Genomic DNA, 111820 nt, shown 5'->3' with positions numbered 1-111820 from the left:
GACCATTGCGTTCGTCGTCGTTGCGATAGCTGCCTGTTGTACGGACGGCTATTCCCTTCGGGTTGACCACAGTTTGGAAGGGGCTTCTATCCCTTTGGGGGATATCCCTTCCTGTGTACCGTTCCTGCTATGTTCACCACGTCTCCTCCCTGCCGGCTCACGTCGTTTGGTCAGGAGCGCGATCCCTTCTCCCAGGAGTGAGAGAGAGGTCAAGACGGGGGGGCTGGCGGTTTTTTCCGCTATGTGTCCGATATGGAGCATGCGGATGGGACAATATTGAGAATAGCTAGTGATAAAAAACGCAATAAATTGACTTAAATTCTGGCGATGTAGAGCTTGGCAGCATAGAATGCCACCCCCCCCGGACATGGATGCGATTAGCAATATTTCATCAGCATTGGAGGCTGATTTAGCTATAGATTGAGGTAGATAACTAAATGGTCGCTATTGCCGCACCCAGCGGGAATAAATGGCGTAGTCTCTGGAGCATATTCACCATCCTTCTTGTGCTGTCGAGTGGTTTTTCCATCCTCTACTGGCAGGGTTGTTCGAGGCTGAATGCTGAGCGAGAGTTCGAGCTGGCGCTCGTGATCAGTCAGGTGGATGATATCCTCGATAACGTCAAGGATTCAGCCAGAGAGGCGCAATCTCTGGTGGGTAAAGCATGCTCCGGTGCTGAGGTGCCCCTGCGCATGTTAGCGGCCCATTCTCCTTATGTCAGAACGCTGGCGCTGGTTTTCAAAGAGCGCGCCTACTGCTCGTCCGTTTTTGGTGAAATGGATATTCCGGTCAACCAGTTGCATGAACCTGGCCGTTCATTGCTGTTGGTTGAGCGTGAACACAATGAACTCAATAGTGACGTACTGACCCCGCTCCTCTCTTTCCGTCAAGACAGTGAGGAAGGGGCGGTGCTGGTTGGGGTCTATCCCAGCGAGCTCAGTGAGAAGTTGCTGATAGAGCAGTCATCGAGCCGCAAGCTGGGTGGCCGGCAATTGCTACAGATTGGCAATACCTGGTTGGATGAATCTGGGCAATTCCTGGAGCAAAGGCCCGCAGACGATCTCAACTGGCAATCTTATGGTTCGAGCAAGTACCTTTACCGTATTTGGCAAGGTCGACCGGAACAAGCGCCCCTCGCTTTATTGCTAAGCGGTGAAGAGGGCATGATGATGGTGCTGGTGATCTTGGCCCTGGGCATGGGCGGTATGGTCTATGTCACCTGGGGACGGATGCTGACACCTGAGATGGAGATGCGCAGGGCGCTGCTACGCGGTGAGTTTGTCCCCTTCATCCAGCCTATCGTGAGCGGCCATGATGGCTCCCTCGTCGGGGCAGAGGTTCTGGTGCGTTGGAACCATTACCGCTCTGGCATGATCCGTCCCGATCTGTTTGTCCCATTGGCGGAGGAGTGTGGGGTTATCGTCCCCATTACCCGCGAGCTGATGCTGGAGGTGGCCAGGGAGCTGTCCGCCCATCTCGATCAGCTGCCACCCGAGTTTCACATTAGTTTCAACATCTGCCCGATCCAGTGCCATGACTTCACGTTGCTGGAAGATTGCCAGACGTTCCTATCGACGTTTCCGCCGGACCGGATTCGTCTCACCTTGGAATTGACTGAGCGGGTACTGCTTGAGCCGACCGAGATCACCATGTTGTTGTTTGAGCGTCTCGATCAGATTGGTGTCAAGATTGCGCTGGATGATTTCGGTACCGGTCACTCCAGTCTGAGCTACCTGCAACAGTTCCGGGTGGATTACCTCAAGATTGATCGCTGCTTTGTGGCCATGATCGGCTCCGATGCCCTGTCACGCGACATTCTGGATGGCACGCTGGATCTGGCGCAGCGGCTCGGCCTCAAGACGGTGGCGGAGGGCATTGAGAATCAGGAGCAGGCTGACTTCCTGCGCGAGCGCCAGGTCGCTTATCTGCAAGGGTTCTGGTTTGCCAAACCCATGACGATGAAAGAGTTCAGTGCCTATCTGCGCACCGCACCTGAGTTGCCGCTCAATGAAGGGGGATGGCGGCCGGCCATGTAACCGGCCCGCCCCTTTTAGAAATTCAGTACCTTGTCGGCAGCCAGAGTCCAATCGGTCAGTTGGGCCAAGGTACCTATCTCAATCCCCTCAATAAGAGGAAGAGCGCTGAGGCCACGGGCCTCGCAGCAGGTCTTGCACAGCCGTACGGGTACCCCTTGAGCCAGCAGGATCTCCAGCATCTGGCGCAGGTTGTACCCTTCTCCCGGCGCTTGCCCCGGCAGGGCAGCACTGACAGCATCCGACATAAGAAACAACTTGAGCGCGACCCCTTCGCGCTCCGCCAGCGTCAGTGACAGCCGCAGTGCGTTGAACAGTGATTCGCTCCCATACGGGGCGCCATTGGCGATCACGACAATTTCTTGGTTCATCTCTTATTCCTTAATGAAGTGACAATGCAGACCCGCCCCGCTGGGGGGATCAATGCATACGGCCGCCTGAGGCGGCGGTTCATGGCCGTGGCTTGCACGCGCTTCCCTGCAAGAGAGATTCATCCCCATTCAGGGGCCAGAGCAGGGGGCGAGGAGAAGTCGCAATGTCCGTCTTGAGTCCGTTTGCTATGATGAGCCCACGTTTACCGCGAGGAAATCACGATGAGATATGCAATCCCTTTTCTGTTGCTGGGCGTCATAGCGGCGCCAGTGTTGGCCGCCGATGCGTGCTCTCTGACCATAGAGGGCGATGATGCCATGAAGTTCAGCGCTGACGCCATGAGCGTGCCGGCCAGTTGTCAGGAGGTGACGGTCACACTCAAGCACGTCGGCAAGTTGCCGGTTACCGCCATGGGCCATAACTGGGTGCTGGCTGCCACGGCAGATCTGCAAGGGGTGGCCACCGATGGCATGAGTGCAGGGGCGGCCAACGGCTATCTCAAGGAGGGAGATCCTCGCGTCATTGCCCACACTCAGCTCATCGGTGGTGGTGAGAGCAGCAGCGTGACGTTCTCAGCCAAGGATCTGGCCGGCAAGGATCTCAGCTTCTTTTGCTCCTTCCCCGGCCACTGGGCCATCATGAAGGGCTCTTTCAAGGTGGGTTAAGTCGGCAAAGAGAGGACAAGGGCAGCCCACGGGCTGCCCTTTTTCATGCCTCGGCGTCCATCACGGCGTGACGCGCCGGGTGATACGCCTCTTCCTCTTGACCTTGCCGCCAGTAAGGGACGGCATAGACGCAGCTGCGCGGCGCCGCGAGCGTGCGTCTGGCATGGCGGCGCAGTGGTACCACAATGCGCTCTTCACCGCCGAACCAGAACTGGCTCATGCTCGCCTCAAGCGGAGCGCTGAGCAGGGCCTCGACCAGTTGCGGCGCCGCCTCCGGCCCGCCGACGATCCAGTCGATGTGTACCCCGGCCGGCATCGGTAGGGGCTGAATATCCGCCTGGCTGGGCACCAGCAGCGCGATGCGGCCGGTGGCATCCGTGGCCATCTCCTCGAGCATGGCGGCGATGGCGGGCAGGGCGGTGAGATCGCCAGCCAGGTAATAGTGACGTGCCGCCTGCAACATGGGGGAGGGGCCCCCCGGCTGCGAGAGACCGAGCGTGTCGCCGATGCGGGCATTCAGGGCGAAACGGCTGGCCGGGCCGCTCTCCCCGTGCAGGGCAAACTCGACATCCAGCTCATTTCGTTCACGGCGAAAGGCGCGCAGGGTAAAGGTGCGCAGCAGCGGTTTTTCCGCCGGGCTCGCCCAGCGCGGCCCCTGCTCGGTCAGGGTGGGCAGTACAGGGTCGCGCTGCCCAGGTTGGGGAAACATCAGCTTGATGTGGGCGCCACCACAGGTGAAGGGATAGTCGGCCAGATCATTACTGTGAAAGGTGATGCGGCGCAGGTGTGGGGTGACATCTTGGATGTGGCGTACCCGGATGAGGCGTGGCCGTTGGGGCGCGGGGAGGGACATGAAATATTCCTTATGAAAACCATTCTCATTCCCATCCTATCCCGTGCCACGCGCCGGGTACACCCTTCAGGTGAGCGGTTGCAGGGTGAAGAAGGCCAGGGTGGCGGCGCGCTCGCACTGTAGCGCCAGACTCTCCTCACCGCTTAGGTGCAGGGTGTCCCCCGCTTGCAGCGGTTGACCGGCGGCTTGCAGGCTCCCCTCCAGCAGGGTGACCAAGTAGGTATTGGCCGGCTCCAGCGTCAGGGTCAGTGGAAAGGGAAGGGTCAGCACCCTGGCATTGGCCTTGACCCGAGAGGGGCGGTAGAGGAGCCCGAGGTCGGTCACTTCCCGCTTGAGCAGCTCACAGTGGGTCTGTGTATCGCCATCGACGTGGGCAATCTCAAAGGTGGTGTAGGGGTGGCCGTTGAGCACGAAACCAGCCCCCCGGATCGGCAGCAGAATGCGGGAGAAACCGGGAAAGAGCGGTAAAGGGCCGCCCTCTTTGAGCGGGGCCATGCCGAGGTGGTAATCAAAGTCGAGGCGGGCCAGTGAGGCGTGGGCGGGCGCGATCAGGATCTCGGTCGTACTGCCCTTGCCGCTGCTCCACGGTTGCTGGCGATAACGGGTATGGGAAAGCAGTGTCAGCATGGGAGGCTCCTGTGGGAAAGGGCGCCAGCTTAACAGCCAGAGGAGGTGGAAAAAAGCCGTGGAAAAAGAGCCGGGTGGGATCTGGGTCAAGGATTGGGGGGGCTGGAGCGGTTATGGTTGCTTCAATTCGGCGCAATATCTATATTGTTGCTAGCATGTAAACGCATATTAATAGGCATCGCCACACCAGTATGAGAAATACCTCATACCAAGGTGTGGTTTTCTCTTTCATCCCCCTTTATCTATTTTCAGTCTTTCCCCCTATATCTAAAAAAAACACGCCAGTTAAGATCTGCTCAAATCAATCGCAGGTTCAGAAAATAATTATTAGAAGGCTCACTTGTTATTGGGTGGGTGCTCAGTAATTGGATCTATTTGATAAGGACATACAATAACGCCCTGTAGAATTTGCTTACTGACAAAATAGCAAATGCCAGTGCGGTGTAGGGTATCGCTATCTTGCCGTTTCGATCGACTGATCAAATAACAGGGAGCTTGGATTCAAGCAGGAGGTGGTATTTATATCGGTTGGCTTTGTTGTAATGGTTAATTCAATTAAATGTCATTAAAAGCTGTTCTATGGAGGAACGCATAATGTTACGGAACATTTTCTTGTTGTTGGTGCTGCTTGGTGCGGGTCAGGCGATGGCGGCGGTGCAGGATGTCAGTGTACCGGGGGCGGCAACGACCCTGTTTGACCATGCGGGCGAGGCCTTTGGCAGCCACTTCACCGATACTTGGCAGATCAATGTGGACAAGGCCGCGGTGGCCAACTCCGGTGTGGTCAGCTTCACCTTCAGCGACATCTTCGGGGTGGGCAACTTCTCCCTGGCGGTGTGGGATGTGGTTAAGTCCAGCTATGTGGCCATCACGCCGGTGGTCAACAGCCTGGATGCCGCCTGGCAATTCGTGCTGCCGGATGCCGGTCGCTATGACCTGCTGATCTCCGGTGTGGTCACCGGTACCCAGCTGGGTGGCTCCTATATCGCCGGTATCGTGACCGCGCCGATCCCCGAGCCGGAAGTCTATGCCCTGATTGGTGTCGGCCTGTTGACCCTGCTGGTGTCCAAACGCCGTCGCAGCCAACGTATTCCGACTCTGCAAGCTGCCTGATCAACTGATTCGCTATTTGCCGAATGTGTAATTGCCCAGACTCAGTCAGGAATGGCTGGGTCGGGCAGGTCATCACTATTTTAATTGATAAAGCGAGCGACAGGGATGAGGTATCTCCTGGTGATATTGGGTGCCGCAATATATGGCACTAATGTGCAGGCCAATCAGCAGCAAGGGGATACCTGGTCACTGACCCCTATGGTCAATGGTCGCCATGATAATAATATTTTTCGGCTAAACGATGAGGCTTCTCTGCCCAGCGGATTATATCGCAGTGACGATATTATTAGCGGTTCACTGCAAGGGCGTTGGGGCACCCGTTGGTCACGGCAGCAGTTATTTGCCAGCGCCAATATCGAGCGCCAGGAATATCGCCGCAACAGTGGCATGTCCCATACCGGTCACGGCTGGCGGGTGGGCTGGCAGGGGGTCATGGGCCCTTGGCTGCGACCCAGCCTGAGCTATGGCGAGAGCCGCCGGCTGGGCGCCTTCGAGGATGTGGCGCTTGGCATCAAGGACATGCAGGACGAGCGGCGTCTGGAGGGGGAGCTGGCCAACCCGCAGGAGCGGATGCTGGCCCTCTCTCTCGGTGGTAGCTGGCGCACGCTGCGCCACGGTAGCCACCTCTACCAGCCGCTCGATCTGGACGAGAGCGGTTGGCGCGCGACCAGCGGGCTGCGCAGCCGGCAGGGGGCGAGCCTGCTGCTGGGGTGGGAGCACAAGCAGACCGACTATCTCCAGCAGACGGGGGGCGGGCGCGACAGCGATCAGGACACCCTGAGCCTGACCGGTCATTGGCCGGTGACGGCGCGCCTGAGTCTGGATGCGGAGTTGGGCCGCCTCGGCTGGCGCTATGCCGGCGACACCCGGCGCCACTACTGGGTGGGGCGGTTGGCGGCCCGCTATGAGGCGGGGGCCCACCACCAGTTTGATGCCAGCTGGCAACGGCGCGAGGCCCCGAGCGGCGAGCGCTACCAGTCGGTCATCAATGACACGGCCCGGCTGGGCTGGATCTGGCAGTGGAGCGAGCGGCTCGGCCTCGAGCAACGTCTTTCCCAGGTACGCGCCGACTATCAGCCGGGCGTGCTGGCGGGGGGCGATCTGCTCGGCGACGAGACCACCCTCTCTTACCGCGCGGCGCTTAACTGGCGCCCGAGTGAGCGCTGGAGCACCCAGTTGAGCTGGGAGTGGGGGCGGCGCGAGGCCAGCCAGGACTACCGGGAATATGACTACCAGAGCGCAGGCTTGAACCTGTCTTACATCTACTGAGGTATGGGATGAGCGAAGTGATGGCAGAGCTGGCCGCCAAGCAGGAGGCGATCCAGCCACAGCGCGAGGAGGGAGCGGCGTTCTACCCCTCCCTCGACACCCTGCAAGGTGAGCTGGAGCGGATCTCACCCTTGGTGACCCTGTTCAAGTCGGTGATCGATCCGGTGCTGGTGGTGGCGACCCTCTATCTGCTGCACCCCCTGTTCGACGTGGCGTTTGGCAGCACCGAGCTGGTGCTCGCGGCACTGGCCTTCCTGCTCACCATGCTGGTGATGGATGGCTCTGTGCTGCTGGTGCGCAGCCAGGGGCTGATGTGGTGGGGGCTGCTGCGCTTCGTGCTTGGCTGGTGCTTCGTGGTGGCGACCCTGTCGCTCATCGGCTATCTGGCCTCCTGGCACCTCTACTTCTACCCCCCCTATCTGCTGGCCTGGGCTCTGTTGGCGCCCGCCACCCTGTTGGCTTCCCACGGTTTGGTGCAGCTACTGATGGGGGGAGGCGAGCGGGTGGCCAAGCGCAAGGTGGCCATCGTCGGTGCCAACGAGGCGGGCTTGACCCTGCGCGATCGCATCGGGGCCAACGGCTATCTCAACATGGAGTTCGTCGGCTTTTTCGACGATCGCGAGCTGACTCGCCTCGACGCTGGCCGCATCAAGCCGGGGGAGCTGCTGGCCACCCTGGCCGGCATGGCCGAGGTGATCCAGCGCGAGGGGATCAGCCACGTCTACATCTCGCTGCCCATGTCCTCCCAACCCCGGGTGATGAGCCTGCTCGACAGCCTGCAAGACAGCACCGTCTCCATCTATTTTGTGCCCGACTATTTCGTGTTCGACATGATCCAAGGCCACGTCGACAACGTGGCCGGCATCCCGGTGGTGTGCGTCTGCGACTCCCCCTTCACCGGCCTCAAGGGGGTGGTGAAGCGCGCCGAGGACATCGTTCTCACCCTCGCCATCTTGGCCCTCATCTGGCCGCTGATGCTCGGCACCGCGCTGGCGGTCAAGCTCACCTCGCCGGGGCCAGTCATCTTCCGCCAGAAACGCTACGGCATGGATGGCAAGAGCATCGTCGTCTACAAGTTCCGCTCCATGACGGTGATGGAAGATGGCGACAAAGTGGTGCAGGCGCGCCAAGGCGATCAGCGCTTCACCCCCATCGGCGGCTTCCTGCGTAAAAGCTCCCTCGACGAGCTGCCCCAGTTCATCAACGTGCTCGAGGGCAAGATGAGCATCGTCGGCCCGCGTCCCCACGCCAACACCCACAACGAGTATTACCGCAAGCTGATCAAGGGCTACATGATCCGCCACAAGGTGCGCCCCGGCATCACCGGCTGGGCCCAGGTCAATGGCTGCCGGGGAGAGACCGACACCCTCGACAAGATGGAGAAACGGATCGAGTTCGATCTGGCCTATCTGCGCCACTGGTCACTGTGGATGGACCTGCGCATCGTCCTGATGACCGCCTATCAGACCGTCAAACCCAAGGGCAATGCCTACTGAGCGTAAGGATTGAGGATGAAGCAAAGAGACAGGGGAGTGGCGCTGTTAGGCGCCGCCGTGTTGCTGGTGCTGGGGGGCTGCGGCGAGGCCGAAAAACCGGCCGCCAGTCAGGTGCTGGCCAGGGTCAACGGCAAGGAGCTGACCGTGCTGCAACTGAACTACCTGCTGGCCCAGCAGCCGCCGGGCCGTCAGCTTAGCGATGCACAGAAGCAGCAGGTGCTCGACGAGCTGGTGCGCCAAGAGATCCTGGTGCAGCGCGCCCAGGCCGACAAGCTGGATCGGGACCCGCAGGTGGTGCAGGCGCTCGAGTTTGCCCGCCGCCAGGTGCTGGCCCAGTCGGTGCTGGCGCGCCACCCTGGGGCGCCGCTCGCGGCGCCGGCCGAGGAGGAGATCCGCGCCTACTACCAGCAGCACGAGGCGGAGTTTCGCCAGCGCCAGCGCTATGAGCTGACCGCGTTTCTGGTGCCGGAGGCGGCCCTTGACCAAGCCGCGCTGCGGGCGTTTGACGCCCTTGCCGACGAGACGGCCGCCGAGCGCTGGTTCAAGCAAAAGGGGGTGCCCTTTAACCGCCAGCAGGTGCAGGTGAGCAGCGAGGGGCTGCCCGAGCGACTCGCCACCCAGCTGCGCACCCTTAATCCGGGTGACACCCTGGTGGATCGGGCCAACGGCCAGCGGGTGCTGATGCGCCTCAAACTTCGGGAGGAGGCGCCGCTCACCCTGAGCCAGGCCAGGGCGCAGATCCTCGCCGAGTTGACCCGTCAACGCCAGCAGCAGCGTCTCGAGCAGCAACTGGCCGCCCTGCGTGGCGATGCCAGCGTCGAGTACCTGCAACGTTTCGCCGCCGCGACCGAGGAGGGGGCGGCCCAGACCGCCCAACTCGCCACCGGCCTCAAGGGGTTGCAATGATGAACGTCTCACTGCGCCGGGGCTTGGCCCTGTTGTCACTGCTACTGCCCATCTTGGCTGGCGCTGCCCCTTATCGCATGGGGGCCGGCGACATAGTGCGGGTCAGCGTCTATGGCAACCCGGATCTCTCCCTTGAGGCGGAGATCGCCGCCGACGGGCGCCTCAACGTGCCCCTGCTCGGCCAGGTGCCCATGGCTGGTCTTAGTTTTGATGAGGGGGAGCGGCTGCTGGCCGAGCGCTGGCGCGCCGCCGGCGTGCTCTCCCAGCCCCACGTCAACCTGCTGGTGACCGAATACCGCAGCCAGTTGGTCTCGGTATGGGGCGAGGTGAACCGCCCCGGTCAGTACCCGCTTAAAGTCGACACCCGCCTCTCGGGCATGCTGGCCAATGCCGGCGGTATCGCACCGACCGGGGGCCAGAGCATTGAGCTGGTGCGAGGCAACCAGCGCACCCGCTACGAGCTCAGTGCCGAGGGGCTGCGCGACGATCCCCTGCTGCAACCGGGCGATCAGCTGGTGGTGCCACGCCAGCCGCAGGTCTACGTCTATGGCGAGGTGCTGCGCCCCGGCAGCTACCCGCTTGGTGCTGGGTTGACCGTGATGCAGTCGATCGCCCTGGCCGGCGGCTTCACCCCGCGCGCCGATCACGGCGACATCAGCCTGCAACACCAGGATGCCAACGGCGAGCTGGTCAACCAGGCCGTCACCCTGACCACTGGGCTCAAGGCCGATGCGGTCATCTTCGTCGGCGAGAGCTGGTTCTAGGAGCGAGCATGATGACCATTACCCAATTTTTCAGCGTCCTGCTGGCCCGCCGCCGCCTGTTGCTGCTGGTCGCGCTCACCGTGCTGGCGCTGGTGCTAGCCATGACCCTGCTGCTGCCCAAGCGCTACATGAGCGAGGCGGTGATCGCCGTCGATGGCGGCAGCGATCCGGTGCAGTTCAGCTCCCTCGGCCCCGTGGTGCAGCAGAACTATCTGGGCACTCAAGCGGCCATCGTCGCCAGCCACGCCACCGCCCTGCGGGTGGTGCGGGATCTGCGTCTGGCGGACTACCCCCAGGCCCAGGAGCGCTTTGCCCGCAGCGGTGAGGGTGGCGACATCGCCAGTTGGCTGGCAGCCGGCCTGCTGCGCGATCTTGACGTGGTGCCCGGCAAGGAGAGCAACACCATCACGGTGCGCTACGGCGCCGTGGATCCGGCCTTCGCCGCCGCCATCGCCAACGGCTTCGTCGATGCCTACCGCCACGTGGTGATCGAAAACCGCAGCGGCCAAGCACTGCAAAGTGAATCCTTCTTCAAGGATCAGATGGTCGATCTGCAACGGGATCTCGAGCAGCGCCAGGCGCGCCTGTCCGACTACCAGCGCCAGCACGGCATCCTGGCCGGCAGTCGCGATCGCATCGACACCGAGAGTCAGCGCCTGATGGAGCTGACCGGCCAGGTGACCCAGGCCGAGGCCGACTACATCGCCGCCTCTTCGCGGGTGACCGATGCCCAGAATAACGACAACCCGCTGCTGGCCCAGCTCACCCTAGCGCTGGCGGACTTGCGCAAGCAGCGCAGCCTAGTGGCCGAGCGCAGCGGTACCCGCCACCCCCAATATCAACAACTCAATGCCCAGATCGCCGCCACCGAGCGCGAGCGGGCCGCTCAGCAGGGGCGCATCGAGGCGCAGCGCCGCCAGAGCGTGGAGGCCATGGCCGCCCGCCTCAAGGCGCAGCAGGATGAGTTGGCGCAGCAAAAGCAGCGAGTGCTGGCCCTCAAGGATCGCCTGGCCGAGCTCGACATATTGCAGCGCGGGGTCGACAACGCCCAGCGCAGCTACGAGCTGGTGATGCAGAAGTGGTCCGAGGCGGCCATCCAGTCCAACGCCAGCCTGACCAACATCACAGTGCTGCAACGGGCCCAGCCCTCGGCCCGCCCCGTGTCGCCGCGCCCGCTCTTCAACCTGCTGTTCGGCACCTTGCTGGCGCTCGGTTGCGGCGCCCTGGCGAGCTTTCTGGTCGAGCTGCGCGCGCGCCGGGTGCGCTGCGCCGACGATCTCACCCACAGTCTGGGGCTGCCCGTGCTCATCACATTGCAAGGGGAGCGTTCGCCCGCCCGCGCCCCCCGGCTGCTTCTCAACTGGCGCGGAGGTCAATCATGATGCCCCTCTCTTCCCGCGAATGCCTGCTTGAGCCGGCCGGCATGCCGCGCGTCGGCGAGCTGCTGCTGGCCGCTGGCAAGCTGACCGAGCTGCAACTGGGCCAGATCCTCAAGCACCAGCACGAGCACGGCACCCGCTTTGGCGAGGCGGCCCAGCAGTTGGGGCTGCTCAGCGAAGCCGACGTGCACGCCATGGTGGCGCGCCAGTTCTCCAGCTTCCTGGCCGAGCCGGGTAGCGCGCTCAGCGAGCGCCTCTACATGGCCTATGCCGAGCGGTTACTGGAAAAAGAGAAGATCAAGGCGCTGCGCAGCCAGTTGCAGCTCGCCTGGCTGGCCCAGGGGCAGCGCAGCCTGCTGCTGGGAGGGGTCGATGACGAGGCGACGCGCGCCACCCTGGCCGGCAACCTGGCCATCGCGTTTAGCCAGCTCGGTCTTGCCACCCTGCTGGTGGACGCCAACCTGCGCGGCAGCGCGCTGCCCGCCCTGCTTGGCAGCCGGCGCCGAGTTGGCCTGTCCGATCTGCTGGCCGGTCGCGGCGAGCTGGAGCGGCTGGTCGAGCCGGTGGCAGGGCTTGAGGATCTCGACTATCTGCCGGCCGGCACCCCGGCCCCCAACCCGCAGGAGCTGCTGTCGCGCAAGCGGATGCAGCAGTTGGTGCCCGAGCTGGCCCAGCGCTACGAGGTGGTGATCTACCACACCCCGGATCAGCACGAGTGGTACGACACCCAGATCCTCGCCTCCCTGGTGCCCGGCGTGCTGCTGTTGGCGCGGCGCGACGGCACGCCGCTGCCGGCGCTGGCCGACATGGTAGCGCGCCTGCGCCTGATCCGGGCCGAGCTGCTGGGGTGTGTCTACCTTGACTGACGCGATGCCGCTGCGACATGGCGCCGCCCTCTGGCTGGCGCTGGCCGCCCTGGCGGCCCTCTATGTGCCCCTATTTCACGGCCTCTACTTCGCGCAAGGGGAGAGCCTGGGGGGGAGCACCGCGGCCCTGCTGCTGGTGCTGGCCCTTGGGTTGTTCGTCCAGCAGTTGCTGGCCTGTCCGCTGCGCGGTGCGCCGGCGCGCGCCCTCGGCGCCGTGGCGCTGCTGTTGGCGTCCGCCCTCTACCTGCTCGGCGAGCTGCTGCAACTGCCGATGTTCTCGGCCGGCTCGCTGATCCTGATGCTAGCCGCCGTGGTGCTGCTCTATTTTGGCCGCGCGGCGCTGCGCGAATTTCTGCTGCCGCTGCTGCTGTTGCTGTTTGTCATCCCGCTCCCCTATGTGCTGACCGACGTCATCGTGCAGCCGCTCAAGCTGTTTATCTCCGCCGTCACCGAGGGGCTGCTCTACCTGCTCGGCTACCCGGTGGCGCGTCAGGGGGTGGTGCTCTACCTCGGCCCCTACCAGTTGCTGGTGGCGGACGCTTGCTCTGGCATCAACTCCCTGTTCAGTCTGGAGGCGATCGCCTTGCTCTACCTGCACGTGGTCAAGCGTGGCGGCGCGGCGCGCAAGGCTGTCATCGGCTTGCTGATCGTGCCCATCTCGGTGCTGGCCAACGTGCTGCGGGTGCTCTTTATCGCCCTGCTCACCTATCACCAGGGCAACGCGGTGGGGCAAAGCTTCGTGCACGAGCTCTCGGGCCTGTTTCTGTTCGTGGTGGCGCTGCTACTCATCATCGGCCTCGATGGTCTGCTCGATCGCCTCGGCCTTGCCTGCCGGCGGGAGGTGACCCCATGAAAGGTGACCCCATGAAGGGCTACGCAGTACAAACCCTGCTGCTGCTGGCGCTGCTGCTGGTCATCGGCCTGCTTGGCCGGCACTGGCAACAGGGGCGGGTCTGGCTGGCTGAGCGCCATCAGGTGGCGCTGGAGCAGCAGATCCCCGCGCGTTTTGCCGACTGGCAGTTGGTGCCGGGCGGGGCAGTGGTCGAGGTCTCCGGCGAGGCGCGTCAGGCCCTGGCCAGCCTCTACGAACAGCAGATCGCCCGGGTCTACCGCGCCGCCGACGGCAGCGAGGTGATGCTCTCTCTGGTCTATGGCCGGGATCAGTCGAGCGATCTCTCCCAGGCGCACCGCCCGGAGATCTGCTACGTGGCGCAGGGCTTTCAGATTGAAGGGCGTGAGCCCATCACTCTCTCCCCGCTGGGGCAGACGCTGCCCGCCACCCGGCTGCTGACTCGTCAGGGGAGCCGGGTCGAGCCGCTCACCTACTGGATGGTGGTGGGGGACAAGGTGGTGCGCCCCGGTCTCGAGCGCAAATGGGCCCAGCTCGGCTTTGCCCTGCGCAAAGAGATCCCGGACGGGGTGCTGCTGCGGGTCTCCAGCCTGGATGAGCGCGGTGAGCACGCCTTCGCCCTGCAACAGCGTTTCTTGACGGCGCTGTTGGCTGCCGTCGATCCGGCCACCCGGCGCCTGCTGGCGGGGGCGGGAGCATGAGCACCCTGCTCTGGAGCCGGCCGCTGCCGGCCGCCTTGCAGGCGCAAACCTCCCCAAGCGAGCGCGCCGTGCTGGCGCTGCTGCTGGCGAGCGTGCTCTATCAGAGCTTATTGTGCATGGTGAACACCCTGCTGTTTGCCATCAACCCGACCCTAGTGGCGCTGGTCGAGGCGCTCATCTACGGCGGCGTGCTGCTGCTGGTCTACCGCCGCTTGCCCCTTGGCCTCGCCCTGCTCGCCCTGCTGGCGCTGGTCAACCTGCTCTCCCTGACGGTGCTGCGCGGCCTGCTCGATGCCAAGTCGGTGCGCGATATCCTGATCATCGTGCTCTTTTTCTGGCTGGGGCTGCGCCACGGCTCGGCGGCGCTGGTCGACAAGGTCTTGCTGCTGGTGGTGGGGGTGGCGCTGCTGCTCGGCCTGTTCGAGTGGCTGGCGCTGGAGTGGTACATCCGGGTGTTCCACACCTTCTCCTACTTCGTTAACCAAAGCGGGATCGGCCGCGACGGCGGCGCCATCTTCAGCGGCCAGGCGCTCACCCTCAACGGCTTTCGCCCGGACGGCATCGGCCGCACCATCCTGCCTTGGTTGTTCGGGCCGCACCGCATCTCCTCGATTTTTCTCGAGCCGGTGTCGCTTGGCAACTTCTCGGTCATCGTGCTGATTTGGGCCTTGTGCCGGGAAGGGGAGCGGCGGGTGAGCCTGCTGCTCGCCGCCGGCGCCGCCATGCTGATCGCCCTGTCCGACTCGCGCTTCGGGCTGGCCATGAGCGCCATGCTGATCGCCCTGCGCCTGCTGCTGCCGCTGCGTGCCACCGCCCTGCTGGCGCTGGCGCCATGGGCCATGATGGCGGCCGTCTACATCTACAGTAACTGCTTTTTCGAGGGGGCCTACAGCGACTCCTTCGTCGGCCGCCTCACCTACACCGGCAAGGTGCTCGGCACCCTCGAGGTGGGCGACATGCTGGGGCTGCAATCGCCGCTCGGTAACTACGGCGACATGGGCTATGCCTACGTGCTGACCCGCTTCGGCCTGCCCTTCCTACTGCTGGGGTGGGGGCTGCTGTGGCTGATCCCGCTGCACAGTGCGCCGGCGCTGCGGGTGCGCGCCCTCATCTCCCTTTACATCGCCATGATCCTCTCGATCAGCGGCACCTCCCTGTTTGCCCTCAAGTCGGCCGGCCTGCTCTGGTTCCTGGTCGGCAGCCTGTGCGCCGAGGGCGGCGCACGGCAGGAGGCCCTTTCCCATGCCGGAGTGCAGCGTCATGACCATTAAGGTGTTTCATGTGGTGCGTCAGTACCACCCCTCCATCGGCGGGCTGGAGGATGTGGTCTACAACATCGCCCAGCAGCAGTTGCACAGCGGTCAGCAGGCGCCGACCGTGGTGACCCTGGATCGCCTGTTTCGCGGTGAAGGCGAACGCCTGCCCGCCTACGAGGTGCGCGAGGGGGTGCCGGTGATCCGCCTGCCTTACTCGGGCTCGAGTCGTTACCCCCTGTGCTGGAACATCCTCTCGGCCATCCGCGAGGCCGACGTGGTGCACGTGCACGGGGTCGACTTCTTCTTCGACTTCCTGGCGCTGACCCGGCCGCTGCACCGCAAGCCGCTGCTGGCTTGCTCCCACGGCATCTTCTTTCACACCGAGTTTGCCAGCGGCGCCAAGAAGGTCTTCTTCAACACCGTCACCCGCGCCAGCAGCCTCGCCTACCGGCGCATCTTCGCCACCAGCGCCAACGATGGCCGCCTGTTCGGCCAGGTGGCCGCCCCGGCGCGCATCGAGGTGATCGAGAACGGCGTCAACGTCGATAAGTTCCGCCTGCCGCCGCGCGCGCAGCTGCCGCGCCACCTCATCTACTTCGGGCGCTGGGCCGAGAACAAGGGGCTCAAGGAGACGCTGGCCCTGTTTGCGGCGCTGCACCGGCGCGACCCCCGCTGGCGCCTCACCCTGGCCGGACGCGAGTACGACCTCGACGCGGCCGAGCTGGCTGCCGAAGCGCGCCGGCTCGGGGTGGGCGAGGCGGTGCAGATCGCCGCCAACCCCTCCCAGGCGGAGCTTAAGGGGCTCATCGCCGAGGCGGGTTACTTCATCTGCCAGTCGCGTCACGAGGGCTTTGGTCTGGCCGCTATCGAGGCGATGAGCGGCGGCCTCTATCCGCTGCTAAGCCCCATCCCGCCGTTTCGCCGGCTGGTGGAGGAGACCGGTCTCGGCCTGCTGCTGGAGGGGGACGAGGCGACCCAACTGGAATGCCTGCTGGCCCGGCACGAGGCGCTGGCGGGCGACTACCCGGCGCTCGGCGCACGGCTGGTCGAGGCGATCGCCCACTACTCGTGGCAGGGGGTGGCGCAGCGCTACATGGCCGCCTACGCGGACGCGGTGTCGGGCCAGCGCTTGCAGGAGCTGGCCTCATGAGCCGCCTGCTGTGGTTGCTGTGGCTGCTGCTGGCCCTGCCGGGGCGGGCCGACTGCCTCAGTGAAGGCTCCCTGCCGGGCGTCAACCTGGCCGGGGCCGAGTTCAAGGCGACGGCGCTGCCGGGGCGCATCAACATCGACTTTGTCTATCCGTCGAACCAGACCCTCGATTACTTCCGAGGCAAGGGGATGCGCCTGCTACGCCTGCCGGTGACCTGGGAGCGGCTGCAACCCGAGACCGGCGGCCCCCTCTCGCCACTGCACCTGGGTGAGTTGCAGCGGCTGGCGCGCTACAGCGCCTTGCACGATCTCTGCCTGTTGGTGGATCTGCACAACTTCGGCAAGCGCCAAGGGCTGCCGCTCGATCAGGCGCCGCAAGCCGCCGATGCCCTGAGCGATCTCTGGCTGCGGCTGGCCGGGGCGCTGGCAGAGCAACAGGATCACGTGGCCCTGGGGCTGATGAACGAGCCGGCCCTGATCGGCCGTAGCCAGTGGGTCAGCCTAGCCGGCGAGGTGCTGACCCGGCTGCGCGAGGCCAAGGTGGCCAACCTGGTGGTGGTGTCGGGCGGCAACTGGAGCGGCGCCCACGCTTGGTTTAGTGGCAGCGCGACCCAGCCGAGCAACGCCGATCTGCTGGCCGGCTGGCGCGATCCGCTCGGGCGCAGCGTGATCGAGCTGCACCAGTACGCCGACAGCGACTACTCGGGCACCCACAACGACTGCATCGACCCGCAGAAGATGCGCACCATACTGCGCGCCGCTGGCGAGTGGGGCAGTCAGCACGGCCAGCGGCTGCTGCTCGGCGAGTTCGGCGTACCGGCCAGCAGCGGCTGCTTGGCGGTGCTCGACGCGATGCTGGCCGAGCTGACGCGCGCCCCCTGGATGGGGTGGGCCTACTGGGCCGGCGGCCCCTGGTGGGGCAGCTACCCCTTCTCGGTGCAGCCCAGCAGCGACGGGCAGGACAAACCACAGATGGCCGTGCTGGCCGACTATCTCGCCCCAGCGGCAGGGAGCCAATGATGAACGAGTGCAAGACGATCCTAGGGTTTCCCATCTTCAACGGCTCGCGCGAGGCGCTGCGCGCCGAGCTGGAGCGCCGCGCCGCGCAGGTGCCGGGGCCCCTGTGCCTCTTCTACGCCAACAGCAACTTGCTTCAGCTATGCCACGGCGAGGCGGCGCGCTTTAGCGAGCCGGGCATCCTCATCGCCAACGACGGGGTGGCCCTCAATCTGGCGGCGCGCCTGCTGACCGGCACGCCGTTTGCGGCCAACCTCAACGGCACCGATTTTACCCCCTACCTAGTGCGCACCAGCCCGATCTTTCGCCGGGTGTTCTTGCTCGGCGGCCAGAGCGGGGTGGCGGCGGGGGCGGCAGCCACCCTGGCGGCGAGCGGCGTCGAGGTGGTCGGCCATGCCGACGGTTATGGCGACATGACTGACGAGGCGGCGCTGCTGGCGCGCATCAACGGGGCGCGCCCCGACGTGCTGCTGCTGGCGCTCGGCAACCCGCGCCAGGAGCAGTGGCTGTTGGCTCATCGCGATGTGCTCGACGTGAAGCTGCTGGTGGGGGTAGGGGCGCTGCTCGACTTTCTCAGCGGCCGGGTGCCGCGGGCGCCGCGCTGGGTGCAACAGCTGCGCTGCGAGTGGCTCTATCGCCTGCTCGGCGAGCCGCGCCGCCTGCTGCGCCGCTACACCCTAGAGATGGGTCGTTTCTTCTGGCTCTGCCTGCGCAACCGGCGCGGCGGGGAGGGGGCATGACCCAGGCACCCGATCTCGGCGCTGTGCCGCGTCGCCCTTGGCAGCGGCTGCTGGTGGGGGGGCTGCTGCCGGCCGGCATCAAGATAGCCAACGCCGGTCTGGGCTACCTGACGACCCTGATCGCGGCCTGGCTGCTCAGCCCGGCCGAGTACGGCCTGTTTGGCGCCGTCATCGCCTTCTCGCTGCTCTGCTCGTTTGCCCTGAGCTATGGCCAGCCGGTGGCGATGATCAAGTTCTACCACGAGCAGTTGGCGGCGCGCGGTGAGCGGGCGGCCGACCGCCAGTTGAGCTGGTCGCTGCTGGCGGGGGGGCTCTGCCTGCTGCTGTGCACCTTGGCCGGCGCCCTCTGGCTGTTTGCCGGCAAGACTGACGCGGGCGGTCTGGGGCTCATCGTGCTGTTTTGCCTGCTCTTTTCCGCCGGCGAGCTGCTCAGCGTGGCGCTGCGGGTCAAGGAGCGGATGCTGGCGGCGCTGGCGCCGCGCGACGCCCTGTGGCGGGCGCTGGTGATCGCCGCCCTCGGCCTGCTCTGGCTGGGGGGCAAGGCTGCCACCACCAGCCAGCTATTGCTGCTGATGAGCCTGCTGCTGCTGCCCTGCCTCGCCTATCAGCTGCGCCTGCTGGCGCCCCACTTAAGCTGGGTCTGGCGCGGCGAGGGGGCTCGCCTGCACCGGCGCTCCTGCGCCTTCTGGGGCATAGTGCTGACCGGCCCGCTCCTGACTCAGGCCGGTACCCTGATCGTCTCGGGCCGCTTCGGGCTGGATGAGTCGGGGGCCTATTTTGCCGCCGAGCGTACCTCCAACCTGCTCACCTTCCTGCTGGTGGCCATTCACATCGTGGTCGGCCCGCGTCTGGCGCGCGCCTTCGAGACTCGCGACTTTGCCACCACCCAGCGCCTGGTGGGGCTCTCGGCCCTGCTGGCGGGGGGCGCCTCCCTGCTGCTGTTCGTGCCGCTGGCCCTGTTTGGCAACGAGGTGCTGGCCTGCTTCTCGCCGCGCTACGCCGGGCAGGGGGCGCTGCTCTCCTGGCTCGCCTTGGCCCAGCTGTGCAATGCCATGGCCGGGGTGACCGCCTTTTTCTTACAGATGGCCGGCTTCGAGCGGCTGACCCTGATCCTGTCGGCCTGGTTTGCCCTGCTGAGCCTAGGGCTGCAACTGCTGGCGGCATGGCTCGGCTCGCTCGAGGGGGTGGCCATCGCCTCGGCCGGAGTGTCGCTGCTGCTCAACCTGGCCTGCATTCTCGCCTGCCGCCGTCACACCGGCATCGACTCCACCCTGCTCGGGGTGTTCAGACAAGGAGGAGCTTTCCGATGAGGCTCGATTACATGCACTGGTACCGTGGCCTGGCCATGGTCTACATCATCGTCTGGCACTCGCTGACCCAGACCTTGGACTTTTCCACCCCCACGGCGCGCCTGCTGCAAAGCCTGCTGTTCAACGGCACCGCCCTCTTCGTGTTCATCTCCGGCTTCCTGTTTGCCTATCTGGCGCCGCGCTACCAGTGGCAGGGGTTTATGAAGAAAAAAGCGCTGCACGTGCTGCTTCCCTATCTGGTGGTGTCGCTGCCGGGGATCCTCTGGCGCCTCACCCAACTGCACCACGGGGTGCTGCCGGTGGACTATGTGCCGGCGGCGGTGATCGACAAGCCGATCCCCTTCGTGATCTGGTCGCTGCTCACCGGTTTTCATATCGGGCCGCTCTGGTTCGTCCCCTTCGTCTGCCTGCTGTTTCTCTGCTCGCCCCTGTTCCACCGGCTGGTGGCGAGCCCGGCGCTCGGCGCCGTGACCGCCCTGGCCCTGCTGGTGACCCTTTTTACCTTCCGTCCCCAGTACAACCTCAACCCCCTGTGGAGCCTGCTCCACTTCAGCGGCTTCTACCTGCTGGGGATCTGGGTCTGCCGCCACCGTGACCACCCCTGGCTCACCTCGACCCGCCTCATCGGTGTGCTGGCGTTGCTGCTGGCGGCCTTGGTGCTGTGGGAGCTGCGCCACCCCATCCCGGTGGCCTTCTCCATTCAGGAGCTGCTGCGCGAGGGGGCGCTGCGCCTCAACGTCAACGCGGCGCAGAAGGTGGTGATGTGCGTGCTGACCCTGATGCTGCTGCGCCGGGTTGAGCTGCGCCGCTACGCCTGGTTCCCGCGCACCCTGCTGAGCCGGGTGGCGGAGTACAGCTTTGGCATCTACTTCGTGCACCACTACTTCATGATGGTGCTGGGCGAGCTGACCAAACGGCTGCCCCCCATCGACATGGATGCCCGCCTGCTGCTGGTGTCGCTGCCCCATTTCATCCTCAGCATGCTGGCCTCCATGGCCTTGATTTACCTGGTCAAGCTGACCACCAAGACCCGCAGCCGCTACCTGGTCGGAGTATGACGATGCGCCAGCCCCTCATCCCCATCTTCATCGCCTTCGATGACCACTACGCCCCCTTTGGTGCCTGCGTCATCAAGAGTGCCCTGCTGGCCAAGAGCGAGCGCTACGGATTTGCGTTTCACGTGCTGCACGAGGGGCTTGGCGCCCCGGCGCGCCAGCGGCTCGATGAGCTGATGGCCGCGCACCCCGGTAACGAGCTGCATTTTGTCGATGTCTCCGACTACTTCGCCGCCATGGAGCTGCACGTCCACACCATCTACAACCGGGCTATTTACTACCGGTTGGCGATCCCGGATCTGCTGCCCCAGGCCGAGCGCGCCCTCTACCTTGACTCGGATCTCATCGTGCTCGGCGACCTGTGCGATCTCTACGACACGGATCTGCACGGCTGCGCCCTGGCCGCTGCCCGCGACGTCATGATGCACGCCTTGGTGCGCACCAGCGGCCTGACCAACCGCGAGACCGGCAGCCTGCCGGTGCGCCGCTATTTTGGCGAGGTGCTCGGCCTGCCCGATCCCGAGTGCTACTTCCAATCCGGGGTGATGGTGCTCGATCTGGCTCGCCTGCGCGCCCTGGGGCGGCTGCCGCAGATGCTGGAGCTGGCCGGGCGCAACCGCTACTGGATGCCGGATCAGGATGTGATCAACGCCCTTTTTGTCGGCGACATCGCCGTGCTGCCCCAGCGCTGGAACCTGCTCACCGGGGGCGGCGAGTACCACAGCTTCCTGGCCCGGGTCGACTCGCCGCTGCTGGCGGAGTATCGGGCGGCGCGGGCGAGCCCGGCCATCATCCACTACGCCAGCTTCACCAAGCCGTGGCGCTTTTGCGACATCGACTACGCCGAGCACTTCTGGGCCGTGCTGCGCCAGACCCCGTGGCGCGACGCCGTCTATGACTGGTTGCAGGAGGGGCGGCTGGTCTCCACCGCCTCCCTGCCGCAGACCATGAGCTGGCGCACCCTGCTCGGCGCCCTGGCCGAGAAGTGCTTTGGCAAGGGCACCCGGCGCCGCACCGCCTTGGTCTATCTGCAACGCAAGCTGGGGAGGGCCTGAGATGACGGCCACCCCGCCGATGCCGGAGAGCCTGCCAAGCCTGGACGGGCTGCGCGCCATCGCCGCCCTGTTGGTGGTGTTTGTCCACTTCACCTTCTACGTGGCCCCAGAGAGTCCGTTTCACTACCTCCAGCTCTTTCCGGGGGCGCGCTTTCCGTTCGGGCCCGTGGGGGTGGCGGGCTTTTTCACCCTGAGCGGCTTTTTGATGGCCTACCTCTACGCTTGGCGCCCCTGCACGGCGCCAGCTCTGCTGGGCTACCTGGTGGCGCGCTTTGCGCGCATCGTGCCGGCCTACTGGCTCACCCTGCTGCTCTGCTTTTGCCTCTATCGGTGGCTGGACGGGGCGTTTGTGTTTCGCATCGACGGCCAGAACCTGCTGCGCCACCTGCTGTTTCTCGGCTCCGAGGGGGTGTTCTGGTCGATCCCCCCCGAGATCCAGTACTACCTGCTGTTTGCCGTGCTGTGGGGCGGCTGGCAGCAGTGGCTGGCCGGTCAGTGGCGGGGGCCGCTGCTGCTGGCGCTGCTCTGCGTCGGCCTGATGCTAAGTCGCGACTATTGGCCCGGCATCTTGCTGCCCGCCAAGCTCCACTTCTTTCTCGCTGGCAGCGCCGCCGCCTTGCTGCTGCGGTCGCTGCAACGGCGGCTGCGCCCTTCGCCGCGCACCCTGATGGGGTTGCAGCTCGGCATGCTGCTGGTGCTGGCCTGCGCACTGGCCGGGCTGGTCGGGGTGGCGCAGCAGACCTTCTATCTGCATCACCCCTTCTTCCTGCTGGTGGCGCTGCTGCTGCTGGTGTTTGCCTGGCGCACCCCGCTTTCGGATGCGCTGCTTGGCAACCGCCCCCTGCGCTGGCTGGGGCGGGTGAGTTTTAGCGTCTATCTGCTGCACGTGCCGGTCATCTTCGCCCTGGTGCAACTGCAAGGGGCGCTCGGGCTGAAGGGGAGCAGCAGCGATCTGCTGATCCTGCTGCTGGCGGTGCTGCTGCCGGGGCTGGCCTGCGAATACATCGAGCTGCCCCTGTGCCGCGCCTGCCGCCAGTGGGCGCAGCGCCGGGGCGAGGCCCTGCTGCTGCGGCGCCAACGCGCCTGAACAGGGATCCGTTTTCAACACTGACAGTGAATGCCTATGACAATTATTCCGGTAATCATGGCCGGCGGCTCCGGCTCCCGGCTCTGGCCCCTCTCCCGAGGCGCCTACCCCAAGCAGTTCCTGCGCCTGTGCGGTGAACACACCATGTTGCAAGAGACCTTGCGGCGCCTGCACGGCCTGCCGTGCGCTGCGCCGCTGGTGATCTGCAACGAGGAGCACCGCTTCGTGGTGGCCGAGCAGCTGCGTGAGCTGGGTCAGCTCGCGGGCAACATCATCCTCGAGCCGGTCGGGCGCAACACGGCGCCGGCCATCGCGCTGGCCGCCCTGGCCGCCATCGAGAGCGGCGATGACCCGCTGCTGCTGGTGCTGGCCGCCGATCACGTCATCACCGATCCGCAGGCTTTCAGCCAGTCGGTACGCGCCGCCATGCCGTTGGCCGCCAGCGGCCACCTGGTCACCTTCGGCATAGTGCCGACCGGCCCCGAGACCGGCTATGGCTACCTGCGCCGGGGTGAGCAGATCGGCGCCGGCTACCGGGTCAGGCAGTTTGTCGAGAAGCCGGATCGGGCCCGCGCCGAGGCGTACCTGGCCTGCGGCGAGTACGCCTGGAACAGTGGCATGTTCCTGATGCGCGCCAGCCACTACCTAGAAGAGCTGACGCGCTTTGCCCCCGCCATCGCGGCGGCCTGCCGCGCCGCCATGGCCGGCACCACGCGCGATCTCGACTTTGTGCGGGTCGACGGGGCGGCCTTTGGCGCCTGCCCCTCCGACTCCATCGATTTCGCGGTGATGGAGCACACCGAGTGCGCCCTGATGGTGCCGATGGAGGCGGGCTGGTGCGACGTGGGCTCCTGGTCGTCCTTGTGGGAGATCAGCGAGAAGGACGGAGCCGGCAACGTGGCACGCGGCGACGTGCTGCTGCAAGGGAGCCACAACAGCTATGTCCATGCGGACAGCGGCCTAGTGACCCTGGTCGGGGTGGACGATCTCATCGTGATCCAGACCAAGGATGCGGTGCTGGTGGCACATCGGGATCAGGTGCAGGAGGTGAAGCAGGTGGTGGAGCGGCTCAAGCAGAGCGGGCGCCGCGAGTTTCACGAGCACCGTGAGCACTACCGGCCATGGGGCAAGATTGACACCATCGATCAAGGGGGGCGCTACCAGGTCAAGCACATCACGGTCAAGCCGGGGGAGCAGCTCTCGCTCCAGATGCACCACCACAGAGCCGAGCATTGGGTGGTGGTGAGCGGCACCGCCAGGGTCACCTTGGGCGAGGAGGTGCGCCTCGTCGGTGAGAACCAGTCGGTCTACATCCCCATCGGCGCCGTCCACTCGCTGGAGAACCCGGGCCGGATCCCGCTGCACCTCATCGAGGTGCAGTCCGGCGGCTATTTCGGGGATGACGACATCATCCGTTTCAACGATCGCTATGGCCGAACCTAAGGCCGGGAGGAAGAGATGTTTCGCAGCATGACCTGTTTCAAGGCCTATGACATCCGGGGCCGGCTCGGTGAGGAGCTGGACGACGAGGTGGCCTACCGCATCGGCCGCGCCTATGCCCAGTTGTTGCAGCCGCGCGGCGTGGTGGTGGGGGGCGATGCCCGCCACAGCAGTGCCGCGCTCAAGGCGGCGCTGGCCCGTGGCCTGATGGAGGGGGGGGCCGATGTGCACGATCTGGGGCTGGCCGGTACCGAGGAGGTCTATTTTGCCACCTTCCATCTGGGGCTCGACGGCGGCATTGAGGTGACCGCCAGCCACAACCCCATCGATTACAACGGCATGAAGCTGGTGCGCGAGCAGTCGCGCCCCATCAGCGGTGACAGCGGGCTCGATGCGATCCGCGCCCTGGCCGAGAGTGGCGAGTTCGCGCCGGCGCCGCGCCAGGGGTGCTATCACACGCTCAACGTGCTCGACGCCTATGTGGATCACCTGCTCGGTTACATCGATATTGCGACCCTCAGACCGCTCAAACTGGTGATCAACAGCGGCAACGGGGCCGCCGGCCATGTGGTGGAGGCGCTGGCCAGACGCCTGCGCGAGCGGGGCGCCCCCCTTGACATCCACAGCCTGCTCGGCGAGCCGGACGGAGACTTTCCCCACGGTATCCCCAACCCACTGCTGCCCGAGTGCCGCGAGCAGACCCGCCGCGCCGTGCTGGAGCTGGGGGCCGATCTGGGCATCGCGTTTGACGGGGATTTCGATCGCTGCTTCCTGTTCGATGATGCGGGGAACTTCATCGAGGGCTACTACATCGTCGGGTTGCTGGCCGAGGCCTTCCTGCTCAAGGAGCCGGGGGCGCGCATCATCCACGATCCGCGCCTGTGCTGGAACACCGAGGAGATAGTGCGCGGCGGTGGCGGCGTGCCCGTGCTCTCCAAGACCGGGCACGCCTTCATCAAGGAGCGGATGCGCGAGGAGGACGCCATCTATGGCGGCGAGATGAGCGCCCACCACTATTTTCGCGATTTTGCCTACTGCGACAGCGGCATGATCCCCTGGTTGCTGGTGGTGGAGCTGGTCTCCCGCCGCGGCCAGCCCCTCAAGGGGATGCTGGCCGAGCAGATGGCGGCTTTCCCGGCCTCGGGGGAGATCAATCGCAAACTGGAGAACAGTGCCGGTGTGCTCGCCGCCATCGAGCGCGCCTATGGGGCCGAGGCCTGGTCGGTCGACCGTACCGACGGCCTCTCCATGAGCTTTGGTCAGTGGCGCTTCAATCTGCGCAGCTCCAATACCGAGCCGCTGATCCGGCTCAATGTGGAGTCGCGCGGCGATCGCGCCCTGATGGAGGCCAAGACCGCCGAGCTGCTGGCCATGCTGGAACCTGTCCCACAACCGGCGTGACTGGGGCCGAGATCAGGTTGGGAAGGATCCGATCGACAATGGCTCATGGGGGGCGCTAGGCTGGGGCTTTCCAAGCATGATGAGGAGAGCAAGATGGAGTGGTATCTCGGCGTGTTGAAGCAGTACGCTGTGTTTCGCGGTCGCGCCCGGCGCAAGGAGTACTGGATGTTCATCCTGTGCAACATGCTGGTGGCCATGGCGTTGGCGGTGGTCAGTGTGCTGATCGGCAACATGCTGCTGAGCTATCTCTATTCGCTGGCCGTCTTGGTTCCCAACCTGGCTGTCGCGGTGCGCCGTCTGCACGACACCAACCGCAGCGGCTGGTGGCTGCTCATTAACCTCATTCCCTTGGTGGGGGTGCTGGCATTTATCTACTTCATGGTGTGTGAAGGGGAGCGCGGTGCCAACCGCTTTGGTGAGAACCCCAAGGGGGCATGAGCCTGCCCAGCCACTCAGCCCGCCCTCTGGCGGGCTTTTTTGTTGCTACGAGTAACAGACGGGTAACAGCGGGAAAGTGACGGCCTAAACAATTGAGATCTTTGATTAATTAAGGATTAAATTGAGTCTTTTATTTCCCTTTGTCCGCTTATTTTGGCGTCGTTTGGTGATGGGGGGATCGGCATTTTTTAGATCAAGTTTGTAACAAGCGTTTAAATTTTAGACAGTTTCAAGGTTAACCACAAAAGAAGCATGGATGAGATGAGGGCGTCGCATTTGGCAAACAATAGAGTGCTAAGCGCCCTACATTTTAGTGATTAATTTTTCATGTTGTTCACATGTCATTCAATTGCAATAAAATGCCGCATTTTTATTACAACTAACGCCTTGGGAAGTGAGGATGCGGCATGAGAGCTTTTGATTTGGCGAGGGGCCTGGGTGCCTTGCTACTGCTCGTGACCACGGGTCTGTTGAGCGGATGTGACATGGCCCTGATGAGCCCCAAGGGGCAGATTGGGATGGAGCAGAAGTCCCTGATATTGACGGCGCTGGGTCTGATGTTGATCGTGGTGATCCCGGTCATCATCATGGCGGTGGTGTTCGCTCTTCGTTATCGGGCTTCCAATACCAACGCCACCTACGCCCCGAACTGGGCACACTCCAACAAGATTGAGGCGGTCGTCTGGATCGTGCCTATCATCATCATCGTGATTTTGGCCACCATCACCTGGAAGACCTCCCACGAGCTGGACCCTTACAAGCCGCTCGACTCCGACGTTAAGCCGATCCAGGTGGATGTCATTTCGCTGGACTGGAAGTGGTTGTTCGTCTATCCCGAGCTCGGCATCGCCTCGGTCAACGAGCTGGCTTTCCCGGCCAATACCCCGGTCAACTTCCGCATCACCTCTGACACCGTGATGAACTCGTTTTTCATCCCGCGTCTGGGCGGGCAGATCTATGCCATGACCGGCATGCAGACCAAGTTGCACCTCATCGCCAACGAGCCGGGCCAGTATGACGGCATCTCCAGCAGCTACAGCGGCGCCGGTTTCTCCGGCATGAAGTTCAAGGCCATCGCCACCGCCGATCAGGCCGGTTTCGACGCCTGGGTTGCCAAGGTCAAACAGTCGCCCAAGCTGCTCGCCACCATGGAGGAGTTCGAGACGCTGGCCAAGCCGAGCGAGTTCCACCCGGTGGAGTACTTCTCCAGCGCGGATCCGGCGCTGTTCGTCAACGTGATCAACAAGTTCATGGGTGACATGAAACATGGCGAGCACGCGGGCATGCAGCACGACGCAGCCGTGATGAAGCAAGAGGCCAGCCAGGCCCATGGTGCAGACCATGAAGCGCCGTCCATGAACCATGACGACATGCAGCATGACGCCATGGCCGGGGACGAGCATATGGATCACGCCGGCCACATGCCGGCTGACAAACAGTGAAAGCGGGTTTCGAGGAATAACTGATGTTTGGAAAATTGACGCTCGACGCCATCCCGTACCATGAGCCCATCATCATGGTCACGATCGCCTGCATCATGCTGGGTGGTCTGGCCATTACCGGGCTCATCACCTACTACGGAAAGTGGCAGTACCTGTGGAAAGAGTGGCTCACCTCGGTGGATCACAAGCGCCTCGGGATCATGTATCTCATCTTAGGCATGGTCATGCTGCTGCGCGGTTTCGCCGACGCGGTGATGATGCGTGGTCAGCAGGTCATGGCCTCCGCGGGCAGCGAAGGTTACCTAAATGCCCACCACTACGACCAGATCTTCACCGCCCACGGCGTCATCATGATCTTCTTTGTGGCCATGCCGCTGGTGATCGGCCTGATGAACATCATCGTGCCGCTCCAGATCGGGGCCCGTGACGTGGCTTTCCCGTTCCTCAACAACGTGAGCTTCTGGTTTACCGCTGCCGCCGTGGTGCTGATTAATATCTCCCTCGGGGTCGGCGAGTTTGCCCAGACCGGCTGGCTGGCCTATCCGCCCCTCTCGGGTCTGGAGTTCAGCCCAGGGGTCGGGGTCGACTACTGGATCTGGAGTTTGCAGATTTCGGGCCTTGGTACCCTGCTGACCGGTGTTAACTTCTTTGCCACCATCATCAAGATGCGTGCCCCCGGCATGACCATGATGCGCCTGCCGGTCTTCACCTGGACCGCCCTGTGCGCCAACATCCTGATCATCGCCTCCTTCCCGATCCTGACTGTCACCATCGCCCTGCTCACCGCAGACCGCTATCTCGGCACCCATTTCTTTACCAATGACATGGGTGGCAACATGATGATGTACGTGAACCTGATCTGGGCCTGGGGCCACCCCGAGGTGTACATCCTGGTGTTGCCGGTGTTCGGGATCTTCTCCGAGGTGGTCGCTACCTTCAGTAAGAAGAAGCTGTTCGGGTACACCTCCTTGGTGTGGGCGACCGTCGCCATTACCGTGCTCTCCTTCATCGTCTGGTTGCACCACTTCTTCACCATGGGCTCGGGCGCCAACGTGAATGCCTTCTTCGGCATCACCACCATGATCATCTCCATCCCGACCGGGGTGAAGATCTTCAACTGGCTGTTCACCATGTACCGTGGTCGCATCGAGTTCAGCTCCCCCATGCTGTGGACTGTCGGTTTCATCATCACCTTCACCATAGGGGGCATGACCGGGGTGTTGCTGTCGGTGCCGGCGGCCAACTTCGTGCTGCACAACAGCCTGTTCCTCATTGCCCACTTCCACAACGTTATCATCGGTGCCGTGGTGTTTGGCTGCTTTGCCGGTATCACCTACTGGTTCCCCAAGGCGTTTGGTTTCACCCTCAATGACACCTGGGGCAAGCGGGCCTTCTGGTTCTGGAGCACCGGTTTCTTCGTGGCCTTCATGCCGCTCTACGTGCTGGGCTTTATGGGCATGACCCGTCGTGTCAGCCAGCAGATCGACCCGGCCTTCCACCCCTGGCTGGTGGTGGCGGCCTGTGGTGCGGCCCTGATTGCTCTGGGTGTACTGTGCCAGGCGATCCAGATCGTGGTCAGCATCCGCGACCGCGAGCAGAACCGCGATCTGACCGGCGATCCCTGGGGTGGCCGCACCCTGGAGTGGGCCACCTCTTCGCCGCCCCCCTTCTATAACTTCGCCATCGAACCGCAGGTGAAGGGACTGGATTCCTTCTGGGAGGCCAAGCAGGACGGCAGCGCCTACAAGAAGCCGGAGCACTATGCCCCGATCCACATGCCGAAAAACACCGGTGCCGGCGTCATCATCGCCGCCTTCAGCACCGTACTCGGCTTTGCCATGATCTGGCATATCTGGTGGCTGGCCATCGTCGGCTTCGTCGGCATGATTGCCACCTGGATCATTCACAGCTTCAACGACGACGTGGACTACTACGTCCAGGTTGAGGAGATCGAGCGCATCGAAGCGCAGCATTTTGCCAACATCAACAAGGTGGCGTAACGCAATGGCGACTGACGTTCTTCATCACACTCATGAGGGTGCCCATGACCATGGGCACCATGATGCCGGCGCCAACAAGGTGTTTGGTTTCTGGATCTACCTGATGAGCGACTGCATTCTGTTTGCATGTCTGTTTGCAACCTATGCAGTCCTGGTCAACGGCACTGCCGGCGGCCCGAGCGGCAAGGAGATCTTCGAGCTGCCGTTCGTACTGGTCGAGACCATGCTGCTGCTGCTGAGCAGTATCACCTTCGGTTTCGCCATGATTGGCATGAACAAGAACCGTATCGGCGCCGTCAACGGTTGGCTGCTGATCACCTTCCTGTTCGGTGCTGGCTTTGTCGGGATGGAAATCTATGAGTTCCACCACCTGATTGCCGGAGGCTTCGGGCCGGATCGCAGTGCCTTCTTGTCGGCCTTCTTCACCTTGGTCGGCACCCACGGTATTCACGTGACCAGCGGTCTTATCTGGATCGTGGTGATGATGGTGCTGGTGGCCAAGAAGGGGCTGACCGATCGCAACCGTTCCCGCCTGATGTGCCTGAGCCTGTTCTGGCACTTCCTCGACGTGGTGTGGATCTGCGTCTTCACCGTGGTTTACCTGATGGGGGCAATGTAATGAGTCATTCCGTTGACAATCACGGCGCCAGCCACGGCAGCGCCCAGTCCTATCTGGTGGGGTTCGTGCTCTCCATCATCCTGACGGCGATCCCGTTCTGGATGGTGATGGACGGCAGCTTCTCCCACAGCGCGACGTTGATGACGGTGGTCGGCATGGCGGTGGTGCAGATCTTTGTACATCTGGTCTACTTCCTGCACATGAACACCTCGTCCGAGGAGCGCTGGAACCTGACCGCCTTGGTGTTCACCGTGCTCATCATCGCCATCGTGGTCGTCGGTTCCCTGTGGATCATGTACAACCTCAACATCAATATGATGGTCCACTGAGCGGGTAGGCAGTGATATGAAGCAATACCTGCAAGTGACCAAGCCGGGCATCATCTTCGGCAACCTCATCTCGGTGATCGGCGGTTTTCTGCTGGCCTCCAAGGGGAGCCTGGATCTGCCCCTGTTCATCCTGACCATGGTGGGGGTCTCCCTGGTGGTCGCCTCCGGTTGCGTGTTCAACAACTACATTGACCGCGACATTGACCGGATCATGGAGCGCACCAAGAACCGCGCCTTGGTTAAGGGGCTGATCGCGCCCGGCGTTACCCTGTGGTACGCCACGGCGCTCGGCATTGCGGGCATTGCACTGCTCTATTGGGCGGCCAATCCGTTGGCCGCCCTGCTGGCGGTGCTGGGTTTCTTGGTCTATGTGGGGGTCTACAGCCTCTACATGAAGCGTCACTCTGTCTATGGCACCCTGGTCGGCAGCCTCTCTGGCGCGGCGCCGCCTGTCATCGGCTACTGCGCCGTCAGCGGCCAGTTTGACTCGGGGGCCTTGATCCTGCTGGCGATCTTCAGCCTGTGGCAGATGCCCCACTCCTATGCCATCGCCATCTTCCGCTTTAAGGATTACCAGGCGGCCAACATCCCTGTGCTGCCGGTGGTGAAGGGCATTTCGGTGGCCAAACACCACATCACCCTCTATATCTTGGCCTTCATGGTGCCGACCTTGATGCTGTTTCTCGGCGGTTACGCCGGCTACAAGTACCTCATCGTCGCCGGTGCCGTGAGTGTCTGGTGGCTGGGGATGGCCTTGTCGGGCTACAAGCAGGCGGTGGATGACTCCCTGTGGGCGCGCAAGCTGTTCTTGTTCTCCATTGTCACCATTACTTGCCTGAGCGTGATGATGTCGGTGGACTTCCAGCCGGACGCCGCACCGGTATTGGTGAGCATGCTGCCCTGAGCCTGAGGTGGCGCTCCATCGTGCCCATCATTGACCTGCCTGAGTGTGATGAGGTCGGTGGTGTGCCAGCCCGAGGCCACCCCTGTGCGGCTCAGCATGTTGCCTTGATTGCATATCGCGTAGAATCCAGAGCCGGGAACTTCCCGGCTCTGTTGCCTCTGATGTTACCCCACGCTTTTCTCGATTCGTTTCCCGGCGCGCAGCGCCAGCCTTCCTCATACAAGAGGCCGTTATGAACGATTTCACCATGGCCGGCTCTGAGCGGCGCGCCACCTGGGCGCTCGGCGCCGTTTTCTCCTTGCGCATGCTCGGCATGTTTATGGTGCTGCCGGTGCTCACCACCTATGGCATGAGCCTGGCCGGCGCCTCAGAACCCTTGATTGGAGTGGCCATTGGCATCTATGGCCTGACCCAGGCCCTGTTTCAGATCCCGTTTGGGTTGCTCTCCGATCGCATCGGCAGAAAGCCGCTTATCGGCGCGGGCCTGCTGCTGTTTGCCGCCGGTAGTGTGCTGGCGGCAAACAGCCACTCCATCTGGGGCGTCATCGCCGGGCGCGCCCTGCAAGGAAGCGGGGCCATCTCGGCCGCCGTGATGGCGCTGCTCTCGGATCTCACTCGCGAGCAGAACCGCACCAAGGCGATGGCCTTCATCGGGGTGAGTTTTGGCATCACCTTCGCCGTGGCCATGGTGACCGGCCCACTGATCACCCGGGCGGTGGGGCTCAGTGGTCTCTTTTGGCTCATCGCCCTGCTGGCGCTGGCGGCGCTGGCGCTGGTGATCTGGGTGGTGCCGACCCCGGCGGCCCATCTGCTCAACCGCGAGTCGGCCATGGTGCGCGGCAGCTTTCGCGCCGTGCTGACCCATCCTCGCCTGCTCAAGCTCAATGTCGGTATCCTCTGCGTGCACATCCTCTTGATGTCGAGCTTCGTGGCGCTGCCGCCGCTGTTGGTGCAAGCGGGACTGCCCCGCGAGAGCCAGTGGCAGGCCTATCTGGTCACCATGCTGATCGCCTTTGTCAGCGTGGTGCCTTTCATCATCTATGCCGAGAAGCGCCGCCAGATGCGGCGGGTGTTCCAGATCTGCGTGCTGGTGATGCTGGGCGCCGAGCTGACCTTGTGGCAATCGGGCAGCCAGTTGTGGGGCCTGCTCGCCGGTTTGCAGTTGTTTTTCATCGGCTTCAACGTGATGGAGGCGTTGCTACCGTCTCTCATCAGTAAGGAGTCCCCCCCCGGTTACAAGGGCACCGCCATGGGGGTCTACTCCACCAGTCAGTTTCTTGGGGTGGCGATCGGTGGCACTCTGGGGGGCTTTTTCTATGGCCAGGGGGGCGCGGCCCTGGTGTTTGCCGGTTGCGCTGCCTTGGCGCTGGCCTGGTTTGTCCTGAGCCTGACCATGAGCGAGCCGCCCTATGTGAGCAGCCTGCGTATCGTGTTGCCCGAAGGGGTGAGTGTCGATGCTGCCCTCGAGCAGCGCATTCGTGCCTGCGATGGGGTGAGCGATGTGCTGCTGGCGGGCGCCGAGCACTCCATCTACGTCAAAGTCGATACCAAACGCATTGGACGCAGCGATCTCGAGCGACTGGTCGCAACCTGACGGAAGAGGGGGTGGATGCTATCGACACCTGAAAGAGGAGCCACTATGGTGAGGTTCTTCCTCGGAGCGTCGGGCCGATAACCGACGCCATGGGAAGCAGGCTAAGCAACCAAAAGGTGAGAACATGAGCAAGACAAGACAGTGGGTCGCCGCCCTCATGCTGGGTGCGGTGAGCATGGTGGCCAGCGCTGCTGAAATTTATACCTCGGATCTGTTGCAGTCGGCGGAGTATCGGCCACTGTGGCAGCAGGCGACCACCGGGGTGAAGCTTCCTAAGTGGGTGCGCAGCGGCAACGGCGTGAGTACACCGCTGGAGGCCGCCAAGGGAGGGGCCTATCGCACCGGCTCTTTGTGTAAGCCCCATGATTGTGCCAACCACTTCGTACAGCTGCTAATCGATGATAAGGGCAAGCAGATCTGGGGGGTGCTCATCGATCTGCCCGAGAGCGATGCTGCCCGCGAGACCCCCTCCAAGTTTGCCCGCTACACCTGGCTTGGCAAACCCGACAAGGCCCACCAGGCGACACTGATGCAACAGGTGCAAGCCAACCCCAACTGGAAATAATGCCCGTCAATAATGCGCCTCTGCCTTGGTAGAGGCGTTTTATTTTGGCTATGTCCCAATTACGTGTTGCATGGGGCGCCTTAGCGCCTCATGCACACAATGCCGGATACTCACCTCGTTTCCATAGCGCTCCAACATTCGCCGCCACCCCAGATAATTCCTCAGGTAGTGGGTCGCTACCCCATGGAAGCGCACCATCCACTCTTTCAACCGACAGTGATAGCTGTTTACGTACTGAATGTGGTACGCACCCACCACCCGTTCACCTTGGCGATGGCGCACTACCTGATGGCTTACCCTCTGTGATGGGCTGAAGCAGGCGTACACAGCAGCACCATCGCTGCACATCACGGCATCCGCTGCAATGAGTGGCGTCAGCACCTCCTTTACCGTCTTGGCATTCAACTTATTCAGCTGAAAATCCGCGTGATGCCCTGCGCGGTCTTGCACCACCATCACAGGGATATAATCGGGACCGGTGCCACGGGTTCGTCCTTTTCCTCCACGCCGCCTGACGAACCGTGAGCCCCTCAATGAGAGCTTGAGCGTAGTCTTCCCAGCACTGGCGCTTGCGCAATCTGGCCAAGGGGTTTTGGTCAGGATGGTGCTGGTGCGTAGACACAACGTGCAGCGATAGCGACGCAATCCCCGGCTCCACCCCTAGGGGCCAACTGAGCGGCTAATGATGCGATAGCATGGGGTGCCGCGAGTTCACGCTGAGCCACCCGACGTTGGTGTAGGGTGAGTCCAGTGTTGTGCAATGGACAGCATTGGAGAGGGTGACAGGGCCAAAAACGACCAAGGGGTTGGCACCATGATGATGCCAACCCCTTGTTTTATATGGCGCTCCCGACAGGAGTCGAACCTGTGGCCTGCCCCTTAGGAGGGGATGGTTATAAGAGCTTTTGAATAAAAAATATCGTTAAAAAACAATAAATTAAGTGCATTTTTGGATTTGAATAGCGCTGAAATAGCGCAAAATAATGCTTGCAACGCATGCGCAAATGCATTATTGGGGGTGGAATGAGGTTACGAGATGGCGTCCCAGGCAGGATTCTAACCTGCGACCTCGCCCTTAGGAGGGGCGCGCGCTATCCAGCTGTGCCACTGGGACGTGCGCGCATTATATAAAAATACTAATAAAAATAAACAGCTAATGTCATCGCCAGCGACCACTGAGGTGCAGATCACCCCGTTGTCAGCTGACAATCGTTGCCAGTCAGCAGCAAGAGCGCCATTTCACGATACCTATAATGCGGCTGACAGCGAGTGCCTAGCAGATTATCGGCCAGCGGCCAAGACTTCATTTCACACTACCGATAACGCCAATGCCTGATGGTTCTGATGAGCTGATCACCCCGTTGTCAGCTGACAATCGAGTTCGCTGGAGCCAGATTTCCATTTCACGATACCTATAATGCGAATGCCTGCTGGTCCTGATGAGTTGATCATTCCGTTGTCAGCTGACAATCGCTGCCAGCCAGCAGCAAGAGTTCCATTTCACGACACCTATAATGCGAATGCCTGCTGGCCCTGATGAGTTGATCATTCCGTTGTCAGCCGACAATTGCTACGGTGTGCAGAAATGGATTTCTAGTTAAACAGCAAACGAGATCTGAGATCCGTTTGGCATTTCAACATTGAGTTGTAGTTTTCCCCCAGCAGCCTCGACCCAGCGTTTAAGATCCATCAGTGTAACGTCCTGTATTGATGGTGTTTGATCGCAAATCATGGGTTCGGTGCCAGCCTGGGTCAGCATTTCACGCAGTTGGGTGAGATGAATCTCCAGTCGCATTTGCTCTGCTTTTTCCCTGGCCTGAGTGACAACGTCGGGCATTTCTGTGGTCAATATTTCGTCAATCGTGCGTGCCATGGCTACCTCAAAAGAACACTCGATGGACTGGGTCCTGACAAAGTCATTTTGCGCTGAACGTAAGTGGCTAAGTTCCGAGCAATATGAATATGATCAGTATCACCTGTGTGGGCTGAGGTGTCTATGCACGGGCTCCAATGGAGCTTTTTTGTGTTTGCTGCGGCTATGCCGCCAGCAGCTGTACCAGTTGTAGGAGAGCTGCGTTGTTCCATTTCTCACTACCGATAGTGGTGTGAGATTGATGTGGTGATAGGTGTATGGTCGCGGAATCAGGTATTGCTGTTGAATCTTGAAGCTATCGATGAATTGTTACGGTTTGATCACAGAAGTGGGGCGGTGAAAACAGTCAGTAAAACAATGTCAGCCAAGCTGAGCTGACTGACATTAGGTTATCGTATAGCTCTTTTCTTTGTTAACGACATAGACAGTGGAAACCCCACCTTGTCCTAGAACTTGGTTGCGATTTTAGTTGACCCCGACATTAAACAAATCTGCACTCTTGAGCTTGAAGGTACAGCCTTGCTCGATGAGTTCCTCCCGGTTGGCCAGTACCAGCGGGTAGAGCAAGGGATGTTGTTGGTGTTCACCGTTATAGCTCACCTGCATCCGCTCCAATGCGTAGTGCATCAAAGGGATGCGCTGGTTAATCAACAGTTGGTCCCCTGTCATGGCATAGTCTCTGGCAATGACGGCCTGTTGTCCTTCACTGAGCCCGGGATTGGGAACGACTACAGCGGTCACTTGAGTGTTCCACTCCAGATCCTGCTCCCGGCCGTGAGGGGAGGCATCCAGCAGATCCGGTTCGCCCCGAAAACGACTCATCACAAAGTCCAGATATTCCCCTTTCTTCTCGCAGTAGGCACGTACGTGCCAGCGGATCCCGTCATAGACCAGAGTGTGAGGCACGATATTGCGGCCACTCTGCTCCTCTGAACTGAGGGATACGTAATCGACATCGACCCGCAGTTGGCCGCGCGCCGCTTGTACCAAGCCACGCACGATTTTCGGGTCGATATGGCGGTTTGGCACATCCAGGATCTCGATGTGGCCGTAGCGCAGATCCATCAGCGGCAGTGTCAACAGGCCCGCTTCATGTTGGCGCTGGTGCTGCTTTTCACGGTGTAGCAGCATCAGGTACTCATCCACTTTTCCCTCACTAAAGCGCGGGACAAAGTGCTCTGTGGGTTTGTATCCCTTCAGGCTTCTGTCATAGACCAGCCCTTCCGGTGAGTAGTGGGTCAGGTAGTGGTTGATATCCCGCGACGCCTGTTGGCGGCCGATATTGAAGGCGGTCATCAGATGGTTGGTGGTCAGCCGTCCCTCCCACTGCAAGACGATCTCCAGCAGACGAAAACGAAGGGTTTGATCCCAGGTGAGCTCTTTGGGTGCCATACGTGCTCCAAAATGCGACATGTTTATGTAACCAGTATCGGCATGAGTATACAGGCTACATATAATGAGTCCATCGAAATGAGCGCCAAAGGGGAATGCCATGAACGGGAAGCTGGATAGTGCGTACAGCCATCACGCCGCGTGCCGGATGCAGCAGCGCGGTATTGCTCCCGAGCTGGTAGAGCTGCTGCTGAGCATCGGACGTTCTTCTTATCACCAGGGACGCGAACTGGTTTATCTCGATCGCAAAGGTGTGACGATGCTGCAAGCCGAGTACGGAGTGCCAGCGGAATGCTGCCAGCGGCTGCGCGTTCACTATCTGGTACTGCAAGGCGGTGAGATTGTCACCGTCGGTCATAAAACCACCCACTTCAAACGCGATCGTCACTGAGGCGCTATGAACTCAAGTCTGTTATCAGGTCAGGCGGCCATGCCCCTGATCAAGGGGATATATTGCCTACTGCCAGCCGAGCGAGCTAGGGAGCTGACCGTTCTGCTTGCCAAAGGCACGTGTCACCAAGAGGGTGAGACTTCACCACTGGCGGTGGTGGTGGCATTGGCTATCCATGTCGAACAACATAGGCTGGATTGCACGTCACAGCCCATCTATCTGGGGCGTGAGCAACTTATGGTCGGTGCTGCTGATTTGCTGGGGGAGGATGCTTGCTGTGAAGATCAGGATGCGTTTCGTCTGTTGGCGCTGCTACTCGACAAATTGCTGCGAGGAGTGCGTGGCAGTCGCCAGGCCAAGCTGGATGGACTAACGGTAAGCGTCATGGAGCAGCGGGCGCTGGCAGCCACATCTCCGAATAGCGGCGCCGTGGTGCGCGGCAGCTGGCGGCGCAAGTCACGCAATCAGCTGGGCCATGCCAGCTGGCTGGATGTAGTGGAGGCAGCCCTCTGGTGCTTCTGGCATGGTGACGATTTGGCAAGCGGCGAAGTGCTACTCGGTGTGCTGCTGGGCAGGGATGAGCGGGTGCGGTTGGTCTATGGTCTGTTAACCGGGGCTTTCTATCTGTCAGATCGGACGGATTGAAGCCGCGGGGCCATCGCAGCCCGCCATCTTGCGACTGATTAACCAGCCAGCTCAACCACCGGATAACAGGCATCTCCCCACAGGGTATCGGGATGGGTCATCATCAACTCGATGATCACCGGCACCAGTTTGCCGAGCAGGTTGGCGCAATCCTTCAGTTGTTTGCGATTGACCGAGCTGTTCCAGGTCGCACCGCCATGAATTAACTGGTTGCGTAGGGTATAGAGGCGGTTAAACACCACGCCCAGCAACTGTGGGGTGTTGCTGCTGGCGAGGGCCTGGGTTGCCATCTTCTTGCCTTGTGCCAGCCGCTCCTTCCACTGAGCTTCGCTGATCTTGCCGCTCTGATAATCCCAGAAGCCTTGCAGCACAAACGGGGTGTCCAGCAGCATGCGGATACTGCCAGAGAATTCTTGCCAGACGAGTTGCTCGATCTGCTTATGCTCATCTAGGTCACACAGTTTCTCCAGAAAGCCTTTGAAGGTCTCCTGTTCCGAGAGGCGACGATCGTCATCGATTTCAGTGGCATAGGCCGCATTGAACGCAATCCAAAGAAAGATAAAGCGTCCATCTTCATCCTCGGCCATTTCGGCGCGTTGCAGCCAGCTTAATGCACGATGAACTCGTAGGTTGAGGTTGCTGGGAGAGTGTTCACGCAGCGTCCGGTGACGGTTTTTCAACTGTTCAAAATTCAACGACGATCTCCTTCTCAATCAGATGAATAGCCAACTTCTGTAACCAGGACCACTGCACACAGTATTACTACGATCTCAACAGGTTTGTGACGAACTGGCTGGATTAGCAAGGGGTAATAACAACGCTTACTTTCGGATGACATCCTTCAGCTTAGCGATGGTCAGCTCCACCAAGGTGGCCGACGATTTTTCCAGTGGGGCATGGTTGCACTCGGGACATGCCTCAAACCAGGTGTGGCCACCTACCATAACGTCGTTCTTGGGAGCAACTGTCTTGTGCCAGCCGCAGTGGGGGCAATGAAAGGTAAATGGATGTGGTGGTACAGGCATGATGTTCCCCAAAAAGGTCTCCTTTGGCTTAGCCTATCATGGTTCGATATGGATGGGCGCAGCATCGATCACAGACTTTCTGCAATATCTACATTCGGCTGAAAATACTACATGTGCAAAACACCTGTATCGAAGCTCCACGCTAGGCTCGGTACAGTCTGTTTGGTTCATATTGAAGGAAATGCGTGATCAGTAACCGATCGGATTTGTGGTAACAGTATTGAGTATTGTCTGCATTTTCTAAATAGCTGCTCCTAATAGTGCTACATCTTGCCGAAACCTTGCCGTGTAAGGCATATTAACTATCAGGTTACAAAGCCTGACGTGACAATGCTTAGACCTCGATGTGTGCTTAATGCCTCTCGTTGAGGCTGTGCGAGAGCAGTACTCTACTATTCGGAACAGCTATTTAGGCGCACTCATGTGTGGTTTTCTACCGTTAGCAGACATTTACACATCGGCGCTGACAGATAACAGGAATTCCCCACAACCGTCATAAAATTAGTAACTAGATTTGTGCATGTTGTCACCCCTCCCAAATCAACTACAAGAGGATGTGACAGAAACAAATAGTGACTTAATCTGAGGAGTTATAGTTTTCTGCAAATCGATATATTTATTTTCACAAACTCATCCCATGACACTATATCCGCGAATTGCTTTTTATAATAGTCTCCAATTCGACAAATAATTGGCCGCATTTCATATATACTGCATAAATTAGTATCCTCAATCAAGTGACGGCAAACCCCATCACCACGGTCGAGAAAGTGGCCTTGAGGGTTTTCGTTTACCCTGCGGCAACATTTGCCACATGCAGTGCATGGAAAAGGAGTTAGCAGTTCGTCAGTCATTATCATTAGATGCCTAGCAATTGTTAGATTCACACCAGTGTACGAAATCGAAGGGAAAAATGGTGAGTTAATAGCTATTTTTAATCGAGCTCTAATTCTATATATTTGGTGTTTTCTATCATCCCTGTCTTTTTATAAAGAGTAACTTCAGGCATGTCGATTATTTCAATGCTGTCATCCATGTTAATTAAATCATCTAGCAATAACCCTGCAATTTCTAGCTGCGTTTTACTCATGTTCTCCAGGTTTGCTGACTTTATTATTTGCTCCATAGAAAGCAAGCTGCTACCCATATTAAAAGCATTGTTAATTAACTCAATATGTTGTCTTTTTATGTTTTTGGCGACATCCGTAGTCGCAATTAAATTATCGCAAGAAACTATTACTTTATTTTCTTGGATCAAGCCATCTATCAGTTTGTTGAATTTCTCTCTAGATTTTAGTCCGGATTTTATATATATGTCATTTAGATGGACATAATAATCGCTATCTATTAATGAGTAGATTTTTTTTTCATTTGGTTCAATTAAAGAACCGATTGCCGCTATACCCCATAAAATACTAAGTACAGTTAATATTTCTTCTGAGTAATTAGGGAAAAGCCAAGTAAGAATGGCTCCAATCATTATCGTACCAGCAGTGACATCTAGCAGTTCACTCATTTTATTAAAGTGATAATTTTCAAAAAATGCCTTGAGAAAAGTGAATGTAGCAAAGAATACAAATACAGAAAATATAGTATCTGCTTGTCTTTGGAATATCCAAGCAGAGATAGATGCTATTACCGCAAAACCTATAATTTGTTTTAATGCTTCTTTCATGGCATTAACACCCTCCATTAATAATAAATTTTATCATATGGCGGACTCGGTCTAATATAGAATGAGTCCGCGGGAAAACTACTTATTTGGGTGCGATATGTCGTAAGATACGACACCATTTTGCATACTTATTATGCTATCTTCTTTTATTTTTTCCTTATTTATAAAAATAGTGTTTTCTTTTTTTATCCACTCATCTTTATTATTTTTAAAATAAAGCTCGATGAGAAATGCTATGTTCTCATCTTCCTGGTCTTTAATGTTAAGTTTACCACCAATAAACTGAACTCTCTCTTCAGCTTCAACCTTTAGTATATATTTATCAACTAAAGTGGATTGTGCGTTAATTATTTCGTCAAGATTTTTTGGCTCAACTAGGAAGTTGTCTAGTATATGACACAGTGCTGAACCAAGAGCATCAAGTGCAGCATCAATATTTATATTCAATAGTGTTTCTTTTATCGATTTGGAAGGGGTAATCATTTAACTATTCCTTTTAGATGATTAATTGGCTAGAACTAATTTTTCTTTAAATTGATCAGAAATGTCTTGCTCACGTCCACTAGTCGCCAGCTTTTTAATATCATCCGGTACGTCGTTGCTAGACACCTTTTTTGAGACAATAGTTTCTTCCCATTGATCTTTATTCTCATTAAAACTATAAAATTTAGATAGTTCTTGATATATATCACTAGCAACTTTCTTTATATATACCTTAACTCCGTGTACGATGCCGCTGACAATTTTTTTCACCGCCCGTGCAGCTTTTTCAATCCACTTACAGATATCATCCCAAAATGCAGCAATAATGCCACCAGTAACCAATAAACCACCCGCAATTAACAACAAAGGCAACATAATTAACTCCATTTATATGTTTATTTGGGATTCCACATATTCTCTTGAAACCGTCTTTATCTCTACTTTTTCATCACCACCTTTATTTTTTGCATTCATTTTCTTACTATGCTGTATAGATTCAATAGCATATTCGAAATAATCATGATGTACGATCTTTTCATTATTTCTGGCTGCCTTAAACACAGCTTTTAATATCGCGTTTGATATGTCACTACCAGAAATTCCGCCAAACTTTTCAGCTAAAATATCCACATTGGCGTTATGTGGTAGTTCTTTTGGTAACAAATGATGCCATATTTTAGTTCGCTCGGTATGACATGGTAATTTAAATTCTACATGTCCCAAAATTCTTCGCATAAATGCTGTGTCATAATTAGATACGAAGTTTGTTGCGAACACGATTATTCCATCGAAGTCGTTCAGCAGCATTAGCAACACAGACCGGGTTTGGTTGACACTAGTATCGGTAGAGCTGCTCATATTGGTGACGCGCTTACTGAGCATTGCATCCGCTTCGTCAAAGAAAAGAACAGAATTTGTTTCTTTAGCCTTTTTAAATACCTTTGTAAGGTTTTTAGGTGTGTCACCTACATATTTAGATTCAATATCAGCATAATTAACTTCAATAATATCCTTTTCTAAATAATGGGCTACAGCATGGGCTGCCATTGTTTTCCCTGTTCCCGGCTCACCATAAAAGTTGAGAGCAATTTTCCTCTGCATTTTATGAGTTTTTATTAATCCCCAAGTATCAAAAACGTGGTTCTGTAATTGCTGTATGGATAAAACATCCATTATTTCATCAATTGTTTTATCGCTCAACACCAAATCGTTGAAGCAGAATTTTGGCTTTTGGGGACTGAACTGTTCATCGCTAGGGGGGGGCGTGTTATCAAATTCCTCTTTTTTCGATTTTACGATGGGCATATGTCACCAAGATGAGGGTATAAGTTAAAGATATGTCTATTTATCTATCATACAAAAAAAAATGTTTTTTATGAAGACCTGTTTAAATCCATATGTCACATTTTAGGGTGGACCCGAACGGGGCCTTTTGGGTGATCGACACTCATGAGAACTGTTGATGGAGATTGTAGAGGTGTTGTGGCTCAAATCGATGCAGTTTGAATGGAACTAACTGAGGGCTCGGTGATCTGATCGCTACCATCCTCTACAAGTCTGCATCATGGGCACGCCGCTTCACCCCCATCAGTAACTGGCCTAAATACAACAAGTCTTTGATTAACCTTGGTTCACTCACCTTCAGGATTGATGCCGAGGCTATGAGCAACTGGTTTCACCACGCGACGGGGCCGCAGCCAGCTTTACAGTGGCCAGACCATCGCAAGCGATACAAAGTATCGAGTCAACCGGGCTAAAGGTGTTTGCAGAAGGCGAGTAGAAGGTCAGAAAACACGGCGTAGAGAAGCGGTGAGTCTGGCGCAAGTTGCATCTGCTGGTAGACCAGGTGACCCACGATATCGTAGCGGCGGAAGTCCCGCTGGAAAATGTCCATGATGTCGAGGTGTTGCCGACCTTGCTCAACTGAATCGCCCCTACTTTCCTAGACACCCCAAGAGCCTCAAACTGAGGTCATTCAGGAGGTGTTATGAGCAAGCAGCAACGTTACACGGAAGAATTCAAACTGGCCGCCGTCAAGCAGGTGACTGAGCGCCATTACCCAGTGGCAGAGGTCGCTGAACGACTTGGTGTTTCCAGCCACAGTCTTTATGTCTGGATCAAACGCTACAGCCAACCCGAAGCGCAGCAACAGCATGACTCCAGCCAGCAAGCCGAAATTCGGCGCCTCAAGGCTGAACTGCGCCGCATCACCGATGAGCGAGATATCTTAAAAAAGGCCGCCGCGTACTTTGCCAAGCTGTCAGGGTAAGGTACGCCTTCATCCGGGAGCACGCGTCCACACATCCCATCCGCCGACTGTGCTGGATGATGAATGTCCACCCGAGCGGTTATTACGCCTGGCAGCACCAGCCTTTATCTACCCGAGCTCTGGAAGACCAACGCCTCCTAGGCCAGATCAAGCAATGTTGGCTAGAAAGCGGCGGCGTCTATGGTTATCGCAAGATCCGGGACGACCTGCGAGAGATGGGCGAGACCTGCGGGAAACACCGGGTGGCGCGATTAATGCGTCATGAGGGTTTACGTTCACAAACCGGTTATCGTCGCCGTCCCGGTCATTATGGTGGCCGGCCAACGGTGGTTGCACCGAATTATCTTGAGCGCCAGTTCGATGTGACTGAGCCAAACAAAGTCTGGGTAACGGACATCACTTATATTCGAACCCATGAAGGCTGGCTCTATCTGGCCGCGGTATTGGATTTGTTTTCACGACAAGTCATTGGGTGGTCAATGGGGCCACGGATCGACCGAGAGTTGGCCATCAGCGCGTTACTGATGGCGGTGTGGCGACGGCAACCCGAGCAGGAAGTGCTGGTTCATTCTGATCAAGGGAGCCAGTTTAGCAGTCATGACTGGCAGGATTTTTTGCGGGAGCACCAGCTCAAGGCCAGCATGAGCAGACGCGGCAATTGTCATGACAACGCAGTAGCGGAGAGTTTCTTTCAGCTCCTCAAACGCGAGCGGATCCGACGTAAAACCTATGCGGATCGCGAGGAGGCTCGGCAGGATGTGTTCGATTACATTGAAATGTTTTACAACCCAAAACGTCGGCACAGTTTCAACAATGGGCTATCGCCAGTAGAGTGTGAAAAACAATATTTCGAACGGCTCGAAAGTGTCTAGAGAAGCCGGGGCGATTCATCATCTCTGTGGTTGGGTTTGTTGTGGATCATGGCTCTGCATTGGGTGGTGCAAGTACGCCAAAAAGCATGGCTAGTTAAACAAGTACGCCAGAGCCAAAAACGACCAAGGGGTTAGCACCGTAATGATGCTAACCCCTTGCTGTAGATGGCGCTCCCGACAGGAGTCGAACCTGTGGCCTGCCCCTTAGGAGGGGGCCGCTCTATCCTACTGAGCTACGGGAGCGGTGCGCGGCTGCATTATACAAGATGGAGCACGCATTTAAAGGCTTGATTTCTATTCCAATATGGCCAGATCGCCGATCTGTACGTTAAATGGCTCATAACGGTTCTGGCTGCTTAGGATGGCGCCATCATCAAACACCTGTACCACGTCGAACAGGCCGGCGGCCGGATTGCGCAGTGCCCGTACATCCCCATTGCTATCGACGAAATCGGCGCGATGCTGGATGCGGAATTGATCTCCCAGCTTGATGCCGTTACGCCGCCCCAGATTGATATGGGGGCCACGCTCGTTGCTGGCCACCACCCTGGCCGTGACCTGCACACAGGCCAGTTCTCCGGCCAGATCTTGCGCCGCGCGGCCGAGCAGATGATCGACCTCCTGGCCGTAACCCGACGCCCAGAAACGGCTGTCTGTCGTGCCAACCCGCTCTTGCTTGCCAAATGACCAGAGGGCGGCCCCCTGATACTCCTTGCGGCTGATCAGGGTGCCGTTGATGCCATCGAACAGGTAGAGCTGCATGCGAAAGTGGCGCAGGGGATCTTCATACCAGGAGGTGAAGCGGTTGCCCTGGGGCTCGACCGAGATGTCATCGATGCTGCCGAGTACCAGATACTGGCTGTCGGTGCGCAGGCTCAGCGCCTTGAGCTCCTCCCCATCGCGGCCATCGCCCTGACGCAGATAGAGGGGGTCGAGCCGCAGATTCTCATCGAGCCAGCGCCGGGCCACCACCGCTTGGCTGTTACCGGCCAGCTTCTCGAACAGGCGGCGTGACAGGGTCGGGGAGAGATCATCAAGGGCGCCATAGCTGGCTTGATCGGGGTAGCGCAGGTGCAGCCGTACTAGCGTCAGATCCTTGGCATAGCGCTGGGTCGGGCAGAGCTGCTGCTCGGCCCGGATATCGGCCCGCAGGGTGATGAAGAGGCGGTTGTCGCGCACCTCTTCGCGCAGCAGCCGATATTGACGAATTTCGCCGCCGGAGCGGATCTGGAAGCGATCCTGGGTGATGCTGCCATTTTCCAGCCGTTGCAGGCTCGACACCGAGGCGCCGCTGTCGAGCAGGGCTTGGCGCAGGGCATCGCGGATCGCCTGTTCGCGGGCATAAGCCTCATCACCGTTGAGGATGGCGGCGCTACCCCTGGCCTGGATCCAGGCGGCCTGGGCTGGCAGGGCGAGCAGCAGGGCGAGCAGCAGTGGCAGTTTCATGATGATGACCTTGCGTGATAGTCCGGGTGGCGGGATCTTGACGCAATGGCTGCGTGGCGATCTCCTTGGCTCGATTGTGCAGAAAGAAAGCAAGAGTCATGCCTGTTTCTAAAATTACGCTTCCCCCTTCAGGAATTGGCACGCCGCCCGATAACCAGACAAGCGTTCCTGAGGATGGATGTTCATGAAACCTGTGATGCTAGCGTTGGCTTTGGCCCTCTTCTTATCCGGCTGTGCGTCGGAGCCCATCGATCGCAAGCAGGGCGATCCGCGGCAGGCGGCACCTGGCATGGAGCTCAACTGGCTGGCGGCGCGCATGACCGAGCAGATGATGGAAAAACGCTCGCCGAGCACCCTGAGCGAGCCCATTGCGGTTGCCTCGTTTGTCGATCTCGACACCCTGCAAGACACCAACTGGATGGGGCTGCAACTGCAAGAGAGCTTCATCTATGAGCTCAATCGCCGTGGCCAGGTGGTGGTGGACTTCAAGCTTACCGGCGCCATCAAGGTGACCCCGCAGGGGGACTTCGTGCTTAGCCGCAACTATAAAGACTTGGCCACCCGTTTGCCGATCTCCCGCATCCTGGTGGGAACCTTCAGTCGCAACAAGGCCGGAGTACTGGTCAATGCCCGCATCATGGATCTGCGCACAAAGATGGTCGAGACCACGGCCCAGGTGCTGGTGCCCCAGCAATACCTGAGCGGCGCCAGCAACTCGTTTGGCCGGGCGTCGCCCAATCGCGGTTACATCTATCGCAGTGCCATCGTCGGCCCGAGCGGCCGGCTGGTGAATCCGGCCTATTGAGGAAGATGAGATGAAAGCGATCTTGAGCCTGCTGCTGCTGGCCCTGCTGGCCGGTTGCAGCAACAACCGGGTGACCAACTTCACCAACCAAGAGCCGGATGATTTTCCTGTGCTGCGGGCGGTGGGTTACGCGGTGATCAACATCCAGCCGGGGCCGAGTCAGGATGAGAAGATGCTGCAAGCGATCCGCGCCTCTAAGATGGATGCTTATCGCGAGCTGGCAGAATCCCTCAACGGGCAGCAAGTGACTGCCCACTCTCGCTACAAGGACCTGACCCAGGTTTCCAACGCGCTCGATGTGTCGGTTGAGGGGGTAGTGCGCGGAGCCAGGGTGGTGCGCAGTTACCCCAATGGCAACACCTATGCCACCGAGATGGAACTCGATACTCGCGATCTCTACAACATCAACCAGATGGCTTACGGCTACTGATAGACAGACATGAAAAAGGCGGGGTTTCCCCGCCTTTTTTATTGCCGGTTTGCTCAGCTGCCGAGCAGCACAGGCGGGATGTCGGTCGGCTTGACGTCTTCGCTCGGGTAGCAGCCAAGCACCTTGATGTAGCGGGTGATCTTGGTCAGCTCCACCAAGGCGTCCTGCATGTCAGGGCTTTGCAGATTGGCCGAGACATCCAGATAGAACATCTCTTCCCACGGGTTGCCCTGCACCGGACGCGACTCGAGCTTGGTCATGTTGATGTGGTGATTGCGCAGCACCAGCAGCGCTTCGACCAGGGAGCCCGCCTGCTGGGAGGTGGACATGATCAGCGTGGTCTTAGCCGGGATCTGCGGCGCCACCTCAATGGGCTTGCGCGCCACCACGATGAAGCGGCTGTAGTTCTCTTTCTGGTTGGCGAGGTGAGTGGCCACTACCTGCAAACCGTAGAGCTCTCCGCCAGCGGCGCTGCCGATGGCGGCCACATCGGGGCTGGCTAGCTCGCGTACCTTCATCATGGCGCTGGAGGAGGAGTCGCAGATCTCGTGGCGTACCCCCTCCAGCTTGCCGAGGTAATGGGAGCACTGCTGGAACACTTGCGGATGGGCGTAGAAGGTCTTGATCTGAGCCAGCTCGGTCGGCACCGCGCTGAGGATGCAGTGCTCGATGGGGTAGGTGAGCTCGCCGACGATGGAGAGGCTGGTGTGCTGCATCACGTCATAGACTTCGTTGATGGAGCCCGAACTGGTGTTCTCGATGGGCAGCACCCCGTAGGCGGCGCGGCCCGACTCGACGGCGTCGAGCACCTCGCGAAAGTTGTGGCAGTTAACCTCAATGACCTGATCTTTGTAGCGCGCCAGATATTTACGGGCGGCCAGGCTTGAATAAGAGCCACGCGGACCCAGGTAGGCGACGCTGGTCATCGGCTCCTGCTGGCTCGGGTTGAGCAGCCCTTGCAGGTAGGCCTGCTGGGAGAGCACCGAATCTTCGATGATGGTGTGGTAGATGCGGGTGACATAGTGGGCATCGAGCCCGAGTGGGCGTCCTTTTTGGATCAACGCCACCAGCAACTCCTGCTCGCGCTGTTGATCACGAATGGGACGTGAATTGACCTGCTTGGCCTTGGCAACTTCGATACTGAGGGTCTTGCGGCGGGCCAGTAATCCCAGCAGTTCCTCATCCAGCTGAGTGATCTCTTCTCTTATATGCTCGAGCATTACCATTGCTTGTTCCCTGTCTTATGCCGGCCGCCGGCCGGTCGTGCTGCGTCATTACGGTCATAAAAATAGAGCCTCCGCAGGGGGAGGCTCGATTCGTCTTTGGTCTCGGTGCAAGAACGATACGCAGCCACCCTCACTGGGGCCGGGTAAAGGGGAAGAAACCAAAGAGGAATACGTTATTCATGGGTTACTCCAGATAAATGGAACGCTTAGCATTACGGAATTTAGCGCAGGGTTGCAAGTAAAAAGTAGGCTCAGGCTCATTCGGATCAAAGAAAGGGGAGGTATGGCTGGCTGGCGTGTACGATTCGTCGCATGATGGATGCCTGCATCCACGATGGGGGGAGAGTATGGCGCTGATTTTTGATCTGGGGCGCGTCATCGTCAGTTGGGATCCGGTGAGCATAGTGAGCCGGGTACGTGGCCCACAGGGGGCTGAAGAGCTGGCGCGGCGCTTGTTTGATCATCCAGATTGGCTGGACGTGGATCGCGGTACCCTCTCACTGCACACCATGGCGCTGCGAGCCGAGGCTCGAACCCGCCTCTGTGCGGCAGATAACCTGGCCATTCTCAATGCGGTGCCCCCCTCGCTAGTACCGGATCCGGCCATGGTTGCCCTGCTCGGTGAGCTGCACGCTCGGGGTGAGCGGCTGATAGCCCTCTCCAACATGGGGCATGCCAGCATCGATTATCTGGAGCAACATAGCGACTTCTGGCATTTTTTCAGTGGCAAGGTGGTGTCGGCGCGGGTGCGCATGATGAAGCCAGAGCCCGATATCTACCGTTATCTGCTGGTGGCGCACGATCTCCAAGCCGGGGAGTGCACCTTCATCGACGACAGCCCCGCTAATGTGGCGGCTGCCGAGCGGATCGGAATGCGGGGTATCGTCTTCCAAAGTGAAGTTCAATGCCGGCAGGCCCTGAAAGAGGCGGGACTGCTGTGAGGAACAAGGAATGAGCAACAATATTATTCCGCTGCATCAGGGGCGCGATCACGCCACCCGGGAGCGTGAAAAACAACTGCTGGCGGTGATGCGGGAGCGGGGCCCCCTGCTGGTCTCTTTTTCCGGACGTATGGAGTCTTGTTATACGGTGGAGTTGTGCCGCCAGGCCGGTGTCACCATTCAGGCCATCACGGTCGACAACCCGACCTTGCCACGGCGGGATGTCTCCAGAGCCAAGCGTTATTGCGCCCATTACGGCATCCCGCATCTGGTCGTGCAATCGGATGAGGTGCTCTACTTCTCGAGCCATGGCCGCGAAAAGCACGATCCCCTCAATCCCATCGAAAAGGTGCTGCGGATCCGCAGTGAGCACCCGGAGTGGTCAAAATGGCCCCTATTGGTGCCCGGCTCCATCGATGATCTGGCCCTCTACCGGCACTTCTTTGGCGAGCCCTCCCTCGACTCGTGGTGGTTGTTTGCCGAGGCAGGGATGACCACGCGCGATTTTTGTTATGGCTTCCATCAGCACCGGCTCGGCGTCTGGGGCAGCAATGAACCGGACTGCCTGAGCCTGCGCTTTTCCTGTGATGAAGAGATCGATGGGGATCGTCTGCGCATGGTCGATTTGGCCGAGCAGATGCTCAAAGATCTCGGCATGCCCGATGCCAGAGTCTTCTTTCACACCCTCGCCGATCGCCAGACCCTGCTGTGTCGGGTGCGCCTGCCCGATAGCGAAAGGGCCATGGCGTTTGACCGCCAGCATGAGTTGATGTCGGCATTGCAGATGTGTGGCTTCGATTTGGTCACCCTGGATCTGCATCGCATCGATGACAGCCCCGAATTGGGCGTGCTGTGAAAGGCTCCCCTGTTATACTGCGCGCCCGCTTTGTGGAGAGGTGAAGACAATGTACATCCTACCTTTATTGCTGCTGGTGCCGATGCTGGCGCTGGCCGCTCCGTTGACCCAGGTGACCCTGCCCGATGGCACCCAGGTGCAGCTTAACGACGATCACACTTGGGAATATCTGGTGGTCAAGCCGGCTGAGCCGGTTGCCCAGCCCTCTGCGACCGGCGCTTCATCGGCCGGGGTTGCGGCGGCGCCTGTATTGACCGAGCAAGCTAAGGCGCATCCCGAGCTGCTGGGGCAGGCGACCCGCGACGGTATTCGCCTCGTGCTGGACAAGGTGACCGGGAGTGACACGCTGGCGCTCTCTTTTACCGCGACCAATCTGGGGGATCGCAGCGCCATTCAGGTCAGTGGCTGGATCACCTTGTTTAGCCAAGATGGCCGTCAGTGGGCGCGTGAGCCGGTACGTTTCTGGATTGCAGAGACGCGCATGCCTGAGACCTACCTGCGCAAAGGGGAGTCCCGCACGACCCGCCTTGTCGAGCTGGCTCGCCCGGCCGGCCTGACCGGCACTCCGCTGGTACGGGTGGAGATCGGTGAGGTGGTGTTCCGCTAATACTTGTTTACCTTCTGCAAAATCTGCTTACATCTGCAATGGCTTGGTAACAGCTTTCGACTCGGCATGGTGGAGTGGGCCCGGCACAATGGGCCCATTCCAACGTACCCGTACAGGAGTCGTACCATGAAAAAATTGACTGTATCCCTGATTGCCCTCTCTGCCCTGACCGCCACCTCCGCCATGGCTGGCGATGCCTTCAGTTATGCCAAGGGCGCGGCCACCTGGTCACATACAAAGTCTGGTTATCTGCAAGATCGCGGCAGCGATCAAGACAGCCACGGTAAGCGCGATTTTGGTGGCGTGACGCTGGATCTCTCCCACTCGTTTGCCAACAACGTCTATGGTCGCGTCGGCACCGAATACACTAGCCGCAGCAGCGGTAACGACAGCCTCTTTCTCTATGGCGCTGGGGTTGGTGCCTTCACACCGCTCAGCACCGGTTTTAACCTCTATGCGGAGGCCGGTCTGATGGGCTACTCCCTCGAGCGTGAGTTGGCTGACGACGTAAACGGATGGGACGTGATTGCGCGCAAGCGTAGCGGCAGTCTCTATGCCGAGACGGGTCTGCGTTATGAAGTGGGCGATCTGGAACTTTCAACTGCTTATCGCTACGCCAAGATGACCAAAGATATGAATGACTTCAAGGTTGGCGCCGCCTACAAGCTGGCTCCCAACTGGGCACTGACAGCCGATTACACCTATCGTCACTGGGATCTTCAGCAAGGCTCCATCACCAGCTTGGGTGTGAAGTACAGCTTCTAATCTTAAGGCACGTCTCCCTTTTTAGCCCATGGCCCAGCCATGGGCTTTTTTGTTTGCTGCGGGAAAAGTTATACAGCTTTCATTTTCTTGTACAAGTGCTATAACGGATATCAGTTGTACAAGGAGGATGGCTATGTACAAGATTAAGGTCGGGATCAGCGCCTGCCTGCTGGGCGCACCGGTTCGCTATGACGGTGGCCATAAGCGCTCGGTGTTCTGCGAGCGGGAGCTGGCCGAGCACTTCGACTTCCACCCGGTCTGCCCCGAGATGGCGATCGGGCTGGGGGCGCCACGCCCCACCATTCGGTTGGTCAGGCGCGATGGGCAGTTGCGCGCTGAGGCAAGCAACGGCGCCTTTGATGTGACCGATCAGCTCATCGCCTTTAGCGAGCAGAAGGTACGCGAGCTTCACTTTATCTCGGGCTACATCCTCTGCGCCAAATCGCCGAGCTGCGGCATGGAGCGGGTCAAGGTTTATGGTGGCGCGCAAGGGGCGGCCAAGGAGGGGGTAGGGCTCTATGCCCGCGCCCTGATGGAGGCCCACCCCTTGCTGCCGGTGGAGGAGGAGGGGCGCCTCAATGACCCCATATTGCGCGAGAACTTCGTGCTGCGGGTGTTTGCCTACCACGACTGGCAGCAGTTAATGGGGGGCGGGCTCAGCGCGGCGCGCCTTATCGCCTTCCACTCCCGCTACAAGTACCTGGTGCTCTCCCACGCCCCCGAGGCCTACCGCGCCCTCGGGCGACTGCTTGGTCGCCTCAAGGAGCGCTCTTTGGTGGCGGTGGCCGATGAGTACATCCGCGGCCTGATGGCGGCGCTCACCCGGCGCGCCAATCGTAAGGGGCACAGCAATGTGCTGCAGCACTTGCAGGGCTACTTCAAGCGCAGGCTCACGGCGGGGCAACGGCAGGAGCTGGCCGAGACCATCCACAAGTACCGGGTCGGCCTGCTGCCGCTGCTGGTGCCGCTTACCCTCATTCGCCACTACCTGCGCGAGCACCCCAACCCCTATCTGGAGCAGCAGGTCTATCTGAACCCACACCCGGAGACACTGAAATTGAGGTACAGCTTGTGAGTGACCCCCTTCTCTATCCCATCCGCGAAGTGGCCCGCCTGACCGGGGTCAACCCAGTCACTCTGCGCGCCTGGCAGCGCCGCTATGGCCTGGTAGAGCCGGCCCGCACCGACAAGGGGCACCGCCTCTACAGCGAGCAGGACATCGCCCTCATTCGCCGTATCCTGGCCTGGCTGGAGCTGGGGGTTAGCATCGGTCAGGTGCGCTCCCTGCTCGAGCAGGAGACGCCACCCGATGCGCCGGCGGGGGATCACTGGCAGGCTCGGGTGGAGGCGCTCGATGCGGCCCTGCTGGCGCTCAACCAGCGCCGGCTCGAGTCCCTGCTCGGCGAGCTGACCGCCAGCTACCCCTTGCCCCTGCTGCGCCGTCAGGTGCTGGGCCCTTGGCTGGCGCGGCTGGCACAGCATCAGGCACGTCCCGACGGGGCCGCCCTGCACGCCTTTGCCCTGCATTTTCTCGAGATCTACTTTGCCCGCCGCTTGATTGCCCAGGACAAGGGACAGCCGCTCACCCTGGCCGGAGCCGGCCGCCTGCCGCCCCTTGAGTTGGCGCTCGCGGCCATGGCGGCCCGCGAGGCGGGCTTTAGCGTGACCGTGCTGCCACAGCTTTCGGTGCGCGAGGCGCGCCTGCTGGCGCCACGTCTGAGCGGCCCGCTACTGGTGCTGGTGGGGGCGGGGCTGAGTGGGGAGCTGGGGGAGCCCTGGCCCGAGGGCACCGTGCTGCTCGGCGAGCTGGCGCACCTTTATCCCGGCCAGTCGCTGGGCGCCCCCCACCGCGAGAGCATCGAGGCGTGGCTGGCCCAGCGCGACGAGCAGGAGGCATAAGATGCAACTGGTGTGGTTTCGGCAGGATCTGCGGCTGGTCGATCACCCGGCCCTGCACGCCGCCGTGCAGCAGGCCCGCGCGCAGGGGGAGGCGGTGGAGGCGGTGTTTGTCATCAGCCGCGCCCAGTGGCGCCACCATCACATGGCATCGGTGCGCGAGCGCTTCTTGCTCGAGCGGCTCAATGTGCTGGGCGCTGAGCTTGCCCGCCGCGGCATTCGGCTGCACCTCGTTGAGGCGCCCTGGTTTGCCGAGGTGCCGGCCGCCCTCGCGGCGCTGGTGCGCGAGCGCGGTGCCAGGGCGCTGCACGCCATGTCTGCCATCGAGATCGACGAGCGGCGGCGCGACGAGGCGGTGAGTGCGCACCTGTCGGTGCCGTGCCGCTTCGTGCCCGGTTGCTGTGTGTTGCCACCGGGCCGCGTGCTGACCGGCAAGGGGGAGCCGTTCAAGGTGTTCACCCCCTTCAGCCGCGCCTGGCTGCGCGAGATTGCGGCCCATGGCTATTCGCTTTACCGGGCTCCTGAGCCGATGGGGGCGCCGCTTGGCTGGCAACCCCTGTCGTTGCCTGCCCGCAGTGCCCATGAGACGCGTACTCTGCGTGACTGGCCGGTACACGAAGGGGCGGCCGAGGCACGTCTGCGCGAATTTATCGATGACGCCGTGTTGGAGTATGGGGCGCGCCGCGATCTGCCGGCCGAGCCCGGTACCTCGCGCCTGTCGGCTTATCTTGCGGCGGGGATCTTAAGTCCGCGCCAGTGCCTCGCGGCCCTGCACAGCCGGCTTGGCACGTTACCCCTTACGCGCGATGAGCCCGGCTTTGCCTGGCTCAATGAGCTCATCTGGCGCGAGTTCTACCGCCACCTGTTGGCACTGGAGCCGCGCCTGTCGATGAACCAGCCGTTCCAGCTTCATACCCGGGCACTGGCCTGGCGGCACGATGAGCAGGCGTTCGCCGCCTGGTGTGAAGGGCGTACCGGCTATCCCATCGTCGATGCGGCCATGCGCTGCCTGAAGCAGACCGGCTGGATGCACAACCGCCTGCGCATGATAGTGGCGAGCTTTCTCACCAAGGATTTGCACCTCTCCTGGCAGCGCGGGGAGGCGTACTTCATGAGCCAGCTCATCGACGGGGATCTGGCGGCCAACAACGGCGGCTGGCAGTGGGCGGCGGGCACTGGGGCGGATGCGGCTCCCTATTTTCGCGTGTTCAATCCGACCACTCAGGGGCAAAAGTTTGATCCGCAGGGGGATTTCATCCGCCGCTGGGTTGAGGAGCTGGCCGATGTGCCGGCTACTTGTATCCACACCCCGCACGACGGGTGGCGGCATAAGGGACGTGAGGCGTATCCCTCACCCATGGTGGATCACGCGGTGGCCCGGTTGCAGGCGATAGCGATGTTTCGCCAATTGCCGACAGGGGGTGATGAGGCGTAAACACAGATGTGTGTTGACTTGTCATCGATGTGACATCGAGCCCATCTATCCTGACAATTGATAGGTGTTGGCTATCAACATGGTAGGTAGCAACGATTTTCCATCGCCTTTGTAAGGGATTAATCTGAACCCGTTCCCAAGATTTGGAGGTGTCATATGAAAAACGCTATTGGTCTGGATACAGTAAAATCCGACGCCCTGGCCGCCGAGCTCAACAAGCTGTTGGCCAGCTACCAGATCCTCTACATGAATGTGCGTGGTTTCCACTGGAACATCCGTGGTAACCAGTTCTTCGAGCTGCATCTTAAGTTCGAAGAGATCTACAACGATCTGCTGCTCAAGGTCGACGAGCTGGCCGAGCGCATCCTGACCCTGGGCGCCGTGCCCGAGCACAGTTTCAGCCGCTATCTATCCCTCTCTGCCATTGACGAAGTCAAGGGCGTCCACGATGGCCGCGCCTGCGTCGAGTCGCTGCTGGCAGGTTTTCGTGAGCTGCTGGTGGCCCAGCGCGCCATTCTCGAGCAGGCGGGTGAGGCGGGCGATGAGGGGACAACATCCATCCTCTCCGACTACATCCAGCAGCAAGAGAAGCTGGTGTGGATGCTGCGCGCCTACCTCGACTAAGTACTCACTTTCTGTTCCTTTGCCGATCACGTTTCCATGTTGTTGCCGCCCGAAAAGGGCGGCTTTTTTATCTGCGCAGGAAATTGATCTACATCAACGAAAAGTTAATAAGCAAATTGGATGTCTATTAAGATTCGATTCAGCGTCATAGAATCGCAGCAAAACAAACAAATGAAATGTCCATTAGGAGAGGCATCATGTTTTGTGTGCAATGTGAGCAGACTATCCGTACTCCCGCCGGCAACGGCTGCGCCTTCGCCCAGGGCATGTGTGGCAAGACCGCCGAGACATCGGATCTGCAAGACGTCCTCATCTATGTGCTGCAAGGGCTGAGTGCCTGGGCTGGCCTGGCTCGCGAGCATGGCATCGTCGATCGCTCTATCGATGCCTTCGTGCCGCAGGCCTTCTTCGCTACTCTGACCAACGTCAACTTCGACTCCGATCGCATCGTGGCCTATGCCAACCAAGCGCTCTCCTACCGCCGCCAGTTGGCCGAGCGGATCGGCGCCTTCGCCGTTGATCTCTCGGCCCTGCCGGCCGCCGCTACCTTCGAGCCGGGTGAAGCACGGCTGAGCCAACTGGCCCAGGCACCGGTGGCGGCCGTCAACCGTGGCAAGGAGAGTGTCAGCGAGGATGTGCTGGGTTTGCGCCTGCTCTGCCTCTATGGCCTCAAGGGGGCGGCAGCCTACATGGAGCACGCCCGTGTGCTGGGTGAGCAGGATGACGACATTGCCCGCGAATTCCACCGCATCATGGCCTGGCTGGCCACTGATCCGAGCGAGATGGCTCCCTTGTTCGACTGCGCCATGGAAATTGGCATGCTCAACTTCAAGGTGATGGCCATGCTCGATCGCGGTGAGACCACCGCCTTCGGCCACCCCGAGCCGACCCAAGTGCGGGTCACCCCGGTGCCGGGCAAGTGCATCCTGGTCTCAGGCCACGACATGGTCGATCTCAAGCTCATTTTGGAGCAGACCCAGGGCACCGGCATCCAGGTGTACACCCATGGCGAGATGCTGCCGGCGCTGGCCTACCCCTTCTTCAAGCAGTACCCGCATCTGGTGGGCAACTACGGCTCGGCCTGGCAGAACCAGCAAAAGGAGTTTGCCAACTTCCCGGGCGCCGTGGTGATGACCTCCAACTGCATCATCGATCCGAACGTGGGCAACTATGCCGATCGCATCTTTACCCGCTCCATCGTTGGCTGGCCCGGCGTAACCCATCTGGACGGGGAGGACTTCTCGGCGGTTATCGCCAAGGCGCTCGCCCTGGAGGGGTTCCAGCATGAGGAGCTCGAGCACTTCATCACCATCGGTTTTGCCCGCAATGCCCTGATGCAGGCCGCCCCGGCGGTCATCGACAAGGTGAAAAGCGGCGCCATCAAGCACTTCTTCTTGGTTGGTGGCTGCGATGGGGATCGCGCCGAGCGTGCCTATTACACCGAGTTTGCCCGCGCCATTCCGCAAGACAGCCTGCTGCTGACGCTGGGCTGCGGTAAGTACAAGTTCAACAAGCTGGAGTTCGGCGACATCCAGGGCATTCCGCGCCTGCTCGACGTGGGGCAGTGCAACGATGCTTACTCCGCTATCCAGCTGGCCCTGGCCTTGGCTGATGCCTTCGAGTGCGGTGTTAACGATCTGCCGCTGACCCTGGTGCTCTCTTGGTTCGAGCAAAAGGCGATCGTGATTTTGCTGACCCTGCTGGCGCTCGGGGTGAAGAACATTCGCACCGGCCCGACGGCGCCTGCTTTCCTGACCCCGGCCCTGCTCAAGGTGCTGGAAGATCAGTTTGGCCTCAAGGGCACCACCACCGCCGAGGCCGACTTGGCCGAGATCCTGGCAGCCTGAGGAAGGTTGCTGCAAGCCGTTGGCGGGCCATGCGCCCGCCTTTTTTTCGCCTTTGAACCACCCGGAGTCTGCCATGACCACCCTCACTTTGACCGTCACGGCCCGCATCGAAGAGACCCATGATGTCACCAGTTGGCGTCTGGCGCCGCAGGCTGGCGCCTTGCCCCCCGTGCTGGCCGGCCAGTGCATCACGATTCACACCGACATGGATGGCGCTGCGCACGCCCGCGCCTACACCCTCTCCTCCAGCCCGCACGATCCCTTCTGGCAGATCACCGTCAAGGAGGTGGGGCGGGTCTCTCACCACCTGCGTCAGACCCTGTGGGTGGGCGATAGCCTCACGGTCGACGGGCCATTTGGCGAGTTCCACCTGACCGCCGAGGGCGCGATGCCGCCACTGCTGCTGAGTGCCGGCTCCGGCATCACCCCCATGTGGGCGATGGCACGAGATCTGCTGGCCCGTGATCCTGCCGCCGATATCCGCTTCATCCATTCGGCGCGTAGCCCGCAGGATCTCATCTTCGCTGAGCCCTTGCAGGCGCTGGCCGAGGCCCACCCTGGACTGCGGGTCACCCATGTGCTGGAGCAGGCGCCGGCGGCGCATCCCTGGCAGGGACGGCTCGATGCCGCCATGCTGCGCGAGCTGGCCCCTGATCTGCTTACCCGCGAGGTCTACCTGTGCGGGCCAGCCCCTTACATGGCCGCCGTGGTGACCCTGCTGCGTGAGCTGGGGCTGCCCGATGCCCAGCTGCATCAGGAGTCGTTTGGCCTGCCGGAGACGGCCCCCGCCAGCGCAGAAGATCACTTCTGGCTCACCCTGGCCAAACAGGGCAAACGGGTTAAGATCCTGCCCGGTCAGACCCTGCTCGCCGCGGTCGAGGCGGCCGGCGCCAGCATGCCGTTTGCCTGCCGCGCCGGCGTGTGCGGTGCCTGCCGCTGCACGGTAGAGGGGGAGGTGGAGCGCCAGAGCGTCGTGACCCTCAGCGCCGCCGATATCGAGGCTGGCGTGGTGCTGGCCTGCGCCTGTCTGGCCAAGGGGGATATCGAGATCGGAATATAGGACGGGTTGTCTAGGCGAGGCTCCTGGTCGAGAGTAGAATCTTGGCAGTTTCACTCGAAAACGGGATAACAAGATGACAGTCTTAGTCACGGGAGGCGCCGGCTATATCGGCTCCCACACCTTGGTTGAGTTGCTGGCGGACGGCCAGCAGGTGGTGGTGCTGGATAATTTGAGTAACGCCTCTCCGGAGTCGCTCAAGCGGGTTGAGCGTATCACCGGGCGGGAGGTGACCTTTATCGAGGGGGATATCCTAGATAGAGAGTGCCTGCGCCGCCTGTTTGCTCAATACCCGATCGAGTCAGTGATCCATTTCGCTGGACTGAAGGCCGTCGGGGAGTCGGCGCGTATTCCCCTGACCTATTACCAGAACAATATCGCAGGCACCCTGACCCTGTGCGAGGAGATGGCCAGAGCCGGTGTCTTTCGTCTGGTGTTCAGCTCGTCGGCAACCGTCTACGGCGATCCCGCTTCGGTGCCCATCCGCGAGCAGTTCCCTACGGGGGCCACCAACCCTTATGGTCGCTCCAAGCTGATGGTCGAGGAGATCCTGCGCGATCTCTCTGCCTCCGAACCACGCTGGGCCATCGTGCTGCTGCGCTATTTCAACCCGGTGGGGGCCCATGAAAGCGGGCTCATTGGCGAGGACCCTAATGGCATCCCCAACAATCTGCTGCCCTATATCAGTCAGGTCGGGGTCGGCAAGCTCAAGGAGCTGGGGGTGTTTGGCAATGACTATCCGACGGTGGATGGCACTGGCGTACGCGATTACATCCATGTGGTCGATTTGGCAATTGGCCACCTCAAGGCTCTGCGCCGCATCGCCGCTGATACCGGGGTGTTTACCTACAATCTGGGCACAGGGCAGGGTTACTCGGTGTTGCAGATGATCAAGGCCTTCGAGGCGGCGAGCGGGTGCACCATCCCGTTCCAGTTCAAGCCGCGTCGACCCGGTGATATTGCCGAGTGCTGGGCCGATCCTGCCCTGGCTCGTGATGAGTTGGGCTGGCAGGCCGAACGTGGAATTGCACAAATGATGCAAGATACCTGGCGTTGGCAGAGCCAGAATCCGAACGGCTACAAGGCTTAATTGCAGAGGCGTCCCAGGGGGCGCCTCTTGCTTTATATCGGCAGGTTGTGAGGGCACTCACAGTTCGGGGAGATGAAAAGCCTACCAGATTTGCGCTTTGTGGCTGTCGGTGTGAGAAACGATGTTCACCGTATTAGCCAAGGATTTTTGCCATGACGTGGTCATCCCACTCCTTGCAGCTCTGGGCCCATCTCGGGGCGTCAGTCCATCCACTTACCTTCAGTCAGGACGATCTGCGCGCGCGACTCGAGCAGGCTCGCTTGCTGGGGATTGAGGGGGTTGTCGTGCCCATGTTGTGGCGCCATGTTGCGCCCGACATGCCGGGGCAGGTCACCGAGCCGGCCGCCTGGCAAGGCGTGATGCGGTTGTGCCACTGCATTGCCGATGCGGGGCTGAAGGTGATCCCCGAGCTGCATCTGGCCGCGGCTGGCATGGAGCATGACCGCTTGCTGCCGGATTGGCTGTGGGGCTGGGCCGGCGAGCAGTTGCCCGCCGGGGCATCGGCGGAGCGACTCAAGTACCGCGATCGGCACGGCATCGACAGTAATCTGGCTGTCAGTTGGTGGGGGGAAGAGCTGGTTGCTCCTCTGATGGGGCAGTGGCTGCACACCTTTGCCGAGCAACTGGCGCCACTGGCTGAGGTGATCCCGCATCTGCAACTGGGGGTGGGGCCGCAAGGGCAGTGGCGTTATCCGGCGCTGGGGGGGGAGCCGTGGCCCCTGTTTGGTCGCGCGGGTCTGGATGCGCTGGCGCAAGGCATGCTGGCGCGCTATGGGTCGGCGGCCGACTGGCAGGAGGCGTGGCAGCACAGTCAGCCGCTCGCGTCGCATGCCGCCTTGCGCGAGGCGCTGCTGCAACCGGGCGAGGTGGCTCGTCATGACGTGGCAACGTGGTTGCGCCACGGGCTGGCTGCGCAGGGGGGACGCTGGCTCAGCCAGGCCGGCACCATCTTCACCGGGCCCTGGCAGCAGGCAAGCCTGGGCGTGCGACTCGCCTGCCACCTTGACGCCTCCGCCAGCGCCGATTATGGGGAGCCCGAGCCTTGGCTGCGTGCAGCGCTGCCCGCATCGGTGGCCCGAGAACGGCTGCGTATCTGGTTGACGGGGGCCGGGGAGGGGCTGCGTCAGGTGCCGCAGTTGGCTCTCTGGCAGCAGGCCTGTGAGGCCCAGGGGGTGGCCACCATGGTGGAGAACGTCGCCCCGCTGCCGGTGGACGATCATCCGCGCTGGGAGCACTTAATCGAATCGGCGCTGTACAGTGGTGATGGACATGGCTGGGTGTGGCGCGATCTGGACAGCGTTACCGGAGGGGAGACGGTGGCGGCTCGCCTGCGGCAACTGGTGCGTCTTCGCAACGCTCGTGGCCAGGGTGAGCTGCTCAGGCGCAAGGAGTTCCGGGTCATGGGGCCGCTGCACCTTAAGGTGGGTAACCAGCGCCAGGTGTTGAGCGAGCAGGAGTGGGCCCGCTTCGAGGAGGAGGTCGGGGTGCTGCGCCGCCTCGGGGTCACGGCCATCTCCACCGATATCTGGTGGGGGCTGGTGGAGGGGCGCCAGGCGGGCTGCTTTGACTGGAGCTATTATGACCGCCTGGTCGATCTGCTCGAGCGTCAGCAGATGCGCTGGGTGCCTATCCTCTCGTTCCACCAGGCCGGTGGCAACGTCAACGATGACTTTACCCAGACCATCCCGCTCTGGTTGTGGGGTACCTTGCTGTCGCGCCACCCCGAGCTGGCCTCGGTGCGCGAATTGCAATACGTCAGTGAGACCGGCGATGCCTCGATGGAGTACGTCTCCCTGTGGGCTGACGAGTTTGTGTTGCCGCACTATCGGGCCTTCATGAACGCGTTTCGTGAGCATTATGCGCCGCGCGCCGCCTTGATGGCCGAGATCAACATCAGCCTGGGGCCGGCCGGTGAGCTGCGCTACCCCAGCTACAACGCCCATGACTGGGGCAATTATCCGAACCGGGGCACCTTGCAGTGTTACAGCGAGCTGGCGCGGGCCGATTGGCGCGCCTATCTGGAGCAGCGCTATCAGGGGATTGCGGCACTCAACTACACCTTCGGCACCCAGTTTGATGGTTTTGCCCAGATCCCGCTGCCGACGGCCGACTCCCTGTTTGACAACAAGGCCTACCTGCACTCGGCCTGGGGAAGGGAGTGCCTCGGCTGGTATCACGACGCTCTGATGGCGCATGGCCGCAGAGTGATGGCGTGCGCGCTGGATGTTTTCAGTGAGGACGCGTGGTTGTCGGTGCCGCTGGGGATCAAGATCCCCGGCATCCACTGGGAGATCAGCGATCCGGATCAGCCCAGGGTGGCCGAGATCACGGCCGGCCTGTTGCGCCCGCATCCGGCCATGGGGCCGCGCAACCAGCGCGAGTATGTGCAGTTGCTCGATGCCTTGGTGCCGGCCGAACAGCGGGCTCGCATCGTGGTGCACTTTACCTGTCTTGAGATGCAAAACCGCCCCTATGAGGGCTATTCACAGGCCGCCGATCTGGTCGGCTGGTTTGCCGAGGCGGCCCATGAGCTGGGGATCCGCCTGATGGGGGAAAACGCCCTGGCCGGTGAGCTGTACGATGCGGCGGGGTGGTTACAGATGGAGAAGGCGCTGTCGGGCACGCCAGGGTTCGGCGGTTTGACCTTGCTGCGTATGCAGCACTTCTTCGATGAGGATCACACCCCGATCGAGCAGTTGCAGCGCCTGATCAACAAGTTCCACTGACGATGGCGAGCCCCCGCGGCTGCGGGGGATCACCGTTGCCGATAGAAGCGGTTCAACTCGTTCATCACCTGCACCAGCACCCCCATATCGGGGTTGGTATGGGGGATGGGACGATAGTTGTCACGGCGCAGCAGCTCGAAGTCACCCTGGCGGTTGAAGTGGGTGATCACCTCTTTCTGATAGATGGCAAAATCTTGTCCATCACCACTGAGTGACCAGTTGCGCGGGGTGGGAGCATAGAGCCCCTGACCGCTGGAGTAGTCCCGCACTGGGTTGCGCACCCCGAGCAGATCCTGCATCAGGGTCGGCACCAGATCGAGATGGCTGGTGTCTTGGGTGATCACCGCTGGCGCCTTGCCGGGCCAGGCGATGACCAGTGGCACCTGCACCTGATAGGTGGAGAAGTTGCTGCCGGCGCCCCAGCTGCTACGGCGGGTCTCATTGAATTCCTGGCCATGATCGGCCGTGATCACCACTACCGTCTTGTCGAGCAGGCCGCTGCGGGTCAATTGTGCCGTGATCTGCTCAAGCAGTTGATCGACATAGAAGACGGCGTTCTTGTAGCGGTTCTCCAGCTTGGGCTGGTTCTCTTTGCGATAGGCGGTGGCCGGGTTGAACTGGGTCAGCTCGGGCTGGAACGGCCCCTTGAACTCGGACGGGGTCTCGTAGTGGCCCGCCGATGTGAGGTAAAGCAGGGAGAACCAGGGGCGCGCCTCGTTGCGGTTACCCAGCCACTGTTGCCACTGGCCGAGCAGGCGGGCATCGTCGTCGGCATCGCTGACGAACACCTGTTGGCGCAGACCGGCCAGCAGGCTCTTGCGGTAGGCCTTGACGTCGTGCAACGGGCCAAACAGGCCAAACTGGTAATCCTGACGCAGCATCTCGTCAAACAGCAGGGGCGGGCGCTTCTCTTTGCTGATATCGGCCATGTAGTGGCCGGGCAGCCCGTAGAAGAGGCTGAACATGCCGGTGAGATCGCCATTGCCGCCGGAGAGGTGCGCATCGAAGCGCTGTTGCTGGGCGGCAAAACGTTGCAGGTTGGGCATGTTGATGTTGTTGAGCATGTCGTGGCGCAGGCCGTTGACCACCACGATCAGCAGATTCTTGGGCTCTTTGGCCGGCTCGACATTGAGGGCGCGCAGCGGGTAGCGCAGCCGCTCCTCACTGCCCTCGTATTGCTGGGCCTCGGCCTGCTTTTCATATTCGCTGAGATCCAGCCAGCCATGCTTGGCCAGGAAGTTCTTGGCCGTCATGGGGTAGGAGAGCGGGAAGTTGGATTTTTGTGCCGTGATCGGCTGATAGAGGGTGGCATCGGCCCAGCTATTGACCAGGTGGGTCAACACGAAGCAGCCGAGCAGGATCAGACCGACATGGTTGCCGTACTGGCTGCGCTTGCGTTTGTTGATCTTGCGCCAGGTGTAGGTCGACAGCACCAGTTGGATAAGAAACAGGCTGGGGACGGCGATAAACAGCATGCTCCAGATCCCGCCCTCTTCGCTCTGGGCCTGCTCCAGCAGCAATGGCCACATCTGGCCGTTGAGGTGGAACTTGAACAGGCGAAACACCTGGGTGTCGATGAGCAGCAGCAACAGCGCCAGGGTGGCGACCACCGCGGCGCAAAAACGCAGCACCTTCTCCTTGGGGAGCAGGAAGCTCAGGGGGAAGATGGTGAGCAGGTAGGTCATGAAGCCGAGGAAAGAGAAATGACCGACCCAGCTGACGATGAGATAAAGAACGCCCAGAGTGGACGAAGGCCAGCTGATGGCGCCCAGATAACGGCTGGCGACCAGCATGGCCAACAGAATGTTGCAAAAGCAGAACCAATGTCCCCAAGTGATCAGGCGAGAAACATTGTCACGATAAGGGTTGCCGGTTTCGACCATACTCGTCCGTCAGGTGCTGGTTGGGGATGAGGTTCAGTGGGCCTGATTGTCCTGATCGACGGAGGCGGTCAGGGCCTGTACGAACTTCTCGGTAATGGCCTGGCGCTGGGCCGGGGCCAATTGCCCATTGATGATGTTGGTGGTGAGATTGCCCAGTACCATCAGGCTCAGATCCACCGGTGCCTTGTGCTGTTCCAGCACTGTGATGAGGTCGTTCATCAGGGCATCAAACTGTTCGGCTTTATACTTTGAAACGATGGGCATAATCTTGGGTTCATCTGCTGTCAAAGCGCCTTATAATACCCCACCCTCTTGGCTAACTCTATGGCTTTGTGACATGAGTCTCGATATCGATAAGATCATCCTTCATTCATTGCGGCTGGACGCGGAAGGCAGGCCCCAGGCGGATACGCGTGCCCAACCTCTGGTGGTTGACGACGCCGTGCAGGGGCTGATGGCCGAGCTGCATCGCATCTATAACGGTAAGGGCGGCAAGGGCTTTGGCTATTTTGCCGAGCCCGCCGAGGGGGAGGAAGCACCTGACCCGCGTTTTTGCGAGGCGCTCACCGCCCTGCAGCAGGGAACGCTCGATTTTGTCCCCTTCTCGGTACAGCTCACCGAGCAGCTGGTCGAGACGCTGGGGCGCCACGAGCTGGACGAACACGGGGTGCTGCTGGTAGCCCGTTATCAGTATGTCGGGGTGGATTACCTGTTGCTGGCGCTGCTCGATAGCAAGGAGAGCGTGACCGTCAGCGATACGCTGGAGCTGCGTCACATCCAGTATCTCGACATCGGCAAGATGAATCTGGTGGCCCGGGTCGACCTGACCGAGTGGCAGACCCAGAGTGAGTCGCGCCGTTACGTCACCTTCAGTAAGGGAAGGGTGGGGCGCAAGCTGGGCGATCTCTTTATCGAACTGTTCGGTATTCGTGAAGGGATGGATGCCAAGTTGCAAAATAAAGGACTGTTGCAGGCCGTTGATGATTATTGCGAGAGCAAACAACTCCCCTCCGATGAGCGAACTGAATATAAAAAGCAGGTTTTCAAATATTGCAGCGAGCAGGCCAGTGCTGGTGAGGAAATAGAAATACGGGAGCTTTCTGCCGAATTGCCAGGAGAGAATGATCTCGATTTTTATAGTTTCATTGGCGAAGAGTATCAACTCGAAGAACGTTTTCCCGCCGATCGTAGCACCTTGCGTGGCTTGACCAAGTTTGTCGGCTCTGGCGGTGGGTTGACGTTGAGCTTTGATCAAAAGTTGCTCGGCAGCCGAGTGTTTTATGACCCGCAAACCGACACCCTGACCGTCAAGGGGGTGCCGCCCAATCTTAAGGACCAACTGCTGCGCCACCAGTAGTGTGATGTGATCCTTCTCACGTTATTGAAAAAGCCACTCAGCCCCGGCGGCGAGTGGCTTTTTTCTACTGAAATCGATTCGTTGGAATTTCTACAGGTGCTTTCACAACAAATTGTCAGAATGCTACGACCTGAAAGGGTTTTCAGTGGGGTGAAACCCCTTTCATCGATGTAATTAAGTTTCAGTTAAGTGTGTTAGTTACATTTTATTATGCAATTAATGTGCGGTTGGTCACGTAAATCTGAAAATATTGAAAATGTTTTCATGACTCACTGGAAGAAAATACGTAATTGCATTTCAAAAAATGCGAGATAGGTCATGTGAGGCATTATTTGCTTCGGCTACTATGGCTTCGCACACACATGTATTTCACAGCGCGGAATGTTCTTCGCTGCTCAACGACAAGGAAAGGCTCATGAAAAAGACACTGCTGTCATCCCTGATCGGTCTGGCTACCCTGGGTGTTGCTTGCACCGCCTCTGCTGCCATCGAAGAAGGTCAGCTGACCATCTGGATCAACGGTGACAAGGGCTACAACGGTCTGGCCGAGATTGGTAAGAAGTTTGAAGCCGAAACCGGCGTTAAAGTGACCGTCGCTCACCCGGATCAGGTTGAAGTGAAGTTCCAGCAAGCCGCCTCCACCGGTAACGGCCCGGACATCTTCTTCTGGGCTCACGACCGTTACGGTGAGTGGGTCAAGGCCGGTCTGCTGGTTCCGGTAACCCCGAACGCTGCCGAGAAGGCCAAGTTCGAGCAGTTCGCATGGGACGCCATGACCGTTGACGGTAAGGTCTACGGTTATCCGGTTGCCGTTGAAGCCGTGAGCCTCATCTATAACAAGGATCTGCTGCCCAACCCGCCGAAGACCTTCGAAGAGATCGCCAAGATCGACGAAGAGATGAAGAAAAATGGCAAGCGCGCCATCATGTGGGCCTATGACACCCCGTACTTCAGCTACCCGCTGGTGGCCGCCAACGGTGGTTACGCCTTCAAGAAGACCGCAACTGGTTATGACGTGAAGGATACCGGTGTGGCTAACGCAGGTGCCAAGGCGGGCGTCAAGTTCATCTCCGACATGATCAAGAACGGTCACCTGGAGAAGGGCATCGACTACGGTGTCATGGATGCCAAGTTCAACAAGGGCGAAGTGGCCATGATGATCAACGGTCCCTGGGCCTGGAGCAACCTGGACAAGAGCGGCCTGAAGTATGACGTGGCTCCGCTGCCGACCCTGAACGGCAAGCCGGCCAAGGCCTTCGTTGGCGTGCTGGGTGCCACCATCAACGCCGCCAGCCCGAACAAGGATCTGGCCATCGAGTTCCTCGAGAACTACCTGCTGACCGACGCGGGCTTGGCGCCGATGAACGCCGACAAGCCGCTGGGTGCCGTGGCGCTGAAGTCCTTCCAGAAGACCCTGGAAAGCGACGCTCGCATCAAGGCCACCATGGCTAACGCTCAAAACGGTGAGCCGATGCCGTCCGTACCGGAAATGAGCCGCTTCTGGTCTTCCTTCGAGACCGCACTGAAGAACGTGACCTCCGGTCGTCAAGGTGTTGACGAGGCACTGGATACCGCAGCGAAGCGGATCGTTCAGTAAATTGCACCACCTCGCGGGAGGCTGTGGCCTCCCGCACTTTTCTCTCTCTTGGCGTTATAAAGGTTAATTGGCATGGAAGTAGTACCTTCTATCGAATCCTATGCCGGTCCGCAGAAAGACAAGTACGTCTGGCTAAAATGGACCATGGCGGCACTGGTTGCAGTGCTTAATGGTTATGCGGCCGTCATGATGTACGCCAGCGGTGAGTGGGTGTTTGCCCTGCTCGACCTGGTTGTCGTCTCTGTCGGTCTCTATGTCTTCATGAACAAGAAGACGTATGCCCACCGTTATATTTTCCCCGGTGTGGCTGGCATGGTTGTTTTTATCATCTTCCCTCTTGCCTACACCATCGGCATCGCCTTCACCAACTACTCGGGTGCCAACCTCCTCTCGTTGGAGCAGGCCCGGGAGTTCCACCTTAAAAAAACCTACAAGGTGCAAGGCGGTGAGTATGATTTCACCCTGGTTAGTGGTGAAAACAATCAGTTTCAGCTGCTGCTGAAACAGGGAGACCAATCCTTTATCAGCCATCCGCTCAGTCTCATGGCCAACAAGAAGTTGGATGAGGCCCTCAAGATCGGTGCCGCCGATTCCGGCCTGCGTGAGGTGCCACTGTATCCTCTGGTTGAGGAGCGTGAGTTCAACTCTGCCCCGATCCGTGAGATTGTGAATCATCGCAACGACTTGAGCCGTCTGAGCCTGGCTCTGCCGGGTGACATTCACCTGAGCATGAGCAGCCTGCGCAAGTTTGCCGCCCAGAAACCCCAATTCAGCCGCCTGCCTGATGGCGCTGTGCTGAAATCCGGTGTGGTCATCAAGGACGGTAACCTGCTGCGTGATAACCAGAGCGGTGCCCTGATGTTGCCGAACCTGGAAACCGGCTTCTATCAGTACATTGACGAGCAGGGCCAGTATGTTGGTCAGAGCGTTTCACCTGGCTTTGTGGTCAGCGTGGGCTGGAAGAACTTTGCGCGTATCGTTACCGATCCGGGCATCCAGGCGCCGTTCCTGCAAATCTTTGTCTGGACCGTGATCTTCGCCAGCTGCTCGGTGGCCTTCACCCTGGCTATCGGCATGGTGCTGGCCTGCCTGGTGCAGTGGGAATCGCTCAAGGGGCGTGGTTTCTACCGGGTCATGTTGATCCTGCCCTATGCGATACCAGCGTTCATCTCGATCCTGGTGTTCAAGGGGTTGTTCAACCAGAACTTTGGTGAAATCAACCTGTTCCTTGAGGCCGCCTTTGGCATCAAGCCGGATTGGTACACCAGTCCGTTCCTGGCCAAGGTGATGATCCTCATCGTCAACACCTGGCTTGGCTACCCCTACATGATGATCCTCTGCATGGGCTTGCTCAAAGCCATCCCGGAAGATCTCTATGAGGCGTCTGCCATGGATGGAGCCGGTCCGATCCAGAACTTCTTCAAGATCACCGTGCCGCTCCTGATGAAGCCGCTCACGCCGCTGCTGATCGCGTCGTTTGCCTTCAACTTCAACAACTTCGTACTGATCCAGCTGTTGACCAACGGTGCCCCTGACATCATCGGCGCCACCACTCCGGCCGGTACCACCGACCTGCTGGTGAGTTACACCTACCGGATCGCCTTCCAGGGTTCGGGTGGTCAGGACTACGGTCTGGCCAGTGCCATCGCTACCGCTATCTTCCTGATTGTCGGCGCCCTCGCGCTGCTCAACCTGAAGCTGGCCAAAGCGGACAAGATCTAAGGAGAGACCATGGCTATCGTACAACCCAAATCGGTGAAGTATCGGGTCTGGGCTACTCACGCCTTTATGTGGGGGTTCCTGGCTCTGATCATCTTCCCGCTGATCATGGTCATCGCCATCTCTTTCCGGAACGGGAACTTCTCGGTAGGGGAGATCATCCCCTCCAACCCGACTCTGGATCACTGGCGACTCGCACTGGGTATCCCGGTGACTAACGCAGATGGCAGCATTACCCCGCCGCCGTTCCCAGTGCTGACTTGGCTGTGGAACTCCATCAAGATCGCGGGCCTGACCGCCCTGTTCATTGTGGTGCTCTCGACCACCTGCGCCTACGCCTTCGCCCGCCTGCGTTTTCGCGGCAAGGCGACCATCCTCAAGGGCATGCTGATATTCCAGATGTTCCCTGCGGTGCTGGCACTGGTGGCCATTTATGCCCTGTTTAACAAGATTGGCGACTACATCCCTTGGCTGGGCCTTAACACCCACGGTGGCCTGATCCTGGCCTACATGGGAGGGATTGCCCTGCACGTGTGGACCATCAAGGGGTACTTTGAGACCATCGACTCCTCCTTGGAGGAGGCGGCCGCCATCGACGGCGCAACCCCATGGCAGGCATTCCGCCTGATCCTGTTGCCCCTGTCGGTGCCGATCCTGGCCGTGGTCTTCATCCTCGCCTTCATCGGTTCCATTACCGAGGTGCCCATGGCCTCCATCCTGTTGCAGGATGTGGACAACCTGACCCTGGCGGTCGGGGCCCAGCAGTACCTCTACCCGCAGAACTACCTGTGGGGTGACTTCGCCGCGGCGGCCGTACTCTCCGGCTTCCCGATCACCGTCGTGTTCCTGCTGGCTCAGCGCTGGCTGGTCGGCGGCCTGACGGCGGGCGGCGTCAAGGGCTAATCTAATGCACTCCCGGCGGGGCTCCGGTCCCGCCGGCAAGGTTAAACGAATTTTTGAGCGGAGCCTGTCATGGCAGAAGTTGTACTGAAAAACGTTCGCAAGAATTATGACCCGGCCGTCCATAAGGACACCCTGCGTAACATCAACCTGGACATCCAGGAAGGCGAGTTCATCGTCTTCGTCGGCCCCTCCGGCTGCGGTAAGTCCACCCTGCTGCGAATGATCGCCGGCCTGGAAGACATCACGGGGGGTGAGCTCTCCATCGGTGGTCGTTACATGAACGACGTGCCGCCGGTAGAGCGCAACGTGGGGATGGTATTCCAGTCCTACGCCCTCTACCCGCACATGAACATCTACGAGAACATGGCCTTCGGCCTCAAGCTCAAGAAGATGGACAAGGCGACCATCCACAAGCGCGTGATGCGTGCCGCCGAGATCCTCGGCCTCGAGCCGCTGCTCGAGCGTAAGCCCAAGGCGCTCTCCGGTGGTCAGCGTCAGCGGGTCGCCATCGGCCGCTCTATCGTGCAGCAGCCGCAGGTGTTCCTGTTTGACGAGCCGCTCTCCAACCTCGATGCCGCCCTGCGCGTCAAGATGCGTATCGAGATTGCCAAGCTGCACAAGGAGCTCAACTCCACCATCATCTACGTGACCCACGACCAGGTGGAGGCCATGACCCTGGCCAACCGCATCGTGGTGCTGAGCCCGCTCAAGGGGGATGCTGAGACCAACCTGGAGCAGTTCGGTACCCCGCTCGAGCTCTACCACAACCCGGACAACAAGTTCGTGGCTGGTTTTATCGGCTCGCCGAAGATGAACTTCATCACCGGTACCCTGGCCGAGATCGGCGAGCAGGAGTGCGTGGTCAAGCTGAGCAATGGCGATCAGGTGCGTGCCCGCATCGATGCCCGCCGTGGCAAGGTGGGCGATGCCGTCGAACTGGGGATTCGCCCTGAGCACTTGGTGCCTCTCGACCATCCGGATGCCAACAGCAAGGTCACGGGTATCGTGCAGGTGGCTGAGCATCTGGGCGCTGAGTCCTTCGTCTACATGGACGTGGATGGTCATGACTTCACCGTCAAGGCCAACGCCGATGTGGAGGTTGAAGCCCAACAGGAGTTCACCGTCGGTATCCCTGCCGAGGCGTGCTACCTGTTTGACGACAAGGAGCAGGCGTTCCCGCGTACCGCCCGCTACAACAAAGTCTGATTACCCGGGCCCGGCTTCCCGGCCGGGTCTTACGCGAGTTCCAATGCAATCCACTCTTCTTTTACCGGCCCTTTTGGGCCGGTTTTTTATTGCCTATTCAAATTGTTCACACACATCGGGGACAAAGGTCTGGCTGGAGAGGGGCGGACGCTCGTAGTCCCCCTTGTTGATAGGCGGCAGCTTGATCTTCTCGTACTTGATGCTCTGGTAGGGCACCTTGGAGAGCAGGTGGGTGATGCAGTTGAGACGGGCCCTGCGCTTGTCGTCAGCCTCGACCACGAACCAGGGGCTGTCTTGGGTGTCGGTGTAGGTGAACATGTCATCTTTGGCGCGGGAGTACTCGGCCCAGCGGGTGCGCGATTGCAAATCCATGGGGCTGAACTTCCAGCGCTTGATGGGGGTGTTGATGCGCTCCTTGAAGCGCTTCTCCTGCTCCTCGTCTGAGACCGAGAACCAGTATTTGATGAGGATGATGCCCGATCGGATCAGCATACGCTCGAACTCGGGACAGGCGCGCAGAAACTCGCGGTACTCCTCGTCGCTGCAAAAGCCCATGACCCGCTCGACCCCGGCCCGGTTGTACCAGGAGCGGTCAAACAGCACCATCTCACCGCCGGCCGGCAGATGGGCGGCGTAGCGCTGAAAGTACCACTGGGTGCGCTCCCGATCCGAGGGCGCTGGCAGGGCGACCACCCGGCATACCCGCGGGTTGAGCGGTTCGGTGAGCGCCTTGATAACCCCCCCCTTGCCGGCGGCGTCGCGCCCCTCAAACAAGACAACGACCTTGAGCTTCTCCTGTTTGACCCACTCTTGCAGCTTGACCAGCTCCTCTTGCAGGCAGGCTAGCTGCTTGTCATAGACCTTTTTGTTGAGCCGTTTGTGTTTGGGCTTTTCCATCCTCGTTCTCCTTGGGGTGAACCTCTTTTCAGCATGCACCCGTTGAGGCCTGCACGAACAGATCGTTGTGATAAACTGCGCGCCCCATCACGATGGACGACACAGCGATGAAGAAACACAGCATGACGATCCGCGGGCGCCGGCTCGCCTATCTGGATGAAGGCGAGGGGCCGGTGCTGCTACTTGGCCATAGCTATCTGTGGGACAGCGCCATGTGGGCGCCGCAGCTTGATGCCCTCAAGGGACACTACCGCTGCATCGTGCCCGAGTTGTGGGGCCATGGGGAGTCTGATGCCGCGCCGGAGGGAGGCCTCACCCTGGCCGGTCTGGCGCGCGACCATCTGGCCCTGCTCGATGGCCTCGGCATAGAAGCGTTCACCCTGATAGGGCTGTCGATCGGCGGCATGTGGGGGCTGGAGCTGGCCCAACTGGCGGGCAGCCGGCTGCGCGCTCTGGTGCTGATGGACACCTTTGTCGGGCTCGAGCCGCAGATCCCCTGCCAGCGTTACCTCGGCATGTTGGCCATGATAGAGCAGGCAGGGGCGATTCCCGCTCCCGTCATCGAGCAGGTGGCGCCGTTGTTTTTCGCCCATCAGCCAGAGCCGGCCCGACTGGCCGATTTCAAGGCCCGTTTGGCCGCCTGGCCCGCCGATAAGCTGGCGACCATGGTGGCGGTCGGGCGCAGCTTCGTGACCCGCAGTGATCGCATGGAGTGGCTGGAGGGGCTCACCTGCCCGACTCTGGTGATGACAGGGAGCGAAGACAAGGCGCGCCCTGTGCTGGAGGGTTACCTGATGGCCGAGGCGCGCGGCTGCCGCTTCATCGAGATCCCGGGGGCCGGCCATATCGCCACCCTGGAGCAGCCGGCGGCGGTCAATCGTGCGCTCATGCATTTTCTCGATGAGTGCCACCAGGGATGAAAAAGGGGAGCCATCGGCTCCCCTTTATTACATGTTGAGGTTGGTGCCCCCCTCTTCGCGCCGTGGCCAAGCGTTGATCACCGCCTTGACCAGGGTGGCGAGCGGGATGGCGAAGAAGACCCCCCAGAAGCCCCACAGACCGCCGAAGAAGAGCACCGCCACTATGATGGCGACCGGGTGCAGGTTGACGGCCTCGGAGAAGAGCACCGGCACCAGCAGGTTGCCATCGAGCCCCTGTATCACGAGGTAGAGCACCATCAGCCAGGCAAACTCGGGGGTGAGCCCCCACTGGAACAGGCCGATCATGGTCACCGGCACCGTCACCACGACGGCACCGATGTAGGGGATGAGCACCGAGAAGCCGACGGCCACCGCCAGCAGCACTGAGTAGCGCAGGCCAAGGAAGGCAAAGGGGAGGTAGGTGGCGACACCGACGATGAGGATCTCGACCACCTTGCCGCGGATGTAGTTGACGATCTGATCGTTCATCTCCAGCCAAACCCGCCGTGCCAGCGCCCGGTTGCGAGGCAGGAAGCGGCGCAGGCTGCCAAGCAGGCTCTGCTTGTCTTTGAGCATGAAAAAGACCAGCAGTGGCACCAGGATGAAGTAGATAAGCAGGGTGACGATGCTCACCAGCGAGCTGAGCGAGGCGGCGACCAGGCTCTCACCAAGACCCAGGATGCGTTGGCGGATAATGTCGATGACGCTCTCGACCAGCGAGATGTCGACCAGCTCGGGGTACTTATCCGGTAGGGTGCGCACGAACTCCTGGCTGTGAGCCAGCATGGTGGGGGCCTCTTTGGCCAGATTGACCCCCTGTACCACCAGGGTTGGCACTAGGCCAAGCAGCAGCAGGGCCATGCAGGCGATAAACAGCAGCACCACCAACGAGGTGGCCAGCAGGCGTGAGAGGCCGAGCCGCTCCAGCCGATGTACCGGCCACTCCAGCAGGTAGGCGAGCACCAAGGCGACCAGGAAGGGGCCGAGCAGATCGCCAAACCACCAGATGATGGCAAAGCCAAACAGCAGCAGCAGAAACAGGGCGACGGCGTCGGGATCGGAGAAGCGGGACTTGTACCAGCGTCTGATGACATCGAACATTCAGAGCGATTCCTTGTGGCAAAGTTGCACCCACAGCAGCAGGTGGGACGCGCACGCTTCGCGCGTGACACAGCGGTGGCCGAGGCGGGTCAGGTAGTGAGGAATGTCGCGGCGTGAGCCCGGATCGCCCAGCCACAGCAGCAATTTGCGCTCGTCCTGTGCTTCACGCAACCAGAGCTTCACGCGCAGCAGCGGCTCGGGGCAGCGTAGCGTCCGCAGATCCATCTCTACCATAGATACCCTCCAAAGCGGCAGCTTAGCACGCCCGCCCGGCGTGCTAAACAAGGCTTGTGGGCCCCCAATGGCGAGGGTATGCTGCCGGGGCCCATTCGAAGGAGAGAGAGATCGTGGCCAAGTTGACCCCCGCCTGCATTCCCCTGCTCATTGCCGCCCTGTGTGGGGCAACCCTGCCGGTGGCGGCCAACAATCAGTTGCCCGATATCGGTACGGCGGGGGTTGTCGCCCTGCCCATCGAGCAGGAGGTGCGCTACGGTGATGCCTTCATGCGTTTTGCCAGGGCCAGCTTGCCTATCATCGAAGACCCGGTGCTCGATCAGTACCTCAGCGATCTCGGTCAGCGCCTGCTGGCCAATGCCGATGGGGTGCGCTTTCCCTTCAGCTTCTTCCTTATCAACGATCCCAGCATCAACGCGGCGGCCTTCCTCGGTGGCCGGGTCAAGGTGCACACCGGTTTGTTTCTCTACGCCGACACCGAGAGCGAGCTGGCCTCGGTGCTGGCCCACGAAATCACCCACGTGACCCAGCGCCACATCGCCCGTTACCTGGAGGCGCAGGCCAACAGCTCGGCCATGACTTTGGCTGGCATCGTCGGCTCCATCGCGTTGGCGGTGATCAACCCGACCGCCGGGGTGGCGGCGCTACAAACCACCCTTGGTCTCTCGATGCAGTCAGCCATCAATTACACCCGCGATAACGAGTTTGAAGCCGATCGCCTCGGCATGAAGACCCTCTATGACGCGGGCTTCGATCCCATGGGGATGGCCAACTTCTTCCAGAAGCTGGCGGCTGAGTATCGCTATGCCAGCAAGCCGCCCGAGATGCTGCTGACCCACCCGTTGCCCGAGACCCGCATCTCCGAGGCCCGTGCCCGCGCTGCCAGCTACGGGGTGCGCAATAAAACCCCCAGCCTCGATTTCCTGATGGCCAAGGCGCGTATTCAGGTGCGATATGGCAAGGAAGGGGCGGCCGGCATGCTGACCTACTTCGATGCCCGCCTCGCCAAGGGGGATTATGGCCTCAAGGAGGCGGCGCTCTACGGCAAGGCGCTGGCGCTGGTGCAGCTCAAGCGTTATGACGAGGCCGACGGCATTATGAAGGCGCTGGCCGAGCGTTATCCGGAAGATCTCTTCGTGCTCGATACCCAGACCGACATCGATCTGGCCAAGGGGCGCCACGCGCAGGCGATCGCCCGCCTGCAATCATTCCAGCGGCGCATGCCCGACAACGAGGTGGTGGTGATCAACCTGGCCAACGCCCTGCTCGAGAGCGGTCAGGCGCGCCAGAGCGTGGCGCTGCTCGACCCTTATGTGCGGGCCAACAGCGAGAACAACCTGGCCTGGGGTCTGCTTTCCGATGCCTATCGCAAGCTCGGCCGGATGACCGATCTGCACCTAGTGCGGGCCGAGACCCTGGCGCTGCGCGGAGATTATCAGGCTTCGATCGACGAGATGGTGGTGGCTCGAGGCACCACCAACGACAAGATGACGCTGGCGCGCATCGAGGCGCGCATCAGCGAGCTGGAGAAGGCCCAAAAGGAGCTTGAGACGCTCAAGCGCTGACATTCATCGCTAACAGGGGGCCGTCAGGCCCCCTGTTTCATTGGCGCGAAGAGAAGGTGGCCCAGGGCTCCGGGCGTGGCAGCGGGGTGAGCATGGTGGCCGTCAGCGCCTCGGCCTTGTGCGGCGAGATCTCGCCCGTGATGGTCTCTTGCAGCTCGCCGCTGGCATTGAGCAGGTAGCTGGTCGGCAGCGCCGAAGGGGCGGGGTAGGGAAGGGCCTTACCGGGCAGCGGCCGTACCAGCGTCAGCTCGGAGGGCAGGGTCGCGGCCTGCTCGAGCAGTGCGGCTTGGTTGTCGGCATCGTAGCTGACCAGCAGCACTTGCAGATCGTGCTCCATCACCATGGCCTGCAACAGCGGCAGCTCGCGCTGGCAAGGGGCACACCAAGGGGCGTAATAGCTCACCAGCAGGGGGCGACCGAAGTACTGGGTCAGCGCCGCCGGCTCGCCGTGCGCGGTTTCATACTGCTCAACCGGGCGACAGCCGCACAGCAGCAAGGTGGCCACAACTGCCCAACAGATTCGTTTCATTCCGTTATGTTTCTCCTCGTCTTTCCCCTACAATGGCGACCGTATTGGTCACCAGAACAGAGGTATATGCATGAGCCAGGTCCGAATCTACCACAATCCGCGTTGTTCCAAGAGCCGTGAGACACTGGCGCTGTTGGAGAGTCGGGGCATTGCGCCGGAAGTGACCCTCTATCTGGAGCAGGCCCCCGATGAGGCGCAGGTTCGTGAGCTGCTCTCCCTGCTTGGCTTTGCTGATCCGCGCCAGTTGATGCGCACCAAGGAGGAGCTCTACCGTGAGCTGGCGCTGGCCGAGCAATCCGGTGACGCGCTGATCCACGCCATGGTGGCCCATCCCAAGTTGATCGAACGCCCCATCGTCATCGCCAACGGCCGTGCCCGCATCGGCCGACCCCCCGAGCAAGTGCTGGAGATCCTGTGACCACTGGGCAAGCGCGCATCCTGGCGCTGACCGGCTATCTAGGGCTGCTGCTGTGGGTGGTGCTGTGGCACGCTTGGCTGTCGCCCCATCCGGGCTTGCCGGGGCCGCTGCTGCCCACCATCTGGGGCGTGCCGCTGCTGTTTCCCCTGCGCGGCATTCTGGCCGGGCGCCCCTATACCCACGCCTGGGCCACCTTCATCTTGATGTTCTACTTCCTCCACTCACTGACCCTGCTGGTGGTCGATGAAGGGGAGCGCGCCTTGGCGCTGGTTGAGCTAGGGCTGACCGTGCTGGCCTTTGTGGGCTGCACCCTCTACGCCCGGTTGCGCGGCCGCGAGCTGGGGCTTGGCCTTAAGTCGCGCACGCCCTAACCCCTCAGGCCGTGCGCCTAAGGGGCCATCATCTCCTGGCGCAGCGCTTGCCCTGTCTGCTCGGTGTGCGCCAGTAACTGCGGATAGAAGCGCAGAAATCCCAATTCAATGTGTTGCCACTCCTCCTCACCCAGCGGCGCCAATGCGGCCGAGAGGGGGAGGGGTCGGCGCAGCCGTCGCCCTATGCCGTCGAGCGCCATGGCGATCCCCTCCCGGCTGGCATAGCTCTCGAGCCAGCGCTGCTCAGCCATCCGGCGCAGCGCCGGCGGCAAGCCGTGGGGCAGATGTTCGGCGTGATAGGGGCGGGCGGCGAGCAGAGCCCGGTAGTGGGCATCGAGAAAATCATCCAGAGGGCGGGGGCTGAAGCGGGCCCAGTGCCGTGAGAGCCAGTGGTCATAGAGCAGATCGACGACCACGGGGGCGAAGCGGCGCCAGGGGGCTGGGAACAAGGTGCAGGCCGCCTTGTGCTCGGCGTGGGTGTCGGTGAAGCGGTCGATGGCGCGGTGCAGCCGGATCCCGAGTAACAGCTCGGGGGCGAGATCGCCGGCCAGTGGCCCCTTGACGAAGTCACCGAGCAGGTTGCCAAGCGGCGAGGTGCGGCTGTGTTCGGCCAGATGGAGATGGGCCAGAAAATTCATGAGGCGGGCCTACCAGACAAATGGGGCAAGGCTAGACGAAGCGGCGTGGGCTGACAAGCGGACAAAAAAATCCCGGCCTGAGGACCGGGTTTATCAACAAGGAATGGCGTTACAAAGTGCCGCAGGGCGGCAAAGACAAACTATGGGGTGTTGCAAATTTGCACACGAGGGAGAACGCGCCTGCGGGTGCACACTCCGCGGCCCGTCCTTCAGCAATCTTGCGGGAAGCATAGTAGTGTGAGCAGGATCACATTGCAATGGCCTGTTGTAATAAATTTCTATTACTGAAACACTTTCAGTTGAAAACGCACTTTTTAGTGCAAATTACACTCTTTTTGTAATTTTATTACGTAATTTATAGATCAAAACTGCCTTCATCCGGTTCCCGCTCGGCCATGATCTCGAGCAAGTTGATGGCCACGGCTACAAAGTCGGAGTCGGTGACGATTCCAATCAGCTTGCCCCGCTCGACGATAGGCAGACAGCCATATTTGTGACGTTGCAGATAGAGGGCCGCCTCCTTGATACCGGCATGGGGATCGACCCAGGCCACATTGCGGGTCATGATCTCACCGAGGTGTACGCTGTCGGTGAACTCCTCCTCCTTGTCTCTGGTGGTGACAAACAGCTTGGACTCGCAGCTGGCCAGTACGTCACTTAAGGTGACCAAGCCGAGCAGACGCTCCTCGTCGTCCACCACCGGGATGTGGCGGATCCGCTCCTGGCCCATCAGGTCGATGGCTTGTTTCAGACTGTTTTCCGGCCCCAGAGTGAAGGGATGCTCGGTCATGATTTCGGATAGGGTGATCATGGTGGGCCTCCTCTCTTTCACTGCCGCCATTAACTTCACCTTACTCGTGCTAGGGCCGCTCAAATTGATCAGGGTCAAGAGTACTTGTTAATCCTTTGCTAACTCGTCGTGCTTCACAGAATGGGGCTGAAAGGCTTGCAAAGTGGCGTTACCACGCTCTCGTCATGGCCCAATTTGGGTTGCCACGGCACGGGGGGATAACTAGACTAGCCGCCGATTCCCCGAGGTGTGTGATGCAAGTTTCTGATTTTCATTTTGACCTTCCGGACGAGCTGATCGCTCGTTATCCCACCGCCGTGCGTACCGCCAGCCGCCTGCTGCAACTCGATGGTGAGTGCGGCGAGCGCCGCCACGGCCAGTTTGTCGACATTCTGGGTCTGCTTAATCCCGGCGATCTGCTGGTGTTTAACAACACCCGCGTCATACCGGCCCGCCTGTTTGGCCAAAAGGCCAGCGGTGGCAAGCTGGAGATGCTGGTCGAGCGGATCATCGATGAGCACTCGGTGCTGGCCCATGTGCGCGCCTCCAAGGCGCCCAAGCCGGGTACCCGCCTGATCTTCGATGGCGGTATTGAGGCCGAGATGCGGGCCCGCCACGATGCCCTGTTCGAGATCCACTTCCTTGACCCGCGCCCGGTGTTGGAGATCCTAGAGGCGGTCGGTCACATGCCGCTCCCTCCCTATATCGATCGTCCGGACGAGGACGCCGACAAGGAGCGCTACCAGACCGTCTACAACGCCAAGCCCGGTGCGGTCGCGGCACCGACCGCCGGCCTGCACTTTGACGAAGCGCTGCTCGCGCAGATCCGCGCCAAGGGGGTGGAGACCGCGTTTGTCACCCTGCACGTGGGGGCGGGCACCTTCCAGCCGGTGCGGGTCGACAAGATTGAAGATCACCACATGCACTCGGAATATGCCGAGGTGCCCCAAGAGGTGGTCGACGCCATCAATGCCACCCGTGCCCGCGGTGGCCGGGTGATCGCGGTAGGTACCACCTCGGTGCGTTCGCTCGAGAGCGCTGCCCGGGTGACCTTGGCCGAAGGTAAGCCGCTGGCGCCGTTTTTCAGCGACACCGATATCTTCATTTTCCCGGGTTACGAGTTTCAGGTGGTGGATGCGATGATCACCAACTTCCACCTGCCGGAGTCGACCCTCATCATGCTGGTCAGTGCCTTTGCGGGTTATGACAACGTGATGGCGGCCTATCGCGAGGCGGTGGCCGAGCAGTACCGTTTCTTCAGCTACGGGGACGCCATGTTCGTCACCCGTCGCCGCAGCCGCTGAGTGTTTGGCGGCTGTCTACGGGCGCAAGCCCACCCTGTCAGACTGTTTCTCTGGCTTTATCGAGGTAAGCGATGAAATTTGAACTGAAAACGACCGACGGGCGTGCCCGTCGCGGCCAGCTGGTGTTTGAGCGCGGCACAGTGCAGACCCCGGCCTTCATGCCGGTCGGCACTTACGGCACCGTCAAGGGGATGACCCCGGAAGAGGTGGCCGAGACCGGCGCCCAGATCCTGCTTGGCAACACCTTCCACCTCTGGCTGCGACCGGGGCAGGACGTGATGCGCAAGCACGGCGATCTGCATGATTTCATGAACTGGCACGGCCCCATTCTGACCGACTCCGGTGGTTTCCAGGTGTTCAGCCTGGGTGACATTCGCAAGATCACCGAAGAGGGCGTCACTTTCCGTCACCCCATCAATGGCGACAAGATCTTCCTCTCCCCCGAGAAATCGATGGAGATCCAGTACGATCTTGGCTCCGACATCGTGATGATCTTCGACGAGTGCACCCCGTATCCGGCCACCTATGAAGAAGCCCGCAAGTCGATGGAGATGTCCCTGCGCTGGGCCAAGCGCTCGCGCGAACGCTTCAATGAGCTGGGTAACAAGAATGCGCTGTTTGGCATCATCCAGGGCTCGGTTTATGAGCCGCTGCGCGATGTTTCCCTCGACGGTCTGCTTGAGATCGGCTTCGACGGCTACGCCGTGGGGGGGCTGGCCGTGGGTGAGCCCAAAGAGGACATGCACCGCATCCTCGAGCACGTCTGCCCTAAGATCCCGGCCGACAAGCCGCGCTATCTGATGGGGGTGGGCAAGCCGGAGGATCTGGTGGAAGGGGTGCGCCGCGGTATCGACATGTTTGACTGCGTGATGCCGACCCGTAACGCCCGTAACGGGCATCTGTTCACCACCGACGGCGTCGTGAAGATCCGTAACGCCAAGCACCGTGAGGACACCAGCCCGCTGGATGCAGAGTGTGACTGTTACACATGTCAAAACTACAGCCGTAGCTACTTGCATCACCTGGACAAGTGTAATGAAATCCTCGGCGCCCGCCTGAACACCATCCACAACCTGCGCTATTACCAGCGCGTGATGCAAGGTTTACGGGACGCTATCGAGCAGGGTAAATTAGACGACTTTGTAACTGAGTTTTATCGTCGGCAAGGGAAGCCCGTTCCTCCCCTGGCAGAAGCGGCCAGCGAGTAAGGTCGTTTCGTTGTTGTGAACTCACGGATTTATCACTGACCAAAGAGGTTTTTTAAATGAGCTTTATCTCCAAGGCTTACGCTGACGCAGGCGCTGCGGCACCCCAGGGTGGCGGTATGGAAATGATCATCATGCTGGCCGTGTTCGGCCTTATCTTCTACTTCATGATCTACCGCCCGCAAGCCAAGCGCGTGAAGGAGCACAAGAACCTGATGAGCTCCCTGGCCAAAGGTGACGAAGTCCTCACTTCCGGTGGCCTGGTGGGCAAGATCGTCAAGGTCTCTACTGAGAACGATTACCTTGTGCTGGCACTGAACGAGCAGACCCAGATCACCATCAAGCGTGACTTCGTGACGGCCGTACTGCCCAAGGGCTCTCTCCAGTCCCTGTAATCTCCCAAGGAGCACAGCGTGCTAAACCGCTTCCCGCTGTGGAAAAACCTGATGGTGATCTTCGTGGTCGCCATCGGTTTTCTCTATGCAGCACCCAACCTATATGGCGAGGACCCAGCCTTGCAGATCTCCGCAAGTCGCGGAGCGCAAGTTGAGCTGGCTACCCTCGATCAGGTCAGAGAGCTTCTCTCCCAGGCTGGCATTGAACCTAAGCATGCCGCCTTCGAGAATGAGCAGATCCTGATCCGCTTCAATAATACTGAGGCTCAGCTCAAGGCCCGCGACTTGGTGGCCGACAAGCTGGGTGATGACTTCGTTGTCGCCCTTAACCTAGCCCCCTCCACGCCGGCCTGGCTGGAGAGCATTGGCGCTGCCCCCCTCAAACTCGGTCTTGACCTGCGCGGTGGTGTGCACTTCCTGATGGAAGTGGACATGGCCGAGGCGATTGCCAAGCAGCAAGAGCAGATGGTGCAGGATTTCCGCTCCGAGCTGCGCAACGAGAAGATCCGTTACTCCGGAGTCAATCGCAGCGGCGATCAGGTGGTGGTGCGTTTTCGTGACGAAGAGAGTCTGGACAAGGCCCTCTCCCACCTGCGCCGCCAATATCAGGATCTCGCCTTCAGCAGCGACACCAGCAATGGCCAGTTCAGCCTGCGTGCCGGCATGAGTGATCAAAAGCTCAAGGAAGTACGTAAGTATGCCCTCGAGCAGAACATCACCATCATCCGTAACCGGGTCAACGAGCTGGGCGTGGCCGAGCCGCTGGTGCAGCAGCAGGGAGCCGACCGTATCGTGGTCGAGTTGCCCGGCATCCAGGATACCGCGCGTGCCAAGGAGATCTTGGGCGCCACCGCGACCCTGGAATTCCACATGGTCGATGAGACCGCCGACCCTCAGTCCGGCCGTGTTCCGCCTAGCTCCAAGCTCTACAGCGATCGCCATGGCCGTCCTGTGGTGCTGCAAAAGCGCATCATCCTGACCGGCGATCATATCGTCGGTGCCCAGTCCGGCTTTGACGAGTACAGCCGTCCCCAGGTCAACATCAAGCTCGACAGTCAGGGTGGCAACAAGATGGCCGCCTTCACCAAGGACAACGTCGGCAAGGGCATGGCCACTGTCTTCATCGAATACAAGCCGGTCGGTGAGCCGGGCCCGGATGGCAAGCGCAAGTTCCGCAAGAATGAAGAGGTGATCAACGTCGCCACCATTCAATCGCGTCTGGGCAGCCAGTTCCGCATCACCGGCATCGACAACGCCAACGAGGCGCACAATCTGGCGCTGCTGCTGCGTGCCGGTGCCCTGATCGCCCCGATCCAGATCGTTGAAGAGCGCACCATTGGCCCGAGCCTGGGTCAGCAGAACATCGACAGTGGCTTGCAGGCCATGATGTGGAGCATGGTGTTCATCGTTCTGTTCATGGGCATCTACTACCGCGCCTTTGGCTGGGTCGCCAATCTGGCGCTCTCCCTCAACTTGGTGCTGTTGGTGGGGGTGATGTCGATGATTCCGGGGGCGACCATGACGCTGCCAGGGATCGCCGGTATCGTGCTGACCCTCGGTATGGCGATCGATGCCAACGTGCTGATCTACGAGCGGATCCGCGAAGAGCTACGCGCCGGTCGCGGGGTACAGCAGGCCATCCATCTTGGCTTTGACCGTGCCTTCTCGACCATCGCCGACTCCAACATCACCTCGCTGATCACCGCCGTTATCCTGTTTGGTATCGGCACCGGCCCCATCAAGGGCTTCGCCCTGACCTTGGGTATCGGTCTGACCATCTCCATGTTCACGGCCATCACCGTCTCGCGCGCCATTATCAATCTGGCGTGGGGTGGGCGGCGTCTTGACAAGCTGCCTATCTGAGGGAATTGCGATGTTTCAGATCTTACATTTTGAGAAACCTATTCCCTTCATGAAGTTTGCCAAGCCCGGCATGATCTTCTCTGCCGCGCTGATGGTGCTTTCGCTGGTGTGCGTGTTCCAGAAGGGGTTTAACTGGGGGCTCGATTTCACCGGTGGTACCATCATCGAGATCGGCTTCCAGCAGAGTGTCGAGCTGGACGAGGTGCGTGATGCCCTCGCCAACAACCAGATTGAAGGGGCGACCTTGCAGCACTTTGGCTCCAGCCAGGATGTGCTGATCCGTCTGTCCCCCCATGAAGGGGTCAAGGTGGAGGAGCAGGGGCGTCAGGTGTTGGCCGCTGCCCAGAAGATCAATCCGGCCGCGACCCTGAAGCGGGTCGAGTTTGTCGGCCCCTCCGTGGGGGAAGAGCTGGCCACTGACGGCGCCCTGGCCATGCTGGCCTCGGTCATCTGTATCCTGCTCTACGTCGCGTTTCGTTTCGAGTGGCGTCTGGCTGTGGGGGGCATTGCCTCTTTGGTGCACGATATTGTCATCACTCTCGGTATCTTCGCCTGGTTCCAGATCGAGTTCGATTTGACCGTGGTGGCGGCTCTGATGACGGTGGTCGGCTACTCGCTTAACGACACGATCGTAGTGTTCGACCGGCTGCGGGAAAACTTCCGCAAGATCCGCAAGGGGGACACTCCCTACATCCTGGATCTGTCGATGACCGAGACCCTGAGCCGGACCATCATTACCTCGGGGCTGACCTTTGTGGTGGTAATGGCGCTGTTCCTCAAGGGCGGCCCGTTGATCCATGGCTTCTCCACGGCCATGCTGGTCGGGGTGGGTTTTGGTACCTACTCCTCCATCTATGTGGCCAGTGCCCTGGCCATGTATCTTGGGGTCAAGCGTGAGCACATGTTGCCACCCCAGATTGAGAAGGAAGGGGCGGATCAGCAGGAGATCATGCCTTAATCTGATGAGCGCCCAAGTGGGCGCTCATTGTTTATCTGCAAGGGAGAATGAGATGCAGCATAATCCGCGTTTTTTGGCACTGGTCGAACAGATTCGCCACCAGGTACAGGAGACCGATATTCATCAGATCAAGCGCTGGATGGACCAAGGGCGTGACTTCATCCTCATCGATGTACGTGAGGAGAGTGAGTGGGCCAAGGGCCACTTGCCTGGCGCCGTCTACCTCGGTAAGGGGGTGATCGAACGCGACATCGAGACCCGTTATCCGGATCCGAACAGCGAACTCTACCTCTATTGTGGTGGTGGTTTTCGCTCCATTCTGGCGGCCGATGCCTTGCAAAAAATGGGGTATGGGAAGGTAGTGAGCGTGGATGGTGGCTTTCGTGGCTGGAATGAAGCTGGTTATCCCATTGAGGCCTGATTTATTTACGTCTGGGTCTGGACTGCCACATGACAAACCGCGATCGGCCCTTTACCATAAGCGGGTAAAGCTAATGCAGCGGAGTTTTCGTTGAGCAACTGGAAAGGAATCAGGTACCTGCTCGGTATCCTGTTGGTGCTGTCCATCTGGGGATGCAGTAGCACCGATCATGTTGAGCCCCCCAAGCAGTCTCTGCCTCCTAAGCCGGAACCTGCCTCCCTCATTCTGGCGACGCCGTTGCAAGTCTCTTACCAGAGCGAGCTAGCGCTGGCCCGTCTTGGGCAGATGCTAAGTGAGATGGAGCTGACCAAGGAGCAGCGGGCCGAGCTCTTTTATGAGCGGGCTGTGGTGTTCGATCGCGTTGGTCTGCGTTCACTGGCCCGTCTCGATTTCACCCGAGCACTGCGTGAAAAGCCTGATTTTGCCGAGGCTTACAACTTCATCGGCGTCTATCTGGTGCAGCAACAGAACTATGACGAGGCCTATGAGGCGTTCGATTCGGCCCTCGAGCTGGCCCCCGATTACGACTACGCCTACCTCAATCGTGGCATCGCCCTCTATTACGGCAACCGCCCCGATCTGGCCGCCTCCGACATCAAGCGTTTCTTCGAGGCTGAGCCGGAAGATCCCTATCGGGTTCTCTGGTTGTTCCTGGCGGAAGCCAAGCTGGATGCCGACCAGGCCAAGCGCAACATGCGCGAGCGTTACGAGAAGTACCACGACAGCAGTTGGAATTGGGATCTGGTGCGCCTGTACTTGGGCGATCTGACCCCGACCCAGTTGATGGGCAACGTCATCAAGGGGGTGAAGGAGAATCGCGATCTGGCTGAACGCCTGTGCGAGACCTACTTCTACCTCGGCAAGCTGGAGCTCGCCAAGGGCAATCGCAAAGAGGCTATCAGCTACTTCAAGCTGGCCCTTGCCAACAACGTCTATGACTTCATCGAGCATCGCTATGCCTTGCTCGAGTTGGATCTGATGTCGCGTAAGCGGCAAAACAGCACCGACGTCAGTGCAAAAAAACAGGCCTCAATCTGAGGCCTGTTTTTTTATCCGTAGCGCGTCGTTCAAGAGACCAACTGCATGCCCGGAATCTGCCGCCAGTAGCCGTTGCAGTCCTGCTGCGCCGCCAGTGTCTGGGGGGCATGGCCCTGCTGGTTGGCACGAAAGCGATCGAGCCAAGTCAGGGTGTCGTCTCCCTGCGGGCTGAGCCTAACCACATCGACCAAGTCAGCCATGGAGGGCAGATCGTTGATCAGGTTGTAGCAGTAGCCTGACTGGGTCTGGATGCCGTTGAGATTGAAGACGCTCTCCCCCTCGCGGCTGCTGGCGATGCGTCCGGTCGGGTAGTCGATGCAGGCCAGCTCGCACTGATCCTTGGGCCGATCGAGGGAGCGGGCGGTGAAGCAGCGGGCCGAGTAGGCGAGCGGCAGATGGCCGTAGGCAAACACTTCCACCTCGAATTCACGGCGCAGTGGCCCGCACTCTTCCACCAACGCGACCAGCCAGTCACGCGACAACTCCACCGGCATGACCCAGCGCTTCATGCCCTGGCGCAGCAGCATGCGCAGCACCTCGGTGTTGTAGGCATTAATGGCCGGGCCACAGACAAAAGGCACCGATGCCTCGGCGGCGAGTTGCACGGCGCCAAGGTCATTGGCCTCGATCATCCACTCACCGTTGTCCACCATGCGTTTGACCTCCTTGAGTTCGGAGGGGGCGCTGATGAGGGCCAGCGTGGAGAGGACGACCTGCTTGCCTGCATCACTCATGTCACGGGCAAGGGTCAGCCAGTCATCGGCTTTCAGTTCGCGGCGCTTGCTGCACACGGTCTCACCGAGATAGATGACATCGGCACTGCTGTGGGCGGCACGTTGATAGAAGGCGCGGGTCGTGGCAGCAGGCCAGTAGAAGAGCAGGGGTCCGAGGGAATATTTCATATGGCCTCCTTACTGCCACTTGCGGTGATAGGCGCCGAGGGTGGTCTGGCTCCCCTCGGAGACGCGGGCGAGCTGGGCATCCCATTCGGGTTTGACCTGGTAGCGCTCGGGATCGGCGCGATAGGCGTCGATGGCGGCGCGCCATACCCGGGTGACTTGCTCTACATAGGCCGGACTGCGCTGGCGCCCCTCGATCTTGACCGACTGGATCCCGGTGGCGAACAGCTCTGGCAGCAGCGCCAAGGTGTTGAGGCTGGTCGGCTCCTCAAGGGCATGATAGAGCTGGCCATCGACCTCGAAGCGCCCCTTGCACAGGGTCGGGTAGCCGGCATTCTCTCCAGGACCATAACGATCGATGAGCACTTCATTTAGGCGTGACTCGAGCCCTGCCGGCGTCTCTTCCCAACGCACAAACTTGGCCGGTGAGCAGGCACCGACCGTGTTGGGGCTCTCGCCGGTGAGGTAAGAAGAGAGGTAGCAGCGTCCTTCGGCCATGATGCAGAGGCTGCCGAACGCAAAGACTTCGAGGCCGATATCCGTTTCGCGGGCCAGCTGCTTGACCTGGTGCAGGGAGAGCACCCGCGGCAGCACCACTCGCTTGACGTTGAACTGCTGCTGATAAAAACGGATCGCGGCGGCATTGGTCGCTGAGGCTTGCACCGAAACGTGCAGCTCCATGTCGGGGTAGGTGCGGCTGGCATAATCGAGAATGGCCAGATCGGCGATGATGAGGGCGTCGGCGCCGAGGGCGGCTCCCTTGTCGACCGCCTGCTTCCAGCGGGCATCGGCCCCTGGATGAGCGAAGGTATTGATGGCGATGTGCAGTTTACGGCCATGGTCGTGAACATACTGCACTGCCCGCTCCAGTTTGCCGCCATCGAAGTTGAGCCCGGCGAAGTGGCGGGCGTTGGTATCATCCTTGAAGCCGATGTAGACAGCATCGGCGCCGTTGTCTACGGCGCTCTTCAGGGCCGGCAGATTGCCTGCCGGGCAGAGTAATTCCATCAGTGGGCTCCCTGATCGTGAAAATGGCCCGATTGTAGGCAGGGGCGCGTTGCGCGGTTTTGACCTGAGGCAGCTTTGCGTGGCTTTTCCCCCTATGGGTTAGGTGGCAGAAGTTTGATTTTCAACAGGATCCACCGGCACGCTCTGTGCTTGAATGCGGCAAAATCAACAGGAGATCTCCCGTGCTTTTGCAACTGCAACGTCGTCTGGTCGAGCAGGCCCCCCACTTTCTGCGTCATCCCCTCAAACTGGTGCCCCGCGCCTTGCAAAGCCGGGTGATGGAGACCCTGCTGGCCAAGGTCTTTCATGAGGCCATCGTAGAGGGAGACTTCGATTTTCTGGCGGGGCGCTGGCTCAAGGTGGCGGTGACCGATCTCGATCTGTGCTGGTTTATCACTTTGCAGGAGGGGGTACTGAAAGTGGCCCCCGAATGTGCCGAGATCGACGTGAGCTTCAGCGGGGAGGCCAATGATCTGCTGCTGATCGCCGGACGCAAGGAAGACCCGGATGCCCTCTTTTTCCAGCGTCGTCTCAAGATTGAAGGGGATACCGAGCTTGGACTCGAGGTCAAAAACCTGCTCGATAGTCTCGACATGAGTGCGCTACCGGCTCTCATCAAGTACCCATTGGCCGATCTGGCGGAGTTGGTCTGCCGGGTGCGTTCAGCGCCGCAGCAAGGAGCGGCGGGCGGTGAGCCCTCGGTGGCGCCGTAACTGGCGAGTCAATCCGGTGGCATGATGACGACGGCGCTGGCGCAGCAGCAAGCAGCGCAGTGCCCACCCCCCTGGCAGCAGTGCCAGCCAGGGGCCGTACAGGGGCCAGTGGCTCAACAGCAGAGCCAGTAACAGCAACAGAAAGGGTTGCAGCTCGTAGAGCCACTCTGGTTTCAGCCAGCGCCGGGCGGGATAAATGACCAAATCGGTGCGGCGGTAGTTTGAGCGCATGATCCAGATCAGGGTGCCACAGCCAAGCAACAGGAAGCCCGCCAGCCACAGTAGTGGTTGATTACCCAGTGCCAGCGCCGCACTGCCGCCCAATAGGCAGAGCGGTGGCAGACTCTCATAGAGAGGGCGCACCAGCATGATGTTCTCCTCATGATGTCACCCACTTCAGTCTAGGAGAGGAGGAAGGGGGGACTAAGATCGATTGATGCTATCTGCTCGCAGTTTGTGCGTTTGCCCCACCTTTCGGCTGACCAATTTCGCCTTTCCTATGCTACAATTGCGCGCCGTCATTTCGAGACAAGACACAACAGGTCATGCTGGATCAGGTTCGTATCGTACTGGTAAACACCTCCCATACCGGCAACATGGGCTCTGCCGCCCGGGCTATGAAGACCATGGGGTTGAGCAACTTGGTGTTGGTCGATCCCCAGGCGCTGCCCGATGGTAATGCCAATGCCCTGGCCGCAGGAGCCAGCGACATTCTGGCGCGCGCCCGTATCGTCCCCACCCTGGATGAAGCGATTGCCGGCTGTGGTCTGGTTATCGGTACCAGTGCCCGCTCCCGCACCTTGAGTTGGCCCATGCTGGGGCCACGCGAGGCAGGGCAGAAGCTGGTCGAGGAGGGGCGCCGTCATCCGGTGGCGTTGGTGTTCGGTCGTGAGCGTACCGGCTTGACCAACGACGAGCTGCAAAAGTGTCACTATCACGTGGCTATTCCGGCGAACCCGGAGTACAGTTCGCTCAACTTAGCCATGGCGGTACAGACTCTCTGCTATGAGGTGCGTATGCACTGGTTAGAGGGGGTCTCCCTTGCTGAAGAGGAGCCGGTCGATTACCCGAGCGCCGATGTGCTTGAGGGGTTCTATCACCATCTCGAACGCACCTTACTGCACACGGGCTTCATCAGTGAAGGGCATCCCGGCCAAGTAATGAATAAACTGCGCCGTCTGTTCAATCGGGCTCGACCTGAGACGGTTGAACTCAACATCCTGCGCGGCATTCTGACTTCAGTGCAAAAACCCCATCCGCCCAGATAATTCCTACTGAAATGCTCAACCATATTCTTGACTAAATTAGTCGGGTATGTGAGCATGCAGATCAGTGAGTTATGCGAGATGGTAAAGCACCATGAGACTGACATCTAAAGGACGTTATGCAGTAACCGCCATGCTGGATGTAGCATTACATGCTGATACCGGGCCGGTTCCCCTGGCGGATATTTCGGAACGTCAGGGTATCTCCCTCTCCTACCTGGAGCAGTTGTTTGCTCGTCTGCGTAAACACGGTCTGGTGCAGAGCGTGCGCGGTCCAGGCGGTGGTTATCGTCTCGGCATGGCTGCCGATGCGATCTCGGTGGGTCAGGTGATCAGCGCCGTTGACGAGTCGGTCGATGCCACCAAATGCCTCGGTAAGGGTGACTGCCACGGTGGTACCCAATGCCTCACCCACTCCCTGTGGCGGGATCTGAGTGAGCGAATTTCCAGTTTTCTCGGCGAGATCACTCTGGCCGAGCTGGTGCGCCAGGCGGATGTCCGCCGTATCTCCAGCAAACAGGATCAGCATCATCACAATGTGCTGACACTGGGAGATCGCACCGAACAGAGCAATATGAGCTTGAAAGTCCAACTATAAGCGTGCTTTCTGCAACCCATGGCCAGTGGGGTCCCGGTTGTAACGGAGAAAAACATGAAACTGCCTATTTACCTTGATTATTCGGCTACCTGTCCGGTTGACCCGCGCGTCGCAGAGAAGATGATGCAGTGTTTGACCATGGACGGTCTGTTCGGCAACCCGGCTTCCCGCTCGCACCGTTTCGGTTGGCAGGCGGAAGAGGCGGTCGATCTGGCCCGTAATCATGTGGCAGAGCTGATCGGTGCCGACCCGCGCGAAATTGTCTTCACTTCCGGCGCGACCGAATCCGACAACCTGGCTATCAAGGGCGTGGCCCACTTCTATGCCGGCAAAGGCAAGCACATCATCACCTCCAAGACCGAACACAAGGCGGTGCTCGACACCTGCCGTCAGTTGGAGCGTGAAGGATTTGAGGTGACCTACCTCGAGCCGATGCCCAATGGCCTGTTCACCCTCGAGATGATCGAAAACGCGATGCGTGACGACACCATCCTGGTGAGCATGATGCATGTGAACAACGAGATTGGCGTTATCCAGGATATCAAGGGCATCGGTGAGCTGTGCCGTGCTCGCAAGGTGCTGCTGCACGTGGATGCGGCCCAGAGCGCCGGCAAGGTCGAGATCGACGTCGAAGCGATGAAGATCGACCTGCTCTCGCTGTCCGCCCACAAGATTTACGGTCCCAAGGGGATCGGTGCTCTCTACGTGCGCCGCAAGCCGCGCGTGCGTATCGAAGCCCAGATGCACGGTGGCGGTCACGAGCGCGGCATGCGTTCCGGCACCCTGCCGACCCACCAGATCGTGGGCATGGGCGAAGCCTTCCGTATTGCCAAAGAAGAGATGGCTGACGAGATGGCGCGCATGCGTCACCTGCGGGATCGCCTGTGGAATGGCCTGAAAGACATCGAAGAGGTCTATGTCAACGGTGACATGACCCAGCGCGTGGTGAGCAACCTCAACGTCAGCTTCGCTTACGTGGAAGGGGAATCCCTCATCATGGCCCTCAAGGATCTGGCGGTCTCTTCCGGCTCGGCCTGTACCTCGGCCAGCCTTGAGCCCTCTTATGTGCTGCGTGCACTGGGCATGAACGACGAGCTGGCACACAGCTCCATCCGTTTCTCCATCGGTCGCTTCACCACCGAAGAAGAGATCGATTATGCGGTCAAGTTGATCCGCGACTCCATCGGCCGTCTGCGTGAGATGTCCCCCTTGTGGGAGATGTTCAAGGACGGGGTGGATCTGAACACAGTCGAATGGGCCCACCACTGAGAAGTGGGTTGACGGAATCTGCAGGAGTTAAGTTATGGCTTACAGCGAAAAGGTCATTGACCACTACGAAAACCCCCGCAACGTCGGTGGGTTCGACAAGAACGATCCGAGCATCGCCACCGGCATGGTGGGGGCGCCGGCATGTGGCGACGTGATGAAGCTGCAACTGAAGATCAACGAAGAGGGCGTCATCGAGGATGCCAAGTTCAAGACCTACGGTTGTGGTTCCGCCATCGCCTCCAGCTCCTTGGTGACCGAATGGGTCAAGGGGAAGACGCTGGATGAAGCGGCGTCGATCAAGAACACCGACATCGCCGAAGAGCTGGCTCTTCCTCCGGTGAAGATCCACTGCTCCATCTTGGCGGAGGATGCCATCAAGGCCGCCATCGCCGATTACAAGCAAAAGAAAGGTATTGCCTGAGCCCGGAGTTAACGTATGGCCATTTCCATGACAGACGCCGCGGCAGCTCGGGTCGCCTCTTTTCTGACTAACCGGGGCAAGGGCATCGGCCTGCGCCTCGGCGTCAAGACCACCGGTTGCTCGGGTCTGGCCTACGTGCTGGAGTTTGTCGATGAGCTCGGTGCCGAAGATCTGGTCTTCGAGCAAAATGGTGTCAAGATCATCGTCGACGGCAAGAGCCTCATTCACCTGGACGGAACCGAACTCGATTTCGTCAAGGAGGGGCTCAACGAAGGCTTCAAATTCAATAACCCCAACTCCAAGGGGGAGTGTGGCTGCGGCGAGAGCTTCAGCGTCTGATCGGAGCCACCTATGAATCATTTTGAGCTGTTTGGCCTGCCGCAGGGGTTCCCGCTCGACGCGGCGGCCCTGGCCGATACCTACCGTCGGTTGCAGGCTCAATTCCACCCTGATCGCTTCGCCGCTGCCCCGGAAGGGGAGCGGCTGATTGCGGTTACCCGCGCCGCCCAGATCAACGAGGCGTATGCCACCCTCAAGTCCCCGCTGCGCCGTGCCGAGTACCTGCTCTCTTTGCACGGTCATGACATTCGCGGTGAATCCCAAACCCTGCAGGACAGAACCTTTCTGATGCAGCAGATGGAGTGGCGTGAGGCCCTCGAGGAGCTGCGCTTTGCCGATGACGTGGAAGGGGCCATCGACGCCTTTCGCCGTGAAATCAAAGGCGAGCACAAGGTGCTGATGGGCTCGTTGGAGCGGCATCTGGCGACGCTTTCGTGGGATGCGGCTGTGGATGCGGTACGCAAGCTCAAGTTTGTCGACAAGATGCTCGAGGAGCTGGAACGCCTCGAGGATTCCCTGCTGGAACTGTAATTACCCATGGCATTACTGCAAATCGCCGAGCCGGGCCAGAGCGCCGCGCCTCATCAGCACAAACTCGCCGTTGGTATCGATCTTGGTACCACCAACTCATTGGTGGCCGCAGTGCGCAGCGGCAAGGCCGAGACGCTGACCGACCACGAGGGCTTCGATATCCTGCCCTCTGCCGTTCACTATCAGGACGCGGCTATCCGTGTCGGTCGTCAGGCCAAGCTGGATGCCGCTCTGGACCCGGAAAACACCATCGTCTCGGTCAAGCGGCTGATGGGCAAGGCCCTTGGTGATGTACGCCGCGATCGCCTGCCGTACCGCTTCGCCGAAGGGGAGGGGGTGCCGCACATCCTCACCCGCCAAGGGCCGGTCAACCCGGTGCAGGTCTCGGCCGAGATCCTCAAGGCCTTGGCCGCTCGCGGCCGTGAAACCTTGGGGGGCGAGCTGGACGGGGTGGTCATCACAGTACCTGCCTACTTCGACGATGCCCAGCGCCAGGGCACCAAGGATGCGGCCCGCCTGGCTGGCCTGCATGTGCTGCGGCTGCTCAACGAGCCGACCGCCGCCGCCATTGCCTATGGCCTCGACTCGGGCCAGGAGGGGGTGATTGCCGTCTACGATCTCGGCGGCGGCACCTTCGACATCTCGATCCTGCGCCTTAATCGCGGGGTGTTCGAGGTGATGGCGACGGGGGGGGACTCCGCCCTCGGTGGCGATGATTTTGATCACCTGCTGGCGGACTGGATCCGTGACCAAGCTGGCTGCGAAACCCTGAGCGCGGGTGAGCAGCGCCGCCTGCTCGATCTGGCCTGCGACACCAAGCAGCGCCTGACCGACGAGGCTGCCGTGACGGTCAGCTTCGCTGGCTGGCAGGGGGAGGTGAGCCGTGAGCTGTTCAACGAGCTGACCCTGCCCCTGGTCAAGCGCACCCTACTGGCCTGCCGCTGCGCCCTCAAGGACGCCGGTGTGGAGGCGATGGATGTGCTCGAGGTGGTGATGGTCGGCGGCTCGACCCGGGTGCCCCTGGTGCGCGAGAAGGTGGGCGAGTTCTTCGGCCGCACACCGCTCACCAGCATAGATCCGGACAAGGTGGTGGCGATTGGCGCCGCCGTTCAGGCCGATATCCTGGTCGGCAACAAGCCCGATGCCGAAATGCTGCTGCTCGACGTCATCCCCCTCTCCTTGGGGCTCGAGACCATGGGGGGGCTGGCCGAGAAGGTGATCCCGCGCAACACCACCATACCGGTGGCCCGCGCCCAGGAGTTCACCACCTTCAAAGATGGCCAGACTGCCATGATGATCCACGTGGTGCAGGGGGAGCGTGAACTGGTGGCGGACTGCCGCTCCCTGGCGCGCTTCACCCTGACCGGCATTCCGCCGATGGCTGCCGGTGCAGCTCACATCCGGGTCACCTTCCAGGTCGATGCTGACGGCCTGCTGTCGGTCACCGCCATGGAGAAATCCTCCGGCGTGCAGGCCGAGATCCAGGTCAAGCCCTCCTACGGGCTGGGCGAGGGGGAGATCCTCTCCATGCTGCAATCCTCCATCGAGAACGCCAAAGAGGACATGGATGCCCGCATGCTGGCCGAACAACAGGTGGAGGCCGACCGAGTGATCGAGAGCCTCAACGCCGCGCTGGCTGCTGATGGCGATGCCCTGCTCGATGCGAGCGAGCTGGCCGCATTGCGCGCCAAGGTGGACGCTCTGGTGGCGGTACGCCAGCAGGGCAGCACAGATCAGATCAAGGCCGCCATCGAGGCAACCGATGCGGCCAGCGCCGAGTTTGCCGCCCGCCGGATGGACGCCTCCATCCGCAAGGTGCTGACCGGCCAGAACGTAGACAAGGTGTAACCATGCCGAAAATTGTTGTATTGCCCCATGCCGATCTCTGCCCCGATGGCGCCGTTTTGGAGGCCAAGGAAGGGGAGACCATCCTCGACGTGGCCCTGCGTAACGGCATCGAGGTGGAGCACGCCTGTGAGAAGTCCTGCGCCTGTACCACCTGCCACTGCGTGGTGCGCGAGGGGTTTGACTCCCTCGACCCGAGCGACGAGCTGGAAGATGACATGCTGGACAAGGCCTGGGGCCTCGAGCCGGAGTCCCGTCTCAGCTGCCAGGCCAAGGTGACCGACGAGGATCTGGTGGTGGAGTTCCCGAAATACACCGTCAACCTCGCCTCCGAGCGCCACTGAGTGACGTTGTGGTGATGCTGCCGCAATGAGATGGTGAGAGGCCGTAGCCCTTTGGGGCTGCGGCCTTTTTGTTGCCGCAGCGACTGATATGAGCCATGCGCCGCCTCTGCCGGCGCAGCAGACAATAAGGAAGCAAATCACGATGGCTGACATGATGAAGGTACTGCTCGGCACCGCTCCTGCCCCTGCATACTGGGGCGAGGGGGCGCTGCTGAGCTTCTCCGGCGATAGCGCCACTGTCCATGTCGATGGGGATGCCCTGCGCGCCGTGCAGCGCGCCGGCCGCCGCCTCGAGTCCTCCGGGATCCGCCAGGTACGGCTGGCCGGTGAGGGGTGGGATCTGGAGCGCCGCTTCGCCTTTGCCCAGGGCTTCTATGCGGCCAAGGGCAAGCGCGAGCTGGACTTCGGTGAGCAGAGCGACGAGGAGGCCCGTGCCCTCGGTGGTCTGCTCAAGGCGACTCAGTGGGTGCGCGAGGTGACCAACGGCTGCCCAGAGGAGATCTACCCCATGGCGCTGGCCGAGTCGGCGCTGCTGCTCATTCGCAGCATTGCCGGTGACAAGGTGACTGCCCGCATCACGGCCGGCGAGGCGCTCCAAGAGTCGGGCCACATCGGCATCTGGTCTGTGGGTCGCGGCAGCGAGCGTGAGCCGGTGCTGCTCGAGCTCGACTACAACCCCACGGGGCAGGATGACGCGCCGGTGGCGGCCGCCCTGGTGGGCAAGGGGATCACCTTCGATTCGGGCGGCTACTCGATGAAATCCTCCGACAACATGCTGCCGATGAAGTCCGACATGGGCGGCGCCGCCATGGTGACCGGCGCGCTGGCACTTGCCATCAGCCGGGGTCTCGACAAGCGGGTCAAGCTCATTCTCTGCTGCGCCGAGAACCTGGTCTCGGGTCACGCCTTCAAGCTCGGCGACATCCTCACCTATCGCAACGGCCTCTCGGTCGAGATCCAGAATACCGATGCAGAAGGCCGCCTGGTGCTGGCTGACGGCCTGCTCTGCGCCGTCGACAGCGGCGCTCCCTACATCCTCGATGCCGCGACCCTGACCGGGGCAGCCAAGATGGCGCTGGGACGCGACTACAACGCCGTGTTTGCCCTCGACGAGAGTGAGTCGGCCCGGTTGCTCGGTGCCGCCCGCCGTGAAAACGAGAAGGCCTGGCCGCTGCCGCTTGAGCTCTGGCATCAGGGGCAACTCGGCTCGTCGTTTGCCGATATGGGCAACGTAGCGAGTGCCGAAGGGACTGCCGGTGCCAGCACGGCCGCCGCCTTCTTGTCGCGTTTTGTGCGGGCCGGTGGTGCCGGTTGGGTGCACATGGACTTGTCCGCCTCCTACCAGAAGTCGGGTAATGATCTCTGGGCCGTCGGTGCCAAGGGGCACGGCCTGCGCACCATCGCCGCCTGGCTTGGGGAGGTGTGCGCATGAACATCTGGCTGAGCCGGGAGCCGGCAGCGCCGGAGTGGGGGGAGGGGGCACTGCTCTCGTGGCGTCAGGACGGTATTGCCATCCACCTTGGGCACACCCCGCTTGAGGCGATCCAGCAGGCGGCGCGCCGCCTGTGCAGCCAGGGGATCCGCCAGGCGGTGCTGGCCGGTCACTGGGAACGTGAGCAGCAGTGGGCCTTCGCCCAGGGCTTTCAAACCCCCAAGGCGGAGGTAGAGTTGCAGTGGGCCACCTGTGACGAGGCCGACCGCGCCGAGCTGGAGGCCCGCTGGCTATGTGGCCGCTGGGTGCGCGAGATGACCAACGCCACTCCGGAGCAGTTGGGGCCGCTCGAGCTGGCGGTCGAGGCGGCTGCCTTTATCACCGAGCTGGCGCCGGACAAGGTGAGCCACCGCATCCTCAAGGGTGAGGCGTTGCAGCAGGCGGGCTGGGCCGGGATCTGGGCGGTCGGGCGTGGCAGCGATCGCGAGCCGGTGCTGCTCGAGCTCGACTTCAATCCGGGGCGCGATCCCAAGGCGCCGGTCGCGGCCGCCCTTGTGGGCAAGGGGATCACCTTCGACTCGGGCGGCTACTCCATGAAGAGCTCAGAAGGGATGCTCACCATGAAGAGCGACATGGGGGGCGCCGCCATCGTGACCGCCGCATTGGGGCTCGCCATCCTGCGCGGCCTGCGCCAACGGGTGAAGCTCATTCTCTGCTGCGCCGAGAACCTGGTCTCAGGCCACGCCTACAAGCTTGGCGACATCCTCACCTACAAAAACGGCACCACGGTCGAGATCGTCAATACCGATGCCGAGGGGCGGCTGGTGCTGGCCGATGGCTTGCAGTTGGCGGGGGCCTCCGGGGCCGCGCTCATCATCGATGCTGCAACCCTGACCGGCGCCGCCGTGATGGCGCTGGGGGGCCACTACAACGCCCTTTTCGGCCTCGACAAGGGGCTGGTGGAGCGGGCTCGCCAGGTGGCGGAAGCCGAGCATGAGCCCGCCTGGCCACTGCCGCTCGAACCCTGGCACCAGGGAATGTGCCCCTCCCACTATGCGGACACCGCCAACAGCCGGCCGATGAAGGGGGGTGGCCCGGGTGGTGCCTCCAATGCGGCGGGTTTCCTGTCGCGCTTCGTACCGCGCGAGGGGGAGGGGTGGCTGCATATCGATCTGGCGGCCTGTTTCAGCGACAGCGGCGACGGATTGTGGGCGCCGGGGGCGACAACGCTCGGCATGCGCACCATAGCGCGCCTGCTGGATGAGGCCTGAGCATAAAAAAACCACCTCGTATGAGGTGGTTTTTGTTTGGAGCCTTACTGGGGCAGGTGGGGCCAGCTCTGTTCAAAGATGCGGGCCCGCTCCCAAGGCGCATCAGGCAGGGAGGAGGCGAGCCCTTGGTACTTGCCGACATCATCCACCACCAGGGCGGAGAGGATCGGCAATTGATGCTCGGTGCAGTACATGCGGATGCGTTGCAGCAGGGTGCGTAGCTCATCCTGGTCGTGTTCCAGCCCGGCCAGTTTGGCCAGCTTGGAGTAACGGATGGTGGCCCGCTCGTGGGCCAGACCGGTCAGAATCGTCCATAGTCGGGTATCGCACAGACCTTGTGCCGAAATGGATGAAAGCGTCATGAGATGTCTCCGGTGCGATGGTCGCTCGGGTTGGATAGTGAGCGTCACAGCGCCAGAGTACCATGATCTGGCGCAAAACTGGGGATGCTAGAGCACCATGGGGGCGGCAACCTGGCGTGCCAGCTCGGGGCCGGCCAGCTGCTCGAGGATAGCCAGCACGAATTCGATGCTGGTGCCCGGCCCCTGGCTGGTGATAAGACGGGTGGCCTCATCGACCACCACCCGCTCGCGGCTGCGCTGCGTTGCGGGCAGCTGCTCCCAGAAGCCAGGATGGCTGGTGACCCTGGCCGCACCGAGCAGATCGTGGTGGGCCAGTACCAGAGCGGGCGCCGCGCACAGGGCGGCGCGCCAGCGTCCTTCTGCTGCCTGGGTGCGCAGCAGGGCGATCGCCGCAGGACAGTCGCGGATCGCCTCGCTGCCGGGCACGCCGCCGGAGACGGCCACCAGATCCCAGGGATGGGCTGGGAGTTCACCGATATGGCAGTCGGCCACCAGCTTAACGCCGCGCGAGGCGGTGAGCTGTAGAGCGCCGTCGGCGGCGCAGGAGGCGAGCGTCACCTGCACTCCACCGCGCACCAGTACATCGACCAGGGTGACGGTCTCGATCTCTTCCGAGCCGGGGGCAACCAATACGACGGCGTGCATCCTCCTCCTCCTCGCTTACAGGCCCTGTGCCTGTTTTTCCTTGATAGCTTGATAAAGAGTGCGGCTGACGGGCACGGCGATGCCGTGGCGCTCGGCGCATTCGAGTAAAAAGCCGGTGATGGCCTCGATTTCGGTCGGCCGGCCGGCCTCCATATCCTGCAACATGGAGGAGTGGTTCTCGGCCGTCAGCTCCGCCACAGCCAGGGTGCGGCGCAGCAGTTCATCGGCACTGACGCTCATCCCTTCGGCCTGCATCACATCGGCCAACTCGACGGAAAGCTGCTCCAGCGCCTCGGCAAAGCGCGGTGCGGTCAGCTCGCCATTGGTGACCCGGTGCAAGGCAGTGAGAGGGTTGATCATGCAGTTGATGGCGAGCTTTTGCCACTGACGCCCGGTTATCTGCTCATCCCAACCTGCCTGACCAAGGGCGCGCGCCAGATCGTCGGCCAGCGCCGTGTGCTGCTGCGCTGCCGGGTTGTAAGGGCCGACCCAGCTCTCACCCTTGCCGGTGTGACGGAAGGTGAAGTGGCCACTGCGCAGGGCGCCGTGGCTGGTGACGGCGATCAGCAGGGGGTTATCGGGGAACAGGGCCGCGACCTGCTCGGCGATCCCCATGCCGTTGTGCAGCAGCACGATGGGCACCTCGCGCGGCAGTTTACCGACCAAGGGGCGCAGCGCCGGCAGGATCTGACCTGCCTTGGTGACGACCAGCAGGCGACGGGTCTGGGCGATGTCGCTTGGAAAGGCACGGGGGATATCCAGTACGTGCTGGTTGCCATCGAGGGAGGTGAAGTCGAATTGGGGATGCAGTCGGGCGCGCTGCTCGTCGCGCAGCATGACCCGCACGCTCTGGCCGCTCAGTTGCAGCAGGGAGGCCAGGACGCCGCCAAGCGCCCCTGCACCGAGAATGGTCCAAAGGGGGGGCTGGGAGGCCGGCATGATTCTGCGTGGCATAGTGCTCTCGTGGTTTCGCTGTTGGGTTGGGCTCCGCCACACCATGACAGCGTTGAAGTCGTTGAGGGGGGGGTGAGGCCTACCAAGGCTCATCCATGACTCACCGAGCGAGGATTCTAGCAGGGGGTCGATCGAGGATCAGCATTTTTACCGGGATTTTGGTAGAGTGAGCGCCTGCAAATTGAGAGAGGAGGCCAAGATGCCGTCATTTGATATTGTGTCCGAAGTGAAGATGAACGAGGTGTTGAACGCCGTCGACAACGCCAATCGCGAGCTGTCGACCCGGTTCGACTTTCGCGGGGTCGAGGCTTCGTTCACCCTCAGCAAGGAGGTGGTAAAGCTGGAGGCCGATGCCGACTTCCAGCTCAAGCAGATGGTCGATATTCTGCGCGAGAAGCTGATCAAGCGCGGTATTGAGACCAACTCCATGACGGTGGGGGACTCTGTCCACTCCGGCAAGCGTTTCTCCCTGGACGTCTCCTTCAAGCAGGGGCTGGAAAAAGAGGCCGCCAAGAAACTGGTGAAGCTGATTAAGGATTCCAAGCTTAAGGTGCAAGCTGCCATCCAGGGCGAAGAGGTGCGGGTGACCGGCAAGAAGCGCGATGACCTGCAAGAGGTGATTGCCCTGCTGCGCGCCACCGAGTTCGAGCAGCCGCTGCAATACCAGAATTTCCGCGACTAAGCGGCCTGCGAGGATAAAAAAACCGGAGCCATGGCTCCGGTTTTTTGTTTCCGCCTGACCTTAGAACTTGTAGGTCGCGGAGAAGTAGTGGCTAAAGCCGGAGCTCTTCCACGGGGTACCATCGAACGCGGTGGAGCCGTCCTTGGTGCCGTAGGCATCCATGAAGTACTTCAGGCCATAACCGACGGAGTAGCGGTCGGAGTGCCAGTAGATACCGTGGAAGGTGGCCAGGTTGTCGCTGGTGCGATCGGTACGGTTGTGCTTGTCCAGATCGAAGGCGTAATCCAGGTAGCCTTGATAGGAGATGAAGCTGCCGTTGGAGAAGGTGTAGAAGGGCTTGAACCAGTTCATGGCGAACCAGTAGCCGTTCCAGTCACCCTCTTCTTCCTGGAAGAACTGGTTCTCGGAGGAGTAACGAGCATAGACGTTCATGCCTACCTTACCGAACCAGGGAACCATGACATCGGCACCCAGACCGATCATGTTTTCCATCTGGTGGTCGCCCACGTTGTTCAGGGAGGCGATATAGACCTCTTGCACCGGGCCAAAAGAGAGATCCTTACCGGTCAGGGCGTCCAGCGACATGCGCGGGGCGAACTTCATGAACAGGTTTTGGTCTTTGTGCTTGTTGCTGTGCTTGTTATCGAAGATATCGAACACATCGACATAGCCATACAGATCGAACAGGCCGGAACGACCGCCGAATTCCATTTCCAGGTAAGTGTCGTTGTAGTCATCCTGACCAGAGGTGAAGGGACGCTGGTCGATGGTGTGCATCACGTTGAACTGCATCCACTTGTAATCGTTCTTATGGATGTCACCGCTGTAATCGGCCGCCATTGCCGGTGTTGCGGAGGCAGCCAGCAAGCTGGCTGCGATCAGAGATTTGCTGTATTTGGCCATGTTATCGGTCTCTTGTGGTCCGTTAGTTGAGGTTTTCCGTAGCCTGCTCCAATGGAGCGGAGGGATTCTAGGCCAAACAGGGGTGGGGGATAAACGATTTATTAGGAACTTTCTTAGTGAAGTGTGAGTCTAATCACCCCTCACTCTTGCGCGAACGTTTGTCTTGTGTACAGCCTGACGCTGAAATTTTGACCTTTTTGGCTACCAAGGGGATGAGGCACATGGCCGGGATCCCGAGCAGCGCGGTACCGATAAAGAAGTGGCTGTAGCCTATCTGCTCGACGATGGTTCCGGAGAATCCCGCCAGAAATTTCGGCAGCAGTAGCATGATGGAGCTGAACAGGGCGTACTGGGTCGCGGAGAAAGCGACGTTGGTCAGGCTCGACAGGTAGGTGACGAAGGCGGCGGTGGCGATGCCGGCGCACAGGTTATCCAGCGAGATGATGACCGTGAGCAGCCAGGTGCTGTGGCCGACTTGCCCCAGCAGGGAGAAGAGCAGGTTGGTGGTGGCGGTCAGCACGGCGCCGAGCATCAGGATGCGCAGGGTGCCAAAGCGCATCACCAGCACGCCGCCGAGGCTGGCCCCAACCAGCGTCATGATGACACCATACACCTTGGTGATGGTGGCCACTTCGGTCTTGCTGAACTGCAAATCGACATAGAAGCTGTTGGTCATCACCCCCATCACCACGTCCGAGATGCGGTAACAGGCGATGAGCGCCAGGATCAGCAGCGCCGTCTTACCGTAGCGCTCGAAAAAATCGGCGAAGGGGCGCCAGATCGCCTCGATACACCAGGCACCGGTACCCGCCATTCCATGGGACCACCCCCGCTCCAGCAACATCTGTTTGCGTGCTACCTGATCCTCGCTCTGACGCGCCAGATCGATATCCGGTTCATGGCAGAGCAGGGTCGTCAGCACGCCCACCCCCATCAAGGCGGCCATGATGAAGTAGGTCTGTCGCCATCCTTCCAGATCATATTCCACATTGCTGCCGAGCCAGGCGGCCAGCGCCAGTGCACCGGCGCCGGCCATGATCATGGCGAGGCGGTAGCCGGTCATGTAGGCCGCCGCCATGGCGGCTTGCAGCCGCTCTGGGGCTGACTCAATGCGAAACGCGTCGATGACGATATCTTGGGTGGCGGAGGCAAACGCCACCAGCAGTGCAAACAGGGCCAGGTGGCCGAGATCGCGCTGGGGATCGCTCAGCGCCATGCCGCACAAAGCCAGCACCACCAGCGACTGGGAGAGCAGCATCCAGCTGCGGCGACGCCCCATCAGGCGCGAGAGCAGCGGCAACGAGAGGCGATCGACCAGAGGGGACCACAACCACTTGAAACCGTAGGCCAGGGCAACCCAGCTCATGTAACCGATGTCGGTGAGGCTGACCTCGGCTTCGCGCAGCCAGAAGGAGAGGGTGCCGAACACCAGCAGCAGTGGCAGGCCGGAGGAGAAACCGAGCGCAAGCAGGGTCAATACCCTGGGTTCGAGGTAGATGGCGAGGGACTGCAGCCAGCCCGGTACGGTGCGCGGTGTGGTCATGAACGGCTCTGTGTGGTGCAAATGAAACGGGCAGGTTGCCCTGCCCGGATGCTTACTTGGTGCTCGTCTCAGCGAGCAGGGTGATGTGGCGCAGGATCACCGGGGTGGTCGGCACATTCTCGGCACGCAGTATGCTGCTGTACTGGGTCGGGGTCTGGGCCACCTTGTCCAGTACTTCCATGCCGCTCACCACCTTGCCAAAGACGGTGTAACCGGCATGACCGGTACCATCGAGGCTGGGGTTGTCCACCAGATTGAAGTAGAACTGGCGGGTGGCGCTGTCGACAGCCTGGGTGCGGGCCATGGCGATGGTGCCACGCAGGTTGGGCAGACCGCCGATCGACTCGTTGACCACGGGGGCGTAGGTGGGCAGTTGCTGGTACTGCTGGTTGTAGCCGCCCCCCTGCACCACGAAGCCCGGTACGATGCGATGGAACAGGGAGCCATCGTAGCTACCGTCGGCCACGTAACGCAGGAAGTTCTTCACGGTTTGGGGTGCCTGCTTGGGGGCCAGCTCGATCACCAGATTGCCGTGATTGGTCTCAATTTGTACCTGAGGCGCGGCCAGCAGGGTGGGGGAGAGCAGGGCTGCGGCCAGCAGCAGCGCCCCGCGAATCAATGAAGGCATGGTGACTCCTTAGGATGCGCTTGGTTGGCCTTTGAGGTAGCTGCGCAGCTGCTGATCGTCGAGGATCTGCTGCATCAGGTTGCTCAGGTGGACGTTGAGGATGGCCTCGAGATCGACCACGTTAGGCTGGCCCGGCCCCTCCTTGGAGGAGGAGGCGTTGAACTGTTTGCTGACCCGGTTGCCCTGGAAGTCGGCGGTGGCGCGCAGGCTTACCTTGGACTTGGTGACATAAGTGAACGTCTTCTCCTCGACGTCAACCGATGCCTGCACGACCTCGACCCGCAGGTTGGTGGTGCCGATATTGGCCACGTTCAGCCCCTGGCTGCGGAACCCTTCGGTCAGCCGTGCGGCGATGATATTGGGCAGCGGTTGTCCGCTGTTGATGAGGACGACCGGTTTTTCCTTCTTCTTGACCGAAATGACATAGGCGGACGGACGGCTGTCGACCCCTTCCAGCGTGACGCTGTTGCCCGAGTAGTACTGCTGGTTGGCGGGCACGATGGGTGGGTTGATGTAGGCCGTTTCCGGCCAGCTGGTGGCGCAGCCACCCAGTAGCGTGGCGGCCAGCAGCAGAGCTGTCTTTTTCATTGCGGTTCCCTTTAGCGTTTGATGGCTCTCAAGATAACGAATTTTTTATTGGCTGCAACGACTTGTGCGTTGCCAAACAGCCGCTTGAGCTTGTGGTGATAGTCCAGGTGGCGGTTGCCGATGACCCAGATATCACCGCCCCGTGGCAGGACCCTGTGGGCATCCTTGAACATCTGCCACGCGATATGATCCGTGATGGCCTGCAACTGATGGAAGGGGGGATTGCACAAAATGCGATCCGCACTGCCTGGCGTCACGCCATCGAGACAGTTGTTGACCATGAAGGCCGCCCGAGCACTGGCTTCAGGCAGGTTGTGCTCCACGTTCTCCTTGGCAGAGGCGACCGCCATGGTGGATTCATCGCAGAAGGTGACGTGCACCTCGGGGTCGCGTGCCAGCAAAGAGAGGCCGAGCACGCCGTTGCCGCAGCCAAGATCAACGACCTGGCGCGCGCTCATCAGCGGCAGGTGCTCCAGCATGAAGCGAGCGCCGATGTCGAGGCTGGTGCGCGAGAAGACGTTGGCGTGGTTGCGGATCACCATGGTGGTCCCTTCCAGCGGCCAGATTGTGGGATAGGGGCTGGGGGCGTCCAGCGGCTGCGACCGCGGGGTGCAGTGGATGAGGCGCGCCTTTTTCCAGGCCAGCGAGGTGGTGGTGACGCCGAGCCATTTTTCAAACAGTTGCAAGGTCGAGGTGTGGATCTCCTTGGCCTTGCCGGCGGCGAGGATGCGGGTCTGCGGCGTGACCACCTGGGCCAGGGCGATGAGTTGGTGCTCGAGCAGCGCTTGGTACTTGCTGACCTTGATCACCACCAGCGCCGGGGTGCTTGGCAGGGGGGCGAGGGCATCGAGCCACGTCACCGCCGCGCCGTCCAGGCCGTTACGTCTGAGGTTCTCCTCGGCACCGCGGCGGCTGATGAAGGAGTCGCTCACAAAATAGGGCTGGTGGGGATGCAGGTAGGCGGTCAGGGCGCCGAAGCCGTCGTTCATGACGATGACCCCCCCCTCGGGCACGCCTTCGTCGGCCAGGGTGTTGATCAGGTATTCGTCGGCGGCATCCCAGGCTTGCAGTGGATCGTCCGCTTGTGACGGATAGCGCAGCAGCTCAAACTGGCAGTGCGGGGTGACGAGTCGGGTCAACATCTGGGCTCCGGCGGGATGACGATGAACGGGGGCGCTATTCTAGCGGCTTGCGATGGGAAGTAACACGGTGCAGTGGCAGGATCTGGGAGAAGGGGGGCTGACCCTGTGGCCCCATTGGTTGACGGCGGTGGAGTGTCAGCGGTTGTGGGCGGGGTTGCAGGCGCTACCTTGGCGGCAATATCCCCTGCGCCTGTTTGGCCGCGAGGTGCTGCAACCTAGGCTGACCGCCTGGGCCAGCGATGCTGATTATCGCTATTCGGGCCTTATCCTGCCCGCAACGCCTTGGCCGGATGAGCTGGCCCGCCTGCGCGATCGGGTGCAGGCGACCACGGGTCAGCGTTTTAACTCTGTGCTGCTCAACTATTACCGCGATGGTCAGGACTGCATCGGCTGGTACAGCGATGATGAGGCGAGCCTTGGCCCCCAGCCCGCTATCGCGTCGTTGAGCCTCGGTGCGACCCGTCGTTTCCTGTTGCGCCGGCGTACAGACCACGGCGAGCGCCACGAGCTGCGGCTAAATGGAGGTGACTTGCTGCTGATGGGGCCTGGCATACAAGAGGCGTGGCAGCATGCTCTGCCGCGCCAACGCCGCCTGACGCAAGAACGCATCAACCTCACCTTTCGTTTGCTCCATCCTGACCGTTACAATGTTGCAACCATTGCCCCCATTGAGGAGTCATCATGAACCTGCAATCCCAGCTGGAGCAGAAGCTGCGCCAGGCTCTGTCGCCCAGTCATCTCGAGGTGATCAACGAAAGTTACATGCACCGTGTCGCTCCCGGCGCCGAGAGCCACTTCAAGGTCATTGTCGTGAGTGATCTGTTTGAAGGGGAACGCCTGTTGGCGCGGCACCGGCGGGTCAATACGGTGCTGGCTGATGAGTTGGCGGGGGCTGTCCATGCCCTGGCTCTGCATACTTACACCGCGTCAGAGTGGGCCGCCAGAGAGGCCGCACCCATCACGCCCAGCTGCGTCGGTAAGCCGGGGGCGTAGACGCTATTGCCGTTTTATTCATTAAAATTTCTTGACTGATGAGACCCCCAATATGGGGTGTCTCCCAAGGGGCGATGTTATCTCTTTCCCTGCTATGGCTGGCCCAGCGACAAGGTAATCTGCTGATTAATTTTGTGATTGCGAATGAATTTTCCTGTTTTGTCATGGCAGGGCCAAAGCGTGAAGTGATAAACTCGGTCGCTTGTTGAATTTCCATGACGTGGCCCGTGGCGTCTCGCCGGTAGTAAGGCCATATCCTGGAGAGTCAATCCGCCCGTCGGGAGCTCTCTCGACGCTTACCAACCTGTCTTCCCGTAACGGTAGTGCAAGTGAGTATGATTACAATTAAAAGAGGACTGGACATCCCTGTGCTGGGTGCGCCAGAGCAAGTAATCTACGATGGCCCCGCCATCACCCGTGTCGCTACACTCGGCGAGGAGTACGTGGGGATGCGACCCACCATGACCGTCAAGGTCGGGGATCGCGTCAAGAAAGGTCAGGTTCTCTTCGAAGACAAGAAGAATCCTGGCGTGAAATTCACGGCCCCTGCTGCCGGTGTGATCGCAGAGATCAACCGTGGTGACAAGCGTGTCCTGCAATCCGTCGTTATTGATATCGACGGTGACGAGCAGATCACCTTCCCCTCCTTCCCTTCAGCCGAATTGCCCAAGCTGGAACGCGCCAAGGTTCAAGAGACCCTGGTTGAGTCCGGACTGTGGGTCGCGCTGCGGACTCGTCCGTTTAGCAAGGTGCCCGCCATCGGCAGCGCGCCGCGCGCCATCTTCGTGACGGCCATGGATACCAATCCGCTGGCGGCCAGCGCTGAGCTTATCATCCGCAGCGAAGAGCAGGCCTTCCTCGACGGTCTGGCGGTGCTGACCCGTTTGACCGACGGCAAGGTGTATGTGTGCAAGGCTGAGGGCAGTCTGCCCAAATCATCGCTGGTTCAGGTGCATGAAGAGGTCTTCGTTGGCCCGCATCCGGCCGGTCTGCCGGGCACCCACATCCATTTCATTGAGTCCGCCAGCGCCCAGAAAACCGTCTGGCACATCAACTATCAGGATGTGATCGCCTACGGCAAGCTGTTCACCAGCGGTGAGCTGCCGGTCGAGCGTATCGTCTCCCTGGCCGGGCCCAATGTGCTCAAGCCGCGTCTGCTGCGCACCCGTATCGGTGCTAGCCTGACCGAGCTGACCGACAACGAGCTGCGTGCCGACGAGAACCGTATCATCTCCGGTTCGGTGTTGAGTGGCGTGCATGCCAAGGATGTGGTGGCCTATCTCGGTCGTTACCACAACCAGGTCAGTGTGCTGGGTGAAGGGCGTGAGCAGGAGTTCCTTGGCTGGGTTAACCCGAGCGCCAACAAGTTCACCATCACTCGTACTACCCTGTCTCACCTGTTCAAGGGCAAGTTGTTTCACTTCACCACCACCACCAACGGGAGTGATCGTGCCATGGTGCCTATCGGCAACTATGAGCGCGTGATGCCGCTCGATATTCTGCCGACCCTGCTGCTGCGGGATCTGGTGGCCGGTGATACCGACAGTGCCCAGACCCTCGGCTGCCTTGAGCTGGATGAGGAAGACTTGGCCCTGTGCACCTTCGTCTGCCCGGGCAAGACCGAATATGGTCCGCTGCTGCGCCAGTGCCTGACCAAGATCGAACAGGAAGGTTAAGCGATGAGTTTCAAGCAACTTCTGGAGAAGATGGAGCACCACTTCGAGCCGGGCGGTAAGTACGAGAAGTACTATGCCCTGTTCGAGGCGGCCTACACCCTTTTCTACACCCCGGGTTCCGTAACCCGTAGCAGCTCCCATGTGCGTGATGCGATCGATCTTAAGCGCATGATGATCATGGTGTGGCTGGCTGTGTTCCCGGCCATGTTCTGGGGCATGTACAACGTCGGTAACCAGGCCATCGCCGCCATTGCTCAGGTGGGCAGTGCCGCCGGTGCCGATTCCTGGCGTTATGCCCTGGCAACCCTGTTCGGTGCCTCGCTCGATCCGGCCGTGGCCGGTGTCGGCAGCAAGATGCTGATCGGGGCGGCCCACTTCCTGCCCATCTACCTGACCGTGTTCCTGGTCGGTGGTTTCTGGGAAGTGCTGTTTGCCATGGTGCGCAAGCACGAGATCAACGAAGGCTTCTTCGTCACCTCTATCCTGTTTGCCCTGATCGTGCCGCCCGATCTGCCCCTGTGGCAGGCCTCCCTCGGCATCACCTTTGGTGTGGTCATGGCCAAGGAGGTGTTCGGCGGTACCGGTAAGAACTTCCTGAACCCGGCCCTGGCGGGTCGAGCCTTCCTGTTCTTCGCCTACCCGGCGCAGATCTCCGGTGACGCCGTGTGGGTCGCCGTGGATGGCTTCTCCGGTGCTACGGCTCTGAGCCAGTGGGCACAGGGTGGTCAGGCTGCTCTTATCAACGCCACTACCGGCCAGACCATCAGCTGGATTGATGCCTTCCTCGGCAATCTGCCGGGCTCCATCGGTGAGGTCTCCACCCTGATGATCCTGCTCGGTGGTGCGATGATCATCTATATGCGCATCGCCTCCTGGCGCATCGTGGCCGGCGTTATGCTCGGCATGGTCGCTACCTCCCTGCTGTTCAATGTGATCGGCTCCGACACCAACCCCATGTTCAGCATGCCGTGGCATTGGCATCTGGTGCTGGGTGGTTTCGCCTTCGGCATGATGTTCATGGCCACCGACCCCGTTTCTGCTTCCTTTACCAATACCGGTAAGTGGTGGTACGGCGCCCTGATCGGGGTGATGGTCGTGCTGGTGCGCGTGGTCAACCCCGCGTTCCCGGAAGGCATGATGCTGGCCATTCTGTTTGCGAACCTGTTCGCCCCGCTGTTTGACCACTTCGTGGCCCAGGCGAACATCAAGCGGAGGATCGCTCGTGGCGTTTAATAAAGATTCCACCCTGGGCACCATCGGCGTCGTTGCCGTACTGTGCCTGGTCTGCTCCATCGTGGTGTCTGTCGCAGCCGTCGGCCTGCGTCCGGCGCAGCTCGCCAACAAGGCGCTCGACAAGCAGACCAATATCCTCGCCGTCGCCGGTCTGGATGTAAGCAACGTCGCCAAGACCTATGGCGACAAGATTGAAGCCCGCCTGGTCAACCTGAGCACCGGTGAGTTCGTGACCGACGGTAGCTTCGGCGATCCGGACGACTTCGACATGCTGGCGGCCGCTAAAGATCCGGCCAAGAACCTGCTCCTGGCTGGGGCTGATGACCGTGCCGGTCTCAAGCGTATCGCCAAGGTGATGCCGGTCTATCTGGCCAAGGGTGAAGACGGTCAGGTTGACTCCATCATTCTGCCCATCTACGGCCAGGGTCTGTGGTCCACCATGTACGCCTTCCTGGCGGTGGCGCCGGATGGCCAGACCGTCAAGGGCATCACCTACTATGACCACGGTGAAACCCCGGGTCTGGGCGGTGAGATCGAGAATCCGGCCTGGCGCGAGCTGTTTATCGGCAAGAAGCTGTTCGGTGACGACGGCAAGCTGGCCCTACAGATCATCAAGGGGCACGCCCCCGAGGGTTCCGAGCATGAAGTGGATGGCCTTTCTGGCGCCACGCTGACCTCCAACGGCGTCCAGCACACCTTCGAGTTCTGGATGGGTTCCAATGGCTTTGGTCCGTTCCTGGCCAAGCTGCGTGCAGGAGAGCTCAACAATGGCTGACAAGAGCGAAATGAAAAAGCTGCTGCTCACCCCGGTGCTCGGCAACAACCCCATTGCCCTTCAGGTGCTGGGTGTCTGTTCCGCCCTGGCGGTGACCAGCCAGATGAAGACCGCATTCGTGATGACGCTGGCCGTGACCGCGGTGACCGCCTTCTCGAACCTCTTCATCTCGATGATCCGCAACCAGATCCCCAACAGCGTGCGGATCATTGCCCAGATGGCGATCATCGCCTCCCTGGTTATCGTGGTGGATCAGGTGCTCAAGGCCGTGGCCTATGACATCTCCAAGCAGCTGTCGGTGTTCGTCGGTCTCATCATCACCAACTGTATCGTGATGGGTCGTGCCGAGGCCTATGCCATGAAGAGTGCGCCGCTGCCCTCCTTCCTGGATGGTATCGGTAACGGTCTTGGCTATGGTGCCGTGCTGCTGGCGGTCGCGACTGTGCGTGAAATCCTGGGCTCCGGCTCCTGGTTCGGCATCGAGCTGCTGCCGCTGGTGAATAACGGTGGCTGGTATGTGCCTAACGGCCTGCTGCTGCTGCCGCCGAGCGCGTTCTTCCTGATCGGCCTCATCATCTGGGCAGTTCGTACCAAGGATCCCAAGCAGGTGGAGGCGAAGGAGTAAGAGATGGAACACTATATCAGCCTGTTGATCCGTTCGATCTTCATCGAAAACCTGGCGCTCGCCTTCTTCCTCGGGATGTGTACCTTCCTCGCGGTCTCCAAGAAGGTGAAGACGGCTATCGGCCTCGGTATTGCCGTGGTCGTGGTGCAGACCATCGCCGTGCCGGCTAACAACCTTATCTACAACTATGTGTTGAAGGCCGGCGCCCTCTCTCCCGAGCTGGATCTGAGCTTCCTGAGCTTCATCACCTTCATCGGGGTGATTGCGGCGCTGGTGCAGATCCTGGAGATGGCGCTGGACAAGTACTTCCCGGCCCTCTACAACGCCCTCGGCATCTTCCTGCCGCTTATCACCGTGAACTGTGCCATCTTCGGTGGCGTCTCCTTCATGGTGCAGCGTGACTACAACTTTGCCGAGTCTGTCGTCTATGGCGTTGGCTCCGGCTTCGGTTGGATGCTGGCGATCGTGGCCATGGCGGGGATCCGCGAGAAGATGAAGTACTCCGATGTACCCGATGGCCTGCGCGGTCTGGGCATCACCTTCATCACTGCCGGCCTGATGGCGCTGGGCTTCATGTCCTTCTCTGGTATCTCCCTGTAATCGGAAAGGAACGATAGATGGAAATTATTTTGGGTGTGGTCATGTTTACCGTGATCCTGCTGGCGCTGGTGGCAGTCATTCTGTTCGCCAAGTCCAAGCTGGTGGCCGCGGGCGACGTGACAATCTTGATTAACGACGACGCAGGCAAGGCGGTGAAGACCCCGGCCGGCGGCAAGCTGCTCGGCGCCCTTGCCGGCAGCGGTATCTTCGTCTCCTCCGCCTGCGGTGGCGGCGGCTCCTGCGGTCAGTGCCGCGTGCGCGTCAAGTCCGGTGGCGGCGACATCCTGCCGACCGAGCTCGATCACATCAGCAAGCGCGATGCCCGCCACGGCGAGCGTCTGGCCTGCCAGGTGACCGTGCGTCAGGACATGGACATCGAGCTGCCGGAAGAGATCTTCGGCGTGAAGAAGTGGGAATGTACCGTCATCTCCAATGACAACAAGGCCACCTTCATCAAGGAGCTCAAGCTGCAGATCCCCGATGGCGAGAGTGTGCCGTTCCGCGCCGGTGGTTATATCCAGATCGAGGCGCCGGCCCACCACGTCTACTACAAGAACTTCGATATTCCCGAGGAGTATCGTGGTGACTGGGATCGCTTCAAGATCTTTGATCTGGAGTCCAAGGTCGATGAGCCGATCATCCGTGCCTACTCCATGGCCAACTATCCGGAAGAGTTCGGCATCATCATGCTCAACGTGCGGATCGCAACCCCGCCGCCGAGCAACTGGAGCGCCCCTCCGGGACAGATGTCCTCCTACATCTTCAACCTGAAGCCGGGTGATAAGGTGACCATCTCTGGGCCGTTCGGTGAGTTCTTTGCCAAGGACACCGATGCTGAGATGGTGTTCATCGGTGGTGGTGCGGGCATGGCGCCGATGCGCTCCCACATTTTCGACCAGCTGCGCCGCCTGAAGAGCAAGCGCAAGATGAGCTTCTGGTACGGTGCCCGCTCCAAGCGCGAAATGTTCTACGTGGAAGATTTCGACATGCTGGCGGCCGAGAACGAGAACTTCGTCTGGCACGTGGCGCTGTCTGATCCGCAACCGGAAGACAACTGGGACGGCTATACCGGCTTCATCCACAACGTGCTCTATGAGAACTACCTCAAGAACCACGAGGCGCCGGAAGACTGCGAGTTCTACATGTGCGGCCCTCCCGTGATGAACGCCGCCGTCATCAACATGCTCAAGAGTCTGGGTGTGGAAGATGAGAACATCCTGCTCGACGACTTCGGTGGCTAACCGGTGCGTTTGGCAGTAAGGACATGGCTGGCCCTCTTCGGGCTGGCCTTTTTCTTGACGGGGTGCAGTCAGGAAAAGGTCCAAACCCGGCCGGAGATCCACATCACCGGCAGCACCATGGGTACCTACTATTCCATTAAGGTGGCTGACGATGTCATCCCCGACGTCAAGGCCTTCCAGACCCAGATCGACGTCCTGCTTGAGCGGGTCAACGATCAGATGTCCACCTATCGCCCCGAATCCGAGCTGTCGCGCTTCAACCAGAGCCGTAACCACCGGCCCGTGGTGGTCTCCCGCGATACCGCCAGGGTG

At 60.5% G+C, this 111820-nt stretch carries 115 protein-coding genes, 3 tRNA genes and 2 pseudogenes (1 of these 120 running past the window's edge); 84 read left to right on the top strand and 36 right to left on the bottom strand.

Annotation, left to right across the window (positions count from 1 at the left end; genetic code table 11):
- The first annotated feature begins 587 nt into the window (after positions 1 to 587).
- Positions 588 to 2036 carry an EAL domain-containing protein gene (locus FE240_RS12950; protein WP_193001483.1) on the top strand — a complete coding sequence of 483 codons (1449 nt, stop codon included), beginning with the start codon at positions 588 to 590 and terminating at the stop codon, positions 2034 to 2036.
- 14 nt (positions 2037 to 2050) lie between these two features.
- Here FE240_RS12950 and FE240_RS12945 read toward each other — a convergent pair whose 3' ends face one another.
- Entirely contained in the window at positions 2051 to 2404 is a 354-nt protein-coding gene (locus FE240_RS12945) for a DsrE/DsrF/TusD sulfur relay family protein (protein WP_193001482.1), read from the bottom strand.
- Between the two features lie 222 nt (positions 2405 to 2626).
- Between FE240_RS12945 and azu the strand changes: the two genes are divergently transcribed.
- Positions 2627 to 3070, top strand: a complete 444-nt coding sequence (gene azu, locus FE240_RS12940) for an azurin (RefSeq protein ID WP_193001481.1) — start codon at positions 2627 to 2629, stop codon at positions 3068 to 3070.
- Between the two features lie 43 nt (positions 3071 to 3113).
- Here azu and FE240_RS12935 read toward each other — a convergent pair whose 3' ends face one another.
- Together FE240_RS12935 and FE240_RS12930 are read right to left on the bottom strand one after the other, a co-directional pair.
- Positions 3114 to 3923: a siderophore-interacting protein gene (locus FE240_RS12935; protein WP_193001480.1), complete on the bottom strand. Its 810-nt coding sequence runs from the start codon at positions 3921 to 3923 to the stop codon at positions 3114 to 3116.
- A 66-nt stretch (positions 3924 to 3989) separates the two neighbouring features.
- The gene (locus tag FE240_RS12930; RefSeq protein ID WP_193001479.1) at positions 3990 to 4550 is read right to left on the bottom strand and encodes a HutD family protein; all 561 of its coding nucleotides are present in this window, start codon (positions 4548 to 4550) and stop codon (positions 3990 to 3992) included.
- Positions 4551 to 5144: 594 nt separating this feature from the next.
- Between FE240_RS12930 and FE240_RS12925 the strand changes: the two genes are divergently transcribed.
- From FE240_RS12925 to FE240_RS12795, 27 genes are all read left to right on the top strand, one after another.
- Positions 5145 to 5663, top strand: coding sequence for an FxDxF family PEP-CTERM protein (locus FE240_RS12925; RefSeq protein ID WP_193001478.1), 519 nt, complete (start codon positions 5145 to 5147; stop codon positions 5661 to 5663).
- 105 nt (positions 5664 to 5768) lie between these two features.
- Positions 5769 to 6932, top strand: a complete 1164-nt coding sequence (locus FE240_RS12920) for a hypothetical protein (RefSeq protein WP_193001477.1) — start codon at positions 5769 to 5771, stop codon at positions 6930 to 6932.
- Between the two features lie 8 nt (positions 6933 to 6940).
- The gene (locus tag FE240_RS12915) at positions 6941 to 8428 is read left to right on the top strand and encodes an undecaprenyl-phosphate glucose phosphotransferase (protein WP_226798818.1); all 1488 of its coding nucleotides are present in this window, start codon (positions 6941 to 6943) and stop codon (positions 8426 to 8428) included.
- 15 nt (positions 8429 to 8443) lie between these two features.
- Positions 8444 to 9334, top strand: coding sequence for an EpsD family peptidyl-prolyl cis-trans isomerase (locus FE240_RS12910; protein ID WP_193001475.1), 891 nt, complete (start codon positions 8444 to 8446; stop codon positions 9332 to 9334).
- Positions 9331 to 10098 (top strand): SLBB domain-containing protein, encoded by a 768-nt coding sequence (locus FE240_RS12905; protein ID WP_193001473.1) that lies wholly within the window; start codon positions 9331 to 9333, stop codon positions 10096 to 10098. Before FE240_RS12910 ends, FE240_RS12905 begins: the two co-directional genes overlap by 4 nt.
- Positions 10099 to 10106: 8 nt before the next feature.
- Positions 10107 to 11480, top strand: coding sequence for a Wzz/FepE/Etk N-terminal domain-containing protein (locus FE240_RS12900; protein WP_193001471.1), 1374 nt, complete (start codon positions 10107 to 10109; stop codon positions 11478 to 11480).
- Positions 11477 to 12343: a chain length determinant protein tyrosine kinase EpsG gene (locus FE240_RS12895; protein WP_193001469.1), complete on the top strand. Its 867-nt coding sequence runs from the start codon at positions 11477 to 11479 to the stop codon at positions 12341 to 12343. Before FE240_RS12900 ends, FE240_RS12895 begins: the two co-directional genes overlap by 4 nt.
- Positions 12336 to 13196 carry an exosortase gene (xrt, locus tag FE240_RS12890; RefSeq protein ID WP_193001468.1) on the top strand — a complete coding sequence of 287 codons (861 nt, stop codon included), beginning with the start codon at positions 12336 to 12338 and terminating at the stop codon, positions 13194 to 13196. The genes FE240_RS12895 and xrt overlap by 8 nt, the downstream gene beginning before the upstream one ends.
- A gap of 11 nt (positions 13197 to 13207) precedes the next feature.
- Positions 13208 to 13894 carry an exosortase-associated protein EpsI, B-type gene (gene epsI, locus FE240_RS12885; protein WP_193001467.1) on the top strand — a complete coding sequence of 229 codons (687 nt, stop codon included), beginning with the start codon at positions 13208 to 13210 and terminating at the stop codon, positions 13892 to 13894.
- Positions 13891 to 15165: a polysaccharide polymerase gene (locus FE240_RS12880; protein ID WP_193001466.1), complete on the top strand. Its 1275-nt coding sequence runs from the start codon at positions 13891 to 13893 to the stop codon at positions 15163 to 15165. Before epsI ends, FE240_RS12880 begins: the two co-directional genes overlap by 4 nt.
- Positions 15155 to 16300 carry a glycosyltransferase family 4 protein gene (locus FE240_RS12875; protein ID WP_226798816.1) on the top strand — a complete coding sequence of 382 codons (1146 nt, stop codon included), beginning with the start codon at positions 15155 to 15157 and terminating at the stop codon, positions 16298 to 16300. Before FE240_RS12880 ends, FE240_RS12875 begins: the two co-directional genes overlap by 11 nt.
- Positions 16297 to 17319: a glycoside hydrolase family 5 protein gene (locus FE240_RS12870; protein ID WP_193001465.1), complete on the top strand. Its 1023-nt coding sequence runs from the start codon at positions 16297 to 16299 to the stop codon at positions 17317 to 17319. The genes FE240_RS12875 and FE240_RS12870 overlap by 4 nt, the downstream gene beginning before the upstream one ends.
- The gene (locus FE240_RS12865) at positions 17319 to 18056 is read left to right on the top strand and encodes a WecB/TagA/CpsF family glycosyltransferase (protein ID WP_193001464.1); all 738 of its coding nucleotides are present in this window, start codon (positions 17319 to 17321) and stop codon (positions 18054 to 18056) included. Before FE240_RS12870 ends, FE240_RS12865 begins: the two co-directional genes overlap by 1 nt.
- On the top strand, positions 18053 to 19366 hold the full coding sequence (locus FE240_RS12860; protein ID WP_193001463.1) for a lipopolysaccharide biosynthesis protein: 1314 nt from the start codon (positions 18053 to 18055) through the stop codon (positions 19364 to 19366). The genes FE240_RS12865 and FE240_RS12860 overlap by 4 nt, the downstream gene beginning before the upstream one ends.
- Complete coding sequence (locus FE240_RS12855) at positions 19363 to 20424, top strand: acyltransferase family protein (protein ID WP_193001461.1); 1062 nt, start codon at positions 19363 to 19365, stop codon at positions 20422 to 20424. Before FE240_RS12860 ends, FE240_RS12855 begins: the two co-directional genes overlap by 4 nt.
- A 2-nt stretch (positions 20425 to 20426) precedes the next feature.
- The gene (locus tag FE240_RS12850; protein WP_193001459.1) at positions 20427 to 21476 is read left to right on the top strand and encodes a glycosyltransferase family 8 protein; all 1050 of its coding nucleotides are present in this window, start codon (positions 20427 to 20429) and stop codon (positions 21474 to 21476) included.
- A gap of 1 nt (position 21477) precedes the next feature.
- Entirely contained in the window at positions 21478 to 22563 is a 1086-nt protein-coding gene (locus FE240_RS12845) for an acyltransferase family protein (protein WP_193001457.1), read from the top strand.
- A gap of 36 nt (positions 22564 to 22599) precedes the next feature.
- Positions 22600 to 24006: a mannose-1-phosphate guanylyltransferase/mannose-6-phosphate isomerase gene (locus FE240_RS12840; RefSeq protein WP_193001455.1), complete on the top strand. Its 1407-nt coding sequence runs from the start codon at positions 22600 to 22602 to the stop codon at positions 24004 to 24006.
- A 15-nt stretch (positions 24007 to 24021) separates the two neighbouring features.
- Positions 24022 to 25404 carry a phosphohexomutase domain-containing protein gene (locus FE240_RS12835; protein ID WP_193001453.1) on the top strand — a complete coding sequence of 461 codons (1383 nt, stop codon included), beginning with the start codon at positions 24022 to 24024 and terminating at the stop codon, positions 25402 to 25404.
- 93 nt (positions 25405 to 25497) lie between these two features.
- Entirely contained in the window at positions 25498 to 25842 is a 345-nt protein-coding gene (locus FE240_RS12830) for a DUF805 domain-containing protein (protein WP_193001451.1), read from the top strand.
- Positions 25843 to 26249: 407 nt separating this feature from the next.
- Positions 26250 to 27284, top strand: coding sequence for a cytochrome o ubiquinol oxidase subunit II (gene cyoA, locus FE240_RS12825; protein ID WP_193001449.1), 1035 nt, complete (start codon positions 26250 to 26252; stop codon positions 27282 to 27284).
- A 23-nt stretch (positions 27285 to 27307) separates the two neighbouring features.
- Positions 27308 to 29284, top strand: coding sequence for a cytochrome o ubiquinol oxidase subunit I (gene cyoB / locus FE240_RS12820; RefSeq protein ID WP_193001447.1), 1977 nt, complete (start codon positions 27308 to 27310; stop codon positions 29282 to 29284).
- A 4-nt stretch (positions 29285 to 29288) separates the two neighbouring features.
- On the top strand, positions 29289 to 29903 hold the full coding sequence (locus tag FE240_RS12815; RefSeq protein ID WP_193001445.1) for a cytochrome o ubiquinol oxidase subunit III: 615 nt from the start codon (positions 29289 to 29291) through the stop codon (positions 29901 to 29903).
- Entirely contained in the window at positions 29903 to 30232 is a 330-nt protein-coding gene (locus FE240_RS12810) for a cytochrome o ubiquinol oxidase subunit IV (RefSeq protein ID WP_042045326.1), read from the top strand. Before FE240_RS12815 ends, FE240_RS12810 begins: the two co-directional genes overlap by 1 nt.
- A 16-nt stretch (positions 30233 to 30248) precedes the next feature.
- Positions 30249 to 31136 (top strand): heme o synthase, encoded by an 888-nt coding sequence (gene cyoE, locus FE240_RS12805; RefSeq protein WP_193001443.1) that lies wholly within the window; start codon positions 30249 to 30251, stop codon positions 31134 to 31136.
- 232 nt (positions 31137 to 31368) lie between these two features.
- Positions 31369 to 32730 (top strand): MFS transporter, encoded by a 1362-nt coding sequence (locus tag FE240_RS12800; RefSeq protein WP_193001441.1) that lies wholly within the window; start codon positions 31369 to 31371, stop codon positions 32728 to 32730.
- Positions 32731 to 32854: 124 nt separating this feature from the next.
- Positions 32855 to 33295 (top strand): inhibitor of vertebrate lysozyme family protein, encoded by a 441-nt coding sequence (locus FE240_RS12795; RefSeq protein WP_193001439.1) that lies wholly within the window; start codon positions 32855 to 32857, stop codon positions 33293 to 33295.
- Positions 33296 to 33343: 48 nt separating this feature from the next.
- Here FE240_RS12795 and FE240_RS12790 read toward each other — a convergent pair.
- The 5 genes and pseudogenes from FE240_RS12790 to FE240_RS12770 all read right to left on the bottom strand — a co-directional run bounded on the left by FE240_RS12790 (position 33344) and on the right by FE240_RS12770 (position 36560).
- Positions 33344 to 34056 (bottom strand): annotated as a pseudogene (locus FE240_RS12790) (IS1595 family transposase).
- An 80-nt stretch (positions 34057 to 34136) separates the two neighbouring features.
- A tRNA-Arg gene (locus FE240_RS12785) sits at positions 34137 to 34226 on the bottom strand.
- A gap of 106 nt (positions 34227 to 34332) precedes the next feature.
- A tRNA-Arg gene (locus tag FE240_RS12780) sits at positions 34333 to 34409 on the bottom strand.
- Between the two features lie 483 nt (positions 34410 to 34892).
- Positions 34893 to 35168, bottom strand: a complete 276-nt coding sequence (locus FE240_RS12775) for a transcriptional regulator (RefSeq protein ID WP_193001437.1) — start codon at positions 35166 to 35168, stop codon at positions 34893 to 34895.
- A 465-nt stretch (positions 35169 to 35633) separates the two neighbouring features.
- Complete coding sequence (locus tag FE240_RS12770) at positions 35634 to 36560, bottom strand: WYL domain-containing protein (RefSeq protein WP_193001435.1); 927 nt, start codon at positions 36558 to 36560, stop codon at positions 35634 to 35636.
- A 100-nt stretch (positions 36561 to 36660) separates the two neighbouring features.
- Here FE240_RS12770 and FE240_RS12765 point away from each other — a divergent pair, with 100 nt between their 5' ends.
- Positions 36661 to 36951, top strand: a complete 291-nt coding sequence (locus tag FE240_RS12765; RefSeq protein ID WP_029303229.1) for a DUF4258 domain-containing protein — start codon at positions 36661 to 36663, stop codon at positions 36949 to 36951.
- A gap of 6 nt (positions 36952 to 36957) precedes the next feature.
- Complete coding sequence (locus FE240_RS18955) at positions 36958 to 37596, top strand: ADP-ribosylglycohydrolase (protein WP_226798814.1); 639 nt, start codon at positions 36958 to 36960, stop codon at positions 37594 to 37596.
- Positions 37597 to 37634: 38 nt separating this feature from the next.
- On the opposite strand, the gene FE240_RS12755 is transcribed toward FE240_RS18955, so the two are convergent.
- The 6 genes from FE240_RS12755 to FE240_RS12735 form a co-directional block, all read right to left on the bottom strand.
- Positions 37635 to 38291: a HEPN domain-containing protein gene (locus tag FE240_RS12755; RefSeq protein WP_193001433.1), complete on the bottom strand. Its 657-nt coding sequence runs from the start codon at positions 38289 to 38291 to the stop codon at positions 37635 to 37637.
- 920 nt (positions 38292 to 39211) lie between these two features.
- Positions 39212 to 39475, bottom strand: coding sequence for a YkgJ family cysteine cluster protein (locus tag FE240_RS19065; RefSeq protein WP_368166538.1), 264 nt, complete (start codon positions 39473 to 39475; stop codon positions 39212 to 39214).
- 80 nt (positions 39476 to 39555) lie between these two features.
- Entirely contained in the window at positions 39556 to 40296 is a 741-nt protein-coding gene (locus FE240_RS12750) for a hypothetical protein (RefSeq protein WP_193001431.1), read from the bottom strand.
- Between the two features lie 78 nt (positions 40297 to 40374).
- The gene (locus tag FE240_RS12745; protein ID WP_193001429.1) at positions 40375 to 40779 is read right to left on the bottom strand and encodes a hypothetical protein; all 405 of its coding nucleotides are present in this window, start codon (positions 40777 to 40779) and stop codon (positions 40375 to 40377) included.
- A 21-nt stretch (positions 40780 to 40800) separates the two neighbouring features.
- Positions 40801 to 41154 carry a hypothetical protein gene (locus FE240_RS12740; RefSeq protein ID WP_193001427.1) on the bottom strand — a complete coding sequence of 118 codons (354 nt, stop codon included), beginning with the start codon at positions 41152 to 41154 and terminating at the stop codon, positions 40801 to 40803.
- Between the two features lie 12 nt (positions 41155 to 41166).
- Complete coding sequence (locus FE240_RS12735) at positions 41167 to 42084, bottom strand: ATP-binding protein (RefSeq protein ID WP_193001425.1); 918 nt, start codon at positions 42082 to 42084, stop codon at positions 41167 to 41169.
- Positions 42085 to 42343: 259 nt separating this feature from the next.
- Here FE240_RS12735 and FE240_RS12730 point away from each other — a divergent pair.
- Positions 42344 to 42703, top strand: a pseudogene (locus FE240_RS12730) (transposase); the annotation flags it as partial.
- 63 nt (positions 42704 to 42766) lie between these two features.
- Positions 42767 to 43920 (top strand): IS3 family transposase gene (locus FE240_RS12725; RefSeq protein ID WP_193001422.1). Its coding sequence is split into 2 segments (ribosomal slippage): positions 42767 to 43004 and positions 43004 to 43920, totalling 1155 coding nucleotides; the frame shifts between segments, so codons are not numbered across the junction.
- 166 nt (positions 43921 to 44086) lie between these two features.
- Here FE240_RS12725 and FE240_RS12720 read toward each other — a convergent pair.
- Positions 44087 to 44163: transfer RNA gene (locus FE240_RS12720), tRNA-Arg, on the bottom strand.
- A 51-nt stretch (positions 44164 to 44214) separates the two neighbouring features.
- The gene (locus FE240_RS12715) at positions 44215 to 45366 is read right to left on the bottom strand and encodes a flagella assembly protein FlgT (RefSeq protein ID WP_193001420.1); all 1152 of its coding nucleotides are present in this window, start codon (positions 45364 to 45366) and stop codon (positions 44215 to 44217) included.
- Positions 45367 to 45550: 184 nt separating this feature from the next.
- Between FE240_RS12715 and FE240_RS12710 the strand changes: the two genes are divergently transcribed.
- Positions 45551 to 46171 (top strand): FlgO family outer membrane protein, encoded by a 621-nt coding sequence (locus FE240_RS12710; RefSeq protein WP_193001418.1) that lies wholly within the window; start codon positions 45551 to 45553, stop codon positions 46169 to 46171.
- A gap of 10 nt (positions 46172 to 46181) precedes the next feature.
- The gene (locus tag FE240_RS12705; protein WP_193001416.1) at positions 46182 to 46601 is read left to right on the top strand and encodes an LPP20 family lipoprotein; all 420 of its coding nucleotides are present in this window, start codon (positions 46182 to 46184) and stop codon (positions 46599 to 46601) included.
- Between the two features lie 53 nt (positions 46602 to 46654).
- Here FE240_RS12705 and FE240_RS12700 read toward each other — a convergent pair whose 3' ends face one another.
- A complete protein-coding gene (locus FE240_RS12700) occupies positions 46655 to 47827 on the bottom strand; it encodes a chorismate mutase (RefSeq protein ID WP_193001414.1) in 1173 nt (390 codons plus the stop codon).
- A gap of 347 nt (positions 47828 to 48174) precedes the next feature.
- Between FE240_RS12700 and FE240_RS12695 the strand changes: the two genes are divergently transcribed.
- From FE240_RS12695 to FE240_RS12640, 12 genes are all read left to right on the top strand, one after another.
- Positions 48175 to 48768: an HAD family hydrolase gene (locus FE240_RS12695; RefSeq protein WP_193001412.1), complete on the top strand. Its 594-nt coding sequence runs from the start codon at positions 48175 to 48177 to the stop codon at positions 48766 to 48768.
- A 10-nt stretch (positions 48769 to 48778) separates the two neighbouring features.
- Positions 48779 to 49624 carry an adenine nucleotide alpha-hydrolase family protein gene (locus FE240_RS12690; protein ID WP_193001410.1) on the top strand — a complete coding sequence of 282 codons (846 nt, stop codon included), beginning with the start codon at positions 48779 to 48781 and terminating at the stop codon, positions 49622 to 49624.
- Between the two features lie 49 nt (positions 49625 to 49673).
- Positions 49674 to 50231 (top strand): DUF3157 family protein, encoded by a 558-nt coding sequence (locus FE240_RS12685; RefSeq protein ID WP_404800026.1) that lies wholly within the window; start codon positions 49674 to 49676, stop codon positions 50229 to 50231.
- Positions 50232 to 50357: 126 nt separating this feature from the next.
- Positions 50358 to 50996 carry an outer membrane beta-barrel protein gene (locus FE240_RS12680; protein WP_193001406.1) on the top strand — a complete coding sequence of 213 codons (639 nt, stop codon included), beginning with the start codon at positions 50358 to 50360 and terminating at the stop codon, positions 50994 to 50996.
- 133 nt (positions 50997 to 51129) lie between these two features.
- Positions 51130 to 52071: a YbgA family protein gene (locus FE240_RS12675; protein WP_193001404.1), complete on the top strand. Its 942-nt coding sequence runs from the start codon at positions 51130 to 51132 to the stop codon at positions 52069 to 52071.
- Positions 52068 to 52895 (top strand): MerR family transcriptional regulator, encoded by an 828-nt coding sequence (locus FE240_RS18950; RefSeq protein WP_226798812.1) that lies wholly within the window; start codon positions 52068 to 52070, stop codon positions 52893 to 52895. The genes FE240_RS12675 and FE240_RS18950 overlap by 4 nt, the downstream gene beginning before the upstream one ends.
- 1 nt (position 52896) lies before the next feature.
- Positions 52897 to 54327 carry a deoxyribodipyrimidine photo-lyase gene (gene phrB, locus FE240_RS12665; protein WP_193001402.1) on the top strand — a complete coding sequence of 477 codons (1431 nt, stop codon included), beginning with the start codon at positions 52897 to 52899 and terminating at the stop codon, positions 54325 to 54327.
- A gap of 156 nt (positions 54328 to 54483) precedes the next feature.
- Positions 54484 to 54951 carry a Dps family protein gene (locus tag FE240_RS12660; RefSeq protein ID WP_193001400.1) on the top strand — a complete coding sequence of 156 codons (468 nt, stop codon included), beginning with the start codon at positions 54484 to 54486 and terminating at the stop codon, positions 54949 to 54951.
- A gap of 197 nt (positions 54952 to 55148) precedes the next feature.
- Complete coding sequence (hcp, locus tag FE240_RS12655; protein WP_193001398.1) at positions 55149 to 56798, top strand: hydroxylamine reductase; 1650 nt, start codon at positions 55149 to 55151, stop codon at positions 56796 to 56798.
- Positions 56799 to 56871: 73 nt separating this feature from the next.
- Positions 56872 to 57858: a hybrid-cluster NAD(P)-dependent oxidoreductase gene (locus tag FE240_RS12650; protein WP_193001396.1), complete on the top strand. Its 987-nt coding sequence runs from the start codon at positions 56872 to 56874 to the stop codon at positions 57856 to 57858.
- A 73-nt stretch (positions 57859 to 57931) separates the two neighbouring features.
- A complete protein-coding gene (gene galE, locus FE240_RS12645; RefSeq protein ID WP_193001394.1) occupies positions 57932 to 58945 on the top strand; it encodes a UDP-glucose 4-epimerase GalE in 1014 nt (337 codons plus the stop codon).
- Between the two features lie 152 nt (positions 58946 to 59097).
- Positions 59098 to 61671 carry a family 14 glycosylhydrolase gene (locus FE240_RS12640; RefSeq protein ID WP_193001392.1) on the top strand — a complete coding sequence of 858 codons (2574 nt, stop codon included), beginning with the start codon at positions 59098 to 59100 and terminating at the stop codon, positions 61669 to 61671.
- Positions 61672 to 61700: 29 nt separating this feature from the next.
- Here FE240_RS12640 and FE240_RS12635 read toward each other — a convergent pair whose 3' ends face one another.
- Positions 61701 to 63554 (bottom strand): DUF3413 domain-containing protein, encoded by a 1854-nt coding sequence (locus tag FE240_RS12635; RefSeq protein ID WP_193001390.1) that lies wholly within the window; start codon positions 63552 to 63554, stop codon positions 61701 to 61703.
- A 33-nt stretch (positions 63555 to 63587) separates the two neighbouring features.
- On the bottom strand, positions 63588 to 63818 hold the full coding sequence (locus FE240_RS12630; RefSeq protein ID WP_042047821.1) for a YejL family protein: 231 nt from the start codon (positions 63816 to 63818) through the stop codon (positions 63588 to 63590).
- A gap of 73 nt (positions 63819 to 63891) precedes the next feature.
- Between FE240_RS12630 and yejK the strand changes: the two genes are divergently transcribed.
- From yejK to FE240_RS12605, 5 genes are all read left to right on the top strand, one after another.
- Positions 63892 to 64911, top strand: a complete 1020-nt coding sequence (gene yejK, locus FE240_RS12625; protein WP_193001388.1) for a nucleoid-associated protein YejK — start codon at positions 63892 to 63894, stop codon at positions 64909 to 64911.
- 415 nt (positions 64912 to 65326) lie between these two features.
- Positions 65327 to 66508: a maltose/maltodextrin ABC transporter substrate-binding protein MalE gene (malE, locus tag FE240_RS12620; protein ID WP_193001386.1), complete on the top strand. Its 1182-nt coding sequence runs from the start codon at positions 65327 to 65329 to the stop codon at positions 66506 to 66508.
- A 72-nt stretch (positions 66509 to 66580) separates the two neighbouring features.
- Positions 66581 to 68230: a maltose ABC transporter permease MalF gene (malF, locus tag FE240_RS12615; protein WP_193001384.1), complete on the top strand. Its 1650-nt coding sequence runs from the start codon at positions 66581 to 66583 to the stop codon at positions 68228 to 68230.
- Positions 68231 to 68239: 9 nt separating this feature from the next.
- Entirely contained in the window at positions 68240 to 69130 is an 891-nt protein-coding gene (gene malG / locus FE240_RS12610) for a maltose ABC transporter permease MalG (protein ID WP_193001382.1), read from the top strand.
- A 69-nt stretch (positions 69131 to 69199) separates the two neighbouring features.
- Positions 69200 to 70336 carry an ABC transporter ATP-binding protein gene (locus FE240_RS12605; RefSeq protein WP_193001380.1) on the top strand — a complete coding sequence of 379 codons (1137 nt, stop codon included), beginning with the start codon at positions 69200 to 69202 and terminating at the stop codon, positions 70334 to 70336.
- 93 nt (positions 70337 to 70429) lie between these two features.
- On the opposite strand, the gene ppk2 is transcribed toward FE240_RS12605, so the two are convergent.
- Positions 70430 to 71233 carry a polyphosphate kinase 2 gene (gene ppk2, locus FE240_RS12600; RefSeq protein ID WP_193001378.1) on the bottom strand — a complete coding sequence of 268 codons (804 nt, stop codon included), beginning with the start codon at positions 71231 to 71233 and terminating at the stop codon, positions 70430 to 70432.
- Between the two features lie 107 nt (positions 71234 to 71340).
- On the opposite strand from ppk2, the gene FE240_RS12595 reads away from it, so the two are divergent.
- Complete coding sequence (locus FE240_RS12595) at positions 71341 to 72153, top strand: alpha/beta fold hydrolase (RefSeq protein ID WP_226798809.1); 813 nt, start codon at positions 71341 to 71343, stop codon at positions 72151 to 72153.
- A 27-nt stretch (positions 72154 to 72180) separates the two neighbouring features.
- Here the strand turns inward: FE240_RS12595 and FE240_RS12590 are convergent, their stop codons facing one another.
- Entirely contained in the window at positions 72181 to 73254 is a 1074-nt protein-coding gene (locus FE240_RS12590) for an AI-2E family transporter (protein WP_193001376.1), read from the bottom strand.
- Positions 73255 to 73488 carry a sulfurtransferase TusA family protein gene (locus tag FE240_RS12585; protein ID WP_193001374.1) on the bottom strand — a complete coding sequence of 78 codons (234 nt, stop codon included), beginning with the start codon at positions 73486 to 73488 and terminating at the stop codon, positions 73255 to 73257.
- A 113-nt stretch (positions 73489 to 73601) separates the two neighbouring features.
- Between FE240_RS12585 and bepA the strand changes: the two genes are divergently transcribed.
- Entirely contained in the window at positions 73602 to 75053 is a 1452-nt protein-coding gene (gene bepA / locus FE240_RS12580) for a beta-barrel assembly-enhancing protease (protein ID WP_193001372.1), read from the top strand.
- 37 nt (positions 75054 to 75090) lie between these two features.
- Here the strand turns inward: bepA and FE240_RS12575 are convergent, their stop codons facing one another.
- Positions 75091 to 75582: a TlpA family protein disulfide reductase gene (locus tag FE240_RS12575; RefSeq protein ID WP_193001370.1), complete on the bottom strand. Its 492-nt coding sequence runs from the start codon at positions 75580 to 75582 to the stop codon at positions 75091 to 75093.
- A 70-nt stretch (positions 75583 to 75652) separates the two neighbouring features.
- Between FE240_RS12575 and arsC the strand changes: the two genes are divergently transcribed.
- Both arsC and FE240_RS12565 read left to right on the top strand, forming a co-directional pair.
- The gene (gene arsC / locus FE240_RS12570; protein WP_042047806.1) at positions 75653 to 76000 is read left to right on the top strand and encodes an arsenate reductase (glutaredoxin); all 348 of its coding nucleotides are present in this window, start codon (positions 75653 to 75655) and stop codon (positions 75998 to 76000) included.
- The gene (locus tag FE240_RS12565; RefSeq protein WP_193001368.1) at positions 75997 to 76371 is read left to right on the top strand and encodes a DUF2069 domain-containing protein; all 375 of its coding nucleotides are present in this window, start codon (positions 75997 to 75999) and stop codon (positions 76369 to 76371) included. Before arsC ends, FE240_RS12565 begins: the two co-directional genes overlap by 4 nt.
- 17 nt (positions 76372 to 76388) lie before the next feature.
- On the opposite strand, the gene FE240_RS12560 is transcribed toward FE240_RS12565, so the two are convergent.
- Complete coding sequence (locus FE240_RS12560) at positions 76389 to 77009, bottom strand: acyl carrier protein phosphodiesterase (RefSeq protein WP_193001366.1); 621 nt, start codon at positions 77007 to 77009, stop codon at positions 76389 to 76391.
- 355 nt (positions 77010 to 77364) lie between these two features.
- Positions 77365 to 77820, bottom strand: coding sequence for a CBS domain-containing protein (locus FE240_RS12555; protein ID WP_193001364.1), 456 nt, complete (start codon positions 77818 to 77820; stop codon positions 77365 to 77367).
- A gap of 233 nt (positions 77821 to 78053) precedes the next feature.
- Here FE240_RS12555 and queA point away from each other — a divergent pair, with 233 nt between their 5' ends.
- The 7 genes from queA to nlpI all read left to right on the top strand — a co-directional run bounded on the left by queA (position 78054) and on the right by nlpI (position 84983).
- Positions 78054 to 79103, top strand: coding sequence for a tRNA preQ1(34) S-adenosylmethionine ribosyltransferase-isomerase QueA (gene queA / locus FE240_RS12550; RefSeq protein ID WP_193001362.1), 1050 nt, complete (start codon positions 78054 to 78056; stop codon positions 79101 to 79103).
- Positions 79104 to 79174: 71 nt separating this feature from the next.
- Entirely contained in the window at positions 79175 to 80311 is a 1137-nt protein-coding gene (gene tgt, locus FE240_RS12545; protein ID WP_042047798.1) for a tRNA guanosine(34) transglycosylase Tgt, read from the top strand.
- 56 nt (positions 80312 to 80367) lie between these two features.
- Positions 80368 to 80703, top strand: a complete 336-nt coding sequence (yajC, locus tag FE240_RS12540; protein WP_042047797.1) for a preprotein translocase subunit YajC — start codon at positions 80368 to 80370, stop codon at positions 80701 to 80703.
- 18 nt (positions 80704 to 80721) lie between these two features.
- The gene (secD, locus tag FE240_RS12535; protein ID WP_193001360.1) at positions 80722 to 82566 is read left to right on the top strand and encodes a protein translocase subunit SecD; all 1845 of its coding nucleotides are present in this window, start codon (positions 80722 to 80724) and stop codon (positions 82564 to 82566) included.
- 10 nt (positions 82567 to 82576) lie between these two features.
- Positions 82577 to 83524 carry a protein translocase subunit SecF gene (gene secF / locus FE240_RS12530; RefSeq protein WP_193001358.1) on the top strand — a complete coding sequence of 316 codons (948 nt, stop codon included), beginning with the start codon at positions 82577 to 82579 and terminating at the stop codon, positions 83522 to 83524.
- A gap of 52 nt (positions 83525 to 83576) precedes the next feature.
- Entirely contained in the window at positions 83577 to 83945 is a 369-nt protein-coding gene (locus FE240_RS12525) for a rhodanese-like domain-containing protein (RefSeq protein ID WP_193001357.1), read from the top strand.
- A gap of 90 nt (positions 83946 to 84035) precedes the next feature.
- Entirely contained in the window at positions 84036 to 84983 is a 948-nt protein-coding gene (nlpI, locus tag FE240_RS12520) for a lipoprotein NlpI (protein ID WP_319016739.1), read from the top strand.
- A 29-nt stretch (positions 84984 to 85012) separates the two neighbouring features.
- Here nlpI and FE240_RS12515 read toward each other — a convergent pair whose 3' ends face one another.
- Positions 85013 to 85885 carry a U32 family peptidase gene (locus tag FE240_RS12515; RefSeq protein ID WP_193001356.1) on the bottom strand — a complete coding sequence of 291 codons (873 nt, stop codon included), beginning with the start codon at positions 85883 to 85885 and terminating at the stop codon, positions 85013 to 85015.
- Positions 85886 to 85894: 9 nt separating this feature from the next.
- A complete protein-coding gene (gene ubiU, locus FE240_RS12510) occupies positions 85895 to 86890 on the bottom strand; it encodes a ubiquinone anaerobic biosynthesis protein UbiU (RefSeq protein WP_042047791.1) in 996 nt (331 codons plus the stop codon).
- 182 nt (positions 86891 to 87072) lie between these two features.
- Here ubiU and ubiT point away from each other — a divergent pair, with 182 nt between their 5' ends.
- Positions 87073 to 87603, top strand: coding sequence for a ubiquinone anaerobic biosynthesis accessory factor UbiT (gene ubiT, locus FE240_RS12505; protein WP_193001355.1), 531 nt, complete (start codon positions 87073 to 87075; stop codon positions 87601 to 87603).
- On the opposite strand, the gene FE240_RS12500 is transcribed toward ubiT, so the two are convergent.
- On the bottom strand, positions 87553 to 87972 hold the full coding sequence (locus FE240_RS12500; RefSeq protein ID WP_193001354.1) for a hypothetical protein: 420 nt from the start codon (positions 87970 to 87972) through the stop codon (positions 87553 to 87555). The two genes, ubiT and FE240_RS12500, sit on opposite strands and share 51 nt — an antisense overlap.
- A 176-nt stretch (positions 87973 to 88148) precedes the next feature.
- Here FE240_RS12500 and trmJ point away from each other — a divergent pair, with 176 nt between their 5' ends.
- The 10 genes from trmJ (at position 88149) to pepB (FE240_RS12450) (ending at position 96918) form a co-directional block, all read left to right on the top strand.
- A complete protein-coding gene (trmJ, locus tag FE240_RS12495) occupies positions 88149 to 88871 on the top strand; it encodes a tRNA (cytosine(32)/uridine(32)-2'-O)-methyltransferase TrmJ (RefSeq protein ID WP_193001353.1) in 723 nt (240 codons plus the stop codon).
- Positions 88872 to 88962: 91 nt separating this feature from the next.
- Complete coding sequence (gene iscR / locus FE240_RS12490; RefSeq protein ID WP_193001352.1) at positions 88963 to 89466, top strand: Fe-S cluster assembly transcriptional regulator IscR; 504 nt, start codon at positions 88963 to 88965, stop codon at positions 89464 to 89466.
- A 54-nt stretch (positions 89467 to 89520) separates the two neighbouring features.
- On the top strand, positions 89521 to 90735 hold the full coding sequence (locus FE240_RS12485) for an IscS subfamily cysteine desulfurase (protein ID WP_193001351.1): 1215 nt from the start codon (positions 89521 to 89523) through the stop codon (positions 90733 to 90735).
- A gap of 34 nt (positions 90736 to 90769) precedes the next feature.
- Positions 90770 to 91156, top strand: a complete 387-nt coding sequence (gene iscU / locus FE240_RS12480) for a Fe-S cluster assembly scaffold IscU (protein ID WP_042047782.1) — start codon at positions 90770 to 90772, stop codon at positions 91154 to 91156.
- A gap of 15 nt (positions 91157 to 91171) precedes the next feature.
- Positions 91172 to 91495: an iron-sulfur cluster assembly protein IscA gene (gene iscA, locus FE240_RS12475; RefSeq protein WP_042047781.1), complete on the top strand. Its 324-nt coding sequence runs from the start codon at positions 91172 to 91174 to the stop codon at positions 91493 to 91495.
- Positions 91496 to 91507: 12 nt separating this feature from the next.
- Positions 91508 to 92026 carry a co-chaperone HscB gene (gene hscB, locus FE240_RS12470; protein WP_193001349.1) on the top strand — a complete coding sequence of 173 codons (519 nt, stop codon included), beginning with the start codon at positions 91508 to 91510 and terminating at the stop codon, positions 92024 to 92026.
- 6 nt (positions 92027 to 92032) lie between these two features.
- The gene (gene hscA / locus FE240_RS12465; protein WP_193001347.1) at positions 92033 to 93874 is read left to right on the top strand and encodes a Fe-S protein assembly chaperone HscA; all 1842 of its coding nucleotides are present in this window, start codon (positions 92033 to 92035) and stop codon (positions 93872 to 93874) included.
- Between the two features lie 2 nt (positions 93875 to 93876).
- A complete protein-coding gene (fdx, locus tag FE240_RS12460; RefSeq protein WP_042047776.1) occupies positions 93877 to 94215 on the top strand; it encodes an ISC system 2Fe-2S type ferredoxin in 339 nt (112 codons plus the stop codon).
- Positions 94216 to 94357: 142 nt separating this feature from the next.
- Entirely contained in the window at positions 94358 to 95647 is a 1290-nt protein-coding gene (pepB, locus tag FE240_RS12455) for an aminopeptidase PepB (protein WP_193001345.1), read from the top strand.
- Positions 95644 to 96918: an aminopeptidase PepB gene (pepB, locus tag FE240_RS12450; RefSeq protein ID WP_193001343.1), complete on the top strand. Its 1275-nt coding sequence runs from the start codon at positions 95644 to 95646 to the stop codon at positions 96916 to 96918. The genes pepB (FE240_RS12455) and pepB (FE240_RS12450) overlap by 4 nt, the downstream gene beginning before the upstream one ends.
- 44 nt (positions 96919 to 96962) lie before the next feature.
- Here pepB (FE240_RS12450) and FE240_RS12445 read toward each other — a convergent pair whose 3' ends face one another.
- The 3 genes from FE240_RS12445 to FE240_RS12435 all read right to left on the bottom strand — a co-directional run bounded on the left by FE240_RS12445 (position 96963) and on the right by FE240_RS12435 (position 98879).
- Positions 96963 to 97280: a hypothetical protein gene (locus FE240_RS12445; protein ID WP_193001342.1), complete on the bottom strand. Its 318-nt coding sequence runs from the start codon at positions 97278 to 97280 to the stop codon at positions 96963 to 96965.
- 87 nt (positions 97281 to 97367) lie between these two features.
- On the bottom strand, positions 97368 to 97925 hold the full coding sequence (locus FE240_RS12440) for a DJ-1 family glyoxalase III (protein WP_193001341.1): 558 nt from the start codon (positions 97923 to 97925) through the stop codon (positions 97368 to 97370).
- Between the two features lie 15 nt (positions 97926 to 97940).
- Complete coding sequence (locus FE240_RS12435) at positions 97941 to 98879, bottom strand: ketopantoate reductase family protein (RefSeq protein WP_193001339.1); 939 nt, start codon at positions 98877 to 98879, stop codon at positions 97941 to 97943.
- A 199-nt stretch (positions 98880 to 99078) separates the two neighbouring features.
- Between FE240_RS12435 and FE240_RS12430 the strand changes: the two genes are divergently transcribed.
- On the top strand, positions 99079 to 99561 hold the full coding sequence (locus tag FE240_RS12430; protein WP_042045140.1) for a YajQ family cyclic di-GMP-binding protein: 483 nt from the start codon (positions 99079 to 99081) through the stop codon (positions 99559 to 99561).
- A 60-nt stretch (positions 99562 to 99621) separates the two neighbouring features.
- Here FE240_RS12430 and FE240_RS12425 read toward each other — a convergent pair whose 3' ends face one another.
- From FE240_RS12425 to FE240_RS12405, 5 genes are all read right to left on the bottom strand, one after another.
- Positions 99622 to 100464 carry a nucleoside-specific channel-forming Tsx family protein gene (locus FE240_RS12425; protein WP_193001337.1) on the bottom strand — a complete coding sequence of 281 codons (843 nt, stop codon included), beginning with the start codon at positions 100462 to 100464 and terminating at the stop codon, positions 99622 to 99624.
- A gap of 133 nt (positions 100465 to 100597) precedes the next feature.
- Positions 100598 to 102007 (bottom strand): AmpG family muropeptide MFS transporter, encoded by a 1410-nt coding sequence (locus FE240_RS12420; protein ID WP_193001335.1) that lies wholly within the window; start codon positions 102005 to 102007, stop codon positions 100598 to 100600.
- Between the two features lie 52 nt (positions 102008 to 102059).
- On the bottom strand, positions 102060 to 102635 hold the full coding sequence (locus FE240_RS12415; protein WP_193001333.1) for a peptidylprolyl isomerase: 576 nt from the start codon (positions 102633 to 102635) through the stop codon (positions 102060 to 102062).
- 9 nt (positions 102636 to 102644) lie between these two features.
- A complete protein-coding gene (locus FE240_RS12410; protein ID WP_042045135.1) occupies positions 102645 to 103223 on the bottom strand; it encodes a YajG family lipoprotein in 579 nt (192 codons plus the stop codon).
- Positions 103224 to 103234: 11 nt separating this feature from the next.
- On the bottom strand, positions 103235 to 104365 hold the full coding sequence (locus FE240_RS12405; RefSeq protein ID WP_193001331.1) for a methyltransferase: 1131 nt from the start codon (positions 104363 to 104365) through the stop codon (positions 103235 to 103237).
- A 52-nt stretch (positions 104366 to 104417) separates the two neighbouring features.
- Here FE240_RS12405 and FE240_RS12400 point away from each other — a divergent pair, with 52 nt between their 5' ends.
- From FE240_RS12400 to FE240_RS12360, 9 genes are all read left to right on the top strand, one after another.
- Positions 104418 to 105050 (top strand): alpha-ketoglutarate-dependent dioxygenase AlkB family protein, encoded by a 633-nt coding sequence (locus FE240_RS12400; protein WP_193001329.1) that lies wholly within the window; start codon positions 104418 to 104420, stop codon positions 105048 to 105050.
- Entirely contained in the window at positions 105047 to 105358 is a 312-nt protein-coding gene (locus tag FE240_RS12395) for a BolA family protein (protein WP_193001327.1), read from the top strand. The genes FE240_RS12400 and FE240_RS12395 overlap by 4 nt, the downstream gene beginning before the upstream one ends.
- Before the next feature lie 335 nt (positions 105359 to 105693).
- Positions 105694 to 107034, top strand: a complete 1341-nt coding sequence (locus FE240_RS12390; RefSeq protein ID WP_193004548.1) for a Na(+)-translocating NADH-quinone reductase subunit A — start codon at positions 105694 to 105696, stop codon at positions 107032 to 107034.
- Between the two features lie 3 nt (positions 107035 to 107037).
- Entirely contained in the window at positions 107038 to 108267 is a 1230-nt protein-coding gene (locus FE240_RS12385) for an NADH:ubiquinone reductase (Na(+)-transporting) subunit B (RefSeq protein ID WP_193001325.1), read from the top strand.
- The gene (locus tag FE240_RS12380) at positions 108257 to 109042 is read left to right on the top strand and encodes a Na(+)-translocating NADH-quinone reductase subunit C (RefSeq protein WP_193001323.1); all 786 of its coding nucleotides are present in this window, start codon (positions 108257 to 108259) and stop codon (positions 109040 to 109042) included. Before FE240_RS12385 ends, FE240_RS12380 begins: the two co-directional genes overlap by 11 nt.
- A complete protein-coding gene (locus tag FE240_RS12375) occupies positions 109035 to 109667 on the top strand; it encodes an NADH:ubiquinone reductase (Na(+)-transporting) subunit D (RefSeq protein ID WP_042045125.1) in 633 nt (210 codons plus the stop codon). The genes FE240_RS12380 and FE240_RS12375 overlap by 8 nt, the downstream gene beginning before the upstream one ends.
- 3 nt (positions 109668 to 109670) lie before the next feature.
- Complete coding sequence (gene nqrE / locus FE240_RS12370; protein ID WP_193001321.1) at positions 109671 to 110267, top strand: NADH:ubiquinone reductase (Na(+)-transporting) subunit E; 597 nt, start codon at positions 109671 to 109673, stop codon at positions 110265 to 110267.
- A 17-nt stretch (positions 110268 to 110284) separates the two neighbouring features.
- Positions 110285 to 111508 carry an NADH:ubiquinone reductase (Na(+)-transporting) subunit F gene (nqrF, locus tag FE240_RS12365; RefSeq protein WP_193001319.1) on the top strand — a complete coding sequence of 408 codons (1224 nt, stop codon included), beginning with the start codon at positions 110285 to 110287 and terminating at the stop codon, positions 111506 to 111508.
- A gap of 3 nt (positions 111509 to 111511) precedes the next feature.
- Positions 111512 to 111820 carry the 5' portion of an FAD:protein FMN transferase gene (locus FE240_RS12360; RefSeq protein WP_193001317.1) on the top strand. Its footprint extends 738 nt past the window's final position, so the window shows 309 of its 1047 coding nt (coding positions 1-309); the start codon lies at positions 111512 to 111514; its stop codon lies beyond the right edge, outside the window.

The sequence above is a fragment of the Aeromonas simiae genome (assembly GCF_014892695.1).
GTDB lineage: Bacteria > Pseudomonadota > Gammaproteobacteria > Enterobacterales > Aeromonadaceae > Aeromonas > Aeromonas simiae.
Note: the sequence above shows the minus strand (reverse complement) of the source record. Positions and strands in the feature narration are given on the sequence as shown.

Bases quoted from the DNA above. Each gene is read 5' to 3' on its own strand.
- FE240_RS12515 (WP_193001356.1), bottom strand. From the start codon at position 85,885: ATGAAATATTCCCTCGGACCCCTGCTCTTCTACTGGCCTGCTGCCACG.
- galE (WP_193001394.1), top strand. From the start codon at position 57,932: ATGACAGTCTTAGTCACGGGAGGCGCCGGCTATATCGGCTCCCACACC.
- FE240_RS12850 (WP_193001459.1), top strand. From the start codon at position 20,427: ATGCGCCAGCCCCTCATCCCCATCTTCATCGCCTTCGATGACCACTAC.
- FE240_RS12905 (WP_193001473.1), top strand. From the start codon at position 9,331: ATGATGAACGTCTCACTGCGCCGGGGCTTGGCCCTGTTGTCACTGCTA.
- FE240_RS12390 (WP_193004548.1), top strand. From the start codon at position 105,694: ATGATTACAATTAAAAGAGGACTGGACATCCCTGTGCTGGGTGCGCCA.
- FE240_RS12840 (WP_193001455.1), top strand. From the start codon at position 22,600: ATGACAATTATTCCGGTAATCATGGCCGGCGGCTCCGGCTCCCGGCTC.
- FE240_RS12855 (WP_193001461.1), top strand. From the start codon at position 19,363: ATGAGGCTCGATTACATGCACTGGTACCGTGGCCTGGCCATGGTCTAC.
- FE240_RS12605 (WP_193001380.1), top strand. From the start codon at position 69,200: ATGGCAGAAGTTGTACTGAAAAACGTTCGCAAGAATTATGACCCGGCC.
- FE240_RS12560 (WP_193001366.1), bottom strand. From the start codon at position 77,009: ATGAATTTTCTGGCCCATCTCCATCTGGCCGAACACAGCCGCACCTCG.
- FE240_RS12405 (WP_193001331.1), bottom strand. From the start codon at position 104,365: ATGTTGACCCGACTCGTCACCCCGCACTGCCAGTTTGAGCTGCTGCGC.
- FE240_RS12870 (WP_193001465.1), top strand. From the start codon at position 16,297: ATGAGCCGCCTGCTGTGGTTGCTGTGGCTGCTGCTGGCCCTGCCGGGG.
- FE240_RS12880 (WP_193001466.1), top strand. From the start codon at position 13,891: ATGAGCACCCTGCTCTGGAGCCGGCCGCTGCCGGCCGCCTTGCAGGCG.
- FE240_RS12660 (WP_193001400.1), top strand. From the start codon at position 54,484: ATGAAAAACGCTATTGGTCTGGATACAGTAAAATCCGACGCCCTGGCC.
- FE240_RS12710 (WP_193001418.1), top strand. From the start codon at position 45,551: ATGAAACCTGTGATGCTAGCGTTGGCTTTGGCCCTCTTCTTATCCGGC.
- iscA (WP_042047781.1), top strand. From the start codon at position 91,172: ATGGCCATTTCCATGACAGACGCCGCGGCAGCTCGGGTCGCCTCTTTT.
- FE240_RS12440 (WP_193001341.1), bottom strand. From the start codon at position 97,925: ATGCACGCCGTCGTATTGGTTGCCCCCGGCTCGGAAGAGATCGAGACC.
- FE240_RS12430 (WP_042045140.1), top strand. From the start codon at position 99,079: ATGCCGTCATTTGATATTGTGTCCGAAGTGAAGATGAACGAGGTGTTG.
- FE240_RS12415 (WP_193001333.1), bottom strand. From the start codon at position 102,635: ATGCCTTCATTGATTCGCGGGGCGCTGCTGCTGGCCGCAGCCCTGCTC.
- arsC (WP_042047806.1), top strand. From the start codon at position 75,653: ATGAGCCAGGTCCGAATCTACCACAATCCGCGTTGTTCCAAGAGCCGT.
- FE240_RS12555 (WP_193001364.1), bottom strand. From the start codon at position 77,820: ATGATCACCCTATCCGAAATCATGACCGAGCATCCCTTCACTCTGGGG.
- FE240_RS12435 (WP_193001339.1), bottom strand. From the start codon at position 98,879: ATGCCACGCAGAATCATGCCGGCCTCCCAGCCCCCCCTTTGGACCATT.
- FE240_RS18955 (WP_226798814.1), top strand. From the start codon at position 36,958: ATGAACTCAAGTCTGTTATCAGGTCAGGCGGCCATGCCCCTGATCAAG.
- FE240_RS12700 (WP_193001414.1), bottom strand. From the start codon at position 47,827: ATGGTAATGCTCGAGCATATAAGAGAAGAGATCACTCAGCTGGATGAG.
- nqrE (WP_193001321.1), top strand. From the start codon at position 109,671: ATGGAACACTATATCAGCCTGTTGATCCGTTCGATCTTCATCGAAAAC.
- trmJ (WP_193001353.1), top strand. From the start codon at position 88,149: ATGCTGGATCAGGTTCGTATCGTACTGGTAAACACCTCCCATACCGGC.
- FE240_RS12750 (WP_193001431.1), bottom strand. From the start codon at position 40,296: ATGAAAGAAGCATTAAAACAAATTATAGGTTTTGCGGTAATAGCATCT.
- nqrF (WP_193001319.1), top strand. From the start codon at position 110,285: ATGGAAATTATTTTGGGTGTGGTCATGTTTACCGTGATCCTGCTGGCG.
- FE240_RS12525 (WP_193001357.1), top strand. From the start codon at position 83,577: ATGCAGCATAATCCGCGTTTTTTGGCACTGGTCGAACAGATTCGCCAC.
- FE240_RS12925 (WP_193001478.1), top strand. From the start codon at position 5,145: ATGTTACGGAACATTTTCTTGTTGTTGGTGCTGCTTGGTGCGGGTCAG.
- FE240_RS12375 (WP_042045125.1), top strand. From the start codon at position 109,035: ATGGCTGACAAGAGCGAAATGAAAAAGCTGCTGCTCACCCCGGTGCTC.
- queA (WP_193001362.1), top strand. From the start codon at position 78,054: ATGCAAGTTTCTGATTTTCATTTTGACCTTCCGGACGAGCTGATCGCT.
- FE240_RS12680 (WP_193001406.1), top strand. From the start codon at position 50,358: ATGAAAAAATTGACTGTATCCCTGATTGCCCTCTCTGCCCTGACCGCC.
- FE240_RS12895 (WP_193001469.1), top strand. From the start codon at position 11,477: ATGATGCCCCTCTCTTCCCGCGAATGCCTGCTTGAGCCGGCCGGCATG.
- secF (WP_193001358.1), top strand. From the start codon at position 82,577: ATGTTTCAGATCTTACATTTTGAGAAACCTATTCCCTTCATGAAGTTT.
- FE240_RS12595 (WP_226798809.1), top strand. From the start codon at position 71,341: ATGAAGAAACACAGCATGACGATCCGCGGGCGCCGGCTCGCCTATCTG.
- yejK (WP_193001388.1), top strand. From the start codon at position 63,892: ATGAGTCTCGATATCGATAAGATCATCCTTCATTCATTGCGGCTGGAC.
- FE240_RS12745 (WP_193001429.1), bottom strand. From the start codon at position 40,779: ATGATTACCCCTTCCAAATCGATAAAAGAAACACTATTGAATATAAAT.
- phrB (WP_193001402.1), top strand. From the start codon at position 52,897: ATGCAACTGGTGTGGTTTCGGCAGGATCTGCGGCTGGTCGATCACCCG.
- hscB (WP_193001349.1), top strand. From the start codon at position 91,508: ATGAATCATTTTGAGCTGTTTGGCCTGCCGCAGGGGTTCCCGCTCGAC.
- FE240_RS12740 (WP_193001427.1), bottom strand. From the start codon at position 41,154: ATGTTGCCTTTGTTGTTAATTGCGGGTGGTTTATTGGTTACTGGTGGC.
- FE240_RS12945 (WP_193001482.1), bottom strand. From the start codon at position 2,404: ATGAACCAAGAAATTGTCGTGATCGCCAATGGCGCCCCGTATGGGAGC.
- FE240_RS12865 (WP_193001464.1), top strand. From the start codon at position 17,319: ATGAACGAGTGCAAGACGATCCTAGGGTTTCCCATCTTCAACGGCTCG.
- FE240_RS12425 (WP_193001337.1), bottom strand. From the start codon at position 100,464: ATGGCCAAATACAGCAAATCTCTGATCGCAGCCAGCTTGCTGGCTGCC.
- FE240_RS12650 (WP_193001396.1), top strand. From the start codon at position 56,872: ATGACCACCCTCACTTTGACCGTCACGGCCCGCATCGAAGAGACCCAT.
- FE240_RS12935 (WP_193001480.1), bottom strand. From the start codon at position 3,923: ATGTCCCTCCCCGCGCCCCAACGGCCACGCCTCATCCGGGTACGCCAC.
- FE240_RS12765 (WP_029303229.1), top strand. From the start codon at position 36,661: ATGAACGGGAAGCTGGATAGTGCGTACAGCCATCACGCCGCGTGCCGG.
- FE240_RS12775 (WP_193001437.1), bottom strand. From the start codon at position 35,168: ATGGCACGCACGATTGACGAAATATTGACCACAGAAATGCCCGACGTT.
- malE (WP_193001386.1), top strand. From the start codon at position 65,327: ATGAAAAAGACACTGCTGTCATCCCTGATCGGTCTGGCTACCCTGGGT.
- FE240_RS12575 (WP_193001370.1), bottom strand. From the start codon at position 75,582: ATGAAACGAATCTGTTGGGCAGTTGTGGCCACCTTGCTGCTGTGCGGC.
- FE240_RS12830 (WP_193001451.1), top strand. From the start codon at position 25,498: ATGGAGTGGTATCTCGGCGTGTTGAAGCAGTACGCTGTGTTTCGCGGT.
- FE240_RS12800 (WP_193001441.1), top strand. From the start codon at position 31,369: ATGAACGATTTCACCATGGCCGGCTCTGAGCGGCGCGCCACCTGGGCG.
- FE240_RS12690 (WP_193001410.1), top strand. From the start codon at position 48,779: ATGAGCAACAATATTATTCCGCTGCATCAGGGGCGCGATCACGCCACC.
- iscU (WP_042047782.1), top strand. From the start codon at position 90,770: ATGGCTTACAGCGAAAAGGTCATTGACCACTACGAAAACCCCCGCAAC.
- FE240_RS12860 (WP_193001463.1), top strand. From the start codon at position 18,053: ATGACCCAGGCACCCGATCTCGGCGCTGTGCCGCGTCGCCCTTGGCAG.
- FE240_RS12705 (WP_193001416.1), top strand. From the start codon at position 46,182: ATGAAAGCGATCTTGAGCCTGCTGCTGCTGGCCCTGCTGGCCGGTTGC.
- FE240_RS12810 (WP_042045326.1), top strand. From the start codon at position 29,903: ATGAGTCATTCCGTTGACAATCACGGCGCCAGCCACGGCAGCGCCCAG.
- FE240_RS12500 (WP_193001354.1), bottom strand. From the start codon at position 87,972: ATGCTGGTGCGCCCTCTCTATGAGAGTCTGCCACCGCTCTGCCTATTG.
- malF (WP_193001384.1), top strand. From the start codon at position 66,581: ATGGAAGTAGTACCTTCTATCGAATCCTATGCCGGTCCGCAGAAAGAC.
- malG (WP_193001382.1), top strand. From the start codon at position 68,240: ATGGCTATCGTACAACCCAAATCGGTGAAGTATCGGGTCTGGGCTACT.
- yajC (WP_042047797.1), top strand. From the start codon at position 80,368: ATGAGCTTTATCTCCAAGGCTTACGCTGACGCAGGCGCTGCGGCACCC.
- FE240_RS12930 (WP_193001479.1), bottom strand. From the start codon at position 4,550: ATGCTGACACTGCTTTCCCATACCCGTTATCGCCAGCAACCGTGGAGC.
- FE240_RS12715 (WP_193001420.1), bottom strand. From the start codon at position 45,366: ATGAAACTGCCACTGCTGCTCGCCCTGCTGCTCGCCCTGCCAGCCCAG.
- pepB (WP_193001343.1), top strand. From the start codon at position 95,644: ATGAACATCTGGCTGAGCCGGGAGCCGGCAGCGCCGGAGTGGGGGGAG.
- FE240_RS12445 (WP_193001342.1), bottom strand. From the start codon at position 97,280: ATGACGCTTTCATCCATTTCGGCACAAGGTCTGTGCGATACCCGACTA.
- hcp (WP_193001398.1), top strand. From the start codon at position 55,149: ATGTTTTGTGTGCAATGTGAGCAGACTATCCGTACTCCCGCCGGCAAC.
- ppk2 (WP_193001378.1), bottom strand. From the start codon at position 71,233: ATGGAAAAGCCCAAACACAAACGGCTCAACAAAAAGGTCTATGACAAG.
- FE240_RS12395 (WP_193001327.1), top strand. From the start codon at position 105,047: ATGAACCTGCAATCCCAGCTGGAGCAGAAGCTGCGCCAGGCTCTGTCG.
- FE240_RS12635 (WP_193001390.1), bottom strand. From the start codon at position 63,554: ATGGTCGAAACCGGCAACCCTTATCGTGACAATGTTTCTCGCCTGATC.
- FE240_RS12770 (WP_193001435.1), bottom strand. From the start codon at position 36,560: ATGGCACCCAAAGAGCTCACCTGGGATCAAACCCTTCGTTTTCGTCTG.
- epsI (WP_193001467.1), top strand. From the start codon at position 13,208: ATGAAGGGCTACGCAGTACAAACCCTGCTGCTGCTGGCGCTGCTGCTG.
- FE240_RS12685 (WP_404800026.1), top strand. From the start codon at position 49,674: ATGTACATCCTACCTTTATTGCTGCTGGTGCCGATGCTGGCGCTGGCC.
- FE240_RS12875 (WP_226798816.1), top strand. From the start codon at position 15,155: ATGACCATTAAGGTGTTTCATGTGGTGCGTCAGTACCACCCCTCCATC.
- FE240_RS12695 (WP_193001412.1), top strand. From the start codon at position 48,175: ATGGCGCTGATTTTTGATCTGGGGCGCGTCATCGTCAGTTGGGATCCG.
- FE240_RS12420 (WP_193001335.1), bottom strand. From the start codon at position 102,007: ATGACCACACCGCGCACCGTACCGGGCTGGCTGCAGTCCCTCGCCATC.
- FE240_RS12735 (WP_193001425.1), bottom strand. From the start codon at position 42,084: ATGCCCATCGTAAAATCGAAAAAAGAGGAATTTGATAACACGCCCCCC.
- FE240_RS12410 (WP_042045135.1), bottom strand. From the start codon at position 103,223: ATGAAAAAGACAGCTCTGCTGCTGGCCGCCACGCTACTGGGTGGCTGC.
- FE240_RS12400 (WP_193001329.1), top strand. From the start codon at position 104,418: ATGGGAAGTAACACGGTGCAGTGGCAGGATCTGGGAGAAGGGGGGCTG.
- FE240_RS12585 (WP_193001374.1), bottom strand. From the start codon at position 73,488: ATGGTAGAGATGGATCTGCGGACGCTACGCTGCCCCGAGCCGCTGCTG.
- FE240_RS12835 (WP_193001453.1), top strand. From the start codon at position 24,022: ATGTTTCGCAGCATGACCTGTTTCAAGGCCTATGACATCCGGGGCCGG.
- FE240_RS19065 (WP_368166538.1), bottom strand. From the start codon at position 39,475: ATGACTGACGAACTGCTAACTCCTTTTCCATGCACTGCATGTGGCAAA.
- FE240_RS12795 (WP_193001439.1), top strand. From the start codon at position 32,855: ATGAGCAAGACAAGACAGTGGGTCGCCGCCCTCATGCTGGGTGCGGTG.
- azu (WP_193001481.1), top strand. From the start codon at position 2,627: ATGAGATATGCAATCCCTTTTCTGTTGCTGGGCGTCATAGCGGCGCCA.
- FE240_RS12910 (WP_193001475.1), top strand. From the start codon at position 8,444: ATGAAGCAAAGAGACAGGGGAGTGGCGCTGTTAGGCGCCGCCGTGTTG.
- ubiU (WP_042047791.1), bottom strand. From the start codon at position 86,890: ATGGAATTACTCTGCCCGGCAGGCAATCTGCCGGCCCTGAAGAGCGCC.
- FE240_RS12900 (WP_193001471.1), top strand. From the start codon at position 10,107: ATGATGACCATTACCCAATTTTTCAGCGTCCTGCTGGCCCGCCGCCGC.
- cyoA (WP_193001449.1), top strand. From the start codon at position 26,250: ATGAGAGCTTTTGATTTGGCGAGGGGCCTGGGTGCCTTGCTACTGCTC.
- FE240_RS12920 (WP_193001477.1), top strand. From the start codon at position 5,769: ATGAGGTATCTCCTGGTGATATTGGGTGCCGCAATATATGGCACTAAT.
- iscR (WP_193001352.1), top strand. From the start codon at position 88,963: ATGAGACTGACATCTAAAGGACGTTATGCAGTAACCGCCATGCTGGAT.
- hscA (WP_193001347.1), top strand. From the start codon at position 92,033: ATGGCATTACTGCAAATCGCCGAGCCGGGCCAGAGCGCCGCGCCTCAT.
- pepB (WP_193001345.1), top strand. From the start codon at position 94,358: ATGGCTGACATGATGAAGGTACTGCTCGGCACCGCTCCTGCCCCTGCA.
- FE240_RS12675 (WP_193001404.1), top strand. From the start codon at position 51,130: ATGTACAAGATTAAGGTCGGGATCAGCGCCTGCCTGCTGGGCGCACCG.
- tgt (WP_042047798.1), top strand. From the start codon at position 79,175: ATGAAATTTGAACTGAAAACGACCGACGGGCGTGCCCGTCGCGGCCAG.
- FE240_RS12845 (WP_193001457.1), top strand. From the start codon at position 21,478: ATGACGGCCACCCCGCCGATGCCGGAGAGCCTGCCAAGCCTGGACGGG.
- FE240_RS12915 (WP_226798818.1), top strand. From the start codon at position 6,941: ATGAGCGAAGTGATGGCAGAGCTGGCCGCCAAGCAGGAGGCGATCCAG.
- fdx (WP_042047776.1), top strand. From the start codon at position 93,877: ATGCCGAAAATTGTTGTATTGCCCCATGCCGATCTCTGCCCCGATGGC.
- FE240_RS12640 (WP_193001392.1), top strand. From the start codon at position 59,098: ATGACGTGGTCATCCCACTCCTTGCAGCTCTGGGCCCATCTCGGGGCG.
- cyoE (WP_193001443.1), top strand. From the start codon at position 30,249: ATGAAGCAATACCTGCAAGTGACCAAGCCGGGCATCATCTTCGGCAAC.
- FE240_RS12630 (WP_042047821.1), bottom strand. From the start codon at position 63,818: ATGCCCATCGTTTCAAAGTATAAAGCCGAACAGTTTGATGCCCTGATG.
- cyoB (WP_193001447.1), top strand. From the start codon at position 27,308: ATGTTTGGAAAATTGACGCTCGACGCCATCCCGTACCATGAGCCCATC.
- FE240_RS12815 (WP_193001445.1), top strand. From the start codon at position 29,289: ATGGCGACTGACGTTCTTCATCACACTCATGAGGGTGCCCATGACCAT.
- FE240_RS12590 (WP_193001376.1), bottom strand. From the start codon at position 73,254: ATGTTCGATGTCATCAGACGCTGGTACAAGTCCCGCTTCTCCGATCCC.
- FE240_RS12385 (WP_193001325.1), top strand. From the start codon at position 107,038: ATGAGTTTCAAGCAACTTCTGGAGAAGATGGAGCACCACTTCGAGCCG.
- FE240_RS12485 (WP_193001351.1), top strand. From the start codon at position 89,521: ATGAAACTGCCTATTTACCTTGATTATTCGGCTACCTGTCCGGTTGAC.